The sequence below is a fragment of the Pseudoalteromonas sp. OANN1 genome (assembly GCF_024124685.1).
GTDB lineage: Bacteria > Pseudomonadota > Gammaproteobacteria > Enterobacterales > Alteromonadaceae > Pseudoalteromonas > Pseudoalteromonas piscicida.
In genome coordinates, this window is sequence record NZ_JAMXSE010000019.1 from 1 (window position 1) to 115,343 (window position 115,343).

96 protein-coding genes (1 of these 96 running past the window's edge) are annotated in these 115,343 nt (G+C 43.2%); 42 read left to right on the top strand and 54 right to left on the bottom strand.

Going from position 1 to position 115,343, the window contains the following annotated elements:
• Nucleotides 1–656: 656 nt before the first annotated feature.
• Entirely contained in the window at nucleotides 657–860 is a 204-nt protein-coding gene (locus NH462_RS15400) for a hypothetical protein (protein WP_010375761.1), read from the bottom strand.
• Between the two features lie 342 nt (nucleotides 861–1,202).
• On the bottom strand, nucleotides 1,203–1,415 hold the full coding sequence (locus NH462_RS15405) for a cold-shock protein (RefSeq protein ID WP_010375758.1): 213 nt from the start codon (nucleotides 1,413–1,415) through the stop codon (nucleotides 1,203–1,205).
• 1,998 nt (nucleotides 1,416–3,413) lie between these two features.
• On the opposite strand from NH462_RS15405, the gene NH462_RS15410 reads away from it, so the two are divergent.
• Nucleotides 3,414–4,349 (top strand): hypothetical protein, encoded by a 936-nt coding sequence (locus NH462_RS15410; RefSeq protein WP_253106456.1) that lies wholly within the window; start codon nucleotides 3,414–3,416, stop codon nucleotides 4,347–4,349.
• 310 nt (nucleotides 4,350–4,659) lie between these two features.
• Here NH462_RS15410 and NH462_RS15415 read toward each other — a convergent pair whose 3' ends face one another.
• From NH462_RS15415 to NH462_RS15445, 7 genes are all read right to left on the bottom strand, one after another.
• The gene (locus tag NH462_RS15415) at nucleotides 4,660–5,175 is read right to left on the bottom strand and encodes a hypothetical protein (RefSeq protein WP_253106458.1); all 516 of its coding nucleotides are present in this window, start codon (nucleotides 5,173–5,175) and stop codon (nucleotides 4,660–4,662) included.
• A 109-nt stretch (nucleotides 5,176–5,284) separates the two neighbouring features.
• Nucleotides 5,285–7,957: a TonB-dependent receptor gene (locus NH462_RS15420; protein ID WP_253106461.1), complete on the bottom strand. Its 2,673-nt coding sequence runs from the start codon at nucleotides 7,955–7,957 to the stop codon at nucleotides 5,285–5,287.
• 74 nt (nucleotides 7,958–8,031) lie between these two features.
• Nucleotides 8,032–9,075 carry a FecR domain-containing protein gene (locus NH462_RS15425; RefSeq protein ID WP_253106463.1) on the bottom strand — a complete coding sequence of 348 codons (1,044 nt, stop codon included), beginning with the start codon at nucleotides 9,073–9,075 and terminating at the stop codon, nucleotides 8,032–8,034.
• A 23-nt stretch (nucleotides 9,076–9,098) separates the two neighbouring features.
• The gene (locus NH462_RS15430; RefSeq protein WP_253106465.1) at nucleotides 9,099–9,674 is read right to left on the bottom strand and encodes an RNA polymerase sigma factor; all 576 of its coding nucleotides are present in this window, start codon (nucleotides 9,672–9,674) and stop codon (nucleotides 9,099–9,101) included.
• A gap of 97 nt (nucleotides 9,675–9,771) precedes the next feature.
• Nucleotides 9,772–12,516, bottom strand: coding sequence for a family 20 glycosylhydrolase (locus NH462_RS15435; RefSeq protein WP_253106467.1), 2,745 nt, complete (start codon nucleotides 12,514–12,516; stop codon nucleotides 9,772–9,774).
• Nucleotides 12,517–12,656: 140 nt separating this feature from the next.
• Entirely contained in the window at nucleotides 12,657–14,942 is a 2,286-nt protein-coding gene (locus tag NH462_RS15440) for a family 20 glycosylhydrolase (RefSeq protein WP_253106469.1), read from the bottom strand.
• A 226-nt stretch (nucleotides 14,943–15,168) separates the two neighbouring features.
• On the bottom strand, nucleotides 15,169–17,697 hold the full coding sequence (locus tag NH462_RS15445; RefSeq protein WP_045963097.1) for a TonB-dependent receptor: 2,529 nt from the start codon (nucleotides 17,695–17,697) through the stop codon (nucleotides 15,169–15,171).
• Nucleotides 17,698–18,382: 685 nt separating this feature from the next.
• Between NH462_RS15445 and NH462_RS15450 the strand changes: the two genes are divergently transcribed.
• Nucleotides 18,383–18,964, top strand: coding sequence for a hypothetical protein (locus tag NH462_RS15450; protein ID WP_010375730.1), 582 nt, complete (start codon nucleotides 18,383–18,385; stop codon nucleotides 18,962–18,964).
• Between the two features lie 113 nt (nucleotides 18,965–19,077).
• Here NH462_RS15450 and NH462_RS15455 read toward each other — a convergent pair whose 3' ends face one another.
• Both NH462_RS15455 and NH462_RS15460 read right to left on the bottom strand, forming a co-directional pair.
• Nucleotides 19,078–21,303 (bottom strand): EAL domain-containing protein, encoded by a 2,226-nt coding sequence (locus NH462_RS15455; protein WP_248694187.1) that lies wholly within the window; start codon nucleotides 21,301–21,303, stop codon nucleotides 19,078–19,080.
• A 347-nt stretch (nucleotides 21,304–21,650) separates the two neighbouring features.
• A complete protein-coding gene (locus NH462_RS15460) occupies nucleotides 21,651–21,995 on the bottom strand; it encodes a VOC family protein (RefSeq protein ID WP_010603872.1) in 345 nt (114 codons plus the stop codon).
• A gap of 168 nt (nucleotides 21,996–22,163) precedes the next feature.
• Here NH462_RS15460 and NH462_RS15465 point away from each other — a divergent pair, with 168 nt between their 5' ends.
• The 6 genes from NH462_RS15465 (at nucleotide 22,164) to NH462_RS15490 (ending at nucleotide 29,460) form a co-directional block, all read left to right on the top strand.
• Nucleotides 22,164–23,960: a glycoside hydrolase family 3 N-terminal domain-containing protein gene (locus NH462_RS15465; protein ID WP_253106470.1), complete on the top strand. Its 1,797-nt coding sequence runs from the start codon at nucleotides 22,164–22,166 to the stop codon at nucleotides 23,958–23,960.
• 12 nt (nucleotides 23,961–23,972) lie between these two features.
• The gene (locus tag NH462_RS15470) at nucleotides 23,973–24,773 is read left to right on the top strand and encodes a DUF1445 domain-containing protein (protein WP_253106471.1); all 801 of its coding nucleotides are present in this window, start codon (nucleotides 23,973–23,975) and stop codon (nucleotides 24,771–24,773) included.
• Between the two features lie 9 nt (nucleotides 24,774–24,782).
• Nucleotides 24,783–25,511, top strand: a complete 729-nt coding sequence (locus NH462_RS15475; RefSeq protein ID WP_253106472.1) for a 5-oxoprolinase subunit PxpA — start codon at nucleotides 24,783–24,785, stop codon at nucleotides 25,509–25,511.
• A gap of 62 nt (nucleotides 25,512–25,573) precedes the next feature.
• On the top strand, nucleotides 25,574–26,107 hold the full coding sequence (locus NH462_RS15480; RefSeq protein WP_253106473.1) for a GNAT family protein: 534 nt from the start codon (nucleotides 25,574–25,576) through the stop codon (nucleotides 26,105–26,107).
• Nucleotides 26,104–26,640, top strand: coding sequence for a GNAT family N-acetyltransferase (locus tag NH462_RS15485; protein ID WP_253106474.1), 537 nt, complete (start codon nucleotides 26,104–26,106; stop codon nucleotides 26,638–26,640). The genes NH462_RS15480 and NH462_RS15485 overlap by 4 nt, the downstream gene beginning before the upstream one ends.
• A gap of 108 nt (nucleotides 26,641–26,748) precedes the next feature.
• The gene (locus NH462_RS15490; RefSeq protein ID WP_253106475.1) at nucleotides 26,749–29,460 is read left to right on the top strand and encodes an Ig-like domain-containing protein; all 2,712 of its coding nucleotides are present in this window, start codon (nucleotides 26,749–26,751) and stop codon (nucleotides 29,458–29,460) included.
• A 111-nt stretch (nucleotides 29,461–29,571) separates the two neighbouring features.
• Here the strand turns inward: NH462_RS15490 and NH462_RS15495 are convergent, their stop codons facing one another.
• On the bottom strand, nucleotides 29,572–29,985 hold the full coding sequence (locus tag NH462_RS15495; protein ID WP_253106477.1) for a VOC family protein: 414 nt from the start codon (nucleotides 29,983–29,985) through the stop codon (nucleotides 29,572–29,574).
• A 166-nt stretch (nucleotides 29,986–30,151) separates the two neighbouring features.
• Between NH462_RS15495 and NH462_RS15500 the strand changes: the two genes are divergently transcribed.
• The 4 genes from NH462_RS15500 to NH462_RS15515 all read left to right on the top strand — a co-directional run bounded on the left by NH462_RS15500 (nucleotide 30,152) and on the right by NH462_RS15515 (nucleotide 36,243).
• Nucleotides 30,152–32,170 (top strand): S9 family peptidase, encoded by a 2,019-nt coding sequence (locus NH462_RS15500; RefSeq protein WP_253106479.1) that lies wholly within the window; start codon nucleotides 30,152–30,154, stop codon nucleotides 32,168–32,170.
• 102 nt (nucleotides 32,171–32,272) lie between these two features.
• The gene (locus NH462_RS15505) at nucleotides 32,273–33,046 is read left to right on the top strand and encodes a class I SAM-dependent methyltransferase (RefSeq protein WP_253106482.1); all 774 of its coding nucleotides are present in this window, start codon (nucleotides 32,273–32,275) and stop codon (nucleotides 33,044–33,046) included.
• A 327-nt stretch (nucleotides 33,047–33,373) separates the two neighbouring features.
• Nucleotides 33,374–35,596 carry a catalase/peroxidase HPI gene (gene katG, locus NH462_RS15510; protein ID WP_253106487.1) on the top strand — a complete coding sequence of 741 codons (2,223 nt, stop codon included), beginning with the start codon at nucleotides 33,374–33,376 and terminating at the stop codon, nucleotides 35,594–35,596.
• A 233-nt stretch (nucleotides 35,597–35,829) separates the two neighbouring features.
• A complete protein-coding gene (locus NH462_RS15515; protein ID WP_010375706.1) occupies nucleotides 35,830–36,243 on the top strand; it encodes a hypothetical protein in 414 nt (137 codons plus the stop codon).
• A 232-nt stretch (nucleotides 36,244–36,475) separates the two neighbouring features.
• On the opposite strand, the gene NH462_RS15520 is transcribed toward NH462_RS15515, so the two are convergent.
• A complete protein-coding gene (locus tag NH462_RS15520) occupies nucleotides 36,476–37,588 on the bottom strand; it encodes a VarG family subclass B1-like metallo-beta-lactamase (RefSeq protein WP_253106489.1) in 1,113 nt (370 codons plus the stop codon).
• 111 nt (nucleotides 37,589–37,699) lie between these two features.
• On the opposite strand from NH462_RS15520, the gene NH462_RS15525 reads away from it, so the two are divergent.
• Nucleotides 37,700–38,632, top strand: coding sequence for a LysR family transcriptional regulator (locus tag NH462_RS15525; RefSeq protein WP_017218744.1), 933 nt, complete (start codon nucleotides 37,700–37,702; stop codon nucleotides 38,630–38,632).
• A 67-nt stretch (nucleotides 38,633–38,699) separates the two neighbouring features.
• Here NH462_RS15525 and NH462_RS15530 read toward each other — a convergent pair whose 3' ends face one another.
• From NH462_RS15530 to NH462_RS15550, 5 genes are all read right to left on the bottom strand, one after another.
• Nucleotides 38,700–39,158: a hypothetical protein gene (locus tag NH462_RS15530; protein ID WP_253106490.1), complete on the bottom strand. Its 459-nt coding sequence runs from the start codon at nucleotides 39,156–39,158 to the stop codon at nucleotides 38,700–38,702.
• A 111-nt stretch (nucleotides 39,159–39,269) separates the two neighbouring features.
• The gene (locus tag NH462_RS15535) at nucleotides 39,270–40,118 is read right to left on the bottom strand and encodes a lipase chaperone (RefSeq protein ID WP_253106491.1); all 849 of its coding nucleotides are present in this window, start codon (nucleotides 40,116–40,118) and stop codon (nucleotides 39,270–39,272) included.
• Nucleotides 40,115–41,032: a triacylglycerol lipase gene (locus tag NH462_RS15540; RefSeq protein ID WP_010375696.1), complete on the bottom strand. Its 918-nt coding sequence runs from the start codon at nucleotides 41,030–41,032 to the stop codon at nucleotides 40,115–40,117. The genes NH462_RS15535 and NH462_RS15540 overlap by 4 nt, the downstream gene beginning before the upstream one ends.
• 219 nt (nucleotides 41,033–41,251) lie before the next feature.
• On the bottom strand, nucleotides 41,252–42,214 hold the full coding sequence (locus tag NH462_RS15545; RefSeq protein WP_253106492.1) for a phosphatidylinositol transfer protein: 963 nt from the start codon (nucleotides 42,212–42,214) through the stop codon (nucleotides 41,252–41,254).
• A 357-nt stretch (nucleotides 42,215–42,571) separates the two neighbouring features.
• Nucleotides 42,572–43,627, bottom strand: coding sequence for a nitronate monooxygenase (locus tag NH462_RS15550; protein WP_290442450.1), 1,056 nt, complete (start codon nucleotides 43,625–43,627; stop codon nucleotides 42,572–42,574).
• Nucleotides 43,628–43,770: 143 nt separating this feature from the next.
• On the opposite strand from NH462_RS15550, the gene NH462_RS15555 reads away from it, so the two are divergent.
• Together NH462_RS15555 and NH462_RS15560 are read left to right on the top strand one after the other, a co-directional pair.
• On the top strand, nucleotides 43,771–44,214 hold the full coding sequence (locus NH462_RS15555; protein WP_010375690.1) for a GNAT family N-acetyltransferase: 444 nt from the start codon (nucleotides 43,771–43,773) through the stop codon (nucleotides 44,212–44,214).
• Between the two features lie 92 nt (nucleotides 44,215–44,306).
• Complete coding sequence (locus NH462_RS15560; protein WP_253106498.1) at nucleotides 44,307–44,822, top strand: hypothetical protein; 516 nt, start codon at nucleotides 44,307–44,309, stop codon at nucleotides 44,820–44,822.
• A 370-nt stretch (nucleotides 44,823–45,192) separates the two neighbouring features.
• Here NH462_RS15560 and NH462_RS15565 read toward each other — a convergent pair whose 3' ends face one another.
• The 9 genes from NH462_RS15565 to NH462_RS15605 all read right to left on the bottom strand — a co-directional run bounded on the left by NH462_RS15565 (nucleotide 45,193) and on the right by NH462_RS15605 (nucleotide 48,943).
• A complete protein-coding gene (locus tag NH462_RS15565) occupies nucleotides 45,193–45,399 on the bottom strand; it encodes an EF-hand domain-containing protein (protein ID WP_010375685.1) in 207 nt (68 codons plus the stop codon).
• Between the two features lie 9 nt (nucleotides 45,400–45,408).
• Nucleotides 45,409–45,630: a crotonobetainyl-CoA--carnitine CoA-transferase gene (locus tag NH462_RS15570; RefSeq protein WP_253106502.1), complete on the bottom strand. Its 222-nt coding sequence runs from the start codon at nucleotides 45,628–45,630 to the stop codon at nucleotides 45,409–45,411.
• A gap of 49 nt (nucleotides 45,631–45,679) precedes the next feature.
• Nucleotides 45,680–45,901 (bottom strand): EF-hand domain-containing protein, encoded by a 222-nt coding sequence (locus NH462_RS15575; protein ID WP_010375683.1) that lies wholly within the window; start codon nucleotides 45,899–45,901, stop codon nucleotides 45,680–45,682.
• Nucleotides 45,902–45,951: 50 nt separating this feature from the next.
• Nucleotides 45,952–46,173: a calmodulin gene (locus tag NH462_RS15580; protein ID WP_010375682.1), complete on the bottom strand. Its 222-nt coding sequence runs from the start codon at nucleotides 46,171–46,173 to the stop codon at nucleotides 45,952–45,954.
• 68 nt (nucleotides 46,174–46,241) lie between these two features.
• Nucleotides 46,242–46,463 (bottom strand): EF-hand domain-containing protein, encoded by a 222-nt coding sequence (locus NH462_RS15585; RefSeq protein WP_010375681.1) that lies wholly within the window; start codon nucleotides 46,461–46,463, stop codon nucleotides 46,242–46,244.
• 87 nt (nucleotides 46,464–46,550) lie between these two features.
• On the bottom strand, nucleotides 46,551–46,772 hold the full coding sequence (locus NH462_RS15590; protein WP_010375680.1) for a calmodulin: 222 nt from the start codon (nucleotides 46,770–46,772) through the stop codon (nucleotides 46,551–46,553).
• A 58-nt stretch (nucleotides 46,773–46,830) separates the two neighbouring features.
• The gene (locus NH462_RS15595; protein ID WP_017218756.1) at nucleotides 46,831–47,052 is read right to left on the bottom strand and encodes a calmodulin; all 222 of its coding nucleotides are present in this window, start codon (nucleotides 47,050–47,052) and stop codon (nucleotides 46,831–46,833) included.
• 574 nt (nucleotides 47,053–47,626) lie between these two features.
• A complete protein-coding gene (locus NH462_RS15600) occupies nucleotides 47,627–47,998 on the bottom strand; it encodes an SH3 domain-containing protein (protein WP_253106504.1) in 372 nt (123 codons plus the stop codon).
• 18 nt (nucleotides 47,999–48,016) lie between these two features.
• Nucleotides 48,017–48,943, bottom strand: coding sequence for a hypothetical protein (locus NH462_RS15605; RefSeq protein WP_253106505.1), 927 nt, complete (start codon nucleotides 48,941–48,943; stop codon nucleotides 48,017–48,019).
• Nucleotides 48,944–49,115: 172 nt separating this feature from the next.
• Between NH462_RS15605 and NH462_RS15610 the strand changes: the two genes are divergently transcribed.
• The gene (locus tag NH462_RS15610) at nucleotides 49,116–49,934 is read left to right on the top strand and encodes a hypothetical protein (protein ID WP_253106507.1); all 819 of its coding nucleotides are present in this window, start codon (nucleotides 49,116–49,118) and stop codon (nucleotides 49,932–49,934) included.
• Nucleotides 49,935–49,994: 60 nt separating this feature from the next.
• Here the strand turns inward: NH462_RS15610 and NH462_RS15615 are convergent, their stop codons facing one another.
• On the bottom strand, nucleotides 49,995–50,720 hold the full coding sequence (locus NH462_RS15615) for a YebC/PmpR family DNA-binding transcriptional regulator (RefSeq protein ID WP_010375669.1): 726 nt from the start codon (nucleotides 50,718–50,720) through the stop codon (nucleotides 49,995–49,997).
• A gap of 197 nt (nucleotides 50,721–50,917) precedes the next feature.
• Between NH462_RS15615 and NH462_RS15620 the strand changes: the two genes are divergently transcribed.
• Both NH462_RS15620 and NH462_RS15625 read left to right on the top strand, forming a co-directional pair.
• Nucleotides 50,918–53,662, top strand: a complete 2,745-nt coding sequence (locus NH462_RS15620; protein WP_253106508.1) for a methyl-accepting chemotaxis protein — start codon at nucleotides 50,918–50,920, stop codon at nucleotides 53,660–53,662.
• A gap of 162 nt (nucleotides 53,663–53,824) precedes the next feature.
• Nucleotides 53,825–54,265 carry a GNAT family N-acetyltransferase gene (locus NH462_RS15625; RefSeq protein WP_253106510.1) on the top strand — a complete coding sequence of 147 codons (441 nt, stop codon included), beginning with the start codon at nucleotides 53,825–53,827 and terminating at the stop codon, nucleotides 54,263–54,265.
• A gap of 425 nt (nucleotides 54,266–54,690) precedes the next feature.
• On the opposite strand, the gene NH462_RS15630 is transcribed toward NH462_RS15625, so the two are convergent.
• The 3 genes from NH462_RS15630 to NH462_RS15640 form a co-directional block, all read right to left on the bottom strand.
• Nucleotides 54,691–55,485, bottom strand: a complete 795-nt coding sequence (locus NH462_RS15630) for a phytanoyl-CoA dioxygenase family protein (RefSeq protein WP_253106512.1) — start codon at nucleotides 55,483–55,485, stop codon at nucleotides 54,691–54,693.
• 202 nt (nucleotides 55,486–55,687) lie between these two features.
• Nucleotides 55,688–56,161, bottom strand: a complete 474-nt coding sequence (locus tag NH462_RS15635) for a peroxiredoxin (RefSeq protein ID WP_253106514.1) — start codon at nucleotides 56,159–56,161, stop codon at nucleotides 55,688–55,690.
• Between the two features lie 119 nt (nucleotides 56,162–56,280).
• Complete coding sequence (locus tag NH462_RS15640; RefSeq protein ID WP_253106516.1) at nucleotides 56,281–58,350, bottom strand: winged helix-turn-helix domain-containing protein; 2,070 nt, start codon at nucleotides 58,348–58,350, stop codon at nucleotides 56,281–56,283.
• A gap of 338 nt (nucleotides 58,351–58,688) precedes the next feature.
• On the opposite strand from NH462_RS15640, the gene NH462_RS15645 reads away from it, so the two are divergent.
• Nucleotides 58,689–61,724 carry a TonB-dependent receptor gene (locus NH462_RS15645; RefSeq protein ID WP_253106518.1) on the top strand — a complete coding sequence of 1,012 codons (3,036 nt, stop codon included), beginning with the start codon at nucleotides 58,689–58,691 and terminating at the stop codon, nucleotides 61,722–61,724.
• A 46-nt stretch (nucleotides 61,725–61,770) separates the two neighbouring features.
• Here the strand turns inward: NH462_RS15645 and NH462_RS15650 are convergent, their stop codons facing one another.
• Nucleotides 61,771–62,928, bottom strand: coding sequence for a serine hydrolase domain-containing protein (locus NH462_RS15650; RefSeq protein WP_253106520.1), 1,158 nt, complete (start codon nucleotides 62,926–62,928; stop codon nucleotides 61,771–61,773).
• A gap of 246 nt (nucleotides 62,929–63,174) precedes the next feature.
• Here NH462_RS15650 and NH462_RS15655 point away from each other — a divergent pair, with 246 nt between their 5' ends.
• The 4 genes from NH462_RS15655 to NH462_RS15670 are packed head-to-tail and all read left to right on the top strand — an operon-like array spanning nucleotide 63,175 to nucleotide 66,302.
• The gene (locus NH462_RS15655; protein ID WP_253106522.1) at nucleotides 63,175–63,966 is read left to right on the top strand and encodes a MipA/OmpV family protein; all 792 of its coding nucleotides are present in this window, start codon (nucleotides 63,175–63,177) and stop codon (nucleotides 63,964–63,966) included.
• 10 nt (nucleotides 63,967–63,976) lie between these two features.
• Nucleotides 63,977–64,348: a DUF3019 domain-containing protein gene (locus NH462_RS15660; protein ID WP_253106527.1), complete on the top strand. Its 372-nt coding sequence runs from the start codon at nucleotides 63,977–63,979 to the stop codon at nucleotides 64,346–64,348.
• Between the two features lie 8 nt (nucleotides 64,349–64,356).
• Nucleotides 64,357–65,049, top strand: coding sequence for a response regulator transcription factor (locus NH462_RS15665; protein ID WP_017218770.1), 693 nt, complete (start codon nucleotides 64,357–64,359; stop codon nucleotides 65,047–65,049).
• A complete protein-coding gene (locus NH462_RS15670; RefSeq protein ID WP_253106529.1) occupies nucleotides 65,049–66,302 on the top strand; it encodes an ATP-binding protein in 1,254 nt (417 codons plus the stop codon). The genes NH462_RS15665 and NH462_RS15670 overlap by 1 nt, the downstream gene beginning before the upstream one ends.
• A 91-nt stretch (nucleotides 66,303–66,393) precedes the next feature.
• Here NH462_RS15670 and NH462_RS15675 read toward each other — a convergent pair whose 3' ends face one another.
• Nucleotides 66,394–68,397, bottom strand: a complete 2,004-nt coding sequence (locus NH462_RS15675; RefSeq protein WP_253106532.1) for a beta-propeller domain-containing protein — start codon at nucleotides 68,395–68,397, stop codon at nucleotides 66,394–66,396.
• A gap of 210 nt (nucleotides 68,398–68,607) precedes the next feature.
• Between NH462_RS15675 and NH462_RS15680 the strand changes: the two genes are divergently transcribed.
• From NH462_RS15680 to NH462_RS15705, 6 genes are all read left to right on the top strand, one after another.
• A complete protein-coding gene (locus NH462_RS15680; RefSeq protein WP_253106534.1) occupies nucleotides 68,608–69,483 on the top strand; it encodes a MipA/OmpV family protein in 876 nt (291 codons plus the stop codon).
• Complete coding sequence (locus NH462_RS15685; RefSeq protein ID WP_010375649.1) at nucleotides 69,473–69,862, top strand: DUF3019 domain-containing protein; 390 nt, start codon at nucleotides 69,473–69,475, stop codon at nucleotides 69,860–69,862. Before NH462_RS15680 ends, NH462_RS15685 begins: the two co-directional genes overlap by 11 nt.
• Nucleotides 69,862–70,551, top strand: a complete 690-nt coding sequence (locus NH462_RS15690) for a response regulator (protein ID WP_010375648.1) — start codon at nucleotides 69,862–69,864, stop codon at nucleotides 70,549–70,551. The genes NH462_RS15685 and NH462_RS15690 overlap by 1 nt, the downstream gene beginning before the upstream one ends.
• Before the next feature lie 7 nt (nucleotides 70,552–70,558).
• Nucleotides 70,559–71,794: an ATP-binding protein gene (locus NH462_RS15695; protein WP_017218774.1), complete on the top strand. Its 1,236-nt coding sequence runs from the start codon at nucleotides 70,559–70,561 to the stop codon at nucleotides 71,792–71,794.
• A gap of 120 nt (nucleotides 71,795–71,914) precedes the next feature.
• The gene (locus NH462_RS15700; RefSeq protein WP_253106536.1) at nucleotides 71,915–72,874 is read left to right on the top strand and encodes a DUF3137 domain-containing protein; all 960 of its coding nucleotides are present in this window, start codon (nucleotides 71,915–71,917) and stop codon (nucleotides 72,872–72,874) included.
• Between the two features lie 237 nt (nucleotides 72,875–73,111).
• Nucleotides 73,112–74,053, top strand: a complete 942-nt coding sequence (locus tag NH462_RS15705) for a PD40 domain-containing protein (protein ID WP_010375645.1) — start codon at nucleotides 73,112–73,114, stop codon at nucleotides 74,051–74,053.
• 83 nt (nucleotides 74,054–74,136) lie between these two features.
• On the opposite strand, the gene NH462_RS15710 is transcribed toward NH462_RS15705, so the two are convergent.
• From NH462_RS15710 to NH462_RS15750, 9 genes are all read right to left on the bottom strand, one after another.
• On the bottom strand, nucleotides 74,137–75,036 hold the full coding sequence (locus NH462_RS15710; RefSeq protein ID WP_253106538.1) for an SMP-30/gluconolactonase/LRE family protein: 900 nt from the start codon (nucleotides 75,034–75,036) through the stop codon (nucleotides 74,137–74,139).
• Between the two features lie 7 nt (nucleotides 75,037–75,043).
• The gene (locus NH462_RS15715; protein ID WP_253106539.1) at nucleotides 75,044–77,410 is read right to left on the bottom strand and encodes a family 20 glycosylhydrolase; all 2,367 of its coding nucleotides are present in this window, start codon (nucleotides 77,408–77,410) and stop codon (nucleotides 75,044–75,046) included.
• Nucleotides 77,411–77,417: 7 nt separating this feature from the next.
• Entirely contained in the window at nucleotides 77,418–78,371 is a 954-nt protein-coding gene (locus tag NH462_RS15720) for a sugar kinase (protein WP_253106540.1), read from the bottom strand.
• Nucleotides 78,368–79,798 carry a sodium:solute symporter family protein gene (locus tag NH462_RS15725; RefSeq protein WP_253106541.1) on the bottom strand — a complete coding sequence of 477 codons (1,431 nt, stop codon included), beginning with the start codon at nucleotides 79,796–79,798 and terminating at the stop codon, nucleotides 78,368–78,370. The genes NH462_RS15720 and NH462_RS15725 overlap by 4 nt, the downstream gene beginning before the upstream one ends.
• A gap of 37 nt (nucleotides 79,799–79,835) precedes the next feature.
• On the bottom strand, nucleotides 79,836–80,222 hold the full coding sequence (locus NH462_RS15730) for a RidA family protein (protein ID WP_010603922.1): 387 nt from the start codon (nucleotides 80,220–80,222) through the stop codon (nucleotides 79,836–79,838).
• Between the two features lie 28 nt (nucleotides 80,223–80,250).
• Nucleotides 80,251–81,717 carry a D-aminoacylase gene (locus NH462_RS15735; RefSeq protein WP_253106542.1) on the bottom strand — a complete coding sequence of 489 codons (1,467 nt, stop codon included), beginning with the start codon at nucleotides 81,715–81,717 and terminating at the stop codon, nucleotides 80,251–80,253.
• Entirely contained in the window at nucleotides 81,717–82,589 is an 873-nt protein-coding gene (locus NH462_RS15740) for a MurR/RpiR family transcriptional regulator (RefSeq protein WP_253106543.1), read from the bottom strand. Before NH462_RS15740 ends, NH462_RS15735 begins: the two co-directional genes overlap by 1 nt.
• Nucleotides 82,590–82,602: 13 nt before the next feature.
• The gene (locus NH462_RS15745; RefSeq protein WP_253106545.1) at nucleotides 82,603–83,829 is read right to left on the bottom strand and encodes an alanine racemase; all 1,227 of its coding nucleotides are present in this window, start codon (nucleotides 83,827–83,829) and stop codon (nucleotides 82,603–82,605) included.
• 106 nt (nucleotides 83,830–83,935) lie between these two features.
• Nucleotides 83,936–87,154, bottom strand: a complete 3,219-nt coding sequence (locus tag NH462_RS15750) for a TonB-dependent receptor (protein WP_253106548.1) — start codon at nucleotides 87,152–87,154, stop codon at nucleotides 83,936–83,938.
• A gap of 418 nt (nucleotides 87,155–87,572) precedes the next feature.
• Here NH462_RS15750 and NH462_RS15755 point away from each other — a divergent pair, with 418 nt between their 5' ends.
• Entirely contained in the window at nucleotides 87,573–87,956 is a 384-nt protein-coding gene (locus NH462_RS15755) for a hypothetical protein (protein ID WP_010375625.1), read from the top strand.
• Between the two features lie 338 nt (nucleotides 87,957–88,294).
• Here NH462_RS15755 and arfB read toward each other — a convergent pair whose 3' ends face one another.
• The 6 genes from arfB to NH462_RS15785 all read right to left on the bottom strand — a co-directional run bounded on the left by arfB (nucleotide 88,295) and on the right by NH462_RS15785 (nucleotide 94,371).
• Nucleotides 88,295–88,708, bottom strand: a complete 414-nt coding sequence (gene arfB, locus NH462_RS15760; RefSeq protein WP_010375624.1) for an alternative ribosome rescue aminoacyl-tRNA hydrolase ArfB — start codon at nucleotides 88,706–88,708, stop codon at nucleotides 88,295–88,297.
• An 80-nt stretch (nucleotides 88,709–88,788) separates the two neighbouring features.
• Nucleotides 88,789–89,997 (bottom strand): FtsX-like permease family protein, encoded by a 1,209-nt coding sequence (locus tag NH462_RS15765; RefSeq protein ID WP_253106550.1) that lies wholly within the window; start codon nucleotides 89,995–89,997, stop codon nucleotides 88,789–88,791.
• Between the two features lie 10 nt (nucleotides 89,998–90,007).
• Nucleotides 90,008–91,339 carry an ABC transporter permease gene (locus tag NH462_RS15770; protein ID WP_253106552.1) on the bottom strand — a complete coding sequence of 444 codons (1,332 nt, stop codon included), beginning with the start codon at nucleotides 91,337–91,339 and terminating at the stop codon, nucleotides 90,008–90,010.
• 9 nt (nucleotides 91,340–91,348) lie between these two features.
• Complete coding sequence (locus NH462_RS15775; RefSeq protein WP_010375622.1) at nucleotides 91,349–92,038, bottom strand: ABC transporter ATP-binding protein; 690 nt, start codon at nucleotides 92,036–92,038, stop codon at nucleotides 91,349–91,351.
• Nucleotides 92,039–92,050: 12 nt separating this feature from the next.
• Nucleotides 92,051–93,322: an efflux RND transporter periplasmic adaptor subunit gene (locus NH462_RS15780; protein WP_253106554.1), complete on the bottom strand. Its 1,272-nt coding sequence runs from the start codon at nucleotides 93,320–93,322 to the stop codon at nucleotides 92,051–92,053.
• A 245-nt stretch (nucleotides 93,323–93,567) separates the two neighbouring features.
• The gene (locus tag NH462_RS15785; protein ID WP_010375620.1) at nucleotides 93,568–94,371 is read right to left on the bottom strand and encodes a chromosome segregation ATPase; all 804 of its coding nucleotides are present in this window, start codon (nucleotides 94,369–94,371) and stop codon (nucleotides 93,568–93,570) included.
• A gap of 92 nt (nucleotides 94,372–94,463) precedes the next feature.
• Here NH462_RS15785 and NH462_RS15790 point away from each other — a divergent pair, with 92 nt between their 5' ends.
• Nucleotides 94,464–95,363, top strand: coding sequence for a response regulator (locus NH462_RS15790; protein WP_019647487.1), 900 nt, complete (start codon nucleotides 94,464–94,466; stop codon nucleotides 95,361–95,363).
• Here the strand turns inward: NH462_RS15790 and NH462_RS15795 are convergent.
• Both NH462_RS15795 and NH462_RS15800 read right to left on the bottom strand, forming a co-directional pair.
• The gene (locus tag NH462_RS15795) at nucleotides 95,355–95,780 is read right to left on the bottom strand and encodes a hypothetical protein (protein WP_253106556.1); all 426 of its coding nucleotides are present in this window, start codon (nucleotides 95,778–95,780) and stop codon (nucleotides 95,355–95,357) included. The two genes, NH462_RS15790 and NH462_RS15795, sit on opposite strands and share 9 nt — an antisense overlap.
• Before the next feature lie 125 nt (nucleotides 95,781–95,905).
• Nucleotides 95,906–96,211, bottom strand: coding sequence for a hypothetical protein (locus NH462_RS15800; RefSeq protein ID WP_248694190.1), 306 nt, complete (start codon nucleotides 96,209–96,211; stop codon nucleotides 95,906–95,908).
• Nucleotides 96,212–96,949: 738 nt separating this feature from the next.
• On the opposite strand from NH462_RS15800, the gene nhaR reads away from it, so the two are divergent.
• Nucleotides 96,950–97,840 carry a transcriptional activator NhaR gene (gene nhaR, locus NH462_RS15805; protein ID WP_010375614.1) on the top strand — a complete coding sequence of 297 codons (891 nt, stop codon included), beginning with the start codon at nucleotides 96,950–96,952 and terminating at the stop codon, nucleotides 97,838–97,840.
• 13 nt (nucleotides 97,841–97,853) lie between these two features.
• On the opposite strand, the gene NH462_RS15810 is transcribed toward nhaR, so the two are convergent.
• Entirely contained in the window at nucleotides 97,854–98,564 is a 711-nt protein-coding gene (locus NH462_RS15810; protein WP_010375612.1) for a LytTR family DNA-binding domain-containing protein, read from the bottom strand.
• A gap of 280 nt (nucleotides 98,565–98,844) precedes the next feature.
• On the opposite strand from NH462_RS15810, the gene NH462_RS15815 reads away from it, so the two are divergent.
• The 4 genes from NH462_RS15815 to NH462_RS15830 all read left to right on the top strand — a co-directional run bounded on the left by NH462_RS15815 (nucleotide 98,845) and on the right by NH462_RS15830 (nucleotide 105,369).
• Nucleotides 98,845–101,688, top strand: a complete 2,844-nt coding sequence (locus NH462_RS15815; RefSeq protein WP_010375611.1) for a TonB-dependent receptor — start codon at nucleotides 98,845–98,847, stop codon at nucleotides 101,686–101,688.
• A gap of 225 nt (nucleotides 101,689–101,913) precedes the next feature.
• On the top strand, nucleotides 101,914–103,713 hold the full coding sequence (locus NH462_RS15820) for a tetratricopeptide repeat protein (protein ID WP_253106558.1): 1,800 nt from the start codon (nucleotides 101,914–101,916) through the stop codon (nucleotides 103,711–103,713).
• A 17-nt stretch (nucleotides 103,714–103,730) separates the two neighbouring features.
• A complete protein-coding gene (locus NH462_RS15825; protein ID WP_253106560.1) occupies nucleotides 103,731–104,891 on the top strand; it encodes an aspartyl/asparaginyl beta-hydroxylase domain-containing protein in 1,161 nt (386 codons plus the stop codon).
• 202 nt (nucleotides 104,892–105,093) lie between these two features.
• A complete protein-coding gene (locus NH462_RS15830) occupies nucleotides 105,094–105,369 on the top strand; it encodes a SelT/SelW/SelH family protein (RefSeq protein ID WP_253106562.1) in 276 nt (91 codons plus the stop codon).
• Nucleotides 105,370–105,428: 59 nt separating this feature from the next.
• On the opposite strand, the gene NH462_RS15835 is transcribed toward NH462_RS15830, so the two are convergent.
• Nucleotides 105,429–105,905, bottom strand: coding sequence for a GNAT family N-acetyltransferase (locus NH462_RS15835; protein ID WP_253106564.1), 477 nt, complete (start codon nucleotides 105,903–105,905; stop codon nucleotides 105,429–105,431).
• 142 nt (nucleotides 105,906–106,047) lie between these two features.
• Between NH462_RS15835 and NH462_RS15840 the strand changes: the two genes are divergently transcribed.
• The 4 genes from NH462_RS15840 (at nucleotide 106,048) to NH462_RS15855 (ending at nucleotide 109,877) form a co-directional block, all read left to right on the top strand.
• Nucleotides 106,048–106,575, top strand: a complete 528-nt coding sequence (locus tag NH462_RS15840) for a chalcone isomerase family protein (protein WP_017218801.1) — start codon at nucleotides 106,048–106,050, stop codon at nucleotides 106,573–106,575.
• Nucleotides 106,576–106,671: 96 nt separating this feature from the next.
• Nucleotides 106,672–107,202 (top strand): DUF3833 domain-containing protein, encoded by a 531-nt coding sequence (locus tag NH462_RS15845; RefSeq protein ID WP_253106566.1) that lies wholly within the window; start codon nucleotides 106,672–106,674, stop codon nucleotides 107,200–107,202.
• Nucleotides 107,203–107,433: 231 nt separating this feature from the next.
• Nucleotides 107,434–109,575 carry a prolyl oligopeptidase family serine peptidase gene (locus NH462_RS15850; protein ID WP_253106568.1) on the top strand — a complete coding sequence of 714 codons (2,142 nt, stop codon included), beginning with the start codon at nucleotides 107,434–107,436 and terminating at the stop codon, nucleotides 109,573–109,575.
• Nucleotides 109,576–109,634: 59 nt separating this feature from the next.
• Entirely contained in the window at nucleotides 109,635–109,877 is a 243-nt protein-coding gene (locus NH462_RS15855; RefSeq protein WP_253106570.1) for a Rho-binding antiterminator, read from the top strand.
• Here the strand turns inward: NH462_RS15855 and NH462_RS15860 are convergent.
• Both NH462_RS15860 and NH462_RS15865 read right to left on the bottom strand, forming a co-directional pair.
• Entirely contained in the window at nucleotides 109,863–110,324 is a 462-nt protein-coding gene (locus NH462_RS15860; protein ID WP_253106572.1) for a GNAT family N-acetyltransferase, read from the bottom strand. The genes NH462_RS15855 and NH462_RS15860 overlap by 15 nt on opposite strands.
• Before the next feature lie 1,000 nt (nucleotides 110,325–111,324).
• Nucleotides 111,325–113,055 (bottom strand): ABC transporter ATP-binding protein, encoded by a 1,731-nt coding sequence (locus tag NH462_RS15865; RefSeq protein ID WP_290442452.1) that lies wholly within the window; start codon nucleotides 113,053–113,055, stop codon nucleotides 111,325–111,327.
• Between the two features lie 125 nt (nucleotides 113,056–113,180).
• On the opposite strand from NH462_RS15865, the gene NH462_RS15870 reads away from it, so the two are divergent.
• Both NH462_RS15870 and NH462_RS15875 read left to right on the top strand, forming a co-directional pair.
• A complete protein-coding gene (locus NH462_RS15870; protein ID WP_017218807.1) occupies nucleotides 113,181–114,071 on the top strand; it encodes a TetR/AcrR family transcriptional regulator in 891 nt (296 codons plus the stop codon).
• A 245-nt stretch (nucleotides 114,072–114,316) separates the two neighbouring features.
• A protein-coding gene (locus NH462_RS15875) for an ATP-binding protein (protein ID WP_253106576.1) crosses the window boundary here: on the top strand, nucleotides 114,317–115,343 show its start. The gene runs 1,718 nt beyond the window's last position; 1,027 of the gene's 2,745 nt are visible here — the first part of the coding sequence; its start codon is at nucleotides 114,317–114,319; its stop codon lies beyond the right edge, outside the window.

Here is a 115,343-nt window from a genome sequence, read left to right on the forward strand (position 1 = left end):
CGGTCAACTGCTGATATCTCATGGTAGTACTGCTTGTTTCTTTGGCGAGAAGAGCGTACCACTTTCAGCAGTTGGCTTCCTCTTCTACGCGATCCCATGAGTGTCGCACTTATTATCTGAAATCAGGGTTATACTGACCATCTATTGAAAACCCGTCTGAAATTGGTCGTTTTTTGAAAATGTAAGCCCATGCCTAAGTGAACTACACGAAGGGATATTTTGAATGCCCGTTCCTGCTCAAATCGGGCCCTTAGTTCATTTATATTAACGGATTTTGTAGCAAGACGAAATCGCTGACACCCACCACTAACTTGCCCTATTGCACACAGGTGATTTTTTTATGCGTCAATTGGCACTGAGCATATTGCACATCCTCGTGGAAAGGCGAGAATTTTGGTCATAGAATCAGAGGGAAGTGTATAAAAAACTAGTGTAGCTATGATCCACTACCTTTATTTATACAAACAAAAAATTGGTTTAAATGAGCGAACTAATGTAGGGTTTGTTCAGACGAATTAGTTAAGATAAACGCTAACTTTTCTATATTAGCTTTTGGTTCATTCCTTGAACTTTGCAACTCAGGTAAGCAAATTTAAAGCGGGGTTAAAGGCAGATACATGCCTTGTCATTTGCTTTAATGTTGAAGTTTATGAGTCTTAAGACTGTCTATTGATGAAACGTTCAGCACGCGCAAAGAGCTTGTCACACTTATCTTTTTGCTCGCTATATTCGACCGAATCTTCCGTAAGAGCATCAAGCACTTCTTTTGCTTGACGATATTCACCTACCACTTGTTCAAGTTTACCTTCAAAATCCTCTTTCCGTGTTTTTTTACTACTTTGTCTTCTTGGTCTAGCCATAACTCACTTCTCTTTAAATCAAAGTCCCAATAATTTCTTTCGCTCTCGTTCAGACAGAATATCTTCGATTTTTCTTCTTACAACGTGAATATTATTTGACTTACTTTTATCAAGAGCCGCATCTTCGCCACTCTTTTTTTTCGACTGTTTTTTCAATTTAAAATACTACCTCTCAAAACAAAATAATATGAACGAAAAACGCATAAAACTCCCTATCAATGTGAGTTAAAAAACGCACATCAATTAAGTGGAGTTTTATGAAATTATGGTGTTAATATTGAAATGGACTTTTACTTTGAGAGATGGATATTAACTGGAAGTCCTCTCCAGTCTATTCGCTACTTATACCAAAGTAACGTTAGCAGCATTTGGACCTTTAGCCCCTTGCTCAACATCAAAAGCCACTTTTTGACCTTCATTCAGTGTCTTAAAGCCTTCGCTTACAATTGATTTAAAGTGAACAAAAACATCTGGACTACCATTTTCAGGTGTAATAAAGCCAAAACCTTTTAACTCATTAAACCATTTTACTGAACCTAAAATCTTATTAGACATATATACCTCGATATATTAAAAAATATTAGTTACTAAGTATGTAATAAAGGAAAAGATATCGCAGAGCATATATGACGAACTGGTTCGAAAGGAAACTGAGAAGAACTTGAACTAAATGTTACATTAATAGGTAACTTATTGAGTCGCCCACTATACACGAAATATAACTAATAGATATAAGTTTCTTTTTTATTTTATTTATTCAACAAAATCAACAGCAAAACCTTTAGCATTACACCCTCGGCTATAGGTGCTTACACCTCACTCAAATACTGGATCATCCGCCCTGAGCGTTTCTCTTCTTTAAAGTCACAGCTGGTTAGACGATATTAAACGAAGTTATCTGTTAAGCAGCGGGTGTCGTGGATATCGCCGTTTGTTAATTGTGATGGGTGTTAGTTATTTTCCTTTGTAACCCTTGCAAACAGCTTCATAGTAAAAATCGTAGAAGCTCTTACAAGCACCTTATTCCCCCTCCATCACACCCGAAAAGCATAAGCTGATATGCAATGTGCCGACAGGATGTCGGCTAAGTCTTGTCTGGCATCATGGACGTGCCTTACAAGACGGTTGCGATACCAATTGTATTAGGTAAATGAGCAATTTGAAGCGGAGAAATAGCTTTAGTAGCTAGGCAAAAATTTTGCTATTTAGTTGTTCTAAATGAGAAATTTTTAACGACGCTAATATGGTATTTCACCCTTCAAATTGATTGGAGACTTAGTGCAATTGGTATTATATATCGGCTTAGGATTTGAGGGTTGAGTGTGATGCTGGGGCGACGTTTTCTTGGTTCGTTCTTTTTCGTCGTTTAAAAAGAATGAACGAGAAGCGCATGGATGCGCTTTGATATTAGCCAAGGAGGGTGATTTCTCCAATAACTCGAGAGTATGTGTAAAGTCAGCCCGTCCTCCTGACTGGTTTCGACGCCCATCCATGGGCTACGACATACTTTTCTTTGATGCCCAAAGAACAAGTATGCAAAAGGAAGGGCACTCCCAGCATCACGCTGACTCCTCAAGTAAATCGCCAATATGAACGTCACCGCTGTGTAAGGGCCATCCTTGGCCCTTACACAGCTTTTCACGCATCCATGCGTTGAAATGACTCATTGGCACTTTACTTTCGGGTGTGATGAGGGAGGAAAACAGTGCTGATAGTGTTGTTTGGTGCTTGCAGGCAAATTTGCTGCTTTTGAGAGAAAAACTAGAACTCGCAACCAAAACTAATCCCCCCTTAACCACACCAGAAAAACATAACTTCTCGGCGGGTGAACCACCTCCCACAAAACTACTTAGACTGTTAATTAGGAGGCGATGCAGATAGTTTTTGTAACCCTTGCAAACAGCTTCATAGTAAAAACGTAGAAGATCTTACAAGCAACTTATTCCCCCTCCATCACACCCGAAAAGCATAAGCTGATATGCAATGTGCCGACAGGATGTCGGCTAAGTCTTGTCTGGCACATGGACGTGCCTTACAAGACGGTTGCACTATATCGGCTTAGGATTTGAGGATTGAGTGTGATGCTGGGGCGACGTTTTCTTGGTTCGTTCTTTTTCGTCGTTTAAAAAGAATGAACGAGAAGCGCATGGATGCGCTTTGATATCTGCCAAGGAGGGTATGTTTGATTAGGACTACTGTGTAAAATCAAGTAGTTAACCTGCTTAATTGCTCAGGCTAGCGGCCTCTGTGCGCGTAAAAAATATAATTGCTTATTAAGGCGAATTTAGGTGTAATGAAGACATAATAAGCGCTGAGCGATGCAGGGAAAGCTTACAAACACTAGCTAAACTGATTACACTAGCTAGGAAAGTGATAGCCTCCAAAAAGCAAATTCCTATAGCATAAACAACACCAACTCTGTCACACCGAGCAGGTAGCAGCTCAGTCCAACAAGCGATTATGCAACACAAACTGCGTGTCGCATAAATACTAAAATGTTAAGAGCCCTGTCTCGTACAGAATAGATGTAACAATTAAAAGGAAGACTTAATTATGAGCGAACACATTGATGCTGTAGCTGAGGAGAAGGAGCAGATTAGCAAAGAAGATTTTGCTGACATTATGGCTGAATTACAAAAAGAGCATGAAGAAATCGATTTTGATGGCGAAATAGGTGGCGATGAATGCTTACTCGAACCTGATGTGGATATTCAACTTCACCCTTCAAGAACAGCTCCAGTGGCTGGCGAGCTATGGTCAATATCAGGTGAAATACACAATAGATCCGACAAGCCAATTTGGATAATTGATACATTAAGCACCGTTGCCTTAGCTCCTGAAATGTATGGACATGCAAGTGATAGAGGATCTATAGGTGCATTTTTTCCTACCATCCAATCAAGACCTCAGCATGAAGTTGTGAGAATTGACTCTGGAGCAAGTTATTCAATCGTATGGAAAATTCCCCCAATAGCAAGGTCTGAAGGTAAAGTAAGTAACTGGGGCTTAGTAGCTAACGCTCTGAAAAACTACTCTTTTTTTAGCCCAGGAATATTTAAAGTTTTTTCAACAATGCATATATTTTCTACGAAGCCACAGTTTAATAAGAAAGGAAAAGTATCAAACATTGGTAGCTCTTTTCCAATAACTGTTTCAAAAGACATTGAAATGGCTCCCTCTCCTTGGGTTTTGATTTTAGGCGCTGCTATTGGTGGCTTACTCTGTTTCGCAATTCAATCATTAACAGGTGCAATACCTTTTGGTGTTGGAGTGTGGGAAGTCCTAAAGGCAACAATCATTGGGGGTACAACTTCCGTATTATTAGCGTCTGTAGCGACAATATTAATCTCGAGGTTGGCAACTACTGAGTTTCTTATCATGATTAAAGTAAAGGATATTTGGGGGGCTATTGCTACTGGCTTTGCTATTCAATGGTTGGGTGTAAGTTATATTGCAAATATTATTAGTTCGATTAGTTCGGGCTCTTAACAAACTAATCAACTCGGACAGATAAAGCTTGGCTTCGCTCATTCTTCGCGAGTTTAGCCAAACTTTATCTGCCGGTTATTAGGGCGTTAGCCCATAGGAATTTTTAAGCGAAATTCGTCTAATACAGCCGACGACCTAAAACGTTTTTGTCCAAAAACGAGCTGTCTGAACGTCAGCTACCATAATTGACTGCAAGCTATCATGGTAGCTGTTGAACGGCCGAGATTTGCACAAACTCCCTTCAAAACTGCATGATTAAATGTCAGCAACGACACTTAAACCCACTATCGCCTTGCGTTTTTGCAAACCACTACACCTCACTCAAATACTGGATCATCCGTCCTGAGCGTTTCTCTTCTTTAAAGTCACAACTGGTTAAACGATATTGAACGAAGTTATCTGTTAAGCAGCGGGTGTCGTGGATATCGCCGGGTAGAAACACTCGGCAATCGCCGGCTTTGAGCGTGTCTGTTCCTCGGGATACAAGGTGGGTTTCGCCGCTTGCTGTGGTGATGGGTTTGTAAGTTGTCATTTCCATTTCGCCGGATTGCACGGCATAAAATACCCAACCTGCGCCATGATCGTGAGGCCGGCGGTACGTGCCCTTTTCTTCGGCATGGGCTAGCAGCATAAAACCATATTCAAGGTCTTGGTAGAGTGTTTTTGATGCCAGTCTTTCACGCATAATGCTCGCAAGCCAAGGCTCGTGCGGTGGAGACTGAGTAAGTTCGCTTAACAATTCACGTACCGTTACTGTGGTGTTTGAATTTAGCCCGCTCCAGTTGGCTTTTATGTCATTGACGATTTTATCTAAGCTATTTTGCATTGCCTCTGCCTCTTACTGTTTGGTCACTGTCATTCGGTTAAGAGGAGCATACAACTTCAAGTTCACTTTAAGTCAAGGAATAGAATTGCTCGAATAATATCGGTTTCGCTTAAAACTGATAACTTAACGAAAGTTTGATGGTGCGACCAAAAATGGGTCTAGCATAAAAGATAGCCTCTTGATGGCTTAAATCGTCCCTAGGATTGCCCTCAGTCAATCCCAAAGCATTGGTGAGGTTTTTAACCTCAAGCTGTGCGCTGAGCTTGTCATTAATTGCCAGCTCGGTAAATAAATCCCATGTTTGATAGGCCGGTAAGGCAAACCGATTGGCAATATCCGAATAGCGTTTACCAACATACGACCAGGTGATAGCCGCGGTAATAGGTCCTGCTTTGTATTCCGGCGTTAGTCGTAGTTGTAACTCCGGCGTGCGTGTTATTTGATTGCCATTAAATTCGCTTTGTGGCAATTGCTTAGGAATGCCGTAAAACCCAGCGTCTTGCCACACACCTATCGCTCTAAATTGCAAAGCCGGACTGTATTGATAGTCAAACTCGAACTCCAGCCCTCGTGTTTGGGTATTGATTGAAACGGCTTGTTGAGTCGTAGCCGCGCCGCGATACACCGTAAGCGGGAGCGGATCAAACTTGGTTTCAAATAACGCGCCACTAAACTGCCAATCAGCGGTTTGATAACGCAGTCCAACTTCACCTAACGCCAAACGAATGGGTTGACCAAAGTCTTGTTGTGCGCGTTCTTTTTCACTTTTAGCCCATCCGCGGCCATTGCCGTAATTAATGAGCCGTGGCATTTCAAAGGCATCGGAATAACGTGCAAATATCGCCATCGCGTCGCCAATTTGGTAATTTGTGCCAATACTGAGCGCATTTTGCGTAAAGGAATCACGCCAAGTGGCAGCCGGGAGATAGTGAGAATAAGCGGCTTTTGATGAATCGGTGTACGACTTTACCCCCTCTAGTAGTGTGCTGGTGAGATTAAGGTGTTCATTACGCAGCGCCAAGTCAACCCTAAGGTTTTCAGTGAGCTGCCAGTCTATATTGGCATACAGCGAATGTGATTGAGACAAGCCGCTACCGCTTAAATAAACGGGACCGGCGTAAGATAAAAAGCCTTGTTCGGTAAAATTGGCAATCACCTTTTCTTGCCCATCAACCAGTACGATGTCCAGTCGCTCGGGTTGATGCTTTACATCCGTTAGTAACGCGCCAAGCCATTTATCTAGTGGTAACTCATCGAAATCACTTCGTGCGTAAATATGACCGAGGGTCAGTGACCACTGCGCGTCGAGATAGTCCACACTAAAATGATTTACCAGCTGCTGTTGCTTGTAACGTGAATATAAAGGATAACTAGCGGTCACGAGACCATTACCATTAAGCGTTGCGGGGTTGGCAACTAAGGTGTTATCTGAATAACGTAAGTATCGAGGGCGCAATGCGCTATTTGCAAAATGGCGTTTAAATTCGGTGATATCGGCGTGTTGCAGTCGGTTTGTGGCGTCGACTATGGTTTGGTTGCCCAAATTCATTAAGGTATACAGGTCATTGTTTAAGCTTGAAAATCGCGCACGATTGCTCAGGTTAAAGTGTTCAAAAAGCGGCGTGTTAAACAGTAAAGTGTAGCTATTTAGGCGTGTTTGCTGGGCGTCTTCTAAGTCACGCTGCACGCGTCCTTCTGGAGTGAAGAAGGTGAGCGATCTTAAGTCGTCGCTCAATAGTGTTCCATCGTCATAAGGCAGGCTCGCCAGCTCTCGAATTTCGCCGCTATTTTGCATCACTAAGGGCGCGTAAAAGCTGGTTTTATCGTTCAAATGTTTATAGCTAAAATCAAGCTCAAATGCGTCGGTTAACCAGCTCATGCGCGCACTCACTTGGCCGCCTAAGTCGCTTTGATAGCCCGGCTCCCGAATACCATCAGAAGTACGATAAAACCCGCCTACCGTATAAAACCATTCATCATTCAACGCTCCGCTAAACACGCCATCAAAACGAGCGTAGTCATAGCTCAATCCCTGACTCACTTTCACTAAATTAAAAGGATTTTCTGAACCTCGCCTGCCGATATAGTTCACCATTGCCGCTGGCCCGTTCACCGTAAAAATACCGCTACTGCCGCCACGCACCGCTTCAATGGCTTGATGGGTTAGGTCTGGACGTAAAAAAAAGTCCCCCCAAATACCGTCATAGGTCACGGGCAAACCATCTTCCATGAGGCTGATAAATCTAAACCCCTCGCCGCCTCTAAGTCCTCTTGGTGCTACATTATTGTTGGTTTCACCTCCCGAGTCTTCAACCCAAAAACCGGTGATATTTTTAAGCGCCTCTGCGCTGGAATACGGTGTTTGTTTTTCAAGTTGTAGGCTTGCAAGCTGAGTGATTGAAATAGACGAGTTTAAAATGCTACGGTTTTTACCGCTTACACCCGTTACGATAATGCGCTCAAAGTGTTGTGCAGACTCAAGTTTTTTAGGAGTCACAAAAATACGCTGCTGCTCTGGGTCTAGGGAAAAGTCGTAGTCAGCTTGCTGAAAGCTGGTGAGCAAGACTTGTTCGAGGGTGTAGCGGCCAGTTATCTGCTCAACGCTAATGTTATCTTGGATTTCGGCTGCACTTAACTGCCAGCCACTTTGCGCGGCAATATCGAGTAAACGCTGCTGCAAAGTCGCTTTAGGCAAGTTAAATTGATGATCCGTGGTAGCAAATGCAACGCCACCAAACCATATTAACCACGCTAACAGCGGGATTAATAGCTTGAATAACATAGTTTAAATCAATGTCTTTATTATTGTATAAACTTTGTACCACTTATATTGTGACTTTGCTATGACACTTTTAGCTAATTTGCGATTAGGGTGTATTCCTCACCTTTTTGCATCACGGTGATCGGATAAATCTTTTCTAAACTATTGAGCCAATCGCTTATTTCAGTGGTTAAAAAGGTGCCATTGTAAGTCAGTTTTGCTAGGCGTTGATCGCTTAACTTCACTTTGATTTCGCTATATCGCGACACATCATTAAGCACATTGCCTAATTCTGCGTTTTGATACACTAAGTAGCCTTTTTGCCACGCCATGGTCAACGCTTCACCTTGGGCTTTACTACGGGTAACGTCGCCTTGCTGCGTGACTTCTACCGCTTGCCCTTGGGTCAATTTAATGGCTTGTTGCTGAGTCACAGCCACACGGCCCTCAAGCACATCGACTCTAATTGAAGCCGGATTGGCGCGAACATTAAACACTGTGCCTAGCGCCTCGACTTGGCTGTTTTGGTAGCGCACGATAAACGGTCTCTGCTTGTCTTTACTCACGCTAAACAGCGCCTCACCTTGGTATAACAGTAGTTCTCTTGAAGTGTTGCTGTAGCGAACAGCTAATTGGCTATTGGCCCCTAAATCAACCTGACTATTATCATCAAGGGTAATGGTGCGATGCTCATTGACCTTAGTTTGAAAGAACTCGCTGTACACTGTATCGACTGGTGCAGGCTTGACACTGGCAACAGGTGCTTGCTGTAGTGGCTGCTCCGGTGCCATAAAAGTCACCAAACCAAACAGCAGCAAAGTCGCGGCAATCGCAAGATACCAAGGCTGAGCGCGGCGTTTGGATGGTGGTTTAATGTCAGCTACAGCCGTGGTGTTTTGTGCATCCAGCTGTGCAAGCTGCTGAGTAACATAGTCATCGTCAAGTTGGGCTGAAAGCGTCCAAAGCTCCAACATTTTGTTGAACACGTCACTGTGTTGCGAATTTTCAGCTAGCCAAGCGTTTAGCGGCTGTGGATATTGAGTGCTATCGTGAGGTGAGATCTGCTGCTCGTCTAAGACTAATAACCAATCAGCGGCTTGTTCTTCAATTATTGCTAAATCGTCAGATAATGGAGTCATGTTTATATCCTTAACACTCATGATCAAAGCTCATGCTGTAACTGCTGGTAGCAATGACGAACTGCACGTAATACATATTTTCTTACCATACTTGGGGATATCTGTAAGGTCAAAGCTATCTCCTCATAGCTTTGACCACGTATTTTATACAATAAAAAAGCCAGCCTACATTTGTCGGGTAAGCTTGCGAGAGACTTTTCCATTTCTTTAAGTAGCTCTTGGTTGTGGTGGTTTTGTTCAGGGTTAGCACTTGCACAAGGCTGTGGCATTTGATCGCTATCGTGCTCACGATCATCAAACGGGCTACGCGCTTTGCGCCGCAGCTTATCAATGGCCAAATTGGTTGCAATTTTATACAGGTACGCGGCGATGTAGTTGCTGACATTATCCTGCTCAAGTCCAAGCAACTTTACAAACGCCTCTTGGGCAACGTCTTCCGCCTCACGTTTGTCTAACCCTTTGCCCATAATATGGCGGATCAGCTTTTGCTGTTGTTTTAAAAACAGCTGCTCTACTTGCTGACGACGTGCAAGGTCATCGTTTGCAGCGACCTTAGTGGTATCGACTGCTTTACGCTTAAAAGATAATAACAGTGGCATGAATACGCATCCTACTCTTCCATTTGTGTTAGCGTGCAGCGAACCCATAAATAGCCAAAAATTAATAGGTTCGCTGGCGTTGCTTAAACTAATTTGCTTAATTAACCGTTGCGACTCGGCTTACTTTGCCCGAATCACTCACCGTTCTGAGTTGTACTTTAGATGACGCAGTCAATGTCACAGGCCCTTCATAGCGATGCCATGTTACGCCTTGGTCAACCGAATACTCCGTAGCCATGCCAACAAACCGGGTATTGACGATTAACTTACCACCTTCAATCGCGCCTCCAGGTAACGGAATACGATAATTTACCCCTACTTGCTGTGGTATTTGAGCATTAATATCGACCACTTGGTAATAATCCAATAGTGGTAGAGCGTATTGTCCTAAGGTATTAGTAAAGGTGTGCCAAGCCTCGGTAGTCGCTGCACCTTGCGCAGGCATATCCTGCACCCATGCACGCTCAGCGGCACCCAGTAATTTCGGGAAAGTCATATAATCAAGAATTTCTGGTGACTTTTGGTTTTCGCCAAATAGTTGCGCCTGAATACCTTGAACATTTTGTTTACCCGCTTCGCTCAGTAACACCCATTTTGGGTCCCACGGCACTGGATTGCCTAGCTTGTCACGCTCTGCATTGGCGTAAATATTAAACGGACGATATTCAAACGCCTTTTTGGTATCTGTGTAACCTGCCCAATGATAGCCTATTTCATCAGGATGTTTGTTATACGCAAGGTCAAGATACAAGTTTGTCGCATGGGCCAGCACGACTTTGTGACCTTGGTTCGCAAATTTGTAGGCCTGATGCTCATTGCCCCAACCCCACACGTTATTCCAAAACACGGGGAATATCTCACCGTAACTTACATTACCCGTACCATTGTGCGATAACACATCGCCCCAAGTTGCCATATCAAAGCCATGCTGATTGACTATCTGCTTCCAGCGTAAAAAGAAGTAGTCAAACAGCTCTGCATCGGTTTTGCCCGCCGTAGCTGGGTTTTGATCTACCGCTGGAGATTGCGCCCACCATTCATTCGGACCTAAATGTGGCAGCTCGTCACCACCGCCATGCAGCCGAGTCAATGTCGCATCGGGCACGGCATCATAAATAGCGCGTGTTTCTTTCACCACATGGTTGAGGAAAGTAAAGGTGCTCTCAAGTGCTGGGTTCACAAAGTTGTCGGTATAAAATTGTGGGGTGTAATACTGCGACTGGTCGAGCGGATCAATCAATCTAAAACGATTTGCTTCAACTGGGTCGCTATCTTTGTATTTGTTGTAGCGATATTCCATCGCTTTGATTGCTGCGCGCGCATGGGCTGGAAAATCATATTCGATGATCACATCAATATGACGGTCAGCGGCATACTGAAGAATTTCTTTAAAATCATTCACCGTGTAGTAGCCCCAGCCTTTACCGAGAAAGTTTTGCTGAGCAATTTCAAAGCCTTGATAACTAGGCGCGGTACCTAAGTTTGCAGCTGTTTCATCCGTGGGTTTATTTTCAATCCCATCTCCTGGCGCAAAGCCATTGGCAGCTCCCATAAACGTATGCAGCATCGTACTTTCGCTCAGGTCATATCCCCGCTTTGCTCCAAACTCCGTGAGTTCAGGAATACCGGGAATTTCTAGTCGCCAACCTTCATCGTTGGCAAGGTTAATTTCAAATTTGTTTAACTTGTAAAAAGCCATTAAGTCTAACAACTTAAATACCGTTTCTTTGCTTTGGAAATTACGCGACACATCCAGCATCATGCCTCGATATTCAAACCGTGGTGCATCCAAAATAGTGCTAGCGGGTAGTACGGCATTGTCGGACAAAGTGGCTGAGTTTTTAGCCGTTTTATACACAGTGGTTGGGATCATTTGACGAAGTGTTTGAATACCATAAAACACCCCTTGGGTGTCACTTCCAGTAATGGTGATCCCCGAAAATGCATCGACCTCAAGCTTATAACCACTTGCGTCCGGCTGATTGTCTTGATTGGTATCGAGATTTGGGTCTAGCTGCAACTTGATAAGGTTCGGGCCATTTTGCACGGTGCTATTAATCGCAAATGTGCCACTCAGAATATCGCGCAGCGCAGTTTGTAAGAAGGAGGCTTCTTTGGTCAATGAAGTCGGCGCTGAAATACTGGTTAATTGGCTCATCAAAGTTAAGAATTCATCATTCGGTGTGACCACTGAATGGGGCTGTGGAACCAAGCGATTTTTCAGCGGCAATGTCATGTGCGTCGCGCTGTTTTCGGCGAATCGGATGGCGGACGTTTGCACCTGCATATTATCGTTAACCGCTTGCTTTGTTTGTTTTGGATCGCTAGGGTCCATCATCACGTCCACCAGCACAGCTTGAGGCGCTTGATTATTGTAGCTAATGTGAAAACCCGACGGTGAGTCGTTTTTCAGCATTTGCCAATACTGTGCAACGATTTCAATAGTACGAGACTCACCGGGTTGAATGGGGGCAAAACCCGCTACGGGCTTAAGTACAAAGTAATCACCACTTTTTGCTTCATCGGCATTTTCTAAACTTAGATTCTGTGCGGCGATATGCTGGCGCGCATACTGACCATTTGGATCTGAGTCTGGTAGTACGCTTGCAGGCGGCCTTACCGAGCTAAAATAAAGCGCCCAGCCAGACTCACCCAACGGCTCAAGACCATTATTAGTAATCGTCAAACTGCCAAGAAAGATGTTTTCTCCAATGCCATGATCCACGACTTGCCAGCGTAATGCTAAGTTATCTGGGTGAGGATGTGCGACGCTATAGTGGCTCGCAGTCAACAAGGCTAAGCCTGACAGTGAGGCAGTAATTATCTGTTTTTTTGCAAACATGTTGGCTCCTAAAATATTGTTATTGTTCGGATAGAGCGCGTACTGCTGCCACTCTATCTATGTAAACGTTTGAGCCGAGGAAGTTGGGAATGGAATCATAAATAATGCCCTAATTACGAATTTAGCATTAGGGCTGGTGATTAATATACCGCTATTTCATCGATATACAGCGGAAGTTTGGGGATCTGGATATCGTCAGATTGCTTACTATTAATGGCCACCACCTTTAAAAAGCGCACACTTACAGGAGCAAACGACAACACCGACATGGGCCCACGCGGATTATTAACCTCAGCTAACGTTTGCCACTGTTGTTTATCACTTGAACCCAGTACTTGAATATGTGTTGGCGGGTGCAGTTGTCTATGTCGCCCGCTGTCAAAGCCCAGCTTAACCTGCTGCACTTGCGTTGACGCATCCAAGTCAATAACCGCCTCAAGATCGGTATCGTAAAAAATCGCATAATCATCAACGCTGTAAAATTGATCATAGGCAAATTGACCATCCTGCAGCTTAGTCGCAGAGCCTTCGGCAGCTAGCGAGCCAAGCGTTATCTCTTTTCCAAGCGCTAAATGAGGCGAAAGCGTTAAACGCGCATCGCCTACCAGTTGCCCTAGATCGCTTACATAACTGCGGGCACGAAGCTGCGTTTCGTCAGTTATCACTAGCGGCTTTTGATATTGCTGGGATTGTAGCGTTGGCTCGCTGCCGTCTAAGGTATAGTAAATAGCCGTGTCGGCAATTTCAGAGGTAATGGTGGCGACGAGCTGCTGCCCATTAATCTCGCTTGAAATAATAGGCTTATGGCTACTATAAGCGGTATTGAGGTGCATCTGCTGGTAGCGTTTTAAAAGCGCGGGTAACCGATATTGGCTGTAATCAGACCACGACTTTTGTGTTTTATCCGACCACAATGTTTCGGCCAACGCACTCAAGCGCGGAAACAGCATATACTCGGCATGACGAGGTGTTTTTATATATTCAGTCCAAAGTGCACCTTGCGCACCAATAATAAAGGCTTGTTGCTCAGCGGTTAAGTGGCTGGGCTGTGGCTCATATTGATAAACATTTTTTAAACTTGAAAGCCCGTGGATGGCTTTGGGTTCATCAAGATTGCGCGATTGATAGGCATCAAAATAAATATATTGATAAGGGCTCATGATCACCTGATGACCCATTTTTGCAGCTTGGATGCCTCCTTCCGTGCCCCGCCAAGACATGATCACGGCGTCATCCGCCACCCCTCCTTCTAATATTTCATCCCAACCAATCACCGTTTTACCAAGATTTTGGACGATTTTAGCGACCCGTTTAATAAAATAGCTTTGCACTTGCTCAGGTGTGGTTAACTGATGCTGTTGCATCAACTTTTTCACCTCGGGACTCTCTAGCCACTGCTTTTTTATCACCTCATCGCCACCAATGTGGATATATTGGCTCGGAAATAGCTCAGCAACCTCTTTGTATACAACACCAAGAAACGCAAATACGTCTTCACGGGGACATAGCACATCTTCAAAAATCCCAAACTGCGGCTGCACCTTTACTGCGCGCCGGTGGCAAGATAACTCGGGATATGCGGCAAGCATCGCACTGCTGTGCCCCGGAATATCGATTTCAGGGATCACTTCAATATGTCGCGCCTGCGCGTACTCAATCACTTCCTTAATTTGCGCCTTGGTATAAAATCCCGATACCGTTTTATCATCAAACAGTGGTTGATAATCATAGGTATGACCAACCACGGTATGAGGCCGTGTTGCCCCAATCTCGGTTAGTTTAGGATACGCATCAATGGCGATTCGCCAGCCTTGATCATCGGTTAAGTGCCACTGGAAGACATTGAATTTATGCATCGCCAGCCAATCGATATAACGCTTCACGAACGCCACATCGAAAAAGTGCCGACTTACATCTAAATGCATGCCACGGTATGAGAATCTGGGCTGATCTTTTATTTCTACCGCAGGTATTGCCCAATTTCCCTGATTGATGGGCATACGCGACTCTATCTCAGCAGGGAGTAATTGTCGCAGTGACTGCATCCCCCAAAATAATCCGGTCGCAGTATTCGCTTGTATTTCAACCCCTTCAGGTGTCACGCTCAGCGCATATCCCTCTTGAGATAGCGGTGTATCGACAATCTTAAAGGCAATACTATTTTTAGTTGTGCTATCAACCTGAGACACAGGCAACTGATAGCCCGTAGGCGAGCGCAAAAAGGTCGCTAATTGCTGCGCAACGCTTTGAGCTTGCTGCTGGTTAAAGGTAATTTTACTGTCATGGGTAAGGTTAAAGTGACCGTTACCAAAACTAGCACTCAGTGGTTTTGGGGTGATCTGTAGCGCTGCACAAAGTGGTGTGAGCAACAAAGAAAACAGCAATAAACTGCTTTGCAAAAATGTATAAAAGACACTCTGGTTCATAAATAACTTCCTGAGAAAAGCCCGCTTATAGCGGGCTTGAGTGAACTAATGAGCACTGGGCAGTGTGCAAATTAGCAAGGGAAATACAGGGCCTAATGACCTTTGCTATTTAATTTTTGTTCCCCTGAGTGAGTTTTGGTCGCGACGCTCGACTTGCTACATAGTGGGCTGAGCAAAAAGTTAAGCAACAATGAACTAAGCGCACTCAGGTGAACCCGATTAGGCCCTAAAAATTCAGCGTCAGCGATGCGCTGATGGTGCGTCCTAAGATCGGCCGAGCATAGTAATAGTCGTATCCTGCTTGAACATCGTTGATGGCACGCGGATTTCCTTCGGTTAACCCAAGTTCATCACTGATATTGGTCGCTTTCACATGCAGCGCAACCGCGTCGGTAAAGCGATAATTCACGCCCATGTCGATTGTGGTGTAGGCAGGAAGCTCAAACTTATTCTCACCGTCTGAGTAACGCTCTCCTAAGTGGTGAATGGTTAAATAGATATCACCATCGTCAAAGTAATAGGTTGGCGTTAACCTAAGCTGCACTTTAGGTGTGCGCTTCACTTGCTTGCCTTCCCAATGTGCAAATGCCCCGGTAAATCCTTCCATTTTTGGGTCTTGTAACACGCCTGTCAGCTCAAGCTGTAAATTGTCATGCGCCTGCCACACTGTTTCAAACTCAAGACCATCGGTGACAGTGTCTATCGTTTGATTCGCCACCTCACCATCGCTGCCGGTAAAATTACGTTCCACTAAGTCATTAAATTTAGTTCTAAACAGGGTCAGTGATGCACCAATTGAATCGCCAGCATAGCGAGTACCCAATTCGCTAAAGGTTAGATTAACGCTGTCATTAAAGTCGGCATCAACCCCTGAGTGAATGTTCTGACCAAAGCTCATTAACCTTGGCATTTCAAATGCATCGGCATAACGACCAAATACTGACACATCATCCGAGAAGGTATAGTTGAATCCCACCGTCCATGCGGTTTCGGTTTCACTACGAGTTTTTGACAGGAATTTGTTTGACGGCATGTCGACGTAATTGTTGGCAAGATTGTTATCTATGTCATTACCAGCGCTGTCAAAAGCGCCCGCAACAGGCTGTGCAAATGTGGTTGCGGAGGCGGTGCTATCTAGCTCCAACCACTCAATCCGAACCCCGCCATCAATACGAAGGTTATCGGTTGCTTGATATTGTTCATTGATAAATAAAGAGTTGGAAGTACTGGTACCAAAAGCGGTTGCCTGACCCCAACCAGGAGCATAACCCGTTGAGCCGTGGTCAGTTAGTTGACCAACCACTTGCTGATTGCTGTTAACTGCAACAATATCGAGTAATCGAGCATTGTCTTTTACTTCCGTTAAAAACTGCGATTCCCATTTATCAACTGGCAAGGAGTCCGCATCTACATAGGCAAATAACCACCCTATGGTCAGCGTATGCTGATCACCTTCATAGGTAAAATTGAGCTTATTAACAAACTGCTCGGCATCATAGCGCGAATAAAGCGGGTAGCTTGTGGTGACTAAGCCGTTTCCGTTTAAATTACTGACATCTGTCAGTATTTCACCACTATCGACGTATCGATACCGTGCGGCAACGGCGCCATCGCTGGCAAACTGGTCCAGCATATTTTGCACATCTTGCTGCCCAAGTCGGGTATTGGCATTGACCAGCGTCGAGTTATCGAAGTTAAGCAAAATATACATGTCGTTTTCAAACTGTGAGTAACGGCCAGCTGTATTTAGTAGCCAACGGTCGCTTAACTCCCAATCTAAATGATAGCCTAGCGTACTAAACTTGGTATGCTGCCCATCTTTAAGGTCTCGTGTTTTATAGCTGCCATCAGGCTGTAAATAGTGTAAAAAGCGCTGACCATTACCAATTAAGGTGCCATGTTGTGGGTCGACACCAGCAATGCCTTTAGGGTCACTTTGATCTCTAAGCGGAATAGGCACAAAGAAAGTGGTATGGTCATTGAGGTGTTTGGCAGACAGCGTGAGTTGGCCTTTATCAAACTCACGCACTAAATTGAGTCGAAGTTGGCCGCCGTGATCTGCGGTAAACTCTGTGTCCCTCACGCCATCAGAACGACGATATGAGCCACCTATCGACATTTTCCAGTTGTCACTAATGGGTGTGCCATAAAAGAACTCGCCGCGATACATGCCGTAATCGGCAGCAGTTAGGCGGATCGTCGCTTCTTCAATGTCATCTGGTTTACGGGTAATAAAGTTTACTAATGCCGCGGGGCCGTTGGTGGTTAGTAGGCCTGAGGTGCCCCCACGAACCGCTTCCATATGTTCAATCGTGATATCTTGACGCTGATAAAAATCAACCCAAACGCCGTCGTACACCACAGGTAGCCCATCTTCTTCAACGCCGATATAACGGAAGCCTTCACCGCCACGTAGTCCTCTAGGTGCAACATTATTGTTGGTTTCACCACCTGAATCTTCAACCCAAAAGCCTGGCACACTTTCCAGCAGATCCGCCGTACCTAGAGGTGCTTCTCGCGCCAACTGTTCGGCATTTAAGGTGGTAATTGAGACAGATGATTCCAACTTAGTTTGGCCACGCCCACCGCTGCCAGTGACGACAATTCGCTCAAGGTCGAGTAGTTTCTTTTTTTCTGTATTTACTTGAGCGTCTTGTGCTTTTGTTTGTGCAAGCGCGGCTTGCGAACCCAATAACGCGCCACTGATAGCAAGCGCAATAAGGTGTTTGTTATAACGAGATGTATTGTTGCTCATGGTATTCCCTTCATTCTTGTTGTTGGCAGAGCAAGTGAGTGAAGCTCTGTAAATCTATAAACGAACGAAGGGAAAGTTTTAGGAATATTTTTAAGCAAATAAACAAAGAGAAGTAACTTTTTGATACTAAGAGGCAAAAGATAATATCGCCAAAGGTTATAATTTCAATGTAGTAAATTGCTGTATTCTGTTACTTGACAATTGCAATTTTTAGAACTACATACCATAGACTCATAAGGAAATAAAAAACGCCTTCATGAGCCGCCCCACTTGCGCATATAAACAAGGTGAAAGCTTCGTTAGCTTGCGGGTTTCAGTGGGTATTTAACCTGAATTTTTGTACAATTAACGATAAGGAATTCTGTTATGAAAGTATTATCCACTTTAATTATACTAGTATTCAGTGCTTGTGCATTGGCAACTCAAACTACAAATGAGCCTTCCATTCAAACTCAAGTTGAACTAGATAATTTACTTATCAACAATCAGCAACCAATTCATTTAAACTTGGTGTCGTCAACAAGTAGAACTCCTCCTTCGTGTGACTGGAGTGAGTGTGTTGACAATTGTGATGAATCTCGAAAAGATTGCCTCAAAGGTAGCAACTCTTCTAAGTGCGGCCCTATTTACGAGCGTTGTAAAGAACGCTGTAACAAGCGCTGTAAATAGAAGCAGGCATTAGAAAGTGATATATATAGGATATAGTATATTTGCCTTAGTACTGGGGTGCTTTATTGGCGCGTCAAATACCCCAGTCGTTGCTTCTTTTTTTGCGGTTGTCGCTGCTTTATTAGGTACTATTTTTGGCGTTATTAAGATTGAGGTTAATTCACCGACTAAGCAGAAACTTAACTTACTCGGTGCATTAATTGCAATATTTTCAGTATCATTACTCATTGGCGCAATCATTGGGGAAAAATATCGAAACTATGAAATACCACTAAAGCAAAAAATAGTTCCGTGGGAAGGAAAGCAAGCACCTTCTAATACGTATGAAGCGCTCGACTGGATAATAACCGCTAAGAAACTCTCGGCGCTTGGATATAGCACGAATCAAATATCAGAATTGTATGACATTAGGCTAATTGAAAAAGTAAGACTGGAAAAAGTCATTGCTCAAGAACAAGAAAGTCGAAATGACTGTTATTCACTTGAAAATACCGCTATATATAACCAATCAAATCCATTTCACACCATGCTTCCGGATAATTTAACAACACCGAAAAAAGCCGCAGCAAGAGGCCCTGCTAGTGAGAAAGACAATTAATCGCTCTGAGCTTAGCTTTCAGAATTAATAATTTCTCATCCAGAAATTAACGAAGTGTTAGGCAGTTAGCAGGTGGTGCACTTGGATTTATGCACCAACAAGAACCTTCAAAACTAATTTTGACCTAATCTGCGCCGCTCTACGCTCATGTGGGTAATGAGAATAGGGGTGATCTCGGACTCTGGAGCGGGAGCAAAAAGGTGGTTGCCTTGGATAAGGTGACAGCCATTGAGATTAAGAGACTTAGCTTGCAACGCGGTCTCAACACCTACCGCTACACATTCTACATCCAAGCTCTTTGCCATCTGTACAATCAATTTTGCAATATCATTTTGTGAGGCAACAGACTGAGGGGTCGCAAGGAAAGCTGGTGGAATTTTAATGGTTTCAAACGTGAGCTTTTGCAAGTACAGCATGCTGGTATGCCCAACACCAAAATGATCAATTGAGATCCGCATGCCGGTTTGCTCTAATTCCGCCATCACTTCCGGTGCTTTATCAAGTAGTTCTATCAGGTCAACTTCTTTGATTTCTATTTCAATTTGCCGAGATGGCAACTGATGTTGCGCAGCCTGCTCCATAAAGTTTTTTATTACTGTTTTATTGGTGAGTTCAGCAAGCGAAAAATTAAAGCTAACCACAAGATTATCGTACTCGTAAAACCATGTTTTCATCGCCTGAAAGGCCAGTGCTCTGAGCTGTTGCCCAATTTCTACCATCAGATCGCCATCACATGCCGCTTCAAAAAAGTCTTCAGGTACCAACAATTGTTCATCTTGCTGCCACCTTGCGAGCACTTCAAGTTTTTTAATCTTGCGGGTATGCGCATCGACAATAGGCTGATAATAAGGAATAAACTCTCGATTATCTAACCCCTGAATGATCCGACTTTCTTGCACTAAACGCTGCTCCGACTCGTGATCTAGGCGTGCGTTATAAAATTGAAACTCCGTTTGTGTGGCTTTTTTAGCTCGATACATTGCGGTATCAGCATGCTTTAGCAAAGCTTCCGTGTTGTCACCATCATCAGGGTAAATTGCAACGCCAGCACTCACCGTGGCTTTTAGACTCACTTGGCGCAAACAATATTGTCCATTAACGCTACTCAATACTTTACTCACCACCTTACGTACATATTTTTTATCTTGGATCCCGTCAATGAGTAACACAAATTCATCGCCTCCCATTCTGGCAACGGTGTCGCATCCTCGAATTTGCTGAGTTAATCGACTCGCAATTTCTTTAAGTAATAAGTCGCCATAATCGTGTCCCAGTGAGTCGTTAATTTTTTTGAATTTGTTGACGTCAATAAATACCAAAGCAAACTGGTGACTCATGCGCTTAGCTCGTTTACATGCCTGCACTAAACGGTCATGCAGCAATAAGCGATTGGGTAACCCAGTTAATGCATCGTGATGGGCAAGGTGATTCATTTTTTTCGCCATTAATCTCGACTCTGTCACATCTTGAAAGACCATTACAGTGCCTAGGTAGCTGCCATCTTTAGCTATAATAGGTGAGAAGGAATCTTGGATAGCAAAGGTAAGGCCAAGATGATTGGTAATGGAAGTGAGTTCAGGTAAACAAATGGTATGGCCTTGCTTTAGACAAAGTTCAGGAAATTTATTCACCGAAGCTTTGGTTTCTTCGTGATACATAGACATAACATCATCAAATCGCCGCCCGACCACTTCTTCATTTAACATCGCGAGAATGGCTTCTGTGACTGGATTAATATAAGTGATCACGCCATTTACGTCTGTACAGATCACGCCATCACCAATAGAGCTCAGCGTCACTTCGAGCAATTCTTTTTCTTCTTCTAGTGCCTGAGCGAGGCGATTTTCTCTGTTGCTAGTATTAAAATAACAGAGATATCCTGTAACGGTACCCGCGACTTTAATTGGTAAAGCAACAGGACTAATAACTTTGCCACTGTGTTTGGTCGTGCAATTACCATAACTTTGCGTTACGAGCGCTTCGAACATGCTTGTTGCACCACTCTTGCCCTCGCTATGGATGTTACCGCTCACCGCGATTAAATTTTCAAGTTTTAACCCTATTACTGAGCTGCCAACACCCAGTATGGATTGCATTTGGTCATTGGCTTGTAGGATAACGCCGTCGCTGTCTAATACCATTTGTGGCACGGTAGAGCCATCATCAACCATAATTTTATTAGTATCTTGTGCTTGCCACCAAAGCAGCGCGACAAACAAAAAAACTAAAGCGCTGATGATGATATAAGTAACAGGTGACAGTAAGTATAGGCCCAATTTATCGGCCATAAGCATGGTTAAGGAGAGTAAAATACCAACAACTAAGAATATCCGTCTCATTGCCTAATCAAACCTAAGTATGGTGATGATGCATTTAGCGGTGTTTTGTACAATGATTGCCCTTGCCACCTGCACTTCTACGCTAAACCTAAACCCATTAGATAAGTCTATTGGCTGATTACGCAATAAGTAGGTATCAAACACAAAGAGATGTTTGCATCAGTGTTTAATAACTATTGTTCACAATAGCAACGAATTCAAGTTTTTATCTGATCTGAAAACGAAAGATTATTGCAGCAAAACCTCTGTATTACGTGTGCTGTAAAGGGGCTTTACAGCACACCGTTTGGTTATTTAAGCTGAGGTTTGAATAAGGGATGTGTTAACTAATTATTTTTAAGCTCAGGTTATTTAGACCACACCGCAAATTCATTGCCGCTCGGCTCAATAAAGTGAAAGCGACGACCGCCAGGAAATTCAAATATAGCCTTGCTTATCTCTCCGCCTGCTTGCTCTACTTTGCTTTGCACCGCTTCCAATTCATCGCTGTACAACACTACGAGCGCTCCACCTTGCGCTTGTTTAGAAGACACATCGGCTCGGAAAAAGCCGCCGTCAAGGCCTGAGTTTGCAAACGCAATATAATCTGGCCCGTAAGATTCAAATTGCCAATCAAACACCTGCTCGAAGAAAGCTTGTGTTGCTACTAAGTCTTTTGCAGCTAATTCTACATAGTTTATATGGTTGTTCATTTTTTATTCCTTTTAAAATCTGTGCTTCATTTATGCTGTTATCGCCTAATAGAAAGCATTTTGTAGTCGCTTCTAAATCAGTGTTAAAGTGTAGGCAATTTTATTCAGCGTTTATTATTGATTGTGCGATTATTATCTCTGCTCACTACTTTAGGAACTATCATATTCATGAGTTTCATCACTTCAGCTCACGCAACAGCAGCACAAGTGCCACTGACCACTTCACAAATGCTTGGACAAAAGCTTATGCTCGATTTCCGCTATTACTGCGGTGAAAGCAAAAAGCCAAGTGGAGATTGTAGAGCAGCGATGACAACTTTACCGCCTGAGCTGTCTGAATTGATTAGTAGATACGACATCGGCGGCGCTATTTTGTTTGCCGAAAATGTGCAAAACACCGCGCAAATCATCAGTCTAACCAATGCTTTGCAAAGTGCGGCACAACAAAGTAAAAGTCAACTTCCTTTATTTATTGCCATCGATCAAGAAGGTGGTCGTGTTGCGCGAATAAACCGTGAACAAGCAACGTCGTTTACCGGCAATATGAGTATTGGGGCAACCTATCCAAAACAGGGTGATACTTACGCAACCAAAGTGGCAAGCGCAATTGGAAAGGAGCTAAATAGCTTAGGGATCAACGTAAACTTCGCCCCAACGGTAGATGTGAACAGCAACCCGAACAACCCGGTGATCAATGTGCGTTCATTCTCGGAAAATCCAAAAGTGGTCGCCAAATTAGGTCTTGCTCAGGTAAAAGCATTTGAGGCCGCAGGCGTTCTCTCTGCGCTAAAGCATTTTCCTGGCCACGGTGATACACATGTTGATAGCCACACGGGACTACCTCGTGTTGATCACGACCGCGACAAAATTAACCAGCAAGATTTATTGCCCTTTGCCGAGATAATCAAAGCATCGCCTCCTGGCATGATAATGACTGCCCATATTCAATATCCGGCGCTCGACAACAGTAAAGTCGTCAACTCTCAAGGTGAGAGCATGATAAGGCCTGCGACTATGTCTTATCAGATCATGACACAACTACTAAGACACGAGTTGGGATACCAAGGCGTGACCGTCACCGATGCGCTAGATATGGCTGGGATCAGCGACTTTTTTAACCCAGTCGATGCGACAATTGAAACGTTTAATGCCGGCGTGGATATCGCGCTAATGCCTATTGCTATTCGCAATCGTGCAGACATCAAACGCTTTGAGCAATATATGGCTCAGCTAGGCGAAGCACTGGATACCAATAAACTAAACCAAGCACAACTTAGCAGTTCTATGGCCCGTATCGCTAAGCTCAAGACAAAGCTGCCGCAATCGAGCGCTTCTTTGGCCATTGCCAATTCAACACTGGGTAATCCAAGCCATCGTCGCTTAGAAGCAGAGCTTGCACTAGCGGCTATCACCGAAGTAAAAAACGATGGTGTATTACCGCTTAGAGATAACGCACAAGTTGTTCACCTTATCATGCCTGATAGGCAAAAATGCTTTGCGCTTGAACAAGCATTACAAACATACAGCAAAAACTCGCTGACACTTGCTTGTACAAGCCTACAAGCCTACGACCCGGACATTGCACATGATGCAATTAAACAGGCCGACGTGATAATCGCCGCACATGCATCACCACCACAAAGTGCAGTAGAAATTGGCGGCATGGACGATGTGAAAAAGTTACGAGAGCATGGGGTGGCGCGTAATGTACAACCCGAAGCGCTGAAAGCATTACTGCAATACGGTCAGCAACAGGGTAAAAAGCAGCTATTTATCAGCCTAAGAGCACCATACGAAATTAGTACCTTTGGTCCTCTTAGTAACGCAGTATTAGCAAGTTATGCTTATAATGTAGACGTAAATCATGATAAAAAAGTAGCTGGGCCTGCCTACACGGCGCTGGCCAAAGTGATTTTAGGAATAGCGAAAGCGGAAGGTTCACTGCCTGTTACAGTAAACCACTAATTGGAGGAATCTATGGATCCCAGTGCTTCTTTAAGTGCACCTCATGCAATAAGAAAAATGATCAAGGATGGTGATTATACGGGTCCTACTAAAGGGTTCGTGCCTGGGTTCACACAATGTAATGTGATTATTTTGCCACAAAGCGAAGCATATTCATTCTTTCGCTTTTGTGAGAGTAATCAACCTGTTTGCAAGCTGATTATTCCGCCCAGCGAGCCGGGCAATTTCAACTTTGACACTTTAGGGAAAGATATAGACATTCGCTACCACCTTCCCAAGTATCAGATTTTAAAACATGGCCAGCTCGTTCAAGAATGCCATAATATAGAAGAGCACTGGCGCGACGACTTAGTTACCTTTGCTTTTGCCAGTTATCTTTCTTTTGATAACTTACTCGCGCAGTATGGAATCAACCCGCCATCGGCGAATCCAACCACGCCTTTACCACTTTACATCAGTAATTTATCTTGCAACTCAGTAGATAAGTACGAGGCGAATCAAATATTGGCGATGCGCCCATTAACCAAGCTAAATCTTATTAGTGCCATTCAAGCGGCAACACTAAGCCGACTCCCTTATGCGTTACCACTTCATTTTGGTGAGCCAAATGAGGTTGGGATCAAAGATCTTAGCAAGCCTAACTTTGGCGAGCCATTGACTTGTAAAGAGGGGCAGCTTCCGGTTTTTTGGGGTTCCAGCCTAACAGCTCAGTTAGCCATAGCAAAAGCGGCGCCTGAGTTTTGTATTATGAATAGTCCACACCATTTATTGGTGACAGATAGACAAGATTTAGAGCTTGCAGTAACGAAGTAGGAAATAAGCATGTTATTAAATTGCGACTTGGGTGAAAGCTTTGGCGCTTGGAAAATGGGGTTAGACGAACACGTAATGCCACATATCGACATGGCCAATGTCGCTTGCGGCTTTCACGCAGGAGATCCTGATGTACTCGCGCAGACACTAAAGCTGGTCAACACGCATCAAGTGACGCTTGGCGCACATCCAAGCTATCCAGACCGCCAAGGGTTTGGCCGCCGCTCAATGCAACTCTCTGAGCAAGAGATCATCAACGCCTTACATTACCAAATTGCCGCAATTGAAGGGATGGCAAAGGTGCAAGGCTTGACGCTAAGTTATGTAAAACCACACGGTGCGCTTTACAACGATATGATGAAGTCACAAAGGTTATTAAGCTGTGTTATCAAGGCCATTTCACACTACCCAAGTGAGCTTAAGTTGATGGTGCTAGCCACTGCGCAACAAGCAAGTCACCAACAACTCGCCGACGACTATAATGTATCACTGATTTTTGAGGCCTTTGCCGATAGGCTGTACACTGATGAAGGCTTACTTACTCCCCGTTCTGAAGCGGGCGCAGTGCATGACAAATCAGCGCTACTTGCGCAAGTTAAGCAATTACACCAGCAAGGCAGTGTCACGACTGCAAGTGGGAAGTCACTTTCCTTGCGCGCCGATACCTTATGTGTTCACGGTGACAACAAGGCGAGTATCGCCTTAATTGAAGAAATAAGAAACGTGATAAATCAATAATCTGTGATAGTCTGGCCGTACATGTTTAATAAGTGAAAGTTAACAAAGCGAAAGGACTTTACATGCAGCTCACAACAGAAAGGCTTACCTTAAGACCTATACTTAATACAGATTGGCCGCTATGGTTAGAACTTCATCAACAACCAGATGTCATGCGTTTCATCGGTGAGATTACCGATGAAGCTACGCTGCGTGAAAAGTTTAACCGTGGTTTAAGCGCCGGACTTGGGCAGTGGCACAAAGAAGATAACACCTGGCTCACCTTAGTGATTGAAGAAACGGCCACAGCGACCCCAATCGGGCTACACGGATTTTTAAGTATGTGGGCCCCATTTCAACAGGCCGAGTTAGGTTTTATGCTTTCCCCCGAATTTCAAGGAAAGGGTTACGCCTTTGAAGCGTCTAGGGCCGTCATTGATTTTGCCTTGCACGAATGTAATTACCACAAGCTCATCGCCACCGTTACCCAAGGAAATCATCCCTCTCACCATCTACTCAAAAAACTAGGATTTGAGCTTGAAGGCACGCTAAAACATAACTTCCAAATTAACGGCGAGTGGGTAAATGACGAGAAGTTTGGGTTACTGAGGATATGATCCGTACAGCGAGAACAAAACTTGTTGCACTCACTTCAGTGTATGCAGAGAGGCTTTTCACTTATCACTTAGAGAATCGCGATTACTTTGCACCGTGGGAGCCGTCTCGACCAGAAAGCTACTACTCAATGGACTATTGGTTGGGTCTTGCAGAGCAAGCCGAACATGCCGCACGATCCGATACCGCTTATCACTTTATTGCGTTATTGCCAGAACGGCCTCAGATAGCTGGGCTATGTAGCTTCACCCAAGTTGCACGAGGTCCGTTTCAAGCTTGTTATTTAGGCTATTCCATAGCATCACAATTTGCGGGTCAAGGCTATATGACCGAGATCTTAGAAGCTGCAATCTCACATATGTTCGATCAGCGAAACATGCATAGGATCATGGCAAATTATATGCCTAGCAACGTGGCAAGCGCGAGAGTGTTGCAAAAACTAGGCTTTGAACAAGAAGGCTATGCTAAGCAATATCTGCGCATTGCTGGAAAATGGGAAGATCATGTTTTAACAGCCAAGCTAAGAGCAGAATAAACCCCGCGTTGACTATTTTTACATTCATTAACACCAACCTCTGTACTTAAAGACCCTAAAAAGGGTAAGTTTTTAGTAAGTATATTGTAACAATCAGAGAAAATAATAATGAATAAAAAAATATTTCAACTCTCTTTAATCAGCTTAGGGTTAGTACATCTGAGTGCTTGTGACCTTTTTGGCGGTGATGATAAGAATACTCCACCAGAAATCGTAACCGCAATCGAAGCAAGTATTGGGGAGCGGAGCTTCCTAAGTGGTGGGGTGACAATTTCAGACAGTGATGGATCAATTTCGTCTCGCACTATAAAACAAACTTCAGGGCCAGACGTCATCGATCTTACCTTGGGCGATTCTAGCCTTTCTTTTACCGCACCAGAAGTCACTGAAGATACCAAAGTAGCCTTCTTGATAACTGCTACAGATGATGACGGTGATAACACAGAAAAAGAAGTTTCTGTCACCATCAAACAAATAAATAGAGCCCCTCTAATTACCGGTTCAGAACACAGTCTTGAATATAACAACACCTTAGAATTTACTTTAGATGTAAAAGATGAAGATGGCGATGCACTGGAGGTCACTTTCGAGCCAGCACTTTCGGGTGTTGTTGAATTAATTAATGCAACAACGCAGACATACAGCTATACCCCAACGCATAACAACATAACTAAAGAGATTTTGCACTTCGGCGTGAGCGATGGCGACCTCACAAACTCTGCAGAAGTTCAGATAGAAATTATCGATACATCAGCACCACGACTAATAACAAGTTTGCCAGAGTCCTCAGCGACTCGGGTTAGCTTAACAGGTGAGATCCAGTTGCACTTTGACGACAATATGTCCGCGTCTTGGTCAAGTGAAATTGGTACTTCAGAGTGTAATGGTGCAATTCATCTAAGAGAATCTGGTAATCAAACTTGCGTAGAATTTTCAGTAGGACAAACACAGCAAGAAGATGGATACGCTTTTGCTATAACACCAATGGAGTCCCTTAAAGCAGGCACTGAATATGAATTAACCATCTCAGAAACGGTGACCAACTTTTATGGAACTGCCATCGCACAAGCTGAAAAGCTTACTTTTGTTACTGGACAGAAAGATTTACTTATCACCGAGATTTCATCGTCTAGGTATATCGATGATAACCGCTGGGTAGAAATCTACAACGGTACAAACGAAACTATCGATTTGAGTAATTATCAACTTGTTGCCGAAAGCATCGAGTTGGAAAACTACAATGATGGCGGCACTAAAGTCTTTCCGCTGAAATCACAGCTACTTGAACCGGGCGAATATATCGTGGTGCAAAATGAACATGGACCTCAAACATGGCAGCGCAGCGTTACAAGCTCTAATCAGTTGATGCTAGTCGGCGATGGACAGTTTGCGCCAGCATGGTATATATCTGGGTATGTCGAATTACAAAACAAGCAAGGTGAAACGGTTGATTTTGTCCGTTTCGGCGAAAGTGATAAAGCACCGGCAACGCCTTCAGAATGGCAAGAGAGTGCCAAGTTATTACCAGTTTCAAATCAACTAGGTCAAAGCCTTGTTAGAACAAGCCTATTAACAGATACCAATTCGATTAGCGATTGGCAATCTGCCGCCTTTTTTACACCTGGCGGCAATAATGATGTGCTCTGTGATAAAGATGAGGACTTAGATGGAATCCCTGATTGTTCAGAGCAACCTGGTGGCACATTCGCAGGCCTACCTTTATACGAATGGGGGGCAAGAGCCGGCGTCAGAGATATTTTCATAGAAGTTGACTATATGGAAAGTAATGATGCAGGTATTACGCCTCACAAACCCGCACTCGACAAAGTAAAAGCGGCGTTTGCTGCTCAAGATATCGCAGTGCATTTTGACGTGGGTAATTTGTATCACCAAGCAGAAGGTTTATCACTTGAACAACATGATTTAGGTGGCGGCGAGCAGATCCCCTTTGTACAAACTACAACCTTTGCAAGTTCAGAGCAAGCGCCGAGTATTCTTGATCACAAAGCCAAGCATTTTGATCTTAAACGCCGGCCAATTTTTCACTATATGCTGATGGCAAACAGTCAAAAAGAAGATGGTAGTCAAGGTTCATCCGGTTTGGCTGAGCTTTTTGGGAATGACTTGATAATTTCACTTGGTAACTGGGGGCTAAATGTTGACTCAGAAATCGCCGCAAATGTGACTTACAGCTATCAAGCCGGCACCATTATGCACGAATTAGGTCACAACCTTGGTTTGTATCATGGCGGCAATGAAAATGTAAACTTCAAACCAAACCATGTGAGTGTGATGAACTACCTATATCAACTCGATGGCTTGGCAACGGTTGGTAATAAAGAAGGGGATCGGTATTTAAGTCGATGGTTTTATAGCAACGAAAACTGCTTCCCTAAGGGAACCGCACTCGTTAACAGCCCAACTGAGGGCCTAGAACATTTTATTATTGACTACTCTCATGGTCATAATAAGCCAATAAACGAAGCGAATATCGATGAATCAAAAGGACTAAACAACGATAAATCCGAGGCTGTCGACTTTGACTGTAATGGTAGTAGCTCTGATCTACTGACGAACTTTGACCTCAACGGTGATAACGAAAATACCTCTGTACTCAATGACTATGATGAGTGGTCAAGCCTGATACTCAACTTTGCGCAATTTTGGAGTGGCGCCAACAGTGGTCATGTAAAGCAAAACATGGAGTCTCGAGCGCAAAAATCCATCATGCACAGTGATAGACAAGCGGTACAGGAAGAAAGCGAACCATCACCAGCGGTATTTGAGCAAATTAAACGCTGGTCAAACTATCAAAACTAAATAACTTCAGGTTAAAGCACCTAAAACTAATAATAGCCGCAAGGAGCAGTAAGCGCCTTCGTGGCTATTTTCTATATAAACTCTCGACTATCTGTATGCTCTATTTGGTCTTCAATCACTATTACGCTCAGAAGGCAGATCACTCATATATTCCACAAACTCAATTTCGTATCCGGCTGGATCAATAAAGTAAACGTTTTTTCGGTGTGGATGCTGCACTCCGACTTTATCGACCGCATAACCTGCCTCGGTTAACCTATTAACGACACGCTCGATACTTTGAACTACATAGGCAAAATGTGCCAAGCCGACTTGGTGACCTTCGAGTGCTCTATTTTGACCCTCACCGTGATCGCTAAACGCTATATAATGATAGTCATCGCCAAAATGCAGCCATGTTCGTGCTTTGCCGTACCACTCGCCTTGCCCTTTGCTTCTAACTTCCCAGTGAGGAAATGCGGCGCGATAAAAGTGAAGAACTTCTTCTAGGTCGCTAACTACCAAATTTACGTGTTCTAAGTACATATCATCCTCTTATTTATAAGTTCCGCTGACTGCTGGCAACGATAAAACCGCAAGCTAAGTTGAGGTAAAGCACTTTTTTATGGATTTTTAATTTGTTCACCGCAAAGAGTTGATTAAGCTGCAATATGGCGCATAGTGGAAATGATAATTAGAAACAGGATGAGTCATGAAATACTTTCTAGCAGGCGTCGCGATTGCAAGCTCAGCTTGCGCTGTGCAAGCCGCACCTCTTGAGCCAAACGATATATTTAATCTTGAATATGCTAATCAAATTAACATCACCAATGACGGTGACAAAGTCTTCTTCGTGCGCAACCGCATGGATATCAAAAGTGATAGAAAAGTCGGTAATATTTGGTCCGTAGACCTTGCTACCAACGCAATGCAGCCAGTTACCTCTGGATTGCACATGGATTATTCTCCAGTGCTGTCGCCTAGTAATGATCGCATCGCTTTTGTTTCTACTCGCGACGGTAGTAGCCAAATTTATGTGAAATGGTTAGCAACTGGAGCCATTGCCAAGATCAGCAATTTAGCCCACGGACCATCGGGACTGCATTGGTCCCCAGATGGTAAAAGCCTATACTTTAGCCAGTTTGTTCCCAGCCAAAAGGCACCACCGGTATCTGTTGCTGGGAAACCCAAAGGAGCAGAATGGGCAAAGCCACCCGTATTTATCGATGAGGTATATTATCGCGCCGACGGTGCTGGTTATACCGAACCGGGCTTTAATCATATTTTCAAAATTGACGCCAACGGTGGCAACGCAAAACAGTTAACCTCAGGCAACTTTGATCATGGCGGCGAACTGAGTTTTGCTGATGACGCAAAGGCGCTGTATTTTTCAGCTAATCGCCACAAGGATAACCAGTTAAACCCAACTAACAGTGAAATCTATAAGCTAGACCTAAACTCGCTTGAAATCACAGCGGTAACTGACCGAGTTGGCCCAGATAATCACCCAGAGGTGTCACCTAATGGCCACTATCTGGCTTACCTTGGTTATGATGATAAAAAAACTAATTACGAGAACAGCCTACTCTATATCAAAGATCTCAAATCAGGCGAAACCAAAACCTATGCAGCCGATTTAGATAGAAGCCTTGCCTCTATCACTTGGGCCGCCAACAGCCGTGGCGTCTATGTAAGTTACGACAGTGAAGGGAAAACCACACTTGGCTACCAGCCGTTAAAAGGGCGTTTTGAGCAGATAACGGATGCCATTGGTAGTGTTAGTTTTGGTCGCCCCTATTCAGGTGGTGACTATGCCATCAGTGACCGTGGATTAGTAGCTTTTACACTCGCAGATACCCAGCGCCCTGCCGATGTTGCAATCGTAAAACGCGGCGAGCCAAGACCAATTACAAAGCTTAACGAAGATGCACTTGGCGATAAAACACTGGCAAAAGTTGAAGAAGTTTGGCTAAAGTCGAAACATGATCAACTGCCAATTCAAGCTTGGGTCGCCTACCCTCCCGGGTTCGATAAATCTAAAAAGTATCCGCTCGTACTTGAGATCCACGGTGGCCCAGTTGCAAACTACGGCCCACATTTTAGCGCCGAAGTACAACTTTTTGCCGCCCAAGGCAGCGTGGTGCTTTACATGAATCCACGGGGCAGCGATTCCTACGGCAAAGAGTTTGCCCAAACTATCCACCACAACTACCCAAGTCATGACTTTGATGACCTAATGACAGGTGTGGATCATCTGATCGGCGAAGGTTATATAGACAAAGACCGCTTGTTTGTTACGGGCGGTTCAGGTGGTGGCGTACTCACCGCGTGGACGGTCGGTCACACGGATAGATTCGCAGCAGCAGTCGTAGCAAAGCCGGTGATCAACTGGTATAGCTTTGTATTAACAGCAGATTTCTATCCATTTTTTGCGGACTACTGGTTCCCAGGAAAACCATGGGAGCACATGGAACATTATATGAAACGCTCACCTATTAGCTATGTCGGTAATGTAAAAACTCCAACGATGCTACTGACAGGTGAAGCGGATTATCGTACGCCAATCTCAGAAACTGAGCAGTATTATCAAGCGCTTAAGCTACAAGGTGTAGAAACAGCTATGGTCAGAATTCCAGATGCCTCACACGGAATTACCAAAAGGCCATCCAACCTGCTAAACAAAGTGGCTTATATTCAGTGGTGGTTCGACAAACACGATCCGAAGAAATAAACGGGATCCCAACTAAGCCGGGGCAGTCTTGCCTCGGTTTATTTACTAATTTATCTAACTTGTTTATTGTTAAAGAAAATCCACAAAAATAGGGAATTCAATATGGATTATGTCTCTCTCAATCGTGCGGCATGGGAAGAACGAGCCAAGGCACATTTTGACTCTGAGTTTTATGACGTCAATCGCTTTTTGCAAGGTACCTCTTCGCTCAATCCCATTGAATGTGAGCTACTTGGTGATGTATCAGGCAAGAGTCTGCTTCACCTACAATGTCACTTCGGCTTAGATAGCCTATCATTCGCAAGGCTGGGGGCTAAGGTAACTGGTGTCGACTTTTCGACAGAAGCCATAACCCGAGCAAATACATTGGCTCAACAAACTGGGCTTAATGCCAGTTTTATCTGTCTGGATATCGCGCAATTTGGGCTTGAGAATACCACACGATTCGACATTGTCTTTGCATCCTATGGCACCATCTGCTGGTTGCAAGATTTATCTCAATGGGCTGCCACTATTGCCTGTGCATTGAAGCCCGGCGGTCAGTTTTGTTTCGTGGAGTTTCACCCAAGTATTGACCTTCATTTGGGTTACCCTTATTTCCCACAAACTCAGCCGGATATTAGCGAAGAATCAACCTATACTGAGAACCACCAAGATAGCAAACAAACCATTGCGACTTGGCCACACTCAATCGCCGAAGTGATGCAGTCCTTAATGCAAGCAGGTCTTACAATTACCCACTTCGATGAGCACCCTTTCAGTCCATATAACTGCTTTGAAGGTTTAGAGGCGGTGTCTGGACAAGGCTTTCAATTATTGAATAAAGGGCATCAAGTACCATTGCTATTTTCAATATTGGCGAATAAAGCGGAGTAGAACTCACTACTCCGACATCTTTATTTTATATCCAATACAATCACGAGACTTTTTTGCACAATCTTTGCGCACCTAGCTAGCTACCAAAATTCAATATGATCTTACAAGCTTTCTGTTTTAAGCTAATTATTGCAAAATACTAAATTAAAGTTTTACTTCAAAAATATTCCCGCTATAGGAAAAATATAATATCTTGATAAATATCATTTTTTATCGATTTATTTTTCCGAACATACCAATTTGTTTTTCTGGATTTTCTCTTTTTAATTTGTGAACTAAAGTTTAACACGCAGTTTGAGACACACTTTAATTACGAGGGAAAACCCCATGAATAGAAAATCTAGAACGATGTTGTCTGCCGTAGCGCTCGCAGTAACAACAACGCTATCAGCCCCGAGCTTTGCTGCAATGAGTGAAGCAAAAACCAACCAATTTTGGTGGCCAGAACAACTAAACCTAAGCCCATTAAGACAACACAGCCCAGAATCCAACCCTTACGGCGCAAACTTTGATTATGCAGCTGAATTCAATAAATTAGATCTTAAGCAAGTCAAAAAAGACATTGAGCAAACACTCACCAATTCACAAGACTGGTGGCCTGCCGACTGGGGACATTATGGTCCGTTTATGATCCGTATGGCATGGCATAGCGCTGGGGTCTATCGTGTACACGATGGCCGTGGTGGCTCGGCTGGTGGCCAACAACGTTTCGATCCGTTAAACAGCTGGCCTGATAATGCAAACTTAGACAAAGCAAGACGATTATTATGGCCGATTAAACAAAAGTACGGTCGTAGCCTATCGTGGGCAGACCTAATGGTCTTAGCGGGCAACGTTGCGCTTGAGTCAATGGGCTTTAAGACCTTTGGTTTCGCCGGTGGCCGTCAAGACGATTGGGAGCCAGATTTAGTTTATTGGGGTCCAGAAGATGCTTTCTTAAAAGACGAGCGTCGTGACAAGAAAGGCAAACTAAAGGGCCCATTAGCAGCCGTTGAAATGGGACTTATTTATGTCAACCCTGAAGGCCCACACGGTAAACCAGATCCATTACTTGCCGCGAAAGACATTCGCATGTCATTTGGTCGCATGGCCATGAACGACGAAGAAGTGGTCGCTCTTATCGCGGGTGGTCACACCTTTGGTAAAGCACATGGCGCGAAAAAGCCATCTGATTGTGTGGGTAAAGAACCAGCCGCTGCAGAGATTGAAGCACAAGGCCTAGGCTGGAAAAATAAATGCGGCACGGGTAAAGGTGCAGACACCACAACAAGTGGTTTAGAAGGTGCTTGGACGGTCACACCAACTCAGTGGTCAACCAATTATCTCGACAACCTAATGAACTTCAATTGGGTAATGACAAAAAGCCCAGCTGGTGCGACCCAGTGGATCCCAGATAACAAAGCTGCGGCAAACCTAGTACCAGACGCCCACATTGAAGGTAAACGCCATGCACCGATAATGTTCACCACAGATTTGGCATTAAAATTTGACCCTGAATATCGCAAGATCATTGAACGCTTCCGCAAAGATCCAAAGCAATATGAATTGGCGTTCGCGAAGGCTTGGTTCAAATTGACTCACCGTGATATGGGTCCAAGAGCCCGTTATGTAGGTTCGGAAGTACCGAGCGAAGTACTTACTTGGCAAGATCCAATTCCAAAAGCAGACTATAAGATGATTGATAGTAAGGACATAAATGCCCTGAAAAAATCAATCTTGAACTCAGGTCTAACAAAGCAAGAACTGATCAGAACAGCATGGTCGGCAGCATCTAGCCACCGTGTTACTGATATGCGTGGTGGTGCTAACGGTGGCCGTTTACGCCTTGAGCCTCAGATAAGTTGGGAGATAAACAACCCTGACGAGGTAAACAAAGTGCTAGCTACATTGACGGACATTCAAACCCGCTTTAATAAGCGCGCTGGCAAAAAAGCAGTCTCTATTGCCGACTTGATTGTGTTAGGTGGTTCTGCAGCAGTTGAAAAAGCTGCAAACGACGCAGGCTACAAAGTAAATGTAGCGTTTAAACCAGGCCGTACCGATGCCTCACAAGCACAAACGGACGTCTTATCATTTAGCTACCTTGAGCCAAAGGCAGACGCGTTCCGTAACTATTACAGTGATGAGGCGTTTATGTCACCAACTGAAATGTTAGTAGACAAAGCCAATATGCTGGACCTATCTGTACCTGAGATGACAGTACTATTAGGCGGCCTACGTAGCTTAGACGCAAACTACAAAGGTGCAGAGCACGGTGTATTTACTGACAAACCAGGTCAGTTGAGCAACGACTTCTTTGTTAACCTGCTAGATATGTCGACTAAATGGTCAAAGGTAGAAGGTCAAGAAGGCCTATACGAAGGCCGTGACCGTAAAACTGGAGAGATAAAATGGACGGCAACACCAGTTGATTTAATCTTTGGTTCTAACTCTGAGCTTCGCGCAATTACCGAAGTCTATGCATCGGACGATGCCAAACAGAAGTTTGTAGACGATTTTATCGCCGCTTGGGTGAAGGTAATGCAACTAGACCGCTTTGACTTAAAATAAACCAATTAAGTAGAGCAAACAGGGCCTAATTTCGGCCCTGTTTTTTATTCGTGCTGCAAACCTTTCAAGGTCAAAGTCAGCTCTCAGATTATAAAGGTTTGATTTGTACTGCTGCCACGGCTATGCGCTAGGCAAAGTTAGTAAGTGGTTAGTAAACAATTCCTTCTATCAAACTCTAGTTTTCAAGGTCTCTGCCGATAACAGTTCACCTGCAGTAAACCAATTAATTTTGTATGAACACCTCTCCTAAAGTTAGTACTTTATCAACGCAAAACAGCGAATATAAAATTGAAGCAAATAAAGTAGGATACAAATTAACTTCAACTGAGCTAAATAGGCTTTCTGGCCGTGAAGCAACAGAAAAAGCTGAACAAGATAAAAGAAGTGAGTTACCAAGTCATATTCAAAAAATGGTTGAGCAGTTAGAAAAGCTTAAAGAACTTTTAGAACAGGCAAAGAAGCAACTTGAAAAGTTAAAAGCTCAAACAAACCAAGATGACGAAACTCTCAAAGCACAAATAGAATTGCAACATCAAATGGTAGCTCAGTTACAAATGCAAATGATGACCCTAAGTAAAGAGATCGGGGAAGCAATGAAAGAGGCTGATATCAGCGACCCGGGAGTTTTACTGTCAGTGCTAATCTGAACTGGTACAGCAAATATGGATGATAGTTTATCTGGCCGACCTTGAAATAGTTGGCTTTATACAATAGTTAAAGAGCCAATTCTCCAATGGCTGGTGGTAAATAGATTTTATGTGCGCTTATTTTATTCAGTTTTTAGTTTGTTACAAACGTGGATGTCAATTCAGCTAGGTTCTTCAATTTAGTTGGTGCAGAAAAAATCGGCGCTTAGCGCGCCGTGTGACCGGAGTGAACTTAATGATCGATCATATCTGCTAAAATTATGGCTGCGTGGGTTTCCACCACACCTGAATCAAAACCATACATATGCCCATATTTGTTCGCTAGTTCGGAATGCACATTGTTGACGATCTCTTCTTGCCAGCGTTTGAACCAGATGAAGTGGTTGCCGTCACTAAAAATTGGGGTGTAGGGTGCAACTTCTAATTGTTTACCGACTTCAGTTCTAACATCAGCAATGTATTCCAGCAGATCTTTTACGTCCTTTTTTGAGCCTATATTGCCATGACCGCCGTTAATAAAGTTCCAGTGCTTACTGAGGGGTTTCCTCAGAAGATTTTGTAGATCCACTTCGTAACCATGGAAATCTTCCGCTCCCGCGAAATTGTAAAACGGCAGCTGATCAGGGTTAATCATGTCGGCGAAATGCAGCACGCGATCGCTTGGAATTAGAATCATCGTGTTATCCGGTGTATGACCAGAACCTTCTGGTGCCATCATCTTCAGCCTTATTGAGCCAAATTTGACCGTTCTAGCTCTTTTCAAATCGTACACTTCATTTGGTGCTGGAACTTTAGGGGTTCTTACACCGTTTTCGTCCAATTCTGCGTGGAGGTTGATCTTGTCAGCAACGGTTTGACTAGCGATAACACGGACATGCCCCACCCTTGGATAATTTTTCTTAATTAAGTCAATTAGTTGATTACCTCCTCCGACATGATCTAGGTGATAATGAGAATACATAATAGCAGTGATCGGCTTATTGGTGATGGATTGAATACCTCGAAAAAGCGCATCAATACGGCCATCACCAAGAGGGTCAATCAGCAACACCGAGTCTTTGGACACCACAACGGTAGCATTGTAGTAATTTACTCCGATCCAGTAGGTATTTTTACCCAATTTTTGCACCGTGAATTTACTGTCATCAAACTGGCGTTCATAAAGGTTATTGATTTTTTGGCCGATTTTCAGCGAGTGCTTTGTTGATGGTTCGACTTCGGTTTGAACCGTTTCACCAGGGAATAAAATCGCGTGCTGGTTATTATGGTCATGGCCTTTCGCACTGACATTAAAAGCAAACACTGCAGCAGCAATAGGGGTTAAAGCTAAGGTGGATAGTTTCATTTTTCTCTCCTCAATAAGATGAAAAAAAGATAAAACAAAAACAAACATATCAAAAATGCATGTTTGTTATAGTATGTAGATCATTTACGCATAATTTTATACGGTGATGGTATGGGTGTACCTGAGTTAAATCTACGTAGTATTGACTTAAATCTGTTAACGATCTTAGAGAAGGTGTTGATCCACAAGCATATTAGTCAAGCCGCTCAAGCATTAAACATGAGCCAGCCAGCAGTGAGCCGAGCCCTGATGCGCTTGCGTAAGCAATTTGCTGATCCATTATTGGTAAAGGTGAAAAATGAGTACCGTTTAACTGCAAAAGGTGAGCGCCTTCGTAGCGAACTCGAGCTATCACTTACTACTATTCGTCATATGTTGGTGGATGACGAGTTTGATCCCCTGCAATACTCAGGCGTATTCACTATAGGGGCGCTGGATTTCGAAATGATGATGATAGTGCCGAAATTGTTAGCGCGTTTTCAACAGCGTGCTCCAAATTTGAAATTACAAATTGTGTCTTACAACTCGTTTATACCGCTTCATGACTACTTGGAAAAGGTGGCGGATTTACTACTGTACTCCACGGATGAGACACCCACCAACGTATTTAAACAGCGCTTATTTAATGATAATTATGCCATAGTAATGTGTTGTCAGCATAAATGGGCTCATCAGCCTATGACGTTAACCCGTTATTGCCAGAGCCGACATCTCATCATTTCTGGTAATGGCTTGTGCAAAACGGATATGGATCATGAGCTGAAAAGGTTGGATGCTCAGCGGGAAGTAGTGGCATCTTTACCACATTTTTCGATGGTGCCGGAGTTATTGATTAACACGGATCTGATTGCCACATTACCAAAACGTCTGGTCACTCATTTAAGTAGACGTTATGACATCACGGTGGCCGATTTACCGTTTCACACTGCCGATTTTCAAGTTGAACAATTTTGGCATCTCATTCATCACAATAGTCCAATCCACCAGTGGGTGAGGCAGGAAATAAAAAGCTTGGTGGATGAAGAAATCGGTGAAGCGGTGTAAGTCCACTCAATTGAATCGCCTTTTCACTCGGTCTCCTAACTGAGCATTAGCTCTTTCGACAGTTCTGTTATTGCACAGCGCTTCGCACAGTTAGACACCCAGAGTTCTTTTTAGGCAGTGCAGCAAAGATAATCCGAGATACGAACTTATCCGTCACCACATCGCTTTGCGCTTTATCGCTACTGTTATAGAGATGCAATTGATTATCTTCAACGAAATAAAATCCCAATTGGTTTAATCGTGCCGCCCATCGGTATCCCGATGCTAAATCACATTTTATATAAGCACTTAACTCTCGATATTGCATTTGCTGATCACCGCCCCACAGCAACTGATAAGGCACATTTGCACGCTGTAAAGCCCCTTGCCAAAATCGTGATAAGCGCTGATTTCTATCTTTACAAAATACCTTTCCATGTGGATTCCAAAGGCTCAAAATAGCGCCCCGTGTATCAAAGCGGATTGGCTGTATTGGTTGAAAATATACTTGTAAATAAAGCTGCCACAGGTTTGGTTCAATTTTCATGTTTTACTGCTTCTTTGATTGTATTGACCAGTTATCAAGATGGGCTCATGGCTGCAGGTTTGGCTGCTCCACGTAATCGGCCTATACATCTTATCAATAACTAAAAAATTATCACTTAACCAATACAGCAACTCGCTTTTGCTCATTCTCCGTAAAGGTTTGTTTGAGTAGTGACTCGACTTTTTCTTTTGCGATTTGGCTATCACCAAGCTCGGCTAGAATATTTTGTTTTTGCAGCATAAAGCTTTGTAGTTTTTGCTGCCAATGCTGTTGTTGCTTCTGGACTTCAAGTATACGCGTTGCGGCTTCATCACCGTACTCAGCACTTAGTTCGTTATAGTGTTTTTGCTGCCAATTTGCGTTTAGGGTGTGTAACTGGCCTGAGGTTTGAAATAACACTTGTTCGCGCTTTGGGAGCCCACTGATATGCGTTTCAATTAATTGCTGTTTTTGCGACTCAGATATAGATGCGTCTGACAAAATTTGCCAGCGACTCAAAGCTTGCGTATCCGACGCATTATCATCTTCAAACCAAACTGCTATCACTTCATCCGTGAAAAATTGCCGCTGCAGTGCGTGTAGTAGCTCAACACGTTCTTGTAGATTAAGATGCGCATCCACATCAATTAAGGCCTGCTTAAATTGCACGTAGAGACCAGCAACTTCGTGAAGGCATTGTGGCAATAAATCCAGATAAGCTTGCCACTGCTCGGCTTGGTTATGGTTTTGTAGCTCAAAAAGCCAATCGTCGATTTGGTACTTATGCTGTTTATTAATGGTCTCACAATGTACGCTTACAGATGCACTCCTTGTGGGTTGTGGGACCTTATGCGCATCATTTTGCTGCTCAGATAACTCCGCGAACCGGGGAACATGACGCGGCGTCTCTTGCTGTTCACTCTCGATATAAACCAGCGACAGCATAGTCAAAATGATTAGCAAAAAGTCCCACTTTTTCATAGCGCCAGACCTTTTAAGCGGCGAATATGCTGGCGATAAACGGTTAATGGGTCTGTTTCGAACAAGTGATGAATACCAATGGTGTGGTTTACCTGATCTAAATGGTTCATTTTGAATTGGTTATTGATCACCTGACCTAAATTACTAGAACAAGCTGATACTAGGCCGTCGTTGGCCTCATCAAAAACTTGAGAGAACAGTGCAAGTGCGTTGTCAGCAGGGTCAAATACGTTGGTCCACGCTTTGCTGCCACTCCATGAAAAATAATGCACGCCATTGCTCGCTAGACTTTGCGTTTCGCCACAATAATGGCTTGGCACACCCTCAGGGTATTTTTGGTTAAATGCTAATGTGCCAGCCGTGGTCAAAGCGCCTAGCGCTTCGAGTGCGTCTTTTGGTGCGGTTGCTTTACCAGATAACAAATCAATCAACCCCGCAAGGCCGTTAGCAAGCGACGCTAAAAACTGCTCCGAAAATGAACCACTGTCTACTCCACCGCGAACAACATCAGCAAAACGGCTACCCCAGTTTACGCCACCAATACTAGTCGCTGAGGCCACCCACTCAGGTTTAACTGAAGCAACGTAGCGAATAGTTTGCGCGCCTTGGCTGTGACCAATTAAATTAACTTTGTCTTTCCCCGTTAATGCTCGAACCAACGCAACTTGCTCTAGTAGTTGCTCACCACGCAATTCTGAATTATGGGCTGATGATACTTCTGCAACATAAACCTGCCCACCTTCCTCATGGATCACTTGTGGTACGCGATAAAAATAATCTACTCCGAGCAGATTATCAAAGCCAAACAGACCGTGAACTAATACCACGGGATACTCTAATTCCTCACCGCTGTGGGCGGGAGAGGTAACGACCGATAGCAACCCAAGCAGGGCGCTGAGAATTAACCTTTTCATGTACTTGCTCCAATTATTACAATTTAGTAACAAATAAACTTTAGATTACAATGGTCAGAGGTCAAGCCAGAATAGTGTGAAAAATGAAATTTTGATGAATGTTACGTAAACAAAAGTAAATAATGGCAGCGTAAGTTAGTACACAGGATTCCCCAAAAGAAGCCAAAATACGGCTCCTTTTGCGAATTTCTAAAAATTAGGATCAATCGAGGGGAAGGTCTACAAGCAATCAGCGTGAGGATAAGTTGTGAGCTCACCTAAATGCACTTGGTAACTATTGCCGGTAATTGCTGTGGTACCGTAATGCCCAGCATCAGAACCAATAGTAAACGCCTCTGAAGCTGGGATCCCCGCTTTGATAAAGGCTTCAGCATCTGTTTTAGCATTACCATAAGCACGAACGACATCAATACCCTGCGCTTTTAAGCGATTAATTTCCGCAGTTTTATACTCTGCCGTTTTAAACAAACTGGTTTCATTACTGAGTGATGTGCGTAGAAAGCCTTGCGGTAAGCCCATCCAATTTAACCAACCGCGTGTCCCTTTAGCATACCAATACACTCTGGCTGTCAAAAATACGGGTTGATAGCCCAAATCAAGATAGTGGCGAACTAAATCATAAGCGCCATCTTTGGGGTCGGCATGATCTATTCCGGTATAGTCGCCAATTTGCTCGGCATCGGATTCGGTCAATGTGCCATCGATGTCAAACAGGACCGCTTGAGTGCCTGGCTCAACAACCGTGACATAACCTTGTGCACCAGTGCCATCAGCTGGTACGCCTGCGTATATACGATACTGACCCGCCGATAACTCAGGCAAGGTGATAAACGCCTTGCCATCGCCATTGGTGGTTTGCTCACCAAGATATTGCCAATTTGTGTCCGACTCAGCACGGTAGTAAAACTCCACCGACTCGAATTCCAAGTCTTTATGAGTGATGCTACCGTAGTCAAATTTAGCAGTGATCTGAGTTGTAGCACCGGCAGCGGTTACTTGATCGTGTACCATATGGTAACTCGGCAGCCAAGATAAGTATTTGTTAAATGAGCTAGAAAAGCTACGCTTGACCATATTAGGTGCTGCATAATGGGTTTCTAGTGCGGTAATACTTGGGCAAGTAGGGGTTGCCAGCGAAGAAAAAGAAGCGAATAACGCGGCTGTTAAAATAGAATGTCTCATGCACGACTCCGTGTTTATTATTGTCATAACGAATACGTCACCCAAGCAAATAATCGATTTACGTAGGTAACAAAGAGCAAGGCACAACAGAGTTGGCCTTGTCATAAAACGCTAGAGCATAAACTCGAAATGTGTCAAATTTGTTAACTAAAGTTTCTTATTTAACCTGAGGTTTGGATAAGGAATGTTCCAACTCATTGTTGCTAAAGCACAACTTAGTTTTCTCCTTGTCTAGCCAGAGAGTTTTAGGGAAAACAAGGCGAATTTACGCACCAATAGCTGGCTATTGGAAGTGAATTCAACGCAGTTAGCGCTAAAACTGGCTGCTAGAAAGGCATTAATTATCCGCAGCTCAGGTTATTTAACATTCCATAGATGTTCTACCATCTCTTGTGTACTGACTTCCATGCAACCTTGGCGGTTAACGCCTGCCCAAAGGGGGCTAAAATCGCCGCATCCTTGCTTTTCAGCAGCAGCGCGCAATGGCGTCAAAGCAGCTGATGCATATGGAAAAGTCGGTACGTCTTCGTTAATGAAGTTAAGATCTATCATTAGCCGATTTTCAATCCCACGGGCAGGGCGACCAGAAAACACATTGGTCACGGCAGACGGCTCAGCCAGTGATTTAAGTGCATCACGATGTACCAAAGAGGTGCTAGCTTCATCACATAGTAAGAAGCAAGTGCCTATTTGTGTTCCACATGCACCCAGTTCATGCATCATAGTAACATCATGATGAGAAGCAATCCCCCCGGCAGCCACTACAGGAACCGATAGCGCATCAGCGAGGATAGTTACCAATTGACGAGTATGTAGTTGAGACTCAAGCTTTGTCTCTGTGAAGGTTGCCCTATGCCCACCCGCTTCAATCCCTTGTGCTATTACGATGTCTGCACCATTTTCAGCTAACCATATCCCCTCTTCTAAGGTCGTTGCGGAAGATAAAATAGTCGTCCCCCACGATTTTACGAACTCGACCAATTCAGTATCAGGAAGCCCAAAATGAAAACTGATCACGGGAGGTTTATAAGGCGCGATGGCCTCAGCCATTTCCCTATCAAATGGGCGTCTTAAGATCCCCATGTCATCGCTAGGTGTTAACTCCAGCTCATCGTAATATGAAGCAAGCTTTTTCTTCCACTTGTCTTGTTGATAAGGGTCAAGTTCCGGCATTTCATGGCAAAAAAAGTTAAGATTATATGGGCCTGAAGCATGTACTTTAAAATGCTCAATTTCAGCAACGACCTGCTCTTTACTCAGCATCCCACAAGGAATTGAACCGAGTATTCCGGCATTTGTTGCTGCAGCCGCTAAGCGCCAATTTTGCACACCCGCCATTGGCGCTTGGATCATAGGAATAGAGATATTAAGTAATGTGGTAAGCTGCATCACAAGGTCCTTGTTTTTGGGCAAAACGACATAAAGCCGAAAGTGCTTTCCAGTGTGAGGAAGAAGCGCTTAACGGTCAATGATTGTGCGGCTAATAAAGCAAACTTTCTCTTGCCAAAACAACCATGTTTGAAATAGTGTTTCTATAACAATACAAGGACGCCGTGATGAATATCTCTCTAAGAGCCATTGATAAACACAACTACGAAGCCATTTGCGATTTAGATGTCAGCCCTGAGCAGCAAGATTTGGTAGCCTGCAACATGTTTTCCATCGTAGAATCAAAATTTAATGATGGCTACACCACGCGCGCAATTTATCACGATGATGAAGCTGTTGGGATGCTAATGTGGGTACAAGAGAGTATAGAGCGCATCTCCATTTGGCGCTTTATGGTTGATCAGCAATGTCAGCAACAAGGGATTGGGCGTAAAGCGCTCACCCTCGCACTCAAAGAAATCAAGCTGACACCAAACCTTACCACCATAGAAATCTGTTATGTACCGAGCAACCCCGTTGCAAAATCGTTTTACGCGAGCTTTGGCTTTGAAGAAATTAGAATCAATGAAGATGATGGTGAAATGCTTGCTGTGATCAAACTGCCTCTCTAACAAGTTGTAATCTCCAGTAATTTGCGCAATTGGAAGCGTAGGTTAAACTCACTAAGAATGAAGTACGGTTGTTCAAGGGAAGTAGAGTTAACATGCACGAGCATACAAAACGCATTTGTGATTTTCTCACCGAAATTCAGCTACCTTTTCGATTTCATGAAGTCGAGGAAAATACATTTTTACCTGGTCTAAAAACGGTAAAAGGTACACTTTATATCGATAACGAGAAATTGCTATACCCCGGTGATATATTGCACGAAGCCGGCCATATCGCCGTATGTGAGCCGATATTCCGCGACCAACTCCATGAAGACGTGTATAAAAATGGTCTCAAAAATGGCCGAGAAAAACAAGCCATGCAAGGGGAAGAAATGGCCGCCATTGCTTGGTCGGTTGCTGCCATCCAATATATTGGTTTGCCTTTAGAGGTCGTATTACATAAGGATGGCTATAAAGGCGCTAGCGCTAGCTTCGTAATTGCTTTTAAGGAAGGGAAAGGGTTTGGCTACCCATTACTCAATGCATGGGATATGACTTGCCCAAAACAAGGCTTTCCTAAAATGCAGAAATGGATCAGGGATCATCCCTGGATTAATGAATTAAGTTAATCCCTTCCCTATCCAAACCTTAAGTTATCTAGGGCCTGTTGACCTTTTCTGTTTGATTTTTGTTCTCCTGAGTGTGTTTTGATCGCGACGCTCGACTTGTCCGCCTAGTAATCTAGGCAAAAGTTGAGCAACAATGAACAAAGCGCACTCAGGGGAACCCAAAGGGCAGCGCTTGATTGGCATTTCTACTGTGTTATCGCCTAGCTTACATAGAATAACTATGCTACGCAGGCTCTGCCTTGTATAAATACCAATCAAACTGCTGCAAAAACAAACTTGAAAGGTCAGCAGGCCCTAGCAGCTCGAAATAAAAAAAGCCCGACTACAAAGTCGAGCTTGGGGAGGCGTGGCGCTTTGGATTGCCACTTGCTTACTGATTAAATTCTTTCTCAGACAGTTTGCCATCTCCGTCGCTGTCTAGCTTATCAAAGATTGAAGCAAGAGATTCTGACAGTGACGCTTCGCTTTTAGAGATAAAACCATCTTTGTCTAAATCAAAATCGTTAAATTCTGCTGCCATTGCTGAGCCGGCAAAAAGTACTGTGGCGGCTGTAATTGCTGTTGCTAACTTTTTCATTGTGACCTCCTAGCCTTTAAAGTTAGAGAATTCAGAAGCGCTTAGCTGACCATTTTTGTCTGCATCTAGCTTCTCGAACTGACCAAGTAATGTTGATGATACTGATGCTTCTTGCAGGCTGATCTGCCCGTCTTTATCCTTGTCTACATCTTGAAATGATAAGGTTGCTGCCAGTGCCATCGTACTCACCAATACACCTATGGTAGTTGCACATACCGTTCTAAGTTTCATAGCCATTCTCCTCACTATGCCCGTCTCTCATTGCGGCTCTAGTCGCAAATTAACCTTTAAAGTTAGAGAACTCAGTTTCGTTTAGTTCTCCGTCAGCGTTTACATCTAGGTCTTTAAACTGCTCAATAAGCGCTGTATTTACTTTTGCTTCGCTCATGCTAATAGCACCGTTGCCATCTGTGTCATAGCTTGCGAAATCTTCACCAGCGATAGTATTTGCTGAAGCTAATGTTAAACCCGTGATTGATAGTGCGATAAGTACATTTTTCATCATTTTGCTCCTAAAATTTCCTAAATATGATTTGCTTCTGGACGGCTTGATTAGCCCTGGAAGTTTGCGAATTCAGACTCGCTTAACTCACCGTCGGCATTGCTGTCTAGTTGCGTAAATTGCTCTGCAAGCGACTGATTTACTTTTGCCTCAGTCATGCTGATGGTGCCGTTACCGTCAGTATCATATTTAGTGAAATCTTCACCAGCTAATGCAGAAGCTGAAGCGAATGTTAAACCTGCAATTGAAAGTGCTGCTAATACGTTTTTCATGATAGTCCAATCCTTCTGTCGTTTTCGTAATGGTGTTAAAGGCAGTGGGCGCTAAGCCCACCTAGCAATTAACCTTCGTAGTTCGCGTACTCAGATTTGCTTAGCTCGCCATCGGCGTTCGTGTCTAAGTCTGCAAACTGTTCAGTTAACGAAGTGCTTACGCTTGCTTCAGTAACGCTGATTGAACCGTTGCCATCAGTATCTAGTTTTTCGAAATCGCCACCAGCAAATGCTGATGCTGAAACCATTGATAAACCTGCGATAGATAGTGCTGCTAGTACGTTTTTCATAATCTAATCCTTCAATTGTGTCATTTTGTTCTGATGAGCTAGGCATGCGGCCCAGCTCTTTAACTCATTATTAAATCCAGTGCCAAATTAGCCTTCGTAATTTGCGTATTCAGACTTGCTTAGTTCGCCATCGGCATTAGCGTCTAAATCCGCGAACTGCTCGCTCAATGACGCGCTTACGCTCGCTTCAGTTACACTGATTGAACCATTGCCATCAGTATCCAATTTTGCGAAGTCATCACCAGCGAGTGCTGACGCTGAAACCATTGATAAACCTGCGATTGATAGTGCTGCTAATACGTTTTTCATAATCTTTTCCTTAAATTGGGGTATTTTTAAATTTTGCTATTATGTCGTCGGCTTGTGATTAGCCTTCAAAGTTATCAAACTCAGACTGGCTTAATTGGCCGTCTTGGTCGGCGTCAAGATCTTTAAACTGCGCCATTAAATTTGGATTCGCTTTTGATTCACCTAGTGAGATGTAACCATCTCCATCAACATCGTATTTATCAAACTCAGAGTCTGCGTGAGCACCTACTGATGCGAAAGAAAGTACAGCTGCTGATAGTGCGATTGCTAAAGTTTTCATAATCAGTTCCTCTCATATTTCTAAACTTGTCGTTTCTGCTTCTCTACGTTGGTTTGTGTTGAAGCGAATGTTTTTTGCTTTCGAGGTAACTATTCCAACTTTGATGCCAAAGTTTAAAAGTAATTAAGAATCAACGAGTTAAAAACAAAGGGAGATTTCCATTAAGGATGGATTCAGTGAGATTGTTGCCATTTAGCAACAGGTGACTTCGAGACAAAATAAAAATATATTTATTTTCAATAAGTTAAGGTGTCGCATAAAAGCAACACCATAAAAAATTAGGATTTGAGTGCAGCCCAAAGCGGTTAAGTTTCATGCGACAATCATTCACATTCGGTATTGAGCAGAGCCGCCAGAAAAAATTTTTATAAAAATATCGAAAATTTTTTCTTATATTTTCTAAGAGACCAGCAAAAAAATAAAACCAATTAAAAATCAAAAACTTAAACCCCACACCCATCTTGAGGTAATTGCTATAAAAGTGACAGAGTGAGCGGGGAAACTGGCGAAAAACACAAGTATTTTAAAAAAGTAGTAAAGAAAAGAGAGGAGTGTTGCTAAAAAGCAACACATACTAAATTTGCGTTAGATTACGAAGCGGTACCCAACCTTGCAGCTCTGACTTTTTACTTGAGCACCACACCCAACCATTGAGTTGGTTATGCCCCAATAAGCGTTCACCTTGAACTACCGATAGTTCCTGAGCGGTATAGTCCATTAATGCGATACCTTGTTTGGGATTGACTAAGCGAAACACTTGAGCAGGTACCCAACCAGACACTTGCTCCTCAGTTTCACAGAAAAACCAATTGTCCCACCCCTCTTCGCCCTCATATTCTTCACCAACGGCCAATCTGGCGCCTTGTTTAAACGTGATGGGGGTCGGAAACTCATTGATATGTTCCTTGATTACTCGATATTCGATATCTAACTGCTTATTTTCCAAGTTTTAACTCCATGTACATCAACCATTAGACTGGCGTTTTAGCTCTTCCAGCATACGCTCATCGCCCATCAAGTTTTTGAGGATGGCTTTAACCTTAGGATCCGATGCATTTTCATAGAGAGACAGCAAATCTTGTGCGATCCTTTGTTGCTGCTTTGGATCGGCACCTGACTGGAAGTACTGTGACATCAATCCTTCTGCGGCGAGACTTTTCACGTAATCATTAGGCTCTTGCTCTAACATTTTCACAAACGATTGTGACAAACGCTCATCAACGATAGGTGTACGCGACACAAGCTCAAGCGCCTGTAGCCTCAACTTTTCATCACTCATGTTATGCGTCATATTGAGGATAGATTCTACAGCTTGATAATCATATTGCTCTAATTCATTGCGATTTAGCATAAACATGTTCATTTGCAGCTGACTCATTGCAGCTAAACGTTCTGCCGCCGGCAAACTGTTATTTAGAATTTTCTGTTTTAAATCGTTGCTGATTTGACTTGCGTACTCAGGATCAGTTTTGATCCGCATTTCGTAGTCTTCGGGTAAGTCTTCATAAAAGCCATAAATGGGGTTTTCTGCTTTCATCTCGTCAATTTTCTGCTGCTCACGCTTTTCTATCAAGGAGAAGATTAAAGACTCAAACTCATCCGGCGCTTGCTCAGAAAGTAAATCAGACTTTTCCATCGACAATGCCTTTAACCTCGTTTCAAGTTTATTGATCCGAGCCATTAACTTAGCAACTTGTTCAGACTCGTCAGTTGAAATCTGAGTGCTCTGCGTATACTGAGTTGCATTATAGTGAGGCTGTTGAGCTGAGCTCTGATATACGTGCGTTGCCACAGGAGAGGTTGCTAATTTGGTTTGAATGACATTAAACCCAGAAAAAGCCAATGCAAGAACTGAGCATGAAAGCGCTATATTGAGTTTAAGATTAGACATGAACGAGTTACCCTTATAAAAAGTAGCAATGTAATAGATCTGCAAGACAAATACTGTAAATGATTGTACTGTAAATTGATACAGCAAGAGGCAATTACGCAGATAATTATTACACTTTGCATAAGGTGAAAAAACGAGCCTCTAAACAGCTTGCCATAATTGCCAACAAGGAATGACTGTGAATAATATACTGCAAACCGTCCACTATAAACCTATCACATTGCTTTTGCTTGGCATTGCGACCGTGACGTCTTTGCTTGGCAGCAGCCTACTTTGGCAAAGTCACCAAGCCTTATTTCAATGGGTTTTACCATCAGTCTCACTACTTCTTGTGTTGCGATTAGGGTGGCATGTTCGTAAAACCAGCTTGGCTACTAGTCCCAGTACTTTACACAAAGACATAAAACTCTGTTGGATAGCACTGCTCTTATGTACTGGCGGAGATATCGTCAACTTCAATCTCTTTGAGCTTTATCATCGTCAAGATCAAACCATAAAGCATGACTACTTGATCGACTCTATTTGGTTTTTTGCCTTTGGTTATGGGCTTTTACTCGGACTGCTTATTCGGTTTTTAAGGCGAGAATTTGCATTAACATTAGCAACCGCGACCGTATTGGTTGTGGTGTCTATTGCGTTATCGTCGCTTAGCTATCAAATGATGTACCTACCCACGATAAGCCAATACTCCCTGCTGTTGAGCGCAAGTTATAGCTTATTAGTGACCTTGCTCGGTGTTTTTGGTTTTTGGCTTATGATTCAAAACCTTAAACTCAACGAAAAAACCAACTACGCAGTTGCCAGCGGCTTTATTCTAGCAATGCTAGCGGATGCTATTATCGGTCAATTTTGGCTGTTCGCAAACCAAGGGGATGGCTACTTTCCTATTGCAAGGCACGTTAATTGGGTCATCTATATTGGCTCGCAAACGCTACTATTATTGTTTCCTATTGCCATGATAAAAACTAATGTTGCTACACACAAGGCATAGACAATAAAAAGGCCGAACGATGTCGGCCTTAACTATTTGTGCGCTATATCGATAAACGACTTATCTTTTGACAATCGCATTGTGGTAAACGTTTTGTACGTCATCCACATCTTCAAGCATGTTGATTAGCTTTTCGAATGTCTCGATTGCTTCTGGATCTTCGATTTCTACGTGAGTTTGCGGCACCCAAGTGATTTCGTCTACCTCAAACGTGATCCCTTCAAACGCTTCTGTCAGTGCTGTTTTCGCCTTGAAGTATTCAGTGTGAGGTGCGAAAACAGAAACTTGGCCGTCTTCAACTTCTACGTCAGTAACATCAACATCAGCCATCATTAGCGCTTCCAAAACTGACTCGTCGTCATCACCTGCAAATCCTAAGATTGCAAAGTGGTCAAACATATGCGCCACACAACCTGGGTTACCTAAGTTTGAACCAGTTTTGGTAAACGGTAAGCGAACATCTTTGATAGTACGGTTCATGTTGTCTGTTAAACAGTCAACGATGATCATGCTGTTACCTGGACCGTAACCCTCATAACGCGCTGGCGTGTAATCTTCACCTGCACCGCCTGCCGCTTTTTCGATTGCTTTATCAATAACGTGTGCAGGAACTTGATCTTTCTTTGCCTTGTCGATTAAACGACGTAGTGACAAGTTCGTTTCAGGATCTGCGCCGCCATTTTTAGCAACAACGTAAATCTCTTTTCCGTATTTTGAGTTTACTTTTGTTTTTGCCGCCGCCGTTTTTGCCATGGCGTTTTTGCGGACTTCAAATGCTCTGCCCATCTTAATGCTCGTTTTTATAAAAATTGGCGAAGATTTTACCAAGACATTTGAGTTACGGCTATACCCTTATTATCCGTGATGGTAATTTGCTTTAAGTCGCACAATTATATGTTTGTTTTGCGGCTATTTTGTGGCGGACCTAAGCAACTTTACTATAGTTAATATTGTTAAAATTTACCGCTACAGGTGGCTTATATATGATCACGTTTGGCTTGGGAAAAGCAAAAAAGCAAGATGGACAAGATACAGCGTTATTTCAACTCTTTAAGGCAAAAACCCCTTACTTGGAAGTCGATTATCAAACAGATATTTGTCAAGTTAGTCCGGCCTTTACCCGCTTACTCGGATACCCAGTTACCCACGAGTTGAAATCTCTCGCTTTTATATGTCACACCTCAACCGATGCCGCCGCACTTAAGCGTGGGCTCGCTCAACTTGAGCACCAAGCACATGTAAAGATAGCGCTCTCTCTCAATACTGCAAATGACCACAAACCGAAGAAGTTGTTACTGGAGCTATCACGTACTCAAGAAGGCAGAATTTTAGTTATTGCGACTGACATCAGTGATTACCTCACCACCATTGCCAACATGAGTGCAAATTTACAAGCTTTATCAGCGTCCTTTGCGATTATCGAATTCGACATGCACGGTAAAGTGCTGAGCGCGAATGACAACTTTTTGTCCGTTATGGGTTACAGCCTAGAGGAAATACAAGGCAAGCATCACAGTCTGTTTGTTAAGGATGACTACGCAGCCAGTGAGGAGTATCAAGCATTTTGGCAACGCCTAAACAATGGCGAATTTTTTGAAGGTGAATTCGCAAGGCAAACAAAATCAGGCAAAACGATATGGATCCAAGCCACTTACAATCCTATTTTTGACGAACAGAATAGGCCCATTAAAGTCGTAAAATATGCCTCAGATATCACCGCACAAAAATCAAAAGCTGCTGATTTTCAAGGGCAAGTTGATGCCATCAAACAAACTCAAGCCGTTATTGAGTTTGACCCTTACGGCAACATAAAGACTGCAAACACGCTATTTTTAAATGCGGTTGGTTACACATTAAGTGAAATACAAGGCCAACACCATCGACTATTTGTGGCACAAGAAGACGCTGAGAGCAGCGAATATCAAGACTTTTGGCATGCTTTACGACAAGGTAAGCATCAATCAGGTGAGTTTAAACGCCTAACCAAATCAGGAAACACTCTGTGGATCCAAGCAACCTATACTCCCATCTATGACGAAAATGGCCAGTTAGGCAAAATCGTCAAATATGCCTCGGATATTACTCAAGCAAAACTGGCGTCTTTCGACTTTGCCGGACAACTCAAAGCCATCAACCGCTCGCAAGCCGTTATCGAGTTTGATTTGCAAGGTAATATTTTAAAAGCAAATGAAAACTTCCTGTCTGTCATGGGCTACAAGAAAGAAGAAATCATTGGCAAGCATCACAGCATGTTCGTCGACAGCTTTTACGCGCAAAGCAGTGAATACAAAACATTCTGGCAGCGTTTAAAACAAGGCCAATTTGAAACAGGCGAGTTTCAACGCAGAGGGAAAGGTGACAAAGAAATTTGGATTCATGCCACCTACAACCCAATTTTAGATGAGCAAGGGAAACCGCTAAAAGTCGTGAAATTTGCGACAGATATTACCGAACAAAAAGCCATTGCTGCTGATTTTGATGGTCAGCTTCAAGCCATTCGTAAATCACAAGCCGTCATTGAGTTTGCAATGGATGGTACTATTTTATGGGCCAACGAGTCATTCCTAGATACGATGGGGTACTCACTTGACGAAATCAAAGGTAAACATCACCGTATTTTTGCTACACACGAACAAGCCACTAGTTCTGAATACCAGCAATTTTGGCAAAAGCTCAATCGAGGTGAGTTCGACTCAGGGCAATACTTAAGATTGGCAAAACAAGGTCGAGAGGTATGGATCCAGGCGTCTTATAACCCTATCCTCGATCAACAAGGCCGTCCCTTTAAAGTCGTTAAATATGCAACGGATATCACAGAACAAAAACAAGCGGTTGAACATATTAAAGATGCAATCTTGGCAATGGAACAAGGTGATTTAAGACATAGGATCACCCACCACATAGGTGGCGAGTTCTCGGTGCTGCAACAAGCAATGAACGGCTTATTCGATAAATTAAGCGACTTAGTTAACACCATAAACAGCGGTGCAGAGCAAGTGTTTGATGTGGCTAAACAAATCGCGAATAACAACGAAGAACTCAATAGCCGCATTGAAAATCAAGCGGCGAGCTTGGAAGAAACCGCCGCCACTATGGAAGAGCTTACCGCTACGGTTAAAAAGAATGCGAGTAGCGCGAGCAATGCCGCAGAGAAAGCGACTATTGTTAGAGAAAAAGCACACTCGGGTAAAGCATCGATTGATGATGCCATTACCGCAGTAGGTAAAATCGAATCTTACAGCACGAAAATCTCTGACATTATCAGCGTCATTGACGAAATCGCTTTCCAAACCAACCTCTTAGCCCTCAATGCTTCCGTTGAAGCAGCGCGGGCTGGTGAGGCTGGACGCGGATTTGCCGTGGTTGCCGGAGAGGTGAGAAACCTTGCTCAACGTAGCGCATCAGCGGCTCGTGAAATCAAAGCATTGATCAAAAATAGCGTTGATGCTGTGGCGCAAGGCAGCAAACTTGTATACGAGTCTGGTACTACTTTCGATGAGCTAATGCAATCAATTGCCGAGGTGAGCAAAATGGTGGCTGACATAGATAACGCTGGGAAAGAGCAAGCTGAAGGGATAGCTGCGGTTTCCACCACCATCGCGCAAATGGATAATATTACTCAGCAGAACGTTACTCTGGTTGAAACAACATCTCGTTCAGGTAGAAATATGGAAAATCAAGCCAAACTACTTACCGATCAAGTTGCATTTTTTCAACTAGATGAATAGTTAAGGACGCACAATCTATACAACCACATACAAGTAATTTACCGCAATACCCGTTGTACCTTTAATGCATCGGGTATGTTATGCTCGTCCGGCTGGCTAATCTTCCTTATTGTTTATCGTTTTACCCCATTTGGACTGTTTTATTAGGCAAAAGGAAAAATGATGATAAGTCCAGTTACACCAAGCGATTACCAGGAATTACTGGCTGTTTGGGAAGACTCTGTGCGAGCCACTCATGATTTTATCACTGAGGCGGATATCGCTTATTTTAAACCTATTATTATTGAACAGGCGTTTCCAAACGTTACGCTGCACTGTGTAAAAAATAGCGACGCGGATATTGTCGGTTTTATTGGTGTACATGACCGAAAGATCGAAATGTTGTTTGTACTCGCGAAAAGCAGAGGACAAGGTGTCGGAACTGAGCTGCTTCACTTTGCACTTGAAACACAAAATGTGCAGTTTGTTGATGTCAATGAGCAAAACCCAGAAGCCATCGGCTTTTATGAAGCAAACGGTTTTAAGGTATATGAACGCTCACCAACTGACGATATGGGAAAGCCTTTTCCAATCCTGCGAATGCGACTTATAGAATCTAATTAACCTGAGGTTTGGATAAGGAATGTTCCAACTCATTGTTGCTAAAGCACAACTTAGTTTTTTCCTTGTCTAGCCAGCAAGTTTTAGGGAAAACAAGGCGAATTTACGCACCAATAGCTGGCTATTGGAAGTGAATTCAACGCAGTTAGCGCTAAAACTGGCTGCTAGAAAGGCATTAATTATCCGCAGCTCAGGTTAATTAATTCATATTTTAAGCTCAACAAGAACTAATCGTGTTGAGCTTTACTTACCTCGAAATAATACCAATTGTATTAGGTAAGTGAGCAATTTGAAGCGGAGAAATAGCTTTAGTAGCTAGACAAAAATTTTGCTATTTAGTTGTTCTAAATGAGAAATTTTTAACGACGCTAATATGGTATTTCACCCTTCAAATTGATTGGAGACTTAGTGCAATTGGTATAAACTACTTAACGGTGAAAAACATGTGGTACGTCAAGTAACGTCAGCATTTCTCCCTCAGGTAAACACTCTTGATTAATATACTGAGTGAGTTTGGGGTCACTCTCACAAAATAATATATCAAGTGCCAACCTATTTTTGCCATAAATACCGCGATGTATCATATTGGCTGAGAAAGCGAGAAGATCACCCGCTTTCAGTGGAATAGTTTTACCTTCTGACAGACTTTCATGATTATGATGCCCTGCCTGCTCTAACCTCACGTTTAACTCTTGCACTGTGTCCCAACGCGTGTGAGTACCTGGGATCAATTCTATTCCGGGCTCATCTTCCAGTGCTAACCGAAAATGAACCACTTCGGGCCCCGACAACAACGCTTGTTTTTGCTCTTCGATGGTTAAATGGTATTGCGGATCTCGGTGCCAATAATTGAGTTGAGTAGCGTTCACTGGGTTAAAAAATAGCTGAGTATTCATAAACCTAAACTCACCCGAAAATATGGATGTGGCTAGAGACACCAGAGGAGTAGAGGCAATGAATTGAAAAAGGACAAGCCGTTGCTGTTCGCCTAGGTACTTTGGTGCAGTAAGGTAGGCAGAATTTACTGCTCTGTTTTGATAAAAGTCATTATTGTCAGCCCGCCACGCATGATGAAACGCTAAAACGACTTGCTTTATTTTGTTAAGTTCGCCGGACGGTATAAAATTGTGTTTTATAACGTAGCCACACTCGTCAAATTCATGGGCTGATTTTACCATCACATATTGACCTCTGACATTGTCGGAAAGATACTGTAACGACATTAACTCCATGTAACCTTTTACAAGAGTAAGAAAACTTTCGTCTCCAGCCATGACGCACGTTTTCTAATCATTTTTGGGTGATTTCTAAAAGCAATAAATAGTAGCCCTTTTTCATACCAATTCGCTCAGACAAGCGCACCTTTAGGCCATTCAAAGCGAACTGGTATTATTTACCTGAACTTCAGGTCATTGACTTTTACAGTCATAGAGCATCTAAAATAACTTCTGCTTTACTGACCTCAAATTGCTTAGGTTGTTCTACATTGAGTGTTGTCACGACGCCGTCTTCAATAATCATTGCGTAACGCTGCGAACGTACACCGCCAAATGAACCGGTATCCATTTCAAGCCCTAGCGCTTTGGTAAAGCTCGCATCGCCGTCTCCAAGCATCATAATTGTTTCTGCGTTTTGTGCATCACCCCAAGCTTTCATTACAAAAGCATCGTTTACCGATACACAAGCGATGATATCAACACCTTTTTGAGCAAGTTTATCTGCATTCACGACAAAACCGGGTAAATGAGACGCGGAGCAAGTTGGCGTGAAGGCACCGGGAACCGCAAAAAGCACTACCTTCTTGCCAGCGAACAACGCTGTTACTTCGTGATTAACCATGCCGTCAGCGGTAAGTTCGCTCAATTCGGCTTGTGGTAATTTTTGTCCAACTTCAATCATTGTTTAAATCCTTCATCTAAGGGCTAATTGCCTTGAGTTTGTTATATAACCTGAGCTTGGGATAGCTAATTTCTTATCCAAACCTGTGGTTATGATAGTCGAGAAATTATGACTCATGACTACATTTCGATTCGTTTTATATCTACTTGTGGGATTTCGTAACCGGTAAATAACAGCCACTGTTTTTCTGCTATATATACAAGCCCGCGACTTCGACTAAAGCTACGTTCTGGAACTCGGATAATATCTTTATGCGCTTTACTGGCAAAGTCAAAATAACTAATGCGGAAGTCTCCATGACGAACATACAAATAGTAAAGTCCCGCATCGGACACTGACCAGCTTGCGCTCGAAGCCAAGTGTGCACTTTCAAATAACAGCGTGTTGACCCCAGTTGCTAAATCGATACACCACATTTCTTGTGTCTCGCTTTTATATACGTACAACAACCCTTCATGTTCAAGTGCGGTGGTGCCAGTAGTTAACTTCACTGGAGCGGTTTTTGAATCAAGAAAAATGCGAAATACATTATTGTCATCAGAAATATAAATTGAGCTACCGTCTTGGGACCAACTGGGTTTACCGTGATACTTTAGCCCAGTTTTTAGTTGCGTTACTTGTTTAGTGGCCATATCCAAAAGTTGAAGTTGGCTTCCTTGATGTGACTTTGTGGTAAAAATCACTTTAGTGCCATCAGGTGACCATACAGGGTGCATTGCTTGTAACCCAAGCTCTGTCAGTTGTATTCGTTTATCACCTTCCAAATTAGACACCCAAACTTCATCAAACCCTGATTGGTTAGACACAAAGAGTAAACGCTCCGACACAGGTGAATAACTGGGATAACGGAAGCTAGTTTGTGATTGTAGTAATGGAAAGGGCGAACTGGTGACCTGCGCGTTAAGGTCAAGTTTCATAATAGAAGTATTAATGTTCCAGTCATGAAAATATAAACGTCCTGATTGACTAAAACTTGGGTAACTTAACCCGTCAAACGGCAATGTCCCCAATACTTTACCTTCAAGTGAAAGTTTATACGCGCGACGTGCACCATGTTCAATCATTGATACAACCAAATAATCATCATTTGGATGCCAACTCACGCCTCGCAGGTCATCATGTCCACTTAATATTTTAACTTCCTTCCCGGTATCCAGATTTTTCAAATAGAGATTTTCAAGTCCGTTCGGCAAGTTGCGACTAATCGCGATTTGCTTGGCATCGGGAGAAAGCGCAATACTTTCAAGCCCACTCCCGTCACAATCTAGCTCACAGCCTAACTCTGTCGCTGTTTTATCGTTTAAATTTAGCAAGGTTACTTTTGGAGGATCCATAGGGCTTTGCTTTGCGATAAATCCAAGGAGGTTTTTTTCAGCTGAATAGCTTAAGGTAGTGGTCGTATCTGCAATACAGCTAGCTATATCTGATTGTGTTTTGGTCACTATATCCAGTGACTTAATCGTACATGCTTCTGAGCGCTTCTCTATATAAAAGAGCGTACGATTGTCTCGCCCCCACACAGATACAGAGACATTTCCAGGGCCATCGACTAATACTTCAAGAGGTTCATCAGGACGTTTTAGATTTTTTAAATATAGTCCTGCATGACTGCCAAACTTTCGCCAAGCAAACGCTAGGTACTGCTCATTCGGGGAAACACTAGGAAAAAGCTCACGTCCAGGGTAATCCGTCACACTTTCGAGTTGATGGCTTGACTGTTCAACAAATAAATATATAAAAACGCTAAGTAGAATGAATAATGTAGCTACTACCCCTGCCACTTTGAGCTTGAAAGGTAAATTTTGCTCGCCAGGCTTACTGGGAGTAGCCTGGATATCGATGAAGGTTGGCTGTATTTTTAGTCTATATCCAGACTTTCTTATGGTTTCGATCACCTCAAAATCAGCGGTGCTGCTTTCTTCTTCGTTGCCTGCAAGTAGGGTTTTAAAAGTTTTGCGAAGATGCCAAATTGCATTAGTTAGCGCTTTCTCTCCAACAAATAGGTTCCCCCCCCAAACCTGCTCAATGATTTCTTCTCGAGTAACCACGCTTGGGTAAGCAAGCGCCAATACTGTCAACACTTCGATAAATTTAGGCTGGACACAACACTCCTGCCCGGCACTGGACAAAATATGCCCAACCGGATCAATATTGACATCTAATAACTGATAAGTCGCACTGTGCTGCATTTTTATAACCATGAGTAAATACGTTGTAAATCATACCTAAATTAGCGACCAAAAGACAAAAGTAACGCGACAAACATCATGGCAACAATACAACACCTCAAGAAATAAGACCTAACAAATTGAATTGTATACTTATTTTATAATAGATATTAAATAGAGTTAAAAACGTCAAAGAATAGATGTCCAATTCGTTGCATGAATCATAGTGACAGTCACAATGGCTAAAATGAGGTGCAGTGCTTTTTTGCTTAGTCAAAACAATGAGGTATGTACTTCTTTCAACAAGCCCTAACTATCTAATAAATAAACAACAATCAGAAATTAAAAGAGGGACTCCCGTGTCACCTAACAATAATATTAAATTACTCGCCCTGTCTATTGCGCTCGCATGTAGCAATACAGCAACTGCAGAAGAGCAACAAATCGACCGCCAACAAGTTGAACAAAGTAGTTCGGTAGTTAAGACGCAAGGTGAAGATAAAGCACTAGAAAAAATCGTCATCACCGGTTCTCGTATCAAGCGTGATAGCTTTTCGGTACCTACTCCTATCGCCACTATGGGGGCTGAGTCTCTCAATGATGCAGGCTTCGGTTCGCTTTCAGATATTCTTTTTGAAGAAATGCCTCAGGTCAGTGAAGGAACAGGCAATGGTAACTCGCAAAGCAGTGTTCAAAATACCGGGCTTTCAACTATCGACTTACGCGAACTAGGTGTCAGTAGGACGCTCACTTTGATTGATGGTAGACGAGTAGTTTCTAACAGTTATTCAGGCAACTATGTGAGCCTATCAACCATCCCTAAAGGTATGGTTGAGCGAGTTGAAATCATTACCGGTGGTGCGTCAGCGGCTTATGGCTCCGATGCAGTTGCAGGTGTTGTGAATATTATTACTCAGCAAGATCAAGAAGGGGCTACATTTAGTGCTCGTGGTGGTGAAAGTACCGAAGGCGGCGCTCGTGAATATACGGTAAATGCTGATTACGGTACGACTTACGATAATGGTAAAGGCTACTTATTTGTCAGTGCTACTTACGACGAAGAAAAAGGACTAAGCTACTGGGATAGAAAGCGTGCACAGCAACAAAATAGCTGGGACTACGATACCGACCGTATGTGCAACGTGATGCTCACTGCCAACTACGACCCTGATACAAAAAGTGCCTATCACTGCATGAGAGATATTGATAAATCCCAGTGGACAAGTTTAAGCGATTCAATTCCAGGTGGTGTATTTAACGAATCAAGTAGCTTTAAACCCGATTCAGGCTTTTGGTATGACGGCACAACCTTAAGGGATGATTGGCAAGAAGAACTTCACGGCATCGACTTTGAGCAATTTACAATGTTAAAGGTGCCTGACAAAGACCTCTCAGCGGCAGTAAAAACAGAGTATGAGTTTGACTCAGGTACAGAAGCTTACTTTCAATTGCAGTACAGCCGCAACACCTCTCGCAATGTAAAGTCGCCTGAAAGCGAAGACGAGTGCGACGCAATTGTGACCTATGACCCAAACAGTAATCAATTTGGCTCAGACTGTATGGGCCGTATTCCTTATGATAATCCATATATGCCAGAAGCAATTCGAGATAAGGCAAGCTCAAAAGGCGTGACCTGGGATCGACTATTCACAGAGGTCGGTAACATAGTGAATAGTAATGAAAGAACAACAATCAGAACATGGGGTGGCTTACGCGGTTATATTTGGAATGACTGGGAGTGGGATGTTTCTGTTGGCTACGGCAAATTTAAGCAAGAACAAACCCGCAGTAACGAAATTTACGTTGCTCGAGTTAAACAAGCGCTAAATGCTGAGCGCCTTGCTGATGGTACGATTCAGTGTAAAGATGAGCAAGCACGTAGCCAAGGCTGTGTACCAATTAATTTATTCGGTGAAGGTTCAATTACATCTGAAGCGGCAGACTATATTCGCGCCAATCCTTCCATTACAACGGATATTGATCAGGTAACGGTATCTGGATTTGTTACTGGTGATTTATTTGAACTCCCGGCAGGCGCCGTTGCTTCAGCTTTTGGTTTTGAATACAGAAAAGATACACAGAGCGTATCGACCAACGTGCCAAATGGTGGCGTAACGTTTAACTATGTGCCAACATTTGAAGGCGATGTAAGTGTTCGTGAAATCTTCGGGGAATTATCGTTACCGCTATTAAAAGACGCACCAATGGCAAAATCGCTTAGCGCCGAGGTCTCTGCTCGTATTGCAGATTACAGCTGGGCAAATACGGGATTAATCCAAAGTTACAAGGCTGGCTTTATTTATGAGCCAATCGAAGGTTATTCCATTCGTGCAAACTGGGCTCGAGCCATGAGAGCACCGACAATCACCGAACTTATGTCACCACCTCGTGGCGACTATGATAGCTTTGATGATATCTGTGATGGTGTTACCGCGACGTCAACAGATGCAGGCCACGACAATTGCCGTAAAGATGCGGGAATACAAGCCGCTATCGCCGCTGAAGGTACTTTTGAAGACGAAAATAACGGCTACTCACCCAACTCAGGAAATAGCGAGCTGTTTGAGGAAACCGCAGATACCATCACCTTTGGTTTATCTTTAGCGCCTTCCTTTGCACCGGATTTTAGAATTGCGCTAGATTACTACGATATTCAAATTGATGATGCGGTAAGCTCACTTGCTAACGAAGACATCATTAAGTTCTGTTACGCTTCGTCTATGGAATTCGGTGACAGTAACGAGTTTTGTCGTGATATTAAACGCGATGAAGAAGGGCAGATTTATGAAGTCAATCAACGTGTCATCAACACGGATGAGATCCGCACTAAAGGTTACGATATCGCACTAGAATATGTGTATGACGCTAGCGATTACGGTAGCTTTAAGGTAAAAGCCGATTGGACACACGTGATCGAGTACTCAATCACCAGTACGGGTCCCGATGGGCAATACGAAGACCTTTATGAAGGCTACCTCAACACCGATATCTTTGAAGACAAAGGCGCTATTTCACTGACTTGGTATAAGAATGATTGGCGTGTACGCTTTAGCACAAAATATAAAGGAGCAGTGGAAGCCAGCCGTTCGAGATATGAAGACTGGCAAGCTGCTATCGAGAAGAATAATGAACGCTGTGCAACAGGCGAAACAACCTGTATAGCCAATCCAGAGCCCCTATGGCAAGGTGCACTGCCATCAGTTACGACTCATAGCTTAACGGTAAACTACAGCATGGAGCTAGGCGATAACCGCACTCTCTCTGTTTATGGTGGTGTGAATAACCTATTTGATGAAAAAGGTCCGTTTATCGTCGGCGGCTCAGGTAACTTTGATAGTGCCTATGGCTCAGGTGTAGGACGTTTTGCGTTTATTGGAGCAAAATACCAGTTTTAGACTTCTGCATTGACTTGAGGGGCTACCACTGAGTAGCCCCTTATCTTTACAAACCAAAAAGTGTATCGCGTAACTTATCTGAGATTTTATCAATCTCTGTATTGCATTGATTGTAGCCTTGGCAATTAATAATTGCGCTCATAACCATGTTTTCTGACGGCAGATACCAATTTAACGTCGCGTACCCAATCTCAGCACCGTTATGATGATAAACAGGTTCATTTCCGACGTGCTCGCTAAAGATACCCATGCTGTATTGCTGTCCGGTGACATCAGTATCCACCCATACAGATTCGCCTAGCAATTGCTCACGCACCTTAGCGGGAATATCTGGGCTCGTTATTATGATTTTAAATAAGTCACCAAGGTCCTTAGCCGTCGATACAATCGGTGCATCAGCCACACCAATATTGGCATAGTAAGGCTGCGTATTAATTTCATTGCCCTCATCATCAACAAAGTACCCTGATGCAATTTCACCAAACGCCTTTTCGATTCCTCCATAACTCATACTACTTAAGCCAAATGGTTCAAAGATATACTCACGCATCGCCTTTGAGTGATGCTCCCCCAAAACTTTATCCATAATTAGGCCCGCCAATAAATACCCGGTATTAGAATATTTCCACGCAGCTCCGGGTTTGAAATTGGCGTCTTGATTGAGGGCAAACTGCAGTGCAAAGCTGTCCGTTTTTATTAAGTCTGGCTGTTGTAATACTGCAGCAAAAAATTCACCGTTAGCGTCATTGAGATAATCATATAATCCAGCCGTATGATTGAGTAACTGCCGAACATACATTTCGTCACCGTTTTCTATCTGTTGTAAAAGTTCGTCAGACAAATAATCACTTATCGGTGCATCTAGATCTAATAACTGTTGTTCATGCAACATCGCCATTAAGAGCGCTGTTACTTTTTTCCCCGCACTGCCATTTGGGATCCTAGCGTCCGTGGTCATGGGTATCGTATTTTCTTTATCTGCTAACCCTGCAGCACCTTGAAATTGAATTGAAGGTGAATCGATATAAAGCACAATACCAGGAATACCCGCTTCAACACTTTGTTCAAGCATTCCTTGAAAATCAACTACCGCAACAGAAGGAGAGACAGGGTTCGGGTTATCATTCGACGTCGGCTGACTATCATTACAGCCAAATAACGACAGTCCACCACACAATAATGTGACCAGTTTTAGTGTTCTCATGAGAAATACCTCGTTTAGTTTAAGTGATAAAACAATAACTAAGGTATGCATGCCATGCTGTCTCTGACTTTTTCAAAATGTATCAAACAGTAACGACTTCCTTTATTTTCATGCATAATGTCAGACCATTATGGAAAGCCAGAACAAGCTGGATACAATTCGATACAACTTGCAGAAAGTCGATACAGCTATACTCGCTTACACTCACTACAGTAACTAGCAAATTAATAACTAATAGAAATTGCTATGAAAACACATTTATTGATTGCAGCCGTGCTTATGGCCGCAAGTGCAGCGCAGGCCAAAAGCACTGACGCAAAAAAAGAAGGTCACGGCTATTTGGCCATTGGTTACGGGATAAATTACAACAGCGATATTTACAATAATGCCGAGACCTCGTTTTCGCCCACTGTACATGGTGCCTACTATTTTAGTAATGGTCTATTTGTCGAGTTTCCAGGCCGCGCTGAGAAGTTTGATCCAGCACTTGCACTCGGTTATCAGTTTTATAAAACAGAAAATTGGGAATTTGATGCCCTACTCTCAACCGCTCATGGGCGAATAAATTACCGTTTTGGCGGGACTCGCTATGAGCTAAACACTTCGTCTTATCTTGGGGTAAGAGCTACAGGGAATGTATTTGGCTTACAAATTAGAACTATTGTTGCACCAAAAGTGATTAACTCAGATTATTCAGATGGTAGATACGCTTCATTATGGATCTCTAAACCTTGGCAATACAAAAACTGGCACTTTTATAGCGCAGTCGGTGCACAATACCGAAACTCGGCCATGTTAGATTATTACTACGGTGGCGCACCATTTAAAGAATACGATGCCAAAGGCGGGGCTAATCTTGGGGTAAAGCTCGGATTTTCACGCGCTTTAACAGAAAATTGGATAGTCGATGGCCACGTCAGCTACACCAAATATGCATCAGGTATTATGGATAGTCCTATCACTAAAGCAATTGTCAGTTTTAACGATAGAATTGAGCATGGTGAAAGCATTGGCTTGTCACTTAGCTACGTATTTTAAGGAGCTAAATATGAAAATACGACTATTTGGCTTAGCCCTACTGGCAATGCAAACTCAAGCAAAAGAAGAAATTAACGTCCCCGTATGGACCGTAAAACCAGGGCAATGTGTTGCGCTCGAACAAGGTCAGCAATGTTTTATCGACCTCTCAGTGACGTGGCAAACCTCTGTGACCGGTAACTTTTGTCTCCATGCCGATGAAAAAGAGCTGGTTTGTTGGCAGCAGCAAAAAACCGCAAGTTGGCAAGGCGAGATTTTAGTTGAGAAAGATTTGCTCATTACCCTAGAAGATCACAAGGATATTCTCGCAAGCTATGCTCTGCAATATGCTTGGGTGTTTAAACAACAAAAAAGTAACGCCGTGCGTTGGCGACTTTTCTAGGAGTAGTTGTGGTAGCCGAGTTAGTCCTAATAGAAGACGATAAAGAATTAGCCCAGTGGCTGAGTGATTACCTCTCTACCAAGGGATTTTCAGTGCGGCTATATCATGATGGTCAAGACGGGCTGGAGCACGTTTTAGCCTCTCCTCCCAATTTGGTGATTTTAGATGGCATGCTGCCAAGTTTAGATGGCTTTGAAGTCTGCAAGCAACTTCGTCAGTCGCTAAGCATCCCAATATTAATGCTAACAGCAAGGGATGAGGAAATTGATGAAATTATCGGCTTAGAGATGGGTGCTGACGACTATCTCAAAAAGCCAGTAAGAGGCAGGTTATTAGAAACTCGCATAAAAGCGCTATTAAGGCGCCATCATCCTCAAGATACCGTTCCCAAACAAACACTTGAGTTTGGCGATCTCTATATCAATAAAGAAGACAGAAGCGTTACTCTTGCTGGGCAGCCCGTTAACTTATCCAGCAATGAGTTTGATGCGCTTTGGGTACTTGCCAGTAAAGCCGGAAAAATTGTTACCCGAGATGAGCTTACTAAAGCACTCAGAGGATTTGATTATGATGGGTTTGACCGCTCTATAGATTTGCGTGTTTCGCGACTGAGAAAGAAGCTTGGTGATGATGGCCAAAACCCATTTAGAATAAAGACAGTATGGGGTAAAGGATATCAGTTGGCGAAGGAAGTATGGTAATGTGGCGCTTCGTGTTTGCTTTGCTTACCATCTTAACGCTCGCAAGCGTTATCACAGGGCTGATATTTGACTCGCTTATCGCCTCATCCTCAGAGAATAATGAAGCCCACTACGATCCACTGAGCACAACCTCACCAATTATTGCCGCAATGGCTAAAGACAACATACCAGAATCACAAATTATTGCGATCCCACTGCACCAAACACTAACCGCTCAACTTGTACCAAGAGCCGACTATCCACTTCCTGTGAGCTTAAGCCGCAAACTCTCTCAACAGCGGTTTATTTACCTCGAAAGCGAATCATCAGTAAGCGCTTGCATACTTACAAGCCAAGAAAATGTCTATGTTTTGACAATGCAGAAGCAATTGCAGACTAAATATGGCCTGCTCATGACCTTGTTATTTTACGCTATCGTTATCGTTGTTGTCGTCGCCTTTTTAACCCCATTTATTGCCAGGCTGTTAAAGCTCAAAAATGCCGCACATCAGCTGGGTAAGGGCGAACTCAACGCCCGCGTGCAAGTCGGCACGGTATGGTACTTAAAGGATATTGAGCAAGCATTTAATCAAATGGCACGACAAATAGCCGGGTTAATGACTGACATGAAGCTATTAAGCAGCGGACTTTCTCATGAATTACGTACGCCTCTTGCAAGGGTGAGAATGGGGCTAGATACACTGGCTGAAACTCATGATGATAAGCTGCGGGCACAGTACGAAAATAGGATCAACCAAAACCTTGATGAAATGGAGCAAGTGATTGATGCTATTTTAGATTACGCAAGATTGCAGCACCGTCTTGATGACGTGGAACTTCAGCCTGTTGACTTGAATGCTATGGCTCGCCAGTTAGCCAATAACGCCCACCATCATGACTTAACACTAAAACTTTCGTCAAAGCCTTGCTGGGTCATTGGTGATGGCCAGTACTTACGTATGCTAATCAATAACTTACTATCTAACGCGATAAAATATGCCAACGGTAAAATATCACTAGAAACCCGAGTCGATAATGACAAGGTTAAGCTTATTATTGAAGACGACGGGATAGGTATAAGTAACGAGGTTCGAGACAAAGTGCTACTACCGTTTTATCGCGACGATTCTCAATCGCAATCAGGGTATGGCATTGGCTTGGCCTTTGTGCAGCGTATAGTCACTCGTTTTGGCGGTACTATTGTAATTCAAAAAAGCCCCGCGCTGGGCGGGGCCAAAATCACTGTTTCGCTGATACAGACTCAGCAAAAGTAACGTTAACTCTGAAGCTGTGGTAAGCAGTGCTACAGTTCACCGCTTGGCAACGAAACAATGTACAACAACCTACTATTCAAAGGGAGCTAGGTTAATGTGGTCCGCTGTTGTCAGCAGGCGTTTGCCAATTGCTCTGCCACACGTAGTTACCATGGATATAAAGCAGTTTATCAGACTGAATAAGCCCTCTATCTGCTTCGGTATACCCGAGTGCTTTATCACTCGCTATGGGCGTTGCTAGCTCGGCACGGCTACTCCCGCGATAAGTGAGCGTTGAGTCCACACCGTGGATAATTTCAAATGCGGCGAGATCGTTTTGGCTATACCAGTTATAACTACTTTCATTCACTTGCTCTGTATTCCAGTAAACAATCGGCAAAGTGAACCGGGTTACTGAGGCATTGTCTTTTAGCATGGCCAAAGCGCGATAATCATATTCCAGCGGTGTAAATCCCCCTACAAACGTATGATCTTTTAATAGCTTGGGTTCAGCAGGATCTGCCACATCAAACAAGCTCACTTTGGTGCCAGGCTGCACGTTTCCATCAGGGTCTCCAAGGTGCTGACCTACCCCAAGAAGCAAACCGTCACCAACAGGGTGCAGATAAGAAGAGAAACCGGGGATCTCTAAACTTCCAACGATTTTAGGCTGTGATGCGTCAGATAAATCCAGAACGTAGAGAGGGTCTATTTGTCTAAAGGTCACGATATAGGCAGTATCGTTAAAATATCTAACCGCATAAATATCTTCATCCACAAGCCCCGTATCCGGATTAATTTTGCCAATAGGGGTTGGATTTTGGCTATTTGGTAGCGTCGCCACGGTGTTGAGTTCATTCCCTTGTGGTTTGAGCATATACAACTTATGACTATTACCGATATCTGTATCATACTGACTCGTTACTACGCGCAGAACGCCATCTTTTTCATCAAATCGAGTCGCAGCCATCGTATCGCTAACACGAGCAAGTTGACCTTCCACCTCACCTGTTGCTTGGTATGTCACCCCTTCATCCGTTAACAATAACTTATGTAATACTATGCCTGATGGATCCCAGATTGATGTGTTGACATCACCATCACTGCCATTAAACGAGTAATTGTAAAGATACACTGCTGTTGCAGACATATAAAAGCCAAAGGTACGCGTACTGACACAAGTTGTTTTCACCTCATCAGGATTGTGAATGTCAATCTCAGTCACTGTTGTTAAGCCATTATATCCATCTTGCGCGGTAGCATCTGCTGGCAAATAACAGCCATCTGCGGTAACCAGTGGCGCTACACTTCCTTGCTTTAAATTTCTAAATTGGGGTAATAAATCGTTAATGTTAGTGTCCATTAAGCGATTGTAGCTTGCTACTTTGTCAGCGCTATTAAAACCACTGTAGCGTAAAGTGTGGTCAGCGATAACATAGAGTTTGTCACCGATTAATCTGCTGCCAACTAATGAACCATCAATTTGAAAGCGTTTTTCGACCTCAGCCTGTGCAGGTAGGGATACGTTACTAAAGGCAAGCTCAATCACGCCTTGATAATTGATCTCAGATTGCACCTCTTGCGATGACATATCATCAGCAAAATCATACTCATAGTCCATTAACACGCTGATGAGTTGATTGTTTTTAAGGTAAAGATTTTGGCTTGCAAACTCTGAATCTGATACCGCTAATTCATTAACTTGTGTAGGGACATCCGTAGCTTCTGTATCTAAGATCCTAACGAAGGTTTTGCTGTCAGTATCCGCATATGCAACGCTGGTCGAGCCGCCGATAAATAAGTAACGGCCATCGAATTTAATCCGGTCACTTTCTGATACCCCTTCAACCAGTTGATTGGTGCCTGAGTAAGGTGCATTATCTGTGGTTGCTGATGGGTTTTCCAAATCATCGCCATTATTCAATCCACCGCTGGCAACGAAAATACCGTTTTTGATAAACTGACTAAACTGAGCTGATGAAGCTGACTTCAAAGGCGCAGAGCTATTATTAAGTGCGTTAAGTTCTGGTAATTTATCTTCATCATTGTCGTTACTACCACCACATGCGCAAAGGCTAGCGGCGAGCGGAAGACTGAGCCAAATTTTGCATCTCATGATATGTTTCCTTGTAAGTTAAGTGCCAACGTAAGCCTAAACTTTCACACTAAAATTTCTGTTATCTTCGCTACTTGTTTTGTTATTTAATGTTACCCTTTCTGGTAATTTGTACAGCGACTGGTAAATTACACTGGTAGTAATAATGCGCTTTGATTGACACCTCTAAAAAGCCAGTGCAAAGCCCAAATTCAGAACTGGAGTTCCAAGTTGAATAAGTTATTAATGGCCTTAACCTTGCTGATTACCACTCAGGTAAATGCCACGGCGGTGCCATGTGACGCCAATGACAGCGAGTGTACGCCAGTCGATGAATGGCGATTTGGCATTGCGCTTGGCGGCGGCGTGATCTCCAACCCACTCCATGACGGTGAAAATATTCCCTTGGTTGTTGTGCCCTATATTAGTTATTACGGTGAACACCTCTTTCTTGATAATGGGACTTTGGGTTATACCTTTCACTACACTGATAAATTTGATCTTAGCTTGATCGGCACATTTAATACCGAGCAGGCCTATTTCGAGAAATTTCACCCAAGTAATATATTCGTGCAAAAAATGGGGTTTGATGCCAGCAATGAGCTGCCTGGCGGTGAATTTGCCGCCGAGCAAACCGCTATCTCCTTAGACGATATTGAGTCGAGAAAATGGGCCATAGATGGCGGCGTTTTAGCCCACTGGATAATGAGTGATAGCGTAAAAATCAGCGCATCATGGCTCACCGATATCACCAACACTTATCAAGGTTACAATGCTGATGTTGGAGTTAGCTATCGTTTTAGATTCGATAATTTACCTAACACTTATGTGTTTATTAAAGCGGGGCTAAAATGGAAAAGTCGACAATTGGTGGACTATTACTACGGCATAGACAAAGCGGATACACCGAATAGTGAGCTATGGTATAAAGGCAGCTCAAGCTTCCAACCCTATGTTAGCTTTGCCTACTCTTATCCCGTGAGTGAGTCTTGGACCTTTAAATTTAACGCCAAATATCAGCAACTTGATAGCACAATGACAGATAGCCCGATAGTCGAGGATAGCTATACCGCGACGGTTTTTGTCGGGGGAAAATATGAATTTTAGGTTGTACTTAATCATAATTATAATTTTCAGCGCACCAAGTAGAGCTTTAACCAAACCCAACAATGGCATTAATTTAGAAATAAAACCGATTACCTGTATGGTGAAACAAGCAGGGCAACGCTGTGAAATGACGGCAAAAATTGCTTGGCAATCGCCCTCTAAAATGAACCTATGTTTATTTCAGGAAAAACAAAAATTACAATGCTGGGAGCAGGCCAAGGAGGCAAAATCAACACAAATTATCCAACTCTCAAAGTCCATGCTCTTTACCCTAAAAGATGCTAAAAATAACGTTGTTGCAAAACAAAATATTGAAGTACACACAAGCGTCAACCAACAATATAGACGCAAACTCAGAAGCGATTGGAGTGTGTTTTAATGGCCAAGGTATTACTTGTCGAAGATGATGTAAAACTAGCGGAGTTAACCGCAAAGTTCTTGATCCATAACGGCTTTGAAGTCGTTCAATTACACAATGGTATTAACGCCATTAAAGCGATTGAAGCAGAAAAACCTGACATTCTCATTTTAGATATTATGCTACCGGGACTTGATGGTTTTTCTATTTGCAAAGCTGCGCGCGGTGAGTTTAAAGGGCCGGTTTTATTTCTTACCGCCAAAGACAGCGACTTCGACCATGTAAAAGGGCTTGAGATCGGTGCTGATGATTACATTATCAAGCCTGTTGAGCCATACGTACTACTTGCACGTTTGAATGCGCTATTAAGACGTACACAAAATGATGAAGTTCAGTCTGATTCCATTACCTTAGGCGAATTACAAATAGATAAATCGGACCGTAAGGTCTATTTGGCTGGAGATGAGGTTGAGCTCACAAGTTATGAATTTGATTTACTAAAGACATTGGCTGGCCATGCGGGCGAAACGCTGAGTCGAGACTATATCTATAAACATGTTGTTGGCCGCGAATATGACGGATTAGATAGAAGCGTTGACGTACGTATTAGCCGTTTGCGTAAAAAGCTTGGCGACAATCTAGAGCAACCCGCGAGGCTTATTACCGTGTGGGGTAAGGGCTACCTCTGCTCTAAGTCTGCTTGGGGCTAGTGTATTTGTGCTAAAACTATTACTCAGCCTCTATTTGGCTGTGTTTACCAGTATTGTCGTTATCAACCAAGTGAGCGAAGCCATTTGGTCTCATTGGGTGCACTCCGCGCCCGATGAGTTGCGACATGCAAAAGCAGTTGCCAACACACTGAAATCCACGATTTCCTCAGACCAGCTACCCCAAGAGTCAGAAACGCTCAAAATACTCAACATGGATGATGTCGCTTGGCTGCCTGAGCAAGCCAGCACTTTAGTTCAAGGGGGGATTTTAACGAGTTTTGACGATGAAGGCCGCGCTTGGCTGACTTTCAAAGTACCTGATTCAACGTTGCTGCTGCAATTAGGGCCATTAGCACCGGCGGCTTCTGCTGCCAACAAACAATGGATCATCAAGTTGCTTTCTTATGCCGTGCTCGCGTTTTTACTGATGCTGTGGATAAGACCCTTGTGGCTTGATTTATTGCAACTGAGATATATCACCGAAAACCTCACTCAAGGTCAACTGCCCAAAGCGACCCGACATTCCCGATTTTCTGCCATTTCAAATTTAACCGAGCAGATCCGCGACTTAGCATCTCAAGTTGCAAGGCTCATTGAAAACCAAAAACTACTCGTTAATGCGGTTTCTCACGACCTGCGCACTCCACTTGCTCGACTTAAATTTGCTTTAGCTATGCTGCCGGAGCAAAGTCGTGAGCAAGCAAGTGATATGGCGGACGATGTGGTCGAAATGGAGGCAATGATTGATGAAATGCTAGCTTACGCACGGCTTGAATTTGAAGTAGAGAAACTTGAGATAACGCCAATTGACCTTTGTGAACTTGTCAGCGATCAGATAAGCAAACTCAATAAGCTTACCGTTAAAAAAATAACGTTCAAGAAAATGAGTAATACAGTCATCATCTCTGGCAACCTACATTATCTTTCTCGGGCTTTGCAAAATATTGTACAAAACGCTGATAAATATGGTCGCTCAACCATAGCGATTAATATTGAGTGTGACAAAAGCAATGCCTATATCCATATTGAGGATGACGGTGATGGAATTCCTAAATCTCAGTGGGAGTCGGTTTTTATTCCCTTCTCACGCTTAGATGAAAGTCGCAGCAAAGATAACGGTGGTTATGGCCTTGGGTTGGCTATCGTGCGTAAAATCGCCACTTGGCATCGCGGCAGTTGCCATGTTGGGTTCTCCGAACTTGGCGGCGCTAAGTTCACTCTGACTTTGCCACTGGCAAAGTAGTTTATCTAGAAGTATGTATAGCGGTGGATACCGCATAAAACAAAGATTTTACCTTTACCATTTTATTTGAGTAAAATTTTTATACCAGTTGTATTTAAACATGACTTACAAGGAAAGTTTATGGCTTTATTAGATCAAAGGTCTCTCCATCATATTGATCCACGCCTAGCTGGTGTTGAGATGCAATTAAAAGAGGCCTATTACAATTTAGATAAAACCACATCCAGTTTTGATAGCGATCTTGACAATAAATTGAAGCCACTTGAACGCTATAAGTGGTGGGCAATTGGTATTGCAATCCCGTTACTATTTCTTGCGCCTTTTCTCTTAATCTCAATAATTCCTATCTACTTTTTGTTAAAACACTCTCTTAAGTCTTTCACCAAGGGTGTGTTAACTCGAGCTTACATGATGGCGCCAATTGCTTCGGCGCTTAACTTAGAGTATTCAGCCGGCGGTAATTTACTTATCTGCGAGGAAGCTATTAGTGCAGGTATATTAACCAAAGGAGGACGAGCTGTAGCTGAAGATGGATTTAACGGCGAAGTAAATGGCATTCATTTTTACTTTACTGAAGTACATATACGCACACATCATCAGAATAATGACAGTAAACGTTTGTTTAATGGTGCAGTTATAAAACTGAGTATGCCTGAACCTGTAGATACTCCAATCGTGGTGTTACAAGATGCGGGGCTTTGGAATATGCTGATAAATCGACGTCAATCTCTAAAAGGATTACAGCGAGTTAAATTTGAACAAAGAGACTTTGAAAAAGAGTATCAAGTCTATGCTAAAGATGAAGAAACCTGTCGCGAAGTACTCACGCCAGAATATATGGCGAAATTATCGCAAGTCAAAACGTTCTTTTCATCCGGTAACCTACCAAAAGGTTTAAAAATCCCCGAAGTAAAAGCCCAAATGTTTATTGAAGGTAGCGATATACTGATCTCTCTTGACTATGGCGCCAACTTATTTAACCCAAAAAAGCTGCAAAAAGAGTACGATCCCAGCTGGGCAGAAGACATAGCAAAACAACTCTTACTGATTGAAAATCTAGCAAAAAGTCTGGTGCACTGATGCTAGACTTAGATAGTTTATGGTTGAAAATGCAATAATCTAACGACAAACACAATGACTGTTATAACCATTACAAAAAAGCTCTGAGGTCCTTAAACCAACTTAGCTATTTTTTACACTAGGTTAGACACGGAGTTAGTTCAAAGATGATACAGTGTTCTCTGTTCAAAAGAATAATGTAGATCGCTTACCCCCTGCTACTGTAAGCAGGTTTATCTAGCGCTTAAGGAAAACAGCATGAATATTATAAAACCCGCCACCCCCTTACTTTTTGCAGCCGTCATGCTCACCAATCATGTCCATGCTAACGAAGCCTTTCCAACGCTAAAAGGACCTTGGCTCGGCCAGACACCGCCGGGGTTAACCGCGCAGCTTTTTGCCCCCGATATCATCTCGATTGACGGCCGTTATGAATTCGGCGTGTCGTTCTCTCCCGACCTTACAGAAGTGTATTTTACTGCCTTTGAAGAGCAAGAAAATGTGGATTCAAGCCCACGGATCATGTATTCAAAAATAGAAAATGCACAGTGGACTCAACCTCAAGCAGCAAATTTTACTGATGGAAGAATGAGTTATGAACTGGTCCCCCATGTAAGCCTGAACGACAACCGGATTTACTTTACCGCGCGTTCAGATGACCCCAAAGCGTCCGGAATTTGGTACGTTACTCGTAGCAAAGGTGGCTGGAGTGAGGCTAAAAGGTTCGATTCAGCAATAAATACGGGAAAGTTTTCAGACTTCAACCAAAGCGCAAATGGCGACACTGTTTTTTCAAATATGTCAGAACGCAAAATGTATACCGCTGAAAATAAAAACGGCGCGCTTACGACTCCCAAAGCCATTGATATTGAGTTTGGATTTCATGGTTTTATTTCGCCCGCTAACGATTACCTATTGGTTAATAGCCGTCACAGAGGCGATAAAAGTCGAAAAGATAACGATCTATATGTCTATTTTAAGGAGCAGGATGGCACTTGGTCGAGCCCTATAAACTTAGGTGAAGGGGTCAATACCCCGTATTCAGAAACCGTCCCAAGAGTTACACCCGATGGTAAATACCTGTTTTTTGGCAGATATAATGAACCCGGTAATGTATCAAACATTTATTGGGTAAGCACCGAGGTCATTACCCGGCTAAAAGAAGCTTATTTTGCAGGAAAGTCGACTAAGCAGATTTAGCAACGTGTTAGATGTGGCAGCTCAGCTTAGAGCTGCCAGCTACCTATCTTTAATTGCTGATGGCTAATTTACACTGAGCCGAACTATTTTTCTCGTCCTGCAAACTCTACCTCAGCCATCTCGATAGCGCCGCGTTTTTGCAAGGTAATAAATAAGCGTTTACCCTCCTCTCCGCCAAAAGCCACGTTGGTCGGGTACTTGCCTTTAAGCTTAATTTCTTTAATTAGCTTGCCCTGAGGTGAAACCACAGCGACCACACCAGCGCCATAGCGGGCGATATAAAGATTGCCTTGGTTGTCCGTGCGCATGCCATCTAAGCCAAAATCGGTAAACGAGATAAATAATTGTTTGTTACTAATATTGCCTTGTTCATCTAGCTCATAGCGCCATACTTTACGTTGCACGCTTTCATTCACATAAAGCGTTTTATTGTCAGGGCTAACTTCTATGCCATTGGTGGTGCCCATATCCGCTTCCAATAGGGTTACCTCTCCACTTGTATTTATACGCCAAAGGTTACCGCTACTGGCTTGCCAATTAGGATCGCTGGCGAAAAGAATTCCGTTGTCCATGATCGCAAGGTCATTAGGCTGATCCATGCGATTATCGTGAGCAAACACCGTCACGGATTGTGACAAATCACCACCTTGTGCAAGTGCCGATTTGGTGACTTTAAGCACATTATGATTGACGTAATCGGCTATATACATATTTCCTTGCTTATCAAAGCGAATACCGTTACCAATAGAGCCATTTTTTAACGTCAGCAGGGTTTCGGTTTTACCTTGTGCAGTCACTTTACCAATAGTGCCTTGCTGCTGATGGTTAACCGCATATAACACGCCTGCATCGTCCACCGCAGGTCCCTCAATACCTTGCGTGAAAACACCATCCGTTATCCAATCTTGTGTATCTACAACCGTGTTGGCAGCTACATAACCACTGCTCTGTAGCAAAAATAAACTGAGTATGACCTTTCTCATGAGCTTCCTATTTACAATGAAGGAAAAGCGCTCGAACTGGATATATTCCAGTTATGACCACTTCATCCGTTAAATTTTGCAGCGCTAGCAGTTGGCTATCGAGGTGCGGAGCCTGTAAAGCCCCTTTACAAACTTCAAGTACTTGCTGACTCAATGCAATAAACTGCGTCACCTTTAACGCCGTTGAGTGTGCTTCTGTAAGTTTTGGACTTTGCTGTAACAGTGTTAACGCCTTAAGCCCCGCTTGCCAGCGTTGCAATATCGCGCCAATGTGCGCTAAGGCAGTGTTCTCACCAGCGATATAGCTTGCGACTCGCTCCTCAAGCAGCCCCACCTGACGGCTTTCAACCGCAACATAGTCGACAAATTTATCAAGCGCTGCAAACTGGTGGTACTCGTCGTTTAAGAACTTAATGTGGTGACGCGTGTAATAGTGACTTGGCTCTACAAGCTCAGCAAGATGAGTGAGTAATGCAAGCGTAGCCTTACGCTTTGGCTCATCCAAGGTTGTGCTGATAAGCCTATTAAAACCCACTTGTTGCTGCGTTTTATGACCTAAGCCAATCACGTTATGTGCAAAATCGCTAATATGATCCAACCGCGCGTACATCTGCTTGCTATCCGTAAGCGTTTTAGCGGACCATAAACGCTCAGCAATCACAAAAAGTCGCGGCCATATTCTGACATCAAGATTATGTTCGGTGACCATTTCGCTCCAAATGGTCGCCTCGCCACCTAAAATACGTGCACCATTTTCTTGGCTTAACGGTGTTGAAACCTTTACTGGTTGTGGTTTTTCAAGCGCCTCAAGTGTGAGCGGATAACGGCTATTACCAATCATTCCCGCGCCTTGTTGCTGCGCTGTATCAAACTCAAACTGTAACGGTCCCATCCAACTATCCATGGTAGCGGTAAATTGCTGAGTCTTGCTAGTAATTGGCCTATCTGTTTGTGCTAGCTGATGGCGGTTGTTATTTAGCTTTATAAGTACTTGTTCACCCAACACCACAAGCTCCCCTTTGACTGCGCTACCTTTTAGGCGTGGGATCGTAAAGGCTAAACTTAATACTCGCGGTTGAGTGAGATCCACTGTCGGTAGCACCGGATGTGGGTCGTTACGGTAATGAAATGATGAATACTGCGGCTGATCAATATAAAACCCGGTTGATAAAATGCCTTGATAACCTGTTTCTGCAATTGCATTCAACGAATCATGACCACGCCAAGACTGCACGACAGTATCCGTAGGCAACGCCGGATGAAAAATTTCATCCCACCCCATCATCACACGTTGATGCTTAGCAATAAGCTTTTGTACGCGAATATTAAAGTAGTTTTGCAGGTCGTGACCGTTTTTCAACGCATGTTTTGCCATTAGTTCCTGTATTTCAGAGTTTGCCAACCAATGCTCAGGCTCTACCTCGTCACCACCAATATGCAGGTAGCCATCTGGAAATAAACTCGCCATCTCAGCCAGTAAATCGTCGATAAAGGTGTACACATCAGGACTTGCGATATTGAGCAGGGGCTTAAATACTCCCCAATGGCGCTCCATCTCATAAGGTTGCGCTTTAGTCATCAGCTCTGGGTAAGCGACGGCAATCGCGCTTGCATGCCCCGGCATACCAAATTCAGGCACCACGCGGATCCCTAAAAGGCTTGCATACTCAATCACTTCTTTCACTTCTGATTGACGATAATACAATCCGTCTGAGGCCAGTTGAGTCAGCTTAGGAAACACCTTACTTTCCATTCGCCAGCCTTGGTCATCAGTTAAGTGCCAGTGCAAAACGTTTAGCTTTGCCGCAGCCATACCATCGAGTTGGCGCTTTATTGTCGCGATTGGCATAAAATGGCGAACACTATCAATAAGTAGCCCACGCCAAGGGAAACGGGGACTATCGCTGATAGCCGTGTAAGGGAATGTTAACTGACCCAAGACTTTGCTCTGAGCTAGTTGTAACAGGCTAGCAAGACCATGCTGCGCGCCGAAAACGGAGGTTGCGCTAAGCACTATTCCACCCTTTTCAATATGAAGCTGGTAGTCTTCTGGCATATTCAGCTGAGGAAACTGTAACTCGGTTTCGATATTTTCTACGCGAATGGTTAAGTCCGCTTTGCCATCTTTTACTACCCGTAAAGGGATAGGTTTTCCAGTAATGCGCTCAATGTATTGCTGCGTTCTGGCGAGCTGAAAAGCCTGCCTTTGCGCACTAAAGCCGTGCATCGAAACCTTGATTTCGTTATCAAACACCAGCGAGCCTTCGGTCGTACTCACTTGTTGCGGCATGGGCATAAGCGACAGTGGCGTTGCTTTTGCAGTTAAAATCGGCAACAACACGGTGAATAAAAAAAGACTAAAGTACATTCTCATAATGACACTATTCCTGAGTAACAAGCTTTGGCAGAAAGTCGGCGGATATCAGCGCGCCATGATGCTGGATCACCTCGGCGGCAACTTGGTGTGCAAAGTACGCAGCCGTTTGCAAATCGCAACCTTTCAGCCAATGTGCTAAAAACCCTGCCGCAAATGCATCTCCTGCACCACAGGTATCTAAGATAAGCTGCGGCGCTATGTTTTGCGCCGCGATATAAATGGGTGAATAATTATCAGGTGACACGAGCACGCATGGCTGAGCGCCTTGGCGAATAACTAAAAGTTGTGAGCGGTGCTTTTGATGCTCTGCGATTATTTCGTCCACATTTGCGGTGCCATACACTGCATATTCGTCCTCGTCGGTTAAAAATGCGATATTCGCCAGCGCCATTACAGCCTGATAACTCAATTTTGGGTTATCGCTACGCCAAAGGGTTTGGCGATAGTTGTTATCAAAAAAGATGAGTCCACCTCGATTTTTAAACGCAGCTAACGCCTCAAATAAGTGCTTTCTCTGCGACTCACATATAATGGCAAGGCTTATTCCAGAGAGATAAATTGCATCAATATCCTTGTTGTGAAGCGCCTGAGTTAAGGTCTCATCACGGTTAAAATACTGCCTTACAGGACTGTGTTCACGAGCAAAGGTAAAGCGTCGCTCTCCTTTCTCATCGAGCGTAATCCAGTACTCGCCAAGCGCGCTATGTGGTTCAAGCGAAATATAGTCTTGTCTGATGTTGGTGTTTGACAACATATCAAGCAAGTTTGTACTGGCCTTATCCGTACCGATGGCGCTGGCAAAACTGACTGCTATGTGGTTATCGTTGCTTTGCTTGAGTAACTGAGCCAAATACCAAGCCGTGTTAAAGGTATCACCGCCAAACGAGCTAGTCCCATCTGCTCTATGCTCCACCATGCATTCACCAAAGCACACTAACTGTTTTATTGTGCCTTTCATGATGCCACTTCCGTTTTTTCGGGCGATGCGGTAACACTGGGTTTTGTCACGATACTCGTCAATACGCCAAACACCAAAGCACTGATCAGCGCAGGAATAATCGGGTTACCAAAATAAGCCAGCCAATCGTCGTGCATACCAACAAGCAGGGCAGCCACTGAACCTGCCATCAAGGTGACTAAACTGCCTTGCCAAGTATAACCTTGCCAAAAGCGCCCCAATAACCCCATCACACAAAGCCCCGCTAATACAACGGAAATCATTTTGGTGATATAGCTAATTATGTCGCTCGACAACACCGCCATAAATAATGCCAGCGATACGGTAGTCAACATGGCTATACGAGAGACCAAAAGCGGATTGTGTGGCGCAATATTTCCCTTACACCAAGTCAGATAAATATCAGCAACCAACACACTGACTCCAGCAATGGCGTCGGAGCTGGCACTAGAAAGCGTTGCGGAAATACCCGCCAATAAAATAAAGCCACCAATCAACACTGGCATCGCCGTTAACGCCAAATAGGGAAAAGCAAATGAAGGGTTGTCTAAACTTGAGTTAACTGCATAAGCACCAATACCAATCACAGCAGGAATACATGAAAACCCTAAATAAAGTAATCCCGAGATAATAAACGACATACGAATACTGCTTATGCTTTTGGCGGAGTAGATCCGCTGCCTAAAGGATGGGGTTGCCAATACGCCCACCAGCACCGCCAGCGCCATTGAAATAGCAGGCAATAAACCAATATTTTGATATGAAAAGAGCCCAGCTCCCGCTGCAACCGAAGCGCTGGTTAGCGTTTGCCAACCACCGACCACCTCGACTACAAAGTAGGTCATCAACAAAAAGCCCGAAAACAAAATAACGGCCTGAATAGCATCCGTCCAGACTACCGCCGAATATCCACCTAAGGTCACATATACCGCAAGTCCCAGTCCAATAATCAGTTTTGCACTGTTCTCATCTAGCCCAGTGAGCCAGGCTAAATACATGCCCCCGCCAATCAAATGTGCGCCAAGCCAGCCGACACTCGCCGCGTAAATCAATATTGCTAAGAGCTTTTTAACGACTTGATGATTGCCTACATAGCTTGCTAACTCTTCACTCATTGTCGCGAAGCGCTCAGCCCTAACCGGCGCAAACAACCAAGCCAGCAATAAAATACCCAGCGCGCCGCCAATGCCATAAAGCGTGCCCGCCCAACCGTGTTGATAGGCAAAGCCGACCGCTCCCATCGACGAGCCGGTGCCGACCATAGTGGCAACGGTGGTGCCTAGCGTCAGCATCAGCGGTACTTTTCGCCCAGCTAATAAATAGTCGCAATTTGACCGTTGCCACCGAGATGCTAGCCAACTCACCATTATCATGGCAGATAAATACAACAGAAAAATAAGCAAATACACTTGCTGACTATCCGTCATGCCTCTCCTCCTGTGAACATTGTTGTTCGTATAACGTCTATTCGCCTTTGTAGCAGGTGACATCAACCTCAACTTTACAGTCCACGACTAAGTCGGCCACCATACAAATTCGCGCAGGAGGATGCGCTGAAAAATACTCTGCAAAAACCTTATTAAAGGACTGAAAATATCTTGCGTCAGTTAATACCACAGAAACATGCGTAACATGCTCAAGGCCATAACCTGCCTCGGTCATAATCGCGATACAGTTTTCTATGGCCAGACGCGACTGCTCAACAATGCCACCCTCAACCACTTCACCATCTCGCATTGGCGTTTGCCCCGAGACCTTTAACCAACCGCCGGCTTCAACTGCTCGCGCAAAGGGTAAATGTTGTCCACCAGTGCCCGTGCCGCCCTCAGCACCTATTCTTCTTATTGTCATGTTAACCCCTTGATGATTTTGATTCTTATTAGTTTTGACGCGTTAAAAATCGTCCTGCTCGGCCGAAATCGACAATGGTGTCTGCATTCGCACCCTCAACGTAGCTGAGCTTGCCATTCACCCAAACCTTCACTATGCCTGAGGCAAGTTGCTTTGGATTACTGTAACTTGCTTGGTCTAACACCCGATTGGGGTCAAATAACACCAGATCAGCAAAGTAACCAATTTGAATATTGCCACGTTGCCGCAGCTTAAAGCGTGCTGCTGGCAACGCTGTCATTTTGTAGATAGCCAATGCCAACGGCAGCGATTGTTGTTCTCTACAGTAATGTCCAAGCACCCGCGGAAATGTCCCCCACAATCTCGGATGCGGATGCGGATCGCACGGCAAGCCATCAGACCCCACCATGCTGTGTTCATAACTTAAAAACCGCTGCACATCATCTTCCAGCATACAGTGATACACAGCGCCCGCTGGCTGCAAGCGCTTTGCCGCTTCACGCTGAGGCACTTGCCATTGCGTAGCAATGTCTGCCAAGCTTTGCTGTGCAAGTTCTGGATGAGACTCCGACCAAGTAATAAAAATGTCCGTCTCCTCCGTTACTTGGTTAAGATCTAAGGTGCTTGAACTCGCGGCGTAAGGGTAGCAATCGCAGCTCACTGGATGTGTTTGCCTATGCAATTCAAAATGCGCTAATACCTCAGGTGCCCTGCCCCAATTCTCTCTACCAGCACATTTTATATGTGAGATAACCAGCGGCAATTTGGCATGCTCTGCCGTCGCAAAGGCTTCGTCCATGGCTCGGATGACTCCTTGAAATTCCGTGCGTAAATGCGTGGTATAGATACCATCAAATGGTGTAACAACCTCGGCCAACGCATTCACTTCTGCTTGATTTGCCCCCTTCGCATTGTAATAAGCAAGGCCAGTACTAAACCCTATCGCCCCCTGCGCCATCGCTTGATGCAGCAAGGTTTTCATCTGTTCAAGTTCTTGCGCATTGGCGGCTTGAGATAAATCCGTCATGACCTGCGCTCTGAGCGTTGTATGACCAACTAACATGGCTAAATTCACACTCGGAGCGGCGTTACTAAAGGCATGTTGATAATCCTGTAGTTCACGATAGGCGAATTCTGATTGCTCCCCGAGTAAGTTAATGGGGTCGAGCGGCACTTGATTTGTACAATAAGGCACTGCGCTAATGCCACAATTACCGGCAATGACGGTGGTGACACCTTGGCTCACTTTGCTCAGCATATGTGGGCCTCGCAGCACTTCAAGATCATCATGGGTGTGTACGTCAATAAAACCCGGCGCGAGCACTAAGCCCGTGGCATCGATGCATTGCTGTGCTTGCAAGTGGTTGCAGTTGCCAAGCGCAACAATTTTGTCTTTGCTAATCGCAACATCCACCACTTGCGCTTCAGAGCCTGGTTCAAAATACACCGTCGCGCCTTGAATGAGGGTATCAACATAAAGAGATGAGCTCAGCATTAATCCCCCAGCGGAAAGCGTTTATCGGCAGGTGGCATATTGCTGTTTTTATCTCGATGCTGATCTAACTGGGTTTTAAGCCGTCTGAGCTTTTCTCTTGAGCGCTTTTGATTACGGATGGCAACTTCGCTCGACAAGATATCCACCGCCGCCATCATGGTATAGCGTGCAGCGCTGGGCTTAAAGATGTAGTCACTTTCTTGAGTTTTGATGGGTAAATGATGATCGGCGATGTCCGCCAAGTCGCTCACTGGGCAAATAGCAATAACCTCTGCACCATACTCTTTGGCAATAAGCGCCGCCGCTTTCACATCAGGAGAAACACCACTAAGCGAGAGGCAAATCACCACATCCCCTTTATTCACGGTTGCGGCAACCATGCGCATCATCATAGGATCGGAGTGAGCATTACTAAGTACGTCCAAGCGAAATAAGCGATTTTGGCATTCTTGTGCCATCAGGCTGCTACCACCACCAACCCCAAAAATTAAGCAATGACGTGTGGCGCAAATCACTTCACTCGCTTGCTCCACCACCGCTTCATCGATTAATCCCGCATTGAGCGTGAGGATCTCCTGAATAGAGGTATAAACATGAGAAATCTTTTCTTTTTCAATTGGCTCAGGATTTGTAAAACGCTCACCAATTGCGGCTGATTGTGTTAGCTGAAACTTAAGGTCACGTACATTGGTACAGCCTAGGCTACGCGCTAACCGCGTAATGCTGGCGTGACTGACCTGTGCTTTTTCAGCTAGCTCGCTAATGGATGCGCTTGCAGCAAAGTTAAGCTCAGCCAAAATAAGCCGAGCGACTTTTTCTTCCGCTGGGCTAAAGTGCCCCAAACCTTCCTTAATTTTGCTAATAATGTCCACAGCTTCGCCTCAATTAAAAATAGGTAGAAATGGTTTGGGTGATCACCCAATCTCGCTCTACAACACCAATTTGTCGCCACTTGTCAAAGGTCAAACAAGGATGAGAAGTCGAAAAGCAGATCATATCGCCAACCTGTACCTCGCACCCAGATGCAATACTTACCATAGCATGTTGATCCATGATTGTTTCGACCTTTACCGCGCTGCCTAATGAGCACAGCTGCTTTGACGGCGGAGAGTAAATCAGCTCTGGTGTGGGCATGCCAGCATCAAATGCGACATCCCTTTTACCCATACCAACTATCGCGACGTCCGGCTCTGGAGTCGAAAGCACGTAAGCCCATATACTTAAGCTCGAGACCAAACTTTCCCCCAAACCGCAAGCGAGATTGCTCCGTGATAACACCGCTTGCTGCGCATCCTGATAGATCCCGGTATCGTGAATAAGGTAGCAGCCGGGACGGATCACAAAGCGAAATTGCTGAGCCTGTTCACTTTTGTTTAGTGTCTTTGTCACAACATCGTACCAAGCAGACCCCGCCCCCGTGATAATAGGTAACGCCTTTGAAAACGTGTCTTTTTGTCGTAAATCTGCCGCCGTTTTTATTACTGAACTAACGAATGTGGCAATCCTTTGCTCGGCATTATGGCCGTGGATCACGCCTTCATAAAACCCAATGCCTGCTACCTCTAGACTAGCATACTGTTGGCATACATTGACTAGCTGCACTAACGTTGCAAGATTGCGCCAACCAGCGCGACCACCTTCAACTCCCACCTCGAGTAAAATGGAAATACGCAGCGAATGCCGGGTAAAAAATGTGCCTACGGCATGGGCATTTGCAATAGAGTCAACAAAACAATAGAGCTCAACGTCAGTATCAGTAAGCATGCTAGCAACTTGCTTCATATGATATTCGCCAACAAGTTGATTCGCTAAGATCACTCGTTTTGCGCCCGCGACTATGGCTACGGAAACTTGCGGCACGGTCGCTACCGTGATGGCCCATGCGCCATGTTCAAGCTGTAGTTTAAATAATGCTGGTGACATCGTTGTCTTGCCGTGGGGTGCCAATAACACTTGGCTTTCCTTTGCAAAATTCGCCATCCAATTCGCGTTGTGGCTGATGGCGTCTTGCTTTATCACTGCAACTGGCAAACTTACCTGCTCTGCGAGAATATCCCAGCCGCCATCTTCTAGTTGTTGTGGGTCGCCAGTGCCTTTCGCTAATATTGCCATCGTATATTCAAATCCTTGAGTTTAAACATTAATTCCCCACGTCAAAATAGCACATTGACTCACTGCGATTGGTATCAGGCCAAGCTGCACTTGGCCCTTGCTGACATTAAAAAGTCGCACGGACGCTCAATGCGAAACGCCTATCCGTGGTAAAGTTGAGTGCCTGCGTTTTTGTCCCAGCTTGGTCCATCTGATACTTGGTTTTGGTTTCCGTATCCAATAAATTGCTGGCTTCAAAACCCACTTTCCAATGGTCGTTGATGGTGTAATACAAGCTTGCGTCCATCATACCTGACGCCTCTGCATAGGCAGGGACATACTCTTCAGACTCCCTAAGTGTGAGCAAATACTCAGAGCGCCAAGTGTATGCAAGGCGAAAAGAAATATCCTCGTACTCATACATACCGATGATATTAAAGTTTTGGTCAGAGTAACCTTGTAGCGGCAAACCTCCAAACACTCGGAAGGTATTCCGATTATCGCTCAGCGGGTTACCATTTTCATCGAAACCAAGCGTGCCTTTAGAGACTTCATTTGGATCTTCAAGTCCATCTTGATCGATATAGGTAAAGTTAAGTTGCAAACCTAAACCGCTCCATGCACCCGGTAACATGTCGTAGAATTGTGAGTAGGAAAACTCCATCCCACGAATGGTGCCAGAGCCCGTGTTAGCAGGGCCGTAAGCAGAGACATCATAATCTTCGCCGCCATAAGACACATCAAGATCAAAGGCGCGGCTACGGATTATATTATCTAGCTTTTTGTGGAATAGCCCTAACGTTACATAACCTGCGGACGCGAAATACCATTCGGTAGTTAAATCGATATTGATTGCTTCTTCAGGCTCTAAATAAGGATTCCCTGAAAGCGCCGTTAGACTGATATCGTCTAGCCCAACAACGGGGTTAGTTGCCTCGTCGTAATCAGCGCCGGGAGTTTGTAGCACGCGAGTGTAATCCAAGTTAAGAATACTGATATTTCTGGCATCAACTAAGCTTGGGTAATACAACGCTTTTGATGCACCAAATCGCACCACTACGTCTTCTGATACACCAAAACTCAAATTTAAGCTCGGAAGCAAAGTGCTATAATCTGTGCCATCAACGGTACTGAGTTCGGACTCTCCCCCTGCAATGTCGTAATATCGCTTATATTCTGCCTGCTGCATCACATTATTGAGTGATGTCCCCTCTTCACCACGTTTGATGAGAGCGGGTTGCACCAAAGCGCCCGTAGACTCAAGTTGATAGTTTACGTAGCGCAGACCAACGTTGCCCACCACAGGAATGTCTTGAAACTCGAAGTCAAAATCACCGCGAATGTAAAATTCAGTACGCTTCTCGTTAGTCGAACTTATATTGTGCGCAGCGAATGGGCCTTCAACGCGATTGGGTTTGTCTTCATAAGGTACATAAGTGCCAGAGCATGTGCCGTTGTTTGCCGCACTGTTGGTAGCATTGTGCCAACCATCACGACAACCTTGGCGCAAAGACTCGGCGTAGTTTTTCACCAGATCCATACTTGGGAACAAGAAGTTATTGACTGGCCCCTGTAATACCTGACCATTGTAATAATCTGAAAAATCAACGCGCTCAAATAATTCTGGACGATTTACCGCCGCGGCGGCATTCCGGTCATCTTGGATCCATGGGGTGCCAATTGCAGACCAACCCTCGTAAGCCGTATCTCGTACGGTTAGGTCTTTATCTGACATATAAAAACCGGAACTAACACTCGTGAAATGACCGTCTAGCTCATACTTAAAATCCAGTTTAACGCTGTCTGATTCTGCGGTATTGCGCTCAACCTGCTCCATACCGCTGCCCAAAAACAGGTTAGGCACAGGTCCATTCCAATCTTCATTGGGTGACCAACCTGCCGTTAGAATATTGTCACTGAGAAACTCTACTGTCGGCCTTGAGCCACGCATATCGAGGAAATAAGGCGAGACAACGTGGACATGGTTTCCCCGTGTTTGACCCGACATACTGTAGTTTTGCACTTCTTTGTCGGAGTCGATCCGCTGGTAATCAAAATCGACAGTCAACCTATCTATTGGTTTTAACGTTAGCTTAAATGAAGTGTCCTTCACGGTATTTTCGTTGTAATTCCAGCGGCTACGATAAAAGAACGGTGTTTCTGGGCTCACGCCAAGAGCGATACCGGAAGTCACAAAACCATCATCTGTAGTTAGTGGATGGCCACTTTCCGTACTTTCAGTCCAATTTTGTGAAGACCCCATAAAACCTTTAAAGCCTTGAGCTGCTTGTCCTATTTGGCGCTCGTTCCACTCAAGAGACGCTTCTGAGCGAATGTGCTCTAATGTCGCAACTATAGTCTCATCGGCATTTGCCCACTGCAGTGAAGAGGTTAAGCCGGTACGTTCACGGTCATTAGTTGCTGTGCTCATATGGATAGCAACAGGCACATGCCATACACTGCCAGCTGGTTGCCCTGGTAAAGCGGGGCCATCTACAGGCGACGACGGATCAACGCCTGTTATGCCACCCCATTGATCCAAGGTAGGAATAAAGGAATCGCCTCGAGAGTGGAAATTGCCAAGGCCAACACCATCTCCTCGAGTCTGATATTCTGATGAAGAAGCCGCAATTAAAAATCCGAACTTACCTGCGCTGGTTTCCCAACTGTCGGAAAACAACGCTGAAAACGAAGGCGTCACTTCTTCTCTAAAGTCGCCATAGTTGGCCTTTACATTGAACGAAATAAGCCTCTCATCAGAGTCAAATGGTTTGCGGGTGATGAGGTTTACCGTCCCGGATATACCGCCTGAAATAAGATCCGCAGTTTGGTTTTTAACCACTTCCACTGCGCCTAGCAATTCAGCAGGAAAATCTTCATAGCTCAAACCGCCTGACGGATTTGCACTAAAAGCGTCTCTGCCATTCACCTCAGAGCGAACCCTGTCTAGGCCACGAACCAGCACGCCGGTACCTTCATCGGCATAATGTTTAGGGTCATCGGATGATGCAAATCGCTCAATCGTAACACCCGGCACACGCTGTAGCGCTTCAGTCACCGATTTGTCTGGTAATGCCCCGATATCTGACGCCGTAATTACGTCTTTGACCGTATCAGCGAAGCGCTTAATGTTTTGGGCGCTATTGATACTGCCTCGGATCCCGCGAACTTCAATGACTTCAACCGCTTCATTCTGTTCTGAGACTTTGACATCGCTGTCATTTTGACCCACAGTTTCAGCGGCAACCCAAAGTGGAGAAAGCCCAAAAAGTACAGACGAAACCGCAAGGCTCAGTTTGCTTCGTTTAGGGTTATGTTTACCAATATCGGTGACTAGTTTTGACATTTTATTGTTCCTTTCTTCTTTTTAAAAACCAGTGAAAAAGCCAGCAATGCCATCACTAGCACCACAGCCCAAAAACCTACCACACAGCGACGTGCTCTAAACGCCCCCAACACATCACATGTTACTTACTAACAAAAAATCAAGATAACATTGTTACTTTTTAACATTGCAGACTAAAAAGCAAACACTTTTTGTGAAAAATTTGGATGTGTAGACTATAACTTTGAAATATAAGGAATTAAAATTAGTTACAACCCACACTTAAAATAGGTTAAAAACGCAAATGCTTAACTAATTAGAGAAAATAAAATGATTTTTCGTGGTTCAGACTTGGAGCTTTATGAACAAAAAATACAGTAGATAACAGCCTCATGAACTATGCTACCTTTACAGGCTTTATCATTATTCGGAACCTACTATGTGCGACCTAAAACATGCATTTGAAGCAATAAATATTTACCAAATACAATATTCTCAAGTCGACAAACTTTGGGGCTACTTTAGCGTCGTAACGTTAGCGATGTGTGGATTCGCTATAGGTGGTAAAATACCATCGAGTTCAACACATGTAGAGGCTATCGCAATAGTTTTAGCATATCTCGTTTTCTGTATTGGAAATCATCAAGCGCTTGTTGCAGGTCAAAAGCAACTAGAACAATTCGCAGCGATTGCACGCTCATGTGCTCTTAAAGTGGAATTAGAGGTAAGTTCAATTACACCTATACCTCACGATAAAGTTAAAAAATTTCATCTCAGTGTAATCATAGCCGTAAGCTTAGGAGTTTTAGTTATAACATTATGATGAATTCTTCCTTAAACTTGCAGCTTTATTCATCGCCTCCAGCTTTGCCATTTAATCTGAGCTTCGGATAATTGATGCCTTTCTAGCAGCCAGCTTTAGCGTTAACTGCGTTGAATTCACATCCAATAGCCTGCTATCGCTGTGTAAATTCGTCTTACCTACCGAATGTAGGTACCAGAGCAGTAACAGTACACGAGAGCGGAGTTATCCCCAGCTAGATAGGGAAATAATTTAACGTGAGTTAAAAACAATGAGAGAACTCATTCCTTATCCAAACCTCAGGTTATTTAGGTACTTTGAATTGAAAAAAGAAGTAACATGAAATTTAATTAGGCACTTTACCAGTTCACTGACCCCCTCAGTGATTTGGTTTGGCCACGTTTGGTCTTTTGATTCAGACGTTTCTTTTGCGAGCTTTTTGTTGGCTTGGTTGCTCTGCGTGCTTTTTCAACTTTAGTGGCTTCTAGGATCAGTGTTTTTAGCCGCTCCAAGGCATCTTCCTTATTTTGCTCTTGAGTACGAAAGCTCTGTGCTTTAAGCACAATGACACCCTCTTTGGTCACTCTAGAGTCTTTAAGTGCAAGTAGACGCGCTTTGTAAAAGTCAGGCAGTGTTGAGCGATTGATATCAAACCTAAGATGAATGGCGCTGGAGACTTTATTGACGTTTTGCCCACCCGCACCTTGGGCGCGAATAGCGGAAATATCGATTTCCCACTCTGCTAGAGTGACATTATTTGAGATTTTAAGCATAGTAATTTCAAGCCTCCGTTTGCCATTTTAGCAAAGTAACAGAGGGCTTGAAATAGCAGCGGTAAGCGCGGAGTGTGTAGCTATGCTGTTCGAGTTGCGATAGCTGGCGGCACTCTTGCAGCAACCATAGCAGGGTAAGTCACCGCCAACTGACCTGCGAGCAACATTACTACCGCACCTGCAATCAAATAATCACTGGGTACACTGGTGAGCCCAAAGTAATTAACCAAATAAATATTCGCAGTGATTGCGATGATTATGCCCAGTGTAATGCCAAATAAAGACACCACCGCATTCTCAATCATAAAGTAACGTAGAATATCGGCCTGAGTTGCCCCAAGTGCACGACGAGTACCGATTTGCTTACGACGTTTATAAACGGTGTATCTTGCCTGCCCAAATATACCCAGCATTGTTACGCACGCCAGAGCTGCGATCACCGCTTTTAGCGTTTGGCTCACCGCATAATCCGCTTGTAAGTTTTCCGTTTTTATTTGCTCGAAGGATTTAAAGGCATCAAGTTGACGACCAGGCTTTGTAAGCATTAAGGCTTGAACTTCTTCCATTGCAACTTCTCTTTGGCCAGGTTTTGCTTTTACTACTATGATGCTTTCTTCATAATGTTCTCTAACCGAACTTATTACAGTCATATCGTAAGCGTACCAAAACCGCCAAGGTGACTTCATTGTCTCTACTATTCCCACCACTTTCTGCGGCACAAATGCAACGTAAATGGTTTCTCCAACAACGCTGCGCCAATCGTTAGGACGGATTTTATGAGCCAAATCCTGCGAAATTAACACGCTGGCTGATTCCATATGGCCGTCAAAATACGTATGCACCACATCGTTATGTTGTAAGTTTCTACCTGCAACCACCCTTAGTCCAAGCGTATCTACAATGGTGTCGTCAGAACCATAATAGCCAGCATGAGTAATCCGAGCTTCCTTTTCAGGCGTCAACGCGACATTGAGTGAACGCCCCCAATTAATGAGTGGCAAACTGGTTATCGTACTAGCACTTTCAACACTGGCTAGTGCACGGATATCGGCAAGGTCGGTATCAAGAGCTGCATTTTTTTCGTCATCGCTACCTTCAAAATTAGTTCTAAAACTGAACAACTGGTTCTCGGCCAACCCTGTAGGTTGCACCAATTCTTGTTCTTTAAGCACCATCATATAAATGGCATTAACCAAAATTGTAAATGTCAGCGCAATTTGCAATATCAGTAGTAGCGGAGAAGCCTTATTTTTGTTTAAGGTTTTTAAAATTGGCAACAAATCTCTCATGGTCATGCTCCTACAGGCTTTTTAGCTGACTAGATGGTTGTACTTTTGCCGCATGTAAAGTCGGTAGCAAACCAAAAGTTACAGCACTCGCCACGGCCAATGCAATCGTCATGATGACGATGCCTGTGGTCATTTCAAGCATCTCAGCATAAAGATGACTGTATAATTGCGCAGTGACACTCAAGCCAATTTGCGCAAGTAGCAGCCCAAGTATCCCGCCCAATAGCCCAATAATACAGGTCTCAACAGTAAACTGAGCGACAATATCTTGCTTAGAAGCCCCAACCGCTCTACGAAGCCCAACCTCACCTGCTTTACCATGAAACTTTGCGACCATCATTGCCATACAGTTCAGCAGACAAACCGCAAGAAATGCAAATGCAAGCCACACTGCTACATTGCCATCATCTTTGATAATTTTTCTTTCAATTAATTGCTCCTTCACATTAAATAACTGATGTAAAGGCTCTCGTAAAAAGCGACCATACTCTCTTTGTTCCATCGAGTAATTAACCAAAAAGTCCATGTAATTATCACGCTCTGAAGCGGAGCTTAATTCCACCCAATACGAAACCCACACACATTCAGATGCTAAAATTGCCGAAAATGAGTCATCAGCGGGTTCTTTCCAGCATTGATAAGACACGTCTGAGCCAGTCCACAACTCGTTATTGATTTGCGTTTGAAACGGGACAATAACGTCTCTAGGTTTGTTGAATGCACGAGTTCTGTAATCAAAAAACTTGGGGATGGGATACCAATCGTCGGTAACACCAACCACTCGGTACTGCAAGTCCCCTAAGAGCAATGACTTACCGACGGAGTTTTCTCCACCAAATAATTTATCATTCAGCTCGCTACTGATCACTGCAACTTGCAGCCCATCCTGATCGGCAATCTCATCCCATGCACCACCAAACTTGAACGGCACCTCAAACATGTTGAACATATCACGGTATGCACTTCTAATTGGGGTCATTTTCGCTTCAGTGATTGACTGCTCTGTGGTGCGAGTCATCATTTTGAAACTACCAAGAGGCGTTTGATTAACGCCCTGTTTCGCATCTTGTAGATTTACTGCATCTTGATAAGTAAGAATAAAAGGTGGAACTTCTTTCCCTTGGGAAATATTGAACGGCTTATCTGGGCCATAGCTATTCAATCGAACATTAAACAAGCGATCACTTTTTGTAGGGATCGGATCTTTTTGTAGCAGATAACTCACTGTATAAGTTGTCATTGCTGCGCCAATTCCAATCGCGATTGTCATAATCATTAACAACGATAAAAAAGGCGTTTTCCGTAATGAGATAAGCGCTAATTTGAGATAGTAACTAAGCATAACTTATCCTTAAGCAATGGCCTTATCGAAGTTCTTTCTCTCGCTCAACATACCATCACGGATTTCAATAATACGCTGAGCTTTTGCCGCCTGTTGAGCATCATGAGTCACCATCACAATGCTTGTTCCCTGCGCATTGATATCTTTGAGCAGTTCCATAATACCATCGGCCATTTTACTATCTAAGTTGCCCGTTGGCTCATCGGCGAGTAGAAAGGACGGTTTACCAGCTATCGCTCGAGCAATTGCTACCCGTTGCTGCTGACCTCCAGACAGTTGCGATGGGTAATGCGCTTTGCGTGATGCAAGACCCACTTTATTCAACGCATCCATGATCCGCTCGTGGCGCTCTTTTGATGATAATTTGCGATAGCGTAAGGGCATATCAACATTATCGTAAAGGTTTAACTCAGGAATTAAATTAAAGCTTTGGAAAATAAAGCCGACTTTTTCATTACGCAGCTTTGACTTGGCTTTATCACTTAACTTTTCAACATTGACACCATCCAGCTCATAACTGCCATCGCAGAAGTCCTCTAATAAGCCGGTGATATTTAAAAAGGTTGTTTTGCCCGAGCCTGAAGGACCAATAACGGCGACAAATTCTCCTTGCTCTATACTCAAGTCAAATGGCTGCAAAGCTTGAGTTTTTATTGTGTCTGTATAGTAAGCTTTTGATAGGTGGCGCATGGATAGCATGTTGCAGCTCCTTTATTGAATTATTTTCACACTAGGGGCATCTTTAAAGATTCGTGCGTCAGAGGTGATAACCTGATCGCCGATATTAAGCCCCGATAGTACTTCTACTTGTCCAATACTTCTCAATCCAATCTTTATTGGCGTTTTGACAGCCGTGCCTTCTTTTACCACATAAGCAAACTGGCCATTGTATGCTTCCAAATATTGACCATGTGGTAGGTAGGCAATATTTTCTTTTTGTTCGAGTACAATTCGACTTGTTAACCTTTGGTTTTGCCTTAATCCCTGAATTGTGTCGTCTCTAAATCGGATTTTTCCGGCAACGCGGCCATTTTCAATTTCAGGCGAAATGGCAACGATTTCACCACTATAAACATCACCATTGAGGTTAACCTCGGCTAACATTCCTAAAGCTAAATCATCTGAATAGCTCTCAGGTATTTGTACCTCTATTTCGTATTTGGAGAGGTCGACTACGCTTAATAGTGGCTGATTTTTAGCCACAGAATTTTTTTGCTCGACTACTAAATTACCAACGAGCCCCCCTACTGGTGAGACAACTTTAAGCGCATCGACTTGCCTTTCAAGCTCAGCTACTTTGACTTTTTGTGCCTCAAGTTCAAGCTCTTTGGTCCGAATCTCAAACTTCTGACTTTCTTTTTGCAATTCAACTTCTTTAATTGCTAAGCGATATTCCCGCAGCGCATTTTCGAGATCATCTTTGGCTTTTTGATAATCAATATCACTGACAACTTGAGTTTTTAAACCATCTTCAGAGCGACGCATTTCACGCTTAGCTGCATTCAATACAACGGTAGCCTTACCTAAATAGTTTTCCTGCGCTAAGTCTTGTTTTTTAGCCTGAATGATCTGTCGCTGAAGTTCAGTATCTAACTGATTTAGCTTAGCTTGATGCTGTGCAAACTCGCTCTTTAATTCCGGGCTATCTATTACGGCAAGGGTTTGGCCTTCAATAACGCTATCTCCCGATTCGACCAAATAGGTAACAGTCCCTTGAGCAGGGCTATATATTGTCGGACGCCGTGCTGCGACGACTTTTCCCTGAACAGAAATATCGCGAACAAAGTCACCTTGTTTAACAGCTGAAATATGAATTTTATCGCTTGAAACTGCTGTTTGACCGCTTGCCCATTGCTCAACAATTGGTGCAAAAAAGAAAACAGTAATTAATATGAGAATACTTGCTACCGCTATCAATATTTTATTTTTTTTAGGTCTTTCAACCTCAGAATCTTGAGCACTTGTATCTGGAATATAGGCCATGAAATAATCCTTTTACCATTGCCTTTGTTATTGAGAAATATGCACTTTACAAGTACTTTTCACAGCTATTCACTCAACTAGCGCTTACGTCACTTGATAGAGTTTGAAATCGAGTGAGTGTATCTTTTTCGTCACTTTTCAAGTGAAGAAAATCTCAAAAGATAAAAAGCAAAACAGGTAATGTGAGTGCCTAAACCTTACACAAACTCAAGACTAATGTCACGAGAAATAAAACACTTTGTTAACTATTTGGTTTGATTCTTGACGACTTCCAAATATCGGCTTTCTATAAATTTCTTCTCTTTGGACAAGTGCTCAAGTGCTTCTCGGGTTTGCTCTAACTCTTTTTGAATAGCTTGCAACTTTGGACCATCTTCAACCTCTTGTTCTTGAACCATTAGCTGTTGCAGAGCCTGACTTTGTTCGGCAATTTGTCTTTTGTATTCATTGATAGTTTGAGACATATCTTGGCGCTCTTTTTCAAAGGTTGCGACCAGTTGCTCTAGCTCTTGCTCGGACGTACCTCCCACAGACTTAGAGGCTTCTAGCTGCTGCTTTAATGTGTCATTCTCTTTTTGTAGTTCCTCTGTAGACTCATATTGGTCATATAGTTTTCTTCTCGTTTGCTTAAGTCGCTCTAAACTTTTCGACAAATCTCCTCGAAGTTTTTTTATTAGCCGGTGCGATTTAAGTAACTTACTATTTAAATCATCCATGCGGGTTTGCTCTTCTGGCGAGATATGATCCTGTGTTGAGCGTTTAACCTCAGCTAATTGCTGCTCTAAGTGGATTTGTAAGTTAGCCAATTCTTGAATGGTGTGTTGGTTATCTTCGACAAACTTCATTGACTTGTTAATTGCATCACGACAATGCTGAAGCAGATACTGTTGCTCTGCGTTGGATGTCCCAGCTCCACCAGCAGCCTTTGCAAACAATCTAAATTCTCGAAGGATTAACAGCAAAATATAAAACCAAAAAGCTAATATCAGTAGCCCGATATTCACCGCCATATAGATAAATACATCAACTGGTAGTTTGCCTAGAAACATATTACGCACTCATTATTTTCTTACTTTCATTTTAGTATTGGTTAAAAATCGTGCCTATAATAAATCTATATTTTTCAATAAAGTGGTAATGTGTGAAGATATTGCTCGTGGATGACAGTGCAGCAACACTTGAGATTATTCGTCGCGGTTTAGTGCGTTTTAGATATCGCAAGCTGTTGATAAAGAAAGCACAAAGCGCAAAAGAAGCATTAAAGATTATCGGTTCTTGGCATCCAGATATTGTATTGACCGACTGGCATATGCCCGATATTTCAGGACTCGCTCTCGTCAAAGCAATTAAACAAAAACAGCTTGATGTCACTATGGCGATGGTAACGACTGTCGACGATCGTGAGCAAATTAAGCTCGCCCTTGACTATGGAGCGGCGTTTGTACTGTCAAAGCCGTTTGCTGACGACGACCTTCATAACAAAATCATGCCGCTGGTCAAAGCCGCGGAAGAAAGCAGCAAAACAAGAGAAATTCATACGCTACATAAAGGCGTGCCCTTGCCTCAAGTTGGTCAACTTGAAAAACTAATGAACAAACATATTGATACAGAGCTGAGACTCTATCAGGTACATCAAATGGAATATGATCCCGATAACCTTCCTTGTGTTATGGTCGCATACGAAGATCCTAGCAGCCAGAAAGTTCGCGCAATCGGAATATTTGATGTGTATTCGGTCTGTGTGCTTGCCGCATCCACAGGGAATCTAACTGATCAAGCAGGGTTTGAAGCGATTCATCAACATCAGATAACAGACAACATGTTAACCGCCTGCCACTCAGCACTAAACTCTACGTCTTATGCATTTCTAGATGGTATAACCAGAAGGAGCCTTAGAGTAAAAACCCTACAGTTGGTCACTAAGCCTTTTCCTAAGCTAAAACGCTTGTATAAGTCCGCAGCAAACATGCGCATCGATTTATGTTGCCAACGTCCAAATATGGCGCAAGGTAAAATATTGTTGGTTGGATTTTTAAGCTAACGCTTTAAGCAAAATGCCAGGAGCGGTTATCCCAGCTTCTTTTAAAGCTTTTTGGATATTTTTGGTTAGTTCAATAACTTGATTCTGCATACGTAAAATATATTCAAGCTTTTGTGTAACTAGCTCCGCTTTCATTTCATCTGAATAAGCGTCATTTGCTTTTAGCTCTTCGAGTAATTTTTGCGCTTCCTTTATTTTCTCTCTGAGTTCTTCTAGCTTTTCAACCATTTTTTGAATGTGGGGTGGTAGTGGAGCTTCTTCCTGCTCCTCTCTTACCTCTTCTCCAGATAACTTAGACATATCTTTTTCTGATAGTCTGAGTGGTTTAGATTCTGTCGCTTCTTCAACCTTGGTTTTCTGCTCCATCTTACTCGTGGTTGATTTAGCTTCTAAGTGAATTAAAAAGTTCACGTTCATTGTCTTTGGCCAATATGATTTCCTTTGACCTACATATCGGTAATTTATCGAGGATCGTTAAGAAAAATTGCGCGGCTTCCTTGCCGCTGCAAGTGCTTGGGAATGGAATCACTCGGTACTGAAAACTAACCGAGTTTAAAATAATTCTGTTTTAAGATTTGCTTGCAATTGCGTAATGCCCGATTTAATGCCTGCAGCAAAGTTTTACCTTTTGCCTTGACCTTTAATGTTGGTAATCCGGGTAATAAAAGCTCAATTTGGCATAAGGTAAACTTGCCAATCTGCTTGTCCACGTGTTTTTCAATTCGTACATTTATTTTTCGAATATTGTTTGCATAGCCGCACAACGCTTCATTTATTGCTTTAGAAAAAGTGACTTTACTAGACACCGCTATCGGCTCATTTACACCAACAAGGTTCAATTTCATCATTACCTCAGACAATCGCATCAAATATAACTTTGTTGAAACTGAGAATGACTCGAACTAAAAACGCTTACGCTATCCGGTACATTCTCTCAACTACTACTTGTTTGTGCCGTGAGATCAAATCTACTAATGTTCAAAAAAAGAAAAAAGCTGATTATATCTAACTTAAAGTAAGATTTTTACGAACTAAAATTCGCTTTAATTTTTATCCGATTGATAATATTTCTATATTTTTGGATGATTTTTACAGTAAGCTGAGTTGACATTATTCAAAAAACAAACGAATCTAAGTTTGCTAACCAACTATTCGAAAGGAGTAAAAAGTGAAACTAAGTCTAAAATCCAAAAAACTAAAAGAATTAGATACTGACAAAATATTACCGCAGAATAAGACAAAGGACATAGCAGGTGGGATGCCGTCGTCGAACTGTAAAACGCTGTATATCACAAGCTGCCAAATTCACTAGACTAACTGGAAACCAAAGAGCATTATAGTACGATGCTCTTTACATCAAATATAAACCTTTCATATTTTTGTGGACGTCGAGCTGGTCCTTACAGTTAACGTTTAATAGCCTTCAATACCTACACCATCCACAAGTCAAGTTCTGTTTTTCTATTCACCTTCCGAAAGGCGATTACAAAAGAACTTATACTTGCTTAAAATGTTCGAATTAGCTACTGTTAAACGCAGAAAATTCCTGATTCTCCCCGGTTAAACCCAAGATTTTTACGAACAGTATGAACATAAACTTCAACCACCTTTACTATTTTTGGCAAGTAAGCAATGAAGGCAGCATCGCAGGTGCAAGCAAAGTCCTTCATTTGACGCCTCAAACCATCAGCGCGCAACTATCAAGCTTAGAAGATCGGCTAGGGAAACCTTTATTTATAAGAGAAGGAAGAGGACTCAGGTTGACTGACTTCGGCATTTTGACCAAGCAGTATGCGGACGATATGTTTTCGATTGCCAAAGAATGGTTAGAAACAACACAAGATGGTGCAACAGCCATACATCGCACATTAAAAGTAGGTATCTCAGATGCTATTCCAAAATCGTTAGTATCAAAGTGGCTTGCGCCTTTGATAGAAAATGAGCAAGTTGCCAACTTGCACTGTATCGATGGTCAGCAGTCGGAATTATTGGCTCAGATGGCGATGCATAAACTCGATATCGTACTTGCGGACAAACCACTTGATAGTAATATGCCATTTAAGGTATTTTGTCACGAGATAGGCAAAAGCCAGATTGGCTTTTATGGTTCAATTTCTAGTTGTGACGCACTTAGGGCAAACTACCCAAAGTCATTACAAGCGCAACCAATCATTCTTCCCGCGAAACACAGCCCAGTAACAAACTCGATTCAATTCTGGCTGCAAGAGCAAAATATAGAAATAAAAGTCGCAGGTCATGTGGATGACAGTGCCTTGATGAAGGCATTAGGTCAACAGGGGTTTGGCATTTTTCCTGCCCCTCTTTCGATAAAATCAGAATTGCAACGGCACTATGATGTCTGCCTCATTGGCACTATCGAAAGTACGTATCAAAACTATTACGCCTTCACACCTGACAGACTAATTAAAGACTCTATCTTTAGTGAATTCGTCCATTTTGCCAAAGGAGTAAGCTGACACTACAGTCAGCTTATGTTGGCTGCAAAAGAGAGGACAAGTTTTGTTTATAACGTCTCGAAAGGTGGAGTGAATCTCCGTTTTCTAGAATAACGTCGTAATCTCCATTATCTCTTGTCTTAAGTTCACTGATAGCATTTAAATTAACGAGTGAAGACTTATGGATCCTAGAAAAGCCAAAGGTTTTAAGACTTTTTTCCATTGATGACATCGTGTCCCTATGCAAGATTGAACGCTGCCGATTGATCATATGAAGTTCAACATAGTTTCCCGCACCACCAACCCAAGCTAAGTCTTCCACTTTTATCACATGAATATGCCCCGAGTCTTTTACAATCAATCTTTGATTCGGGACAAATTCCGATGAAGCTTCTTTAGAATCCAAGAATGCCAGCTGAAGAATATTGGTGATCAGAGCACCTTCTGTATCTTTCCCATCAACACTCATTGTTGTAGAAGCATTTAATTTAACATCTGTCGTTATTTTAATAGTTGGCACAGAGTCAAAATTTTTTATGATTGATTCTTGCTTTCCCAGGTCAATATCATGTGAAATATCAATTAACAAACAGTCGATTTCACCCGTCGAGATAGTTTCCAAAACATCAACAATAGATTGATAATAAACAAACTGGGAACAAACTGCGACTTCTTTTAATTTTGTACTTATTTCGACGCCAAGCTCAGACAAATAGCTAGGAATAGAGATCGTCACTCTTTTCATTCATCACCTTAAACACATCAACAGGTTAACAAGGATACTAATACTTTGTATCCTATTTCACAATAGTTAACATATTATTGTTATAGATTGTCACTATGTAATCTGCAAATTAAATTTGATCTTTTTTTTCTCGCCTGTCGTCACTGATTCCCATCGCCTTACGTATCTCAACTGGCATATTCCAAGCTTCCGTCATAACTTCGTCGTGATACTAATAAGCCTTTGTGATGAGTTATTAAACTTGCCGAGGGTATCTAAAACAAACCTATCAGGGGATATCATGAAACAATTCAAGCGTTCTAAGTTAAGTATGCTTATCACTTCTGCGTGCCTAATCGGCGGAAGTTTAAGCATCCAAGCATCAGCCGAAGAAGCAGCTGATGGTGCTAATGAAGAAGTCGAAAGAATTTCTATTACAGGTTCTCGTATTCAACGTGTTGCTTTAACTGCTAAAACACCAGTTATCGAACTAGACGGTTCTGAATTTGCCATGTCGGGTAACTTAAACGTTGAGCAAAAGCTTGCCGAGCTACCATTGACAGTTCCTTCTTTTGGCCCAAGCTCAAATAACCCGGGTGATGGTACTGCTCGTGTTGACTTACGCGGTTTAAACGATGAGCGTACTCTTGTTCTTGTTAATGGTCGTCGCTGGGTCCCAGCAACACAAACAGGTGTTGTCGACTTAAACACTATCCCTGCGTCTCTTATTGAAGGCGTAGACATCATCACTGGTGGTGCAGGTGCGGTATACGGTTCTGATGCTCTGGCTGGTGTTGTAAACTTCCGTTTGAAAGATGACTTTGAAGGTGCAGAAATTTCTGCGTTATACGACATCACAGAAGAGGGCGATGGTGAAAAGTTCAACACTGACCTTACCTTAGGTGGAAACTTTGCCGACGGTAAAGGTAATGCAACTGTTTATATTGGTTACGCCAAACGTGAGTCAATCTTTCAGGGTGATAGAGACTTTACTAACGTAACGCTCACGGAAGGCGATACAGGTTTAGTGCCTGGTGGCTCATCAGGTATTCCTGGCACTCGTATATTTTCCGGCCCTACGCTTCCTAACGGTACAACTCTAGGCCGCTTTGGTCCTAATGGTGAAGGCTTACCGTATACATCAGCCGATGCATTTAACTATGCCCCTGATAACTACCTACAACTTCCACAAGAGCGCTTAACGCTTAACTCTTTTGCACACTATTACATCAATGATGAAACTCGCTTATATAGTGAATTATCATTTATTCGCAACGAAGTACCATCACAGCTAGCGCCAACTCCAGCGTTCGTAAATGGCTTGGTGGTTAACCCTGACAGCCCATTCTTTGGTGCAGATGTTCAAGCCGCAATGAAAGCGTTAGTACCTGAACTTGATGCTGAAGGTGAACCAACAGGTAACATGGTTAGTCAACTTGACGCTAATGGTAACTTTACATTCGCTACAATTGGTCGCCGTATGGTTGAAAACGGGCCACGTCAATCAATTGATACACGTAACGCTATGCGAGTGTTAGTAGGTGTTGATGGTTTTATTGGTGATTGGGCTTACAACGCATACTACAGCCGCTCTGAACTAGATCGCTCTAATCTACTTAATAATGACGTTTCTGAAACACGCTTCAGACAAGCAATTTTAGTTACTGATGACGGTAGCGCATGTCAAGATACATCTGGCGGTTGTGCACCATTGAACATATTCGGTGAAGGTAATATTTCACAAGCGGCGATTGATTTTATCAACGTTGGTGCATCTAACGTAACAAATATCAAACAAGAGATCTTCCACGTCGATTTTGCTGGTGAATTACCATTTACCGTGCCATCTGCTGATTTGCCGGTAGGTTTCGTAATTGGCTACGAAAGCCGCTTTGATGATTCGAGCTTCCGTCCTGATGAATTCTTAGCATCTGGTGATGTTTTGGGCTTTAACGCTGGTGAGCCAACCGTTGGTAGCTATAGTGTTGATGAAATCTTCACAGAAATCGACATTCCATTAGTGACAGATGCGGCATTTGCTGAAGACATTACACTATGGTTTGCAGGGCGTCTTTCTGACTATTCAAACATTGGTAACGTCTCTTCATTTGCAACAACGCTAAACTGGAAAGTGAATGAATACGTTTCGTTCCGCGCGGGTTATCAAGAATCTGTACGTGCACCTAACATCTCAGAACTATTCCAAGGCGCAGCAAATGGCTTCCCAAGCGCAACCGATCCATGTAGCGTTGATGGTTTCGTAGAAGGAAAAACAGATAGATCACTTTGTGAAGCTCACGGTGTTGCATCTTCTCAAGTCGGTGTATTCGAGCAAGCAAACGCGCAAATCGAGGGGAGCTTTGGCGGAAACCCAGAGCTGAAGGAAGAAACATCGGAAACGGTCACGCTAGGTCTTGTTATTACACCTACAGAAAACTTTGACGTGACTATCGATTACTTCGATATTCAAATTGATGATGCTATCGATGTACTAGGTGGTGGCGTAAACAATATTCTGGATGTTTGTTACAACCAGCTTAAAGATCCAAGCTCTGAGTTCTGTCAAGCGATTACTCGTCGTCCTGATGGCAACGTAGACCTTGTGACGGCACTCAATGCTAACATAGCTGAACTAGGTACTAAGGGTTATGACGTTAACTTCAATTGGAGGACTGAGCTTGACTTTGGTATCGGCGAGAATGGATCAACATTGAGTATTAATTCAAAGAACACCATTCTTGATGAGTACTTTAAAACAGCAAGTGTTGGCTTTACAGAAACTAATTACTGTGAAGGTAAATTCGGTAACACATGTCTTACCCCTCGACCAGAGTTTCAGAGTAATAACCGCTTCACTTGGACTTCAGGTGACTTAAGCGTGTCAGCACTAGTGCGATATATGAGCGAAGTTGATGATGACACTGGCGAAAACGAAATTGTGCCTACATCTAAAGCTGTATGGTACCTTGATCTTAGCGCAAGCTATCACTTCACAGACCATGTACAAGCAACATTTGGTGTTAAAAATGCGCTAGACACCGAACCAACAGCTCTAGGTGATGCTCAGCAACAAGCCAATACATTCCCAGAGTTGTATGACGTAATTGGCCCACGTTACTTCGTGAGTGCTGTGTACACGTTCTAATCAGTTGATACTGAAAGACTAGGGAGCTTCGGCTCCCTTTTCTGTTGTTGCTGTATAAGTCCCTTAATCTACAGTAAGTTACTAAGTTTTCCATCGCGTTTACTAAAAAATTAATCAAAACCAACAAAACTTAAAAATAACAACACCCTACTCGCAACTAAGTCGAGTTTGGCTAAAATAAAAAGTATGCAGCTCAGTCAAATTGACCGTTTAAGAAAAAATAATATGAAGCAAGCGCCCGAAATTACTATTGCAGTTCAAGATGCTTTTAAATTGATCCAACAAAAACAATATCAACAAGCGTTAACTAAGCTACAGCCTTTTATTGACTCGCCTCACCCCGATCTGCATTACCTTTTGGGAATTTGCTATAAATCACTAGCCGAGTGGCAAAGCGCAATAACTTCATTAAGTGATGCCGCGAAACTCGCCCCACTTAAAACTGAAATCTTAACTCATCTAGCCAAATGTTACTGGCTATCGGGTGATTTACACCAAGCAGAAGCCCATTACCTTGCGCTGTATGAAGCTGAGCCCAAAAATCTAGATTTACTTAAAAACTTGTCGCTGCTGTATCTTGAACAAAACCGGCTCGACATGGCAAGTCAATGGGCACTCAAAGGACAATCTCTAGATGATTCTGGACAACTCACCAAAATACTCGGGGACGTTGAAAAAACAAGAGGAAACCTTAGTGAGGCGATCAGTTACTATCAACAAGTTCCCCAACACTCTCCGGTTGTCTTTCGGGCAATACACAATTTAGGCCTTTGCTATAAGTTACAGGCTAAATTTGACCAAGCAATTCAATGCTTTAAATTTGTACATCAAAAAGCACCTGAGCACTATGAACCGCTTTACAACCTCGGTGACTGCTTTTTTGCTAATGGTCAATTTGAACAAGCACAACAAGCCTACAATCTGGCATTGAAGCAAGCCCCATACAATCCAATCATACATAAAGCAATTAACGAGCTTTATTGGCAAAGTGGGCAGCATCAGCTTTTTGCTACCAGTTTACTAACCGTGATGGAGTCAGCAAATAACCGCCTAGAACTCATAGAGTGCCTAGCTGAACTGTACTGGAATACCAATCAGTACAAGTTATGTGAGGAATGTATACAGGCGTCGGGTTACGCAGATACTTCAGCAACATTACTCGCGTTAAGAGGACGTCTAGCGGCCACAAACAATGAGCTAAATGCAGCCTTTGAGCATTTCGATAATGCCAATAAGATAGTCGTTAATTACGACAGGATATGTGAGCAAGCAAAATTTGCAATCCAGCTTGGAAAGTTCAGTACCGCACAATCCCTGCTCGAAAAAGTGTTGCAAGCACAGCCCAACTCACAACTTGCATTAGCTTGGCTAAGCGCAGTATATCAAGCTACCGATAAAAAAAAGCACCACGCTCTATGCAACCCTGATTTTATTCTGACCACAACCTTAGGTGCTCCGAGCGGCTATCAAGACACTGAAGACTTTCTTAAAGCGTTGGAGTCATGCTTACTAACACTTCATCAAGGCAAACAAGCACCAAGTGAACAAACCTTAGTAAATGGCTCACAAATTTCAGGAGGCTTGCTTAATAGAGATATCGAAATCATCTCCAAAGCTCGAACTCAACTGCTGCGAGATATAGATAAATGCCTTAATAAGTTAGATTTAGATCCAGAGCATCCCTTTTTAGCTCATTTACGCAAAGAGAAATGCATTACAGGCTCATGGTCTGTCAAACTGACGGAGCAAGGTTTCCACGTAAGCCATATTCACCCCGCAGGTTGGATTAGTGTAGTTCTATATATCAACACGCCAAATGACGATAGCAACAATGGTGTCATTGAGTTTGGGCGGCCACCACTGGCACCACCCTACGATTTTCCACCATTCAAAACCGTAAAACCTCAACGAGGGCAAATCGTGATCTTCCCCTCTTATTTTTGGCATGGAACACAGCCATTTAACCCTACCGGTAATAACTATCGAATGACTTTGCCACTCGATATTGGCGTTCTTAATAAATAGAAAGAGAAACCACTTTAATGACAAACGAAGAGACACAACCACTAAATATAGACTCACTTTTACAGCCAACTCTCGAGTGCGAGCCACAAAATAGTTGGTCATTACTATTATCGAAGCTAATCGATAGTTATCCTCAAAGTGCTGAACTAAGCTATCGGGTTGCTGTAATTTTAGAGCAAATTGGCGCGTTACCTGAAAGTGAAAAGGCCTACTTTCACTGCCTTACTCTGGCACCTAAAAACTACTTAGTGTATCTCTACCTTGGACATTTATTAGAGAAGAAGGGAGAAGACAGTACAGCACTCGTATGTTACACCCTATGTGAAGCACTCACAGGTAGCTTTAAGCGCCTTCAACTCGCCAATAGCACCGCCCCTCAAACACTTGAGAGATTCCAAAAAGCTTGGCAGTGTATGGAAAAGAACCTTGGTACAGCATCAAGCATTGAGTCCGGTCGCTGGGTGCAATATAGTAGTAAACCCTTCGAAACAACCCAAGCACCACACCTTTTTTACGTTGCGAATCTAAGTGCTCATCCTATCTGGCCTGCGGAACAATTTGCATGGTATGAAAGCTTTAACGCTACGATCCCCGACATCATCAAAGAATTTCACACTACGTTTAATACCGCATCTTCACACCTTACGCCTTATTTGTCGGGTAAAGAGTATGAAAGCGCATTTCCAATGCTCGCAAACAGTAACAACTGGCAAGCGTTATCCCTTTTTAAAGAGGGAGTGGAAAACGTTTCAGTGTCAAAGCACTTTCCTATACTTAAAAAAGCCTTAGAGAAAGTACCTTGTTATGGCTTAACAGCATCTCCATACGAAGTGTTTTACTCTAAATTAGCCAAAGGCCAAACCATCACTCCACATTACGGCCTTTCGAACCACAGCTTAACAGTGCATTTAGCCATAGATATTCCCCATGACTGTTACCTAGACGTCAATGGCGAGCGTGTTTCATGGCAAGAGCATCAACTCACCATCTTTGATGACTCCTATTTGCATATGGCACATAATGGCAGCGACCGTGACCGAATTGTACTTATATTCTCAATTTGGCATCCTGATCTAACATCGACTCAACGCCAAGCAATCCAATCAGAATTTAAAAATAGACAACGCTGGATTGATAATTTGAACGCAGCTTTGGGTCAATATAGAAACGATCACTAGAATCCTAATTTTCATCACGTCTCCCCCCCAACTTACCACAAAAGGGTTGTTACTATGTGAATAACCCGTAACTTAAAGTCTGACCTTATGATTGAGGTCTCCCTGGATAATTTCGGGGGGTAACCCCCGTTTTTTTCATACTAGCCACATCATAAATCACAGTGCTAAAATCCAATCACAACCTTCAAGTTTATGTAAATTCATGCAAAAACCGATCATTACAATTCATTATTGCGTGCTTTGCCAATGGATGCTGCGAGCTTCTTGGCTTGCACAAGAGTTGCTTTCAACTTTCTTCGACGATTTAAAGCAAGTTGCACTTGCACCAGCAAGTAAAGGCGTATTCGAAATTTACTACAATGATACGTTAATTTGGTGCCGAAAAGCCGATGGTGGCTTTCCTGAAGCCAAGGTGCTCAAAAGAAGAGTGAGAGATTTATTAGATCCTGAGCGTGATTTAGGCCACGTAGATAAGTAACCATAACTTAAAAAAACATGAGATTGAGCGGGCTAAATAGCCCTCTCAATCCACTATACTTACTCAGCAAAATCGATGAGTTCTTGCCCTGATAAGCGATAAATAATCCACTCGTTTTGTGCTTTAGCACCGATACTTTCATAAAAATCGATTGATGGCTTGTTCCAGTCCAGTACCACCCACTCAAAACGACCGCAGTCCTTTTGTAGTGCTAGCCTTGCGAGGTATTTCATGATCCCTTTACCTGCACCAACACCGCGTTTGTCTTGTGACACATATAAGTCTTCAAGATACAGCCCGTACTTGCCAAGCCAAGTAGAATAATTAAAGAAATATACTGCGAACCCAATTGCTTCACCATCTAATTCACAAATAACGCTGTGCGCTCTGGCTTCTTTACCAAACAATTTCTGTTCTATTTCTTCCACGGTATTGAGCACGGCATCTGGCTCTTTCTCATAAATTGCAAGTTCGTTAATAAAATGCAGTATTGTCGCGGCATCAGCTACTTCTGCTGGGCGAATTGAAAGGCTCATAATGGCTCCTGTATGTAGGTTTTAGTCAGCTTAACAAATTGTAAAGGGGGATGACAGCACCTTTCAGGCAGCAGTAAAGTGAACAAACTCTCCAGCTCGTTCGTATAAAGGACTAACCGTTTTTATATAGGAAGAGGTTAGTATGCAAAGGGCCATCTTTGCCTTTTTGATTTTGCTTTTCAGCACTCAGGGTTTCGCAAGCACCAGTGATCTTGTAAATCAATTTATCGAAAACCCGAAGCAGGTCGGCAAAACAAGTCGAATGACCTATTTGTTTTGGGATGTTTATGATGCCAGCCTTTATGCCCCCCAAGGAGCGTACTCTCAAGACCAGCCTTTTGTACTGGCACTACATTATTTACGCGCGCTTGACGGCAAAGAGATAGCAAAACGCTCACTAAAAGAGATGGAAAAGCAAGGGTTTAATAATTCGAGTCAAGGTGAGCGATGGCTGGCAGAAATGAAAAAAATCTTCCCCAATGTCTCTAAAGGGACCGTGCTTTTTGGCGTGAGGACCCCCGAAGGAACTACACAGTTTTACCAAGATAAAAACCTTATTGGCGAAGTGAAAGATTCGGAATTTACGACCCGTTTTTTCAATATTTGGCTCGGTGAAAAAACATCCGAACCAACCATGCGAGCCGAGCTTCTAGGTCTAAAGCGGAAATAGCATATGGTTTTTTCCCAATTAATTTCATCTTCGCTATTTGGCTCACATATCAAAAGCAATAGCACTCAAAGTGGCCTCAAGCCTAAGGAGAAAACAATGCGCATCACTCTTGCAGTACTCACCTTATTTTTATTGTCGGCATGCAGTTCGGGCATTGACGGTAATAAATACTCGACACTTAAACCGCAATTTGACCCCTATGAGTTTTTTGTTGGTGATGTAAAAGCATGGGGAATAGTCCAAGACAGAGATGGCAACTTAGTGCAGCAGTTTACTGTCGATATTAAGGGCTCGATTAACAACAAGTCAGAGCTTGTCTTAGATGAGTCCTTTAACTATTTGCTCGGTGATGGCGTCAAAACGCGAGTTTGGACTATTACAAAAGCAGCTGGCAACCAGTATTTAGGCCGCGCCAACGATATCCTCAACTCAGCATCGGGCAAAACCTACGGCAATGCGATGAATTGGCAGTATAGAATGGACTTACCCGTTGACGACACCAGCTACGAAGTACACTTTGATGATTGGATGTGGTCTTTTGACCAAACCACTCTCATGAACCGCTCTTATATTGAAAAGTTCGGTATTGTAATGGCTGAAGTTACAATATTTATGCAAAGGCAATAATAATTACGCCAAATCAACTTCAATTTAACCTTCTTACTCGTGTATTTGTCTACAATTTGTAGACAAATACACCGGTTTCACTACAATCCACAGCCATTCAAATAGCGTAATCATGTCCAACACTGATAAATGCTTAACAAAAAATGCCGTATCGAAAAGTCGTATTGCTGAGTAAGGCGCAAGAAACTGCGGCGAGATAGTAGCTAATAAGAACCAATAGGAATCCCCACAATGATAAAGAAGATACTAGCTGGAGCCATTGCTCTTGCGCTTGTCGGATGTGTTAATACCGAAAATGAACAATCTAATAATGCGGCATTGACGCAATCTGTGAAATATCCAATGACTAAAACAGGCACCGTGGTAGACAGCTACTTTGGTACGCAAGTGGCGGATCCATATCGCTGGTTAGAAGACGATAAAAGCGCAGAAACCGCTGCGTGGGTAAAAGCACAAAACGAGACTACTCAAGCATATTTATCGCAGATTCCATATCGTAAAGACATCGAAAAACGCCTCACTGAACTACTTGATTACGAGCGTGTTTCTCAGCCTTTTAAGCACGGCAACTATACCTATTTTTACAAAAATGATGGATTGCAAAACCAAAGTGTTTTGTACCGTCAAAAAGAAGGTAGTGAAGCTGAGGTATTTTTAGATCCAAACACCATGAGTGACGATGGCACAACATCGCTTGCAGGATTAAGTTTTAGTAAAGACGCTTCATTAGTAGCGTATCAAATTTCCGAAGGTGGGAGTGACTGGCGTAAAGTGATTGTACTAAACGCCGAGACTAAAGAGCAGGTTGGTCAAACGCTGGTCGACGTGAAGTTTAGTGGTATCTCTTGGTTTGGTAATGAAGGCTTTTACTACTCAAGCTATGATAAACCTAAGGGCAGCGAACTTTCTGCAAAAACTGACCAACATAAAGTGTATTACCACAAGATTGGCACACCTCAAGATCAAGACAAAGTCATTTTTGGTGCCACTGATGCGCAAAAGCACCGTTATGTTTATGGTGGTGTAACAGACGATAAAAAATACTTGGTGATCTCTGCTGCGGTATCAACATCAGGTAACAAGCTATTTATTCGTGACTTAAGCAAGCCAAATAGTGACTGGGTAACGATTTTAGATCATACCAACTCTGATACCAGCGTGATCCACAGTGAAGGCGACAAATTGTTCTTAAGCACTAACTTAGATGCGCCAAATCGCCGTATCGTTAAAGTCAATGCGAAGCAGCCACAACCAGAAAACTGGCAAGATGTGATCCCAGAAACCGACAATGTACTATCGGTTTCAACAGGGTCAGGTTACCTATTTGCGACTTACATCAAAGATGCAATTTCATTGGTAAAACAGTATGACTTCACAGGTAAACTGATCCGTGACATTACGCTTCCAGGTGTAGGCACTGTAAGTGGCTTTAGCGGTGAGGAAGAAGATAAAGTACTTTATTACTCATTCACTAACTACAACACCCCGAGATCTATCTTTGCTTTCGATGCAGAATCAGGGCGTAGCGAGTTATATAGTTCAGATAAAGTAGATTTTGATTCAGATGCTTACGTGTCTAAGCAAGTTTTTTACACCTCAAAAGACGGCACCCGTGTGCCGATGATCATCACCCATAAAAAAGGGCTGAAACTGGATGGTAACAACCCGACTCTGTTGTATGGTTATGGTGGATTTAATGTCAGTCTTAAGCCTTACTTTAGCCCAACACGTGCAGCTTGGTTAGAGCTGGGTGGTGTTTATGCGGTAGCAAACTTACGTGGCGGCGGTGAGTATGGTAAAAAATGGCACAAAGCTGGTACTCAAATGCAAAAACAAAACGTCTTTGATGACTTTATTGCTGCAGGCGAATATTTAGTATCTGAAAATTATACTTCAAGTGAAAAGCTTGCAATTAACGGTGGTTCGAACGGTGGTTTGTTAGTAGGTGCAACGATGTTACAACGTCCAGACCTATTCAAAGTAGCTGTACCTGCGGTAGGGGTACTTGATATGCTGCGTTACCACACGTTTACTGCTGGTGCTGGCTGGGCTTACGATTACGGTACGGCGGAAGACAACAAAGAGATGTTTGAATACCTGAAAGGTTATTCACCTGTGCATAACGTAAAGGCTGGTGTAAATTATCCAGCAACTATGATCACTACAGGTGACCACGATGACCGCGTAGTACCTGCACACTCTTATAAGTTTGCCGCTGAGCTACAAAGCAAACACACAGGTGCTAATCCGACGCTTATTCGTATCGAAACCAATGCTGGACACGGCGCAGGCACACCGATAAGCAAGACGATTGAACAGTATGCCGATATTTATGGCTTTACGCTTTACAATATGGGAATTAAGTCTCTTTAAAGTTAAGTTCGAAAAGCCACCTGTGAGTAGAGGTGGCTTTATTCAATAAGGACGTATCTATGCTCAGTTGCCAACAGTATGATTATATCGAACTGGCGTGTATAAAACGCCTAGCGGTTACTATTGAGATGAAAGGTGGTAAAGTTGTGCATGGCAGCTGCGAAAACACGGCTATAGTCGGCAAACAGGAGTGTTTAGTTTTAGAGCGAGAAAATCAAACGGTCACTGTGGTACTTGCAGAGATTGCCAGTATCTCTGCCGATACCGACAATCCCTATTTTGCTAGGTTAAGATTTCAGTGATAACGCCATAAAGACACTTAACGGGTTGTCACTGTACATACCAAAGCGTTCACATCGCTCAAATCCCAAGCTCTCATAAAGACTTATCGCACTGGCTTGCTTAGAGCCGGTTTCAAGCCGAATAAGTGGGATCTGCGCTTCACCCGCGTAGTGAAGCAAAATTTGCATAATACGTTTAGAAAGCCCTTTACCTCGATAGCTAGGTTTTACGTACAAGCGTTTAATTTCACCGTATAAGGTTTTATCAAACTGCTTTACAATCGCACCGCACGCTACAATGCCCTCTTCATTTTGTAAGCCAACGGCATACACGTTAGGTTGGTTAATTTCTTCTATTGATAAAGACTGTGCACTTGCGATTGGATATAAGCTATTCATAAGCTTATCGATTTCAGAAAACACCGCGCCTACTTGTGGGTCATCTGACTTTAACTGAATTAATTGCATACCTGCCTCTGAGAAGTAAGGCCAATTTGTCCTGCGCCCATAAACTGAGCAATATTATTACTATTCTGGCCGACGTCAAACTATACCGAGTTAGAAATAATAAGCAAATTATCGAGGTGAGATGATAGACTGAATGCCGACGGAAACTTTATGGTGGTGTTAGTTAAATAAAATAACTATATGTTTTACATAAATAAAAATTAGTAAAGCAGAACTGTTACAAAGTGTAAGGTGATGGTGTGAATTAGATACTTTTAGGTAAATACGAATTTTTCATTCTAATTCTGTCGGGCGGACTTCATGCTTTATCGCGCCGCTCTTATGAACTGCTACTTTGGTTGCTACAGGCTGTTTGCTCTTGCTTGGAAAGCTCAGTAAAGTCAGTAATAACAACACGCTTGTTAGCGCTACAATCAGCGGGATAGAGGTATGCGAACTTGTGTGTGATGCTCTATGGGGCATAAACAAACCTACGAAAATTAATTTGTCTTCCCTAAAAACCAATCCTTTTTAACCAATAACTAAAATAGCACTTAGTTAAATATGGTTACTTTCTATCACATCTAAACTTTTAGTGCTATATCATTTTTGAAAAACATCAAAAAGCATTAGGGCCTGTTTATCTTTCAAGTTTTTTTTGCAGCAGTTTGATTGGTATTTATACAAGGCAGAGCCTGCGTAGCATAGTTGTTCTATGTGAGTCAGGCGATAAAGACTTTGTGCTCCTGCAAAGTCACCTTACCCCACATCCTTGTGGGGCAACACAGAAGAAATGCCAATCAAGCGCTGCCCTTTGGGTTCACCTGAGTGCGCTTTGTTCATTGTTGCTCAACTTTTGCCTAGATCACTAGGCGGCAAGTCGAGCGTCGCGACTAAAACACACTCAGAAGAACAAAAATTAAACAGCAAAGGTCAACAGGCCCTAATTTAATCTTTTACCAATGACATTACTGTTCATTCTCTTTCCACTTACCCAACTGACAGACCTCAACCAAAGTTATTAGCTTGCAGTTTGAAGGCTGAACTGTTTGTTCACTAGGCTTTGGTAAAGCGAAGAGTGTTGCATCAAATACTGATGATCTCCCTGTGATTCAATCTCACCTTTGTTTATGACGATAATCTTATCAGCATCCATAACCGTACTGAGTCGATGCGCAGCGATTATAGTAGTACGACCTTTTTTTGCATTTCTCAGGGCAATTTGAATAGCGGCTTCACTTTGTGAATCAAGGCTTGCCGTTGCTTCATCCAACAGCAGCAATGCTGGGTCTTTTAATAGTGCTCGCGCCAATGCAACTCGTTGCCTTTGTCCGCCAGACAGAGTAATGCCACGCTCACCAATTTGAGTACTCAACCCATCAGGTAGTGTCGCGATAAACTCTGCTAAATCGGCCGTGGCAATGGCATGCTGTAATTGTTCATCATCTATTGTCTCATAAGTACCGTAGACCAAGTTTTCATATAAGGTGCCGCACAACAGCGGGCTCTCTTGCGCAACGTAGCCTATTTGCGCTCTTAAATTGGCTCGGTCTAGCTCTTCAACATTAAGCCCAGCAATTTCAATGTAACCACGCCTCGCCTGATAAAAGCCCTGCAACAAAGCGAAGAGTGTAGACTTACCAACCCCTGATGGCCCAACAATAGCGGTCGTTTTTCCACTTAAGAATTCACAGCTTAAGCTTTTAAATACCGGTTTGTCATCAGCATAACTAAAAGATAAGTTGCGAACATAAATTGACTTATCAGTCAGGTTAATCGTATGACCAGCTTCATTTGGTGGTGTCGTTGCTAAGATCTCATTAATACGAACGGCCGCTCCTTTTGCTTTATTAAACGCGGCTACCACCATGCTTAACTGCCCCATCGGCAACACGATGTTCAGTAAAAACATAATAAACGCAACAAAAGCACCTAGCGTCATCGCACCGTTGGCAACCCTTGATGCGCCAAATCCTAGTACTAACACTATCGAAGCCATGATCACTAAATTCACCAATGCGCCCATGGTCGCTAAAAGCGTATGTTCTGACATTGCGGTTTTATAGAGTGACTTCAATTCATTATTATTCTTTTTAGCTTCTATTTTCTCTGCACCTTGCGCTCTTAGTAAGCGGATATTGGCAAACAGTTCGGTTAACCTTCCAAGCATAGAGGCTTCAGTATCTTGTAATGACTTAGACAGATCCGTTAGCCTCACAGAAAACGGTAAGATAATCAGAAAACTAGCCGTAACTGCACCAAGCATTACAAGTGTCATTTGCCAGTCTAAAAACCATAGAATAATAAAAGAGCCAAATAATGAAACCACACCAGATATAAAAGACACAGACTGTTCGCTCACGAGGTTTTCAATAATTTCAGTGTCTTTTACGATACGATTCGCGGGCTCCCCAGCTCTAGTATTATCAAAGAAGGAAACAGGCAAACGAATAAGGTGCTGAAAAAGGTCTCCGCGTAATTTAAGCTTTTGCTCATTGCCAATTTTACCCATGATGTAAGTCATCAACCCTGTTAGCACAGCGGAAAACACTAATACCATAATTAATATGACTACCCGTTCATTTGAAAAATGACCATTTTCTCCGAGTTCTTCCAGCAATTTTTTTGTTTGCAAAGGCACCAACAAACCTAAAACACTAGAGATAAGCGTAAACAAAACCAGAGTTGATAGTAATAGGCAACTTGGCCGCGTGCGCCTGACTAGTTGTATTAAAGATGATGTATTGCTCATAATTATTATGTTCCCGTTGAATAGACAACATAATAATTGACCACATTTTGAATTTAGTCAATTTAAAAATGACCTATTGGTCATTTTTAAATTGACTGTATACTGCAATGTGAACAGGAGGAGCTATGTCTGATAAGCGAAAATTAATACTGGCGTGCGCGGAGCAGTTACTTTTAGCTGAAGGTGATAGTGCCTTTAGCATGCAAACCATCGCCAATAAAGTGGGCATTTCGAAAGGTGCTATCTACCTACACTTTAAGTCAAAAGACGAACTACTATTAGCCGTTTTTGAGCGTCAAACAGCGGATCTGCTGGATAAAATAAGAGCGATATTAGAAAGTGATAAATTGACTCCAATTGCCAAGCTAAAACAACAAATCCGCTTCCAGCACGAAGATTTACAGCAGTACCAAGCGATGTTTCAGCTCTTATTGCAGGAAGAGTCACTGAGTTTTTCAAATAATTTGATCATGTTCTATCAAGAGTTTCGCTTGACGTGGCTTACGCTACAGGAAGGTTTTTTACTTGAAAACTATGGCGAGCAAGTCCGGCCATGGAAAACCGATCTCGCGATGACGCTTGATGGCATTATAGCTAACTACCTTTCGCTTCCCGTGATCGAAGGTATTGATTTCGACACTGAAAAGCTGGTTAATTGGGTGGTGTCATGCATGGACTCAATTTGTACAGCGCTACCAAATCAAGCACTGTTGCCAGTGTTAACCGAGCAGGATTTTCCGTCCCAAAAAGAGATCGAAGCCAAAAAACGACAACTCCACGAACAAAAAGTCCAACAAGCTTTTTTACAGCTCCAAGAAAAATCTCAAAAGCTCAAGCTTGCACCACAAAAGCGTGAGATCGTAGACCATACAATCGCTCTGTTGGAAGCTCAACTACAATGTGAAAACCCTGATACAGTATTAATCAGGGCGCTTCTCGCAGGACTTCGAGACTACAGAGGATTAAATACTGAGCGCCAGCTACTCGCAGAAAGGCTCAATGTAGAGGCGGTGTAAACCACCGAGTAATGTGGTACTCGTACGGTTAGAGGAAAGCAAAATATTGCTTTACACTGCTGACTATCTTTCTTTTAAGAATAAGAGCCTTTTCATCAATCCATCGACGACTTCATAGGTCGCGATGGCTTTCTACAATTTACAACCTTTACCCTTCCACCTAAACATCAATAGATCGACCATAAATCCAGCAAGTTAATCATGAACTGCTATATTGTTTTATGAGGATATTATGGGGGGATACGATGCTAACAGCGCTTAAAGACAGTATGCCAATTTTGATTGTTACATCTGAATGGTATGTCAGTCATACAACCGCCGTTGCGGAAAAACTGTTCGCACCTGTCGATAACGTCATCAATAAGCACCTTGAAGACTTATTTATCTTTCCTTTATGCGTAGAAGAGCAGCAAAAAACAATTGCTGACGGCTCTTTGGTACAAGTGTCGTTGCGCACGTCGCCAAATGTACAATTTTTACTGTCATTTTATGATGTTCGCAGCAACGAAATATTCGTACATATTGCCGAGCTCTCTACGTATTATTGTCAAAATCCGTTGGAAGACGAACAAACTCGAATTTTGCGCCACGCCGTCAACAGCGCAAATCTGGGAGTTTGGTGCTACGATCTCCTTAATAAGACAGCGTATTTTTCTCCTAAATTTAAATCACTGATAGGCCTCCCAGCGTCAGCAGAACTTGACTGGGACACCTTAAAAAGCATGATTTACCACGAAGATCAGCCGCTATTTGCCGAGCTACTCGCTCACCATATTGAACAAGGGCTTATGCTGCATTTTGAGTTCCGGCTTGAGGTAAGGGGAACAATTCATTGGTTTGAGTTCAAGGGAGAGCAAGTTAAGTATTGTATTCGCACACACAGTGTTTATGGGATTTTAGCTGACTGTACTCACGAAAAAGACATGCTAGTCGCATTACATGATGCAGAAGAAAGCAAAGAACTTGCCATGCAAGCGGGGAAAATAGGCACTTGGCGAGCAATACGAGTGGCGAATCAATGGATCTGGAATTGGGATCATCAAGCGAATGAAATCTTCAAGCTTTCGGAAGACGATATCGGCAATTTGCATCTTTGGGAAGCTAGCCTTCACCCCGACGATAAAGCACGTGTTACTCAAGCGCTAGAAGCGTCGCTAAACTCAGGTGAAACCTTTGAGCAGCGTTATCGCGGCCTGCTCAACGATAAAGACATTGTTGTAGTGTATGCCAAAGGTGTTGTGGGGCTCGATGAACAGGGTCGGCCAGCACGTA

Bases quoted from the DNA above. Each gene is read 5' to 3' on its own strand.
- NH462_RS15400 (WP_010375761.1), bottom strand. From the start codon at position 860: ATGGCTAGACCAAGAAGACAAAGTAGTAAAAAAACACGGAAAGAGGAT.
- NH462_RS15405 (WP_010375758.1), bottom strand. From the start codon at position 1,415: ATGTCTAATAAGATTTTAGGTTCAGTAAAATGGTTTAATGAGTTAAAA.
- NH462_RS15410 (WP_253106456.1), top strand. From the start codon at position 3,414: ATGAGCGAACACATTGATGCTGTAGCTGAGGAGAAGGAGCAGATTAGC.
- NH462_RS15415 (WP_253106458.1), bottom strand. From the start codon at position 5,175: ATGCAAAATAGCTTAGATAAAATCGTCAATGACATAAAAGCCAACTGG.
- NH462_RS15420 (WP_253106461.1), bottom strand. From the start codon at position 7,957: ATGTTATTCAAGCTATTAATCCCGCTGTTAGCGTGGTTAATATGGTTT.
- NH462_RS15425 (WP_253106463.1), bottom strand. From the start codon at position 9,075: ATGACTCCATTATCTGACGATTTAGCAATAATTGAAGAACAAGCCGCT.
- NH462_RS15430 (WP_253106465.1), bottom strand. From the start codon at position 9,674: ATGCCACTGTTATTATCTTTTAAGCGTAAAGCAGTCGATACCACTAAG.
- NH462_RS15435 (WP_253106467.1), bottom strand. From the start codon at position 12,516: ATGTTTGCAAAAAAACAGATAATTACTGCCTCACTGTCAGGCTTAGCC.
- NH462_RS15440 (WP_253106469.1), bottom strand. From the start codon at position 14,942: ATGAACCAGAGTGTCTTTTATACATTTTTGCAAAGCAGTTTATTGCTG.
- NH462_RS15445 (WP_045963097.1), bottom strand. From the start codon at position 17,697: ATGAGCAACAATACATCTCGTTATAACAAACACCTTATTGCGCTTGCT.
- NH462_RS15455 (WP_248694187.1), bottom strand. From the start codon at position 21,303: ATGAGACGGATATTCTTAGTTGTTGGTATTTTACTCTCCTTAACCATG.
- NH462_RS15460 (WP_010603872.1), bottom strand. From the start codon at position 21,995: ATGAACAACCATATAAACTATGTAGAATTAGCTGCAAAAGACTTAGTA.
- NH462_RS15465 (WP_253106470.1), top strand. From the start codon at position 22,164: ATGAGTTTCATCACTTCAGCTCACGCAACAGCAGCACAAGTGCCACTG.
- NH462_RS15470 (WP_253106471.1), top strand. From the start codon at position 23,973: ATGGATCCCAGTGCTTCTTTAAGTGCACCTCATGCAATAAGAAAAATG.
- NH462_RS15475 (WP_253106472.1), top strand. From the start codon at position 24,783: ATGTTATTAAATTGCGACTTGGGTGAAAGCTTTGGCGCTTGGAAAATG.
- NH462_RS15480 (WP_253106473.1), top strand. From the start codon at position 25,574: ATGCAGCTCACAACAGAAAGGCTTACCTTAAGACCTATACTTAATACA.
- NH462_RS15485 (WP_253106474.1), top strand. From the start codon at position 26,104: ATGATCCGTACAGCGAGAACAAAACTTGTTGCACTCACTTCAGTGTAT.
- NH462_RS15490 (WP_253106475.1), top strand. From the start codon at position 26,749: ATGAATAAAAAAATATTTCAACTCTCTTTAATCAGCTTAGGGTTAGTA.
- NH462_RS15495 (WP_253106477.1), bottom strand. From the start codon at position 29,985: ATGTACTTAGAACACGTAAATTTGGTAGTTAGCGACCTAGAAGAAGTT.
- NH462_RS15500 (WP_253106479.1), top strand. From the start codon at position 30,152: ATGAAATACTTTCTAGCAGGCGTCGCGATTGCAAGCTCAGCTTGCGCT.
- NH462_RS15505 (WP_253106482.1), top strand. From the start codon at position 32,273: ATGGATTATGTCTCTCTCAATCGTGCGGCATGGGAAGAACGAGCCAAG.
- katG (WP_253106487.1), top strand. From the start codon at position 33,374: ATGAATAGAAAATCTAGAACGATGTTGTCTGCCGTAGCGCTCGCAGTA.
- NH462_RS15515 (WP_010375706.1), top strand. From the start codon at position 35,830: ATGAACACCTCTCCTAAAGTTAGTACTTTATCAACGCAAAACAGCGAA.
- NH462_RS15520 (WP_253106489.1), bottom strand. From the start codon at position 37,588: ATGAAACTATCCACCTTAGCTTTAACCCCTATTGCTGCTGCAGTGTTT.
- NH462_RS15525 (WP_017218744.1), top strand. From the start codon at position 37,700: ATGGGTGTACCTGAGTTAAATCTACGTAGTATTGACTTAAATCTGTTA.
- NH462_RS15530 (WP_253106490.1), bottom strand. From the start codon at position 39,158: ATGAAAATTGAACCAAACCTGTGGCAGCTTTATTTACAAGTATATTTT.
- NH462_RS15535 (WP_253106491.1), bottom strand. From the start codon at position 40,118: ATGAAAAAGTGGGACTTTTTGCTAATCATTTTGACTATGCTGTCGCTG.
- NH462_RS15540 (WP_010375696.1), bottom strand. From the start codon at position 41,032: ATGAAAAGGTTAATTCTCAGCGCCCTGCTTGGGTTGCTATCGGTCGTT.
- NH462_RS15545 (WP_253106492.1), bottom strand. From the start codon at position 42,214: ATGAGACATTCTATTTTAACAGCCGCGTTATTCGCTTCTTTTTCTTCG.
- NH462_RS15555 (WP_010375690.1), top strand. From the start codon at position 43,771: ATGAATATCTCTCTAAGAGCCATTGATAAACACAACTACGAAGCCATT.
- NH462_RS15560 (WP_253106498.1), top strand. From the start codon at position 44,307: ATGCACGAGCATACAAAACGCATTTGTGATTTTCTCACCGAAATTCAG.
- NH462_RS15565 (WP_010375685.1), bottom strand. From the start codon at position 45,399: ATGAAAAAGTTAGCAACAGCAATTACAGCCGCCACAGTACTTTTTGCC.
- NH462_RS15570 (WP_253106502.1), bottom strand. From the start codon at position 45,630: ATGAAACTTAGAACGGTATGTGCAACTACCATAGGTGTATTGGTGAGT.
- NH462_RS15575 (WP_010375683.1), bottom strand. From the start codon at position 45,901: ATGAAAAATGTACTTATCGCACTATCAATCACGGGTTTAACATTAGCT.
- NH462_RS15580 (WP_010375682.1), bottom strand. From the start codon at position 46,173: ATGAAAAACGTATTAGCAGCACTTTCAATTGCAGGTTTAACATTCGCT.
- NH462_RS15585 (WP_010375681.1), bottom strand. From the start codon at position 46,463: ATGAAAAACGTACTAGCAGCACTATCTATCGCAGGTTTATCAATGGTT.
- NH462_RS15590 (WP_010375680.1), bottom strand. From the start codon at position 46,772: ATGAAAAACGTATTAGCAGCACTATCAATCGCAGGTTTATCAATGGTT.
- NH462_RS15595 (WP_017218756.1), bottom strand. From the start codon at position 47,052: ATGAAAACTTTAGCAATCGCACTATCAGCAGCTGTACTTTCTTTCGCA.
- NH462_RS15605 (WP_253106505.1), bottom strand. From the start codon at position 48,943: ATGTCTAATCTTAAACTCAATATAGCGCTTTCATGCTCAGTTCTTGCA.
- NH462_RS15610 (WP_253106507.1), top strand. From the start codon at position 49,116: ATGACTGTGAATAATATACTGCAAACCGTCCACTATAAACCTATCACA.
- NH462_RS15615 (WP_010375669.1), bottom strand. From the start codon at position 50,720: ATGGGCAGAGCATTTGAAGTCCGCAAAAACGCCATGGCAAAAACGGCG.
- NH462_RS15620 (WP_253106508.1), top strand. From the start codon at position 50,918: ATGATCACGTTTGGCTTGGGAAAAGCAAAAAAGCAAGATGGACAAGAT.
- NH462_RS15625 (WP_253106510.1), top strand. From the start codon at position 53,825: ATGATAAGTCCAGTTACACCAAGCGATTACCAGGAATTACTGGCTGTT.
- NH462_RS15630 (WP_253106512.1), bottom strand. From the start codon at position 55,485: ATGTCGTTACAGTATCTTTCCGACAATGTCAGAGGTCAATATGTGATG.
- NH462_RS15635 (WP_253106514.1), bottom strand. From the start codon at position 56,161: ATGATTGAAGTTGGACAAAAATTACCACAAGCCGAATTGAGCGAACTT.
- NH462_RS15640 (WP_253106516.1), bottom strand. From the start codon at position 58,350: ATGCAGCACAGTGCGACTTATCAGTTATTAGATGTCAATATTGATCCG.
- NH462_RS15650 (WP_253106520.1), bottom strand. From the start codon at position 62,928: ATGAGAACACTAAAACTGGTCACATTATTGTGTGGTGGACTGTCGTTA.
- NH462_RS15655 (WP_253106522.1), top strand. From the start codon at position 63,175: ATGAAAACACATTTATTGATTGCAGCCGTGCTTATGGCCGCAAGTGCA.
- NH462_RS15660 (WP_253106527.1), top strand. From the start codon at position 63,977: ATGAAAATACGACTATTTGGCTTAGCCCTACTGGCAATGCAAACTCAA.
- NH462_RS15670 (WP_253106529.1), top strand. From the start codon at position 65,049: ATGTGGCGCTTCGTGTTTGCTTTGCTTACCATCTTAACGCTCGCAAGC.
- NH462_RS15675 (WP_253106532.1), bottom strand. From the start codon at position 68,397: ATGAGATGCAAAATTTGGCTCAGTCTTCCGCTCGCCGCTAGCCTTTGC.
- NH462_RS15685 (WP_010375649.1), top strand. From the start codon at position 69,473: ATGAATTTTAGGTTGTACTTAATCATAATTATAATTTTCAGCGCACCA.
- NH462_RS15690 (WP_010375648.1), top strand. From the start codon at position 69,862: ATGGCCAAGGTATTACTTGTCGAAGATGATGTAAAACTAGCGGAGTTA.
- NH462_RS15700 (WP_253106536.1), top strand. From the start codon at position 71,915: ATGGCTTTATTAGATCAAAGGTCTCTCCATCATATTGATCCACGCCTA.
- NH462_RS15705 (WP_010375645.1), top strand. From the start codon at position 73,112: ATGAATATTATAAAACCCGCCACCCCCTTACTTTTTGCAGCCGTCATG.
- NH462_RS15710 (WP_253106538.1), bottom strand. From the start codon at position 75,036: ATGAGAAAGGTCATACTCAGTTTATTTTTGCTACAGAGCAGTGGTTAT.
- NH462_RS15715 (WP_253106539.1), bottom strand. From the start codon at position 77,410: ATGAGAATGTACTTTAGTCTTTTTTTATTCACCGTGTTGTTGCCGATT.
- NH462_RS15720 (WP_253106540.1), bottom strand. From the start codon at position 78,371: ATGAAAGGCACAATAAAACAGTTAGTGTGCTTTGGTGAATGCATGGTG.
- NH462_RS15725 (WP_253106541.1), bottom strand. From the start codon at position 79,798: ATGACGGATAGTCAGCAAGTGTATTTGCTTATTTTTCTGTTGTATTTA.
- NH462_RS15730 (WP_010603922.1), bottom strand. From the start codon at position 80,222: ATGACAATAAGAAGAATAGGTGCTGAGGGCGGCACGGGCACTGGTGGA.
- NH462_RS15735 (WP_253106542.1), bottom strand. From the start codon at position 81,717: ATGCTGAGCTCATCTCTTTATGTTGATACCCTCATTCAAGGCGCGACG.
- NH462_RS15745 (WP_253106545.1), bottom strand. From the start codon at position 83,829: ATGGCAATATTAGCGAAAGGCACTGGCGACCCACAACAACTAGAAGAT.
- NH462_RS15750 (WP_253106548.1), bottom strand. From the start codon at position 87,154: ATGTCAAAACTAGTCACCGATATTGGTAAACATAACCCTAAACGAAGC.
- NH462_RS15755 (WP_010375625.1), top strand. From the start codon at position 87,573: ATGTGCGACCTAAAACATGCATTTGAAGCAATAAATATTTACCAAATA.
- arfB (WP_010375624.1), bottom strand. From the start codon at position 88,708: ATGCTTAAAATCTCAAATAATGTCACTCTAGCAGAGTGGGAAATCGAT.
- NH462_RS15765 (WP_253106550.1), bottom strand. From the start codon at position 89,997: ATGAGAGATTTGTTGCCAATTTTAAAAACCTTAAACAAAAATAAGGCT.
- NH462_RS15770 (WP_253106552.1), bottom strand. From the start codon at position 91,339: ATGCTTAGTTACTATCTCAAATTAGCGCTTATCTCATTACGGAAAACG.
- NH462_RS15775 (WP_010375622.1), bottom strand. From the start codon at position 92,038: ATGCTATCCATGCGCCACCTATCAAAAGCTTACTATACAGACACAATA.
- NH462_RS15780 (WP_253106554.1), bottom strand. From the start codon at position 93,322: ATGGCCTATATTCCAGATACAAGTGCTCAAGATTCTGAGGTTGAAAGA.
- NH462_RS15785 (WP_010375620.1), bottom strand. From the start codon at position 94,371: ATGTTTCTAGGCAAACTACCAGTTGATGTATTTATCTATATGGCGGTG.
- NH462_RS15795 (WP_253106556.1), bottom strand. From the start codon at position 95,780: ATGAACGTGAACTTTTTAATTCACTTAGAAGCTAAATCAACCACGAGT.
- NH462_RS15800 (WP_248694190.1), bottom strand. From the start codon at position 96,211: ATGATGAAATTGAACCTTGTTGGTGTAAATGAGCCGATAGCGGTGTCT.
- nhaR (WP_010375614.1), top strand. From the start codon at position 96,950: ATGAACATAAACTTCAACCACCTTTACTATTTTTGGCAAGTAAGCAAT.
- NH462_RS15810 (WP_010375612.1), bottom strand. From the start codon at position 98,564: ATGAAAAGAGTGACGATCTCTATTCCTAGCTATTTGTCTGAGCTTGGC.
- NH462_RS15815 (WP_010375611.1), top strand. From the start codon at position 98,845: ATGAAACAATTCAAGCGTTCTAAGTTAAGTATGCTTATCACTTCTGCG.
- NH462_RS15820 (WP_253106558.1), top strand. From the start codon at position 101,914: ATGAAGCAAGCGCCCGAAATTACTATTGCAGTTCAAGATGCTTTTAAA.
- NH462_RS15825 (WP_253106560.1), top strand. From the start codon at position 103,731: ATGACAAACGAAGAGACACAACCACTAAATATAGACTCACTTTTACAG.
- NH462_RS15830 (WP_253106562.1), top strand. From the start codon at position 105,094: ATGCAAAAACCGATCATTACAATTCATTATTGCGTGCTTTGCCAATGG.
- NH462_RS15835 (WP_253106564.1), bottom strand. From the start codon at position 105,905: ATGAGCCTTTCAATTCGCCCAGCAGAAGTAGCTGATGCCGCGACAATA.
- NH462_RS15840 (WP_017218801.1), top strand. From the start codon at position 106,048: ATGCAAAGGGCCATCTTTGCCTTTTTGATTTTGCTTTTCAGCACTCAG.
- NH462_RS15845 (WP_253106566.1), top strand. From the start codon at position 106,672: ATGCGCATCACTCTTGCAGTACTCACCTTATTTTTATTGTCGGCATGC.
- NH462_RS15850 (WP_253106568.1), top strand. From the start codon at position 107,434: ATGATAAAGAAGATACTAGCTGGAGCCATTGCTCTTGCGCTTGTCGGA.
- NH462_RS15855 (WP_253106570.1), top strand. From the start codon at position 109,635: ATGCTCAGTTGCCAACAGTATGATTATATCGAACTGGCGTGTATAAAA.
- NH462_RS15860 (WP_253106572.1), bottom strand. From the start codon at position 110,324: ATGCAATTAATTCAGTTAAAGTCAGATGACCCACAAGTAGGCGCGGTG.
- NH462_RS15865 (WP_290442452.1), bottom strand. From the start codon at position 113,055: ATGAGCAATACATCATCTTTAATACAACTAGTCAGGCGCACGCGGCCA.
- NH462_RS15870 (WP_017218807.1), top strand. From the start codon at position 113,181: ATGTCTGATAAGCGAAAATTAATACTGGCGTGCGCGGAGCAGTTACTT.